Source organism: Herbiconiux sp. L3-i23 (assembly GCF_023734115.1).
In the GTDB taxonomy this organism is placed as follows: domain Bacteria; phylum Actinomycetota; class Actinomycetes; order Actinomycetales; family Microbacteriaceae; genus Naasia.
On sequence record NZ_AP025737.1, the window covers coordinates 2,798,868 to 2,914,210 of the forward strand.

Annotated in this window: 98 protein-coding genes, 4 tRNA genes and 3 rRNA genes (2 of these 105 cut by a window edge); 29 read left to right on the forward strand and 76 right to left on the reverse strand. The window is 68.7% G+C overall.

What is annotated here, in order from left to right:
* The 10 genes from NGH83_RS13405 to NGH83_RS13450 all read right to left on the reverse strand — a co-directional run.
* Positions 1–684, reverse strand: the 5' portion of a protein-coding gene (locus NGH83_RS13405) for a hypothetical protein (protein ID WP_251856753.1). The gene continues 6 nt to the left of window position 1, outside the view; the window shows 684 of its 690 coding nt (coding positions 1–684); its start codon is at positions 682–684; the stop codon falls past the left edge of the window.
* 112 nt (positions 685–796) lie between these two features.
* Positions 797–1,186, reverse strand: coding sequence for a hypothetical protein (locus NGH83_RS13410; protein ID WP_251856754.1), 390 nt, complete (start codon positions 1,184–1,186; stop codon positions 797–799).
* Positions 1,187–1,417: 231 nt separating this feature from the next.
* Positions 1,418–4,492 carry a hypothetical protein gene (locus NGH83_RS13415; RefSeq protein WP_251856755.1) on the reverse strand — a complete coding sequence of 1,025 codons (3,075 nt, stop codon included), beginning with the start codon at positions 4,490–4,492 and terminating at the stop codon, positions 1,418–1,420.
* Positions 4,493–4,532: 40 nt separating this feature from the next.
* Positions 4,533–5,471, reverse strand: a complete 939-nt coding sequence (locus NGH83_RS13420; protein ID WP_251856756.1) for a signal peptidase I — start codon at positions 5,469–5,471, stop codon at positions 4,533–4,535.
* A 10-nt stretch (positions 5,472–5,481) separates the two neighbouring features.
* Positions 5,482–6,291, reverse strand: coding sequence for a hypothetical protein (locus tag NGH83_RS13425; RefSeq protein ID WP_251856757.1), 810 nt, complete (start codon positions 6,289–6,291; stop codon positions 5,482–5,484).
* Positions 6,288–6,920 carry a signal peptidase I gene (locus NGH83_RS13430; protein ID WP_251856758.1) on the reverse strand — a complete coding sequence of 211 codons (633 nt, stop codon included), beginning with the start codon at positions 6,918–6,920 and terminating at the stop codon, positions 6,288–6,290. The genes NGH83_RS13425 and NGH83_RS13430 overlap by 4 nt, the downstream gene beginning before the upstream one ends.
* Positions 6,917–7,675 carry a hypothetical protein gene (locus NGH83_RS13435; protein ID WP_251856759.1) on the reverse strand — a complete coding sequence of 253 codons (759 nt, stop codon included), beginning with the start codon at positions 7,673–7,675 and terminating at the stop codon, positions 6,917–6,919. Before NGH83_RS13435 ends, NGH83_RS13430 begins: the two co-directional genes overlap by 4 nt.
* An 85-nt stretch (positions 7,676–7,760) precedes the next feature.
* Positions 7,761–8,405 carry a hypothetical protein gene (locus NGH83_RS13440; RefSeq protein WP_251856760.1) on the reverse strand — a complete coding sequence of 215 codons (645 nt, stop codon included), beginning with the start codon at positions 8,403–8,405 and terminating at the stop codon, positions 7,761–7,763.
* Between the two features lie 380 nt (positions 8,406–8,785).
* Positions 8,786–10,717 (reverse strand): hypothetical protein, encoded by a 1,932-nt coding sequence (locus NGH83_RS13445; RefSeq protein ID WP_251856761.1) that lies wholly within the window; start codon positions 10,715–10,717, stop codon positions 8,786–8,788.
* Between the two features lie 261 nt (positions 10,718–10,978).
* Positions 10,979–11,623, reverse strand: coding sequence for a response regulator (locus NGH83_RS13450; RefSeq protein WP_251856762.1), 645 nt, complete (start codon positions 11,621–11,623; stop codon positions 10,979–10,981).
* A 172-nt stretch (positions 11,624–11,795) separates the two neighbouring features.
* Here NGH83_RS13450 and NGH83_RS13455 point away from each other — a divergent pair, with 172 nt between their 5' ends.
* Complete coding sequence (locus NGH83_RS13455; RefSeq protein WP_251856763.1) at positions 11,796–13,181, forward strand: aldehyde dehydrogenase family protein; 1,386 nt, start codon at positions 11,796–11,798, stop codon at positions 13,179–13,181.
* A gap of 92 nt (positions 13,182–13,273) precedes the next feature.
* Here NGH83_RS13455 and NGH83_RS13460 read toward each other — a convergent pair whose 3' ends face one another.
* Positions 13,274–14,239: a DNA topoisomerase IB gene (locus NGH83_RS13460; RefSeq protein WP_251856764.1), complete on the reverse strand. Its 966-nt coding sequence runs from the start codon at positions 14,237–14,239 to the stop codon at positions 13,274–13,276.
* A 116-nt stretch (positions 14,240–14,355) separates the two neighbouring features.
* Between NGH83_RS13460 and NGH83_RS13465 the strand changes: the two genes are divergently transcribed.
* Positions 14,356–15,963 (forward strand): amidohydrolase, encoded by a 1,608-nt coding sequence (locus tag NGH83_RS13465; protein WP_251856765.1) that lies wholly within the window; start codon positions 14,356–14,358, stop codon positions 15,961–15,963.
* 22 nt (positions 15,964–15,985) lie between these two features.
* Here the strand turns inward: NGH83_RS13465 and NGH83_RS13470 are convergent, their stop codons facing one another.
* The 21 genes from NGH83_RS13470 to NGH83_RS13570 all read right to left on the reverse strand — a co-directional run bounded on the left by NGH83_RS13470 (position 15,986) and on the right by NGH83_RS13570 (position 37,676).
* Positions 15,986–16,171, reverse strand: coding sequence for an antitoxin (locus NGH83_RS13470; protein WP_251856766.1), 186 nt, complete (start codon positions 16,169–16,171; stop codon positions 15,986–15,988).
* 158 nt (positions 16,172–16,329) lie between these two features.
* Positions 16,330–17,523 carry an elongation factor Tu gene (gene tuf, locus NGH83_RS13475; protein WP_251856767.1) on the reverse strand — a complete coding sequence of 398 codons (1,194 nt, stop codon included), beginning with the start codon at positions 17,521–17,523 and terminating at the stop codon, positions 16,330–16,332.
* Positions 17,524–17,677: 154 nt separating this feature from the next.
* Positions 17,678–19,792, reverse strand: coding sequence for an elongation factor G (fusA, locus tag NGH83_RS13480; protein ID WP_256470104.1), 2,115 nt, complete (start codon positions 19,790–19,792; stop codon positions 17,678–17,680).
* A gap of 103 nt (positions 19,793–19,895) precedes the next feature.
* Positions 19,896–20,366: a 30S ribosomal protein S7 gene (rpsG, locus tag NGH83_RS13485; RefSeq protein ID WP_251856768.1), complete on the reverse strand. Its 471-nt coding sequence runs from the start codon at positions 20,364–20,366 to the stop codon at positions 19,896–19,898.
* Entirely contained in the window at positions 20,366–20,740 is a 375-nt protein-coding gene (rpsL, locus tag NGH83_RS13490; RefSeq protein ID WP_251856769.1) for a 30S ribosomal protein S12, read from the reverse strand. The genes rpsG and rpsL overlap by 1 nt, the downstream gene beginning before the upstream one ends.
* A 277-nt stretch (positions 20,741–21,017) precedes the next feature.
* Entirely contained in the window at positions 21,018–21,503 is a 486-nt protein-coding gene (locus NGH83_RS13495) for a DUF6121 family protein (protein ID WP_251856770.1), read from the reverse strand.
* Positions 21,472–22,668 carry a hypothetical protein gene (locus NGH83_RS13500; protein WP_251856771.1) on the reverse strand — a complete coding sequence of 399 codons (1,197 nt, stop codon included), beginning with the start codon at positions 22,666–22,668 and terminating at the stop codon, positions 21,472–21,474. Before NGH83_RS13500 ends, NGH83_RS13495 begins: the two co-directional genes overlap by 32 nt.
* Before the next feature lie 88 nt (positions 22,669–22,756).
* Positions 22,757–23,389 carry a type 4a pilus biogenesis protein PilO gene (locus NGH83_RS13505; protein WP_251856772.1) on the reverse strand — a complete coding sequence of 211 codons (633 nt, stop codon included), beginning with the start codon at positions 23,387–23,389 and terminating at the stop codon, positions 22,757–22,759.
* Positions 23,386–24,105: a hypothetical protein gene (locus NGH83_RS13510; RefSeq protein WP_251856773.1), complete on the reverse strand. Its 720-nt coding sequence runs from the start codon at positions 24,103–24,105 to the stop codon at positions 23,386–23,388. The genes NGH83_RS13505 and NGH83_RS13510 overlap by 4 nt, the downstream gene beginning before the upstream one ends.
* A complete protein-coding gene (gene pilM / locus NGH83_RS13515) occupies positions 24,102–25,169 on the reverse strand; it encodes a type IV pilus assembly protein PilM (RefSeq protein WP_251856774.1) in 1,068 nt (355 codons plus the stop codon). Before pilM ends, NGH83_RS13510 begins: the two co-directional genes overlap by 4 nt.
* Before the next feature lie 3 nt (positions 25,170–25,172).
* The gene (locus tag NGH83_RS13520; protein WP_251856775.1) at positions 25,173–25,994 is read right to left on the reverse strand and encodes an A24 family peptidase; all 822 of its coding nucleotides are present in this window, start codon (positions 25,992–25,994) and stop codon (positions 25,173–25,175) included.
* Positions 25,991–27,625, reverse strand: coding sequence for a polymer-forming cytoskeletal protein (locus tag NGH83_RS13525; protein ID WP_251856776.1), 1,635 nt, complete (start codon positions 27,623–27,625; stop codon positions 25,991–25,993). The genes NGH83_RS13520 and NGH83_RS13525 overlap by 4 nt, the downstream gene beginning before the upstream one ends.
* Complete coding sequence (locus NGH83_RS13530) at positions 27,613–28,191, reverse strand: prepilin-type N-terminal cleavage/methylation domain-containing protein (RefSeq protein ID WP_251856777.1); 579 nt, start codon at positions 28,189–28,191, stop codon at positions 27,613–27,615. Before NGH83_RS13530 ends, NGH83_RS13525 begins: the two co-directional genes overlap by 13 nt.
* Complete coding sequence (locus tag NGH83_RS13535) at positions 28,191–28,604, reverse strand: hypothetical protein (RefSeq protein ID WP_251856778.1); 414 nt, start codon at positions 28,602–28,604, stop codon at positions 28,191–28,193. Before NGH83_RS13535 ends, NGH83_RS13530 begins: the two co-directional genes overlap by 1 nt.
* Before the next feature lie 100 nt (positions 28,605–28,704).
* Positions 28,705–29,148 (reverse strand): prepilin-type N-terminal cleavage/methylation domain-containing protein, encoded by a 444-nt coding sequence (locus tag NGH83_RS15305; RefSeq protein ID WP_305881786.1) that lies wholly within the window; start codon positions 29,146–29,148, stop codon positions 28,705–28,707.
* Positions 29,149–30,023: 875 nt separating this feature from the next.
* A complete protein-coding gene (locus NGH83_RS13545; RefSeq protein ID WP_251856779.1) occupies positions 30,024–31,346 on the reverse strand; it encodes an HNH endonuclease signature motif containing protein in 1,323 nt (440 codons plus the stop codon).
* Between the two features lie 279 nt (positions 31,347–31,625).
* Positions 31,626–32,858, reverse strand: a complete 1,233-nt coding sequence (locus NGH83_RS13550; RefSeq protein WP_251856780.1) for a type II secretion system F family protein — start codon at positions 32,856–32,858, stop codon at positions 31,626–31,628.
* The gene (locus NGH83_RS13555) at positions 32,855–34,252 is read right to left on the reverse strand and encodes a type IV pilus twitching motility protein PilT (RefSeq protein WP_251856781.1); all 1,398 of its coding nucleotides are present in this window, start codon (positions 34,250–34,252) and stop codon (positions 32,855–32,857) included. Before NGH83_RS13555 ends, NGH83_RS13550 begins: the two co-directional genes overlap by 4 nt.
* Positions 34,253–34,335: 83 nt before the next feature.
* Entirely contained in the window at positions 34,336–35,997 is a 1,662-nt protein-coding gene (locus NGH83_RS13560; RefSeq protein WP_251856782.1) for a GspE/PulE family protein, read from the reverse strand.
* A 381-nt stretch (positions 35,998–36,378) separates the two neighbouring features.
* Complete coding sequence (locus tag NGH83_RS13565) at positions 36,379–36,951, reverse strand: hypothetical protein (protein WP_251856783.1); 573 nt, start codon at positions 36,949–36,951, stop codon at positions 36,379–36,381.
* 434 nt (positions 36,952–37,385) lie between these two features.
* Entirely contained in the window at positions 37,386–37,676 is a 291-nt protein-coding gene (locus tag NGH83_RS13570) for a hypothetical protein (protein WP_251856784.1), read from the reverse strand.
* 187 nt (positions 37,677–37,863) lie between these two features.
* Here NGH83_RS13570 and NGH83_RS13575 point away from each other — a divergent pair, with 187 nt between their 5' ends.
* On the forward strand, positions 37,864–38,199 hold the full coding sequence (locus NGH83_RS13575; protein ID WP_251856785.1) for a helix-turn-helix transcriptional regulator: 336 nt from the start codon (positions 37,864–37,866) through the stop codon (positions 38,197–38,199).
* Positions 38,199–38,849 (forward strand): cation transporter, encoded by a 651-nt coding sequence (locus NGH83_RS13580; protein ID WP_251856786.1) that lies wholly within the window; start codon positions 38,199–38,201, stop codon positions 38,847–38,849. The genes NGH83_RS13575 and NGH83_RS13580 overlap by 1 nt, the downstream gene beginning before the upstream one ends.
* Positions 38,850–38,896: 47 nt before the next feature.
* Here the strand turns inward: NGH83_RS13580 and rrf are convergent.
* The 5 genes from rrf to rpoB form a co-directional block, all read right to left on the reverse strand.
* Positions 38,897–39,013 (reverse strand): 5S ribosomal RNA (gene rrf / locus NGH83_RS13585).
* A 127-nt stretch (positions 39,014–39,140) separates the two neighbouring features.
* A 23S ribosomal RNA gene (locus NGH83_RS13590) occupies positions 39,141–42,251 on the reverse strand.
* Between the two features lie 453 nt (positions 42,252–42,704).
* Positions 42,705–44,225: ribosomal RNA gene (locus tag NGH83_RS13595) — 16S ribosomal RNA — on the reverse strand.
* Together the 16S, 23S and 5S rRNA genes form the textbook arrangement of a ribosomal RNA operon.
* A gap of 724 nt (positions 44,226–44,949) precedes the next feature.
* Positions 44,950–48,825 carry a DNA-directed RNA polymerase subunit beta' gene (locus NGH83_RS13600; protein ID WP_251856787.1) on the reverse strand — a complete coding sequence of 1,292 codons (3,876 nt, stop codon included), beginning with the start codon at positions 48,823–48,825 and terminating at the stop codon, positions 44,950–44,952.
* 53 nt (positions 48,826–48,878) lie between these two features.
* The gene (gene rpoB / locus NGH83_RS13605; RefSeq protein ID WP_251856788.1) at positions 48,879–52,367 is read right to left on the reverse strand and encodes a DNA-directed RNA polymerase subunit beta; all 3,489 of its coding nucleotides are present in this window, start codon (positions 52,365–52,367) and stop codon (positions 48,879–48,881) included.
* A gap of 482 nt (positions 52,368–52,849) precedes the next feature.
* On the opposite strand from rpoB, the gene NGH83_RS13610 reads away from it, so the two are divergent.
* The 3 genes from NGH83_RS13610 (at position 52,850) to NGH83_RS13620 (ending at position 55,638) form a co-directional block, all read left to right on the forward strand.
* Positions 52,850–53,725, forward strand: a complete 876-nt coding sequence (locus NGH83_RS13610) for a spermidine synthase (RefSeq protein ID WP_251856789.1) — start codon at positions 52,850–52,852, stop codon at positions 53,723–53,725.
* A 77-nt stretch (positions 53,726–53,802) separates the two neighbouring features.
* Positions 53,803–54,993 (forward strand): sorbosone dehydrogenase family protein, encoded by a 1,191-nt coding sequence (locus NGH83_RS13615; RefSeq protein ID WP_251856790.1) that lies wholly within the window; start codon positions 53,803–53,805, stop codon positions 54,991–54,993.
* Positions 54,994–55,107: 114 nt separating this feature from the next.
* Positions 55,108–55,638, forward strand: coding sequence for a SprT-like domain-containing protein (locus NGH83_RS13620; RefSeq protein WP_251856791.1), 531 nt, complete (start codon positions 55,108–55,110; stop codon positions 55,636–55,638).
* On the opposite strand, the gene NGH83_RS13625 is transcribed toward NGH83_RS13620, so the two are convergent.
* Together NGH83_RS13625 and NGH83_RS13630 are read right to left on the reverse strand one after the other, a co-directional pair.
* Entirely contained in the window at positions 55,628–55,930 is a 303-nt protein-coding gene (locus NGH83_RS13625; protein WP_251856792.1) for a DUF427 domain-containing protein, read from the reverse strand. The genes NGH83_RS13620 and NGH83_RS13625 overlap by 11 nt on opposite strands.
* Positions 55,931–56,053: 123 nt before the next feature.
* Positions 56,054–56,599, reverse strand: coding sequence for a 2-phosphosulfolactate phosphatase (locus NGH83_RS13630; RefSeq protein ID WP_251856793.1), 546 nt, complete (start codon positions 56,597–56,599; stop codon positions 56,054–56,056).
* A gap of 45 nt (positions 56,600–56,644) precedes the next feature.
* Here NGH83_RS13630 and NGH83_RS13635 point away from each other — a divergent pair, with 45 nt between their 5' ends.
* The 3 genes from NGH83_RS13635 (at position 56,645) to NGH83_RS13645 (ending at position 58,411) form a co-directional block, all read left to right on the forward strand.
* Positions 56,645–57,241: a dihydrofolate reductase family protein gene (locus NGH83_RS13635; RefSeq protein WP_251856794.1), complete on the forward strand. Its 597-nt coding sequence runs from the start codon at positions 56,645–56,647 to the stop codon at positions 57,239–57,241.
* A 67-nt stretch (positions 57,242–57,308) separates the two neighbouring features.
* A complete protein-coding gene (locus NGH83_RS13640) occupies positions 57,309–57,791 on the forward strand; it encodes a hypothetical protein (protein ID WP_251856795.1) in 483 nt (160 codons plus the stop codon).
* Positions 57,788–58,411: a DUF1684 domain-containing protein gene (locus tag NGH83_RS13645; protein WP_251856796.1), complete on the forward strand. Its 624-nt coding sequence runs from the start codon at positions 57,788–57,790 to the stop codon at positions 58,409–58,411. Before NGH83_RS13640 ends, NGH83_RS13645 begins: the two co-directional genes overlap by 4 nt.
* Positions 58,412–58,445: 34 nt before the next feature.
* Here NGH83_RS13645 and NGH83_RS13650 read toward each other — a convergent pair whose 3' ends face one another.
* The 3 genes from NGH83_RS13650 to NGH83_RS13660 are packed head-to-tail and all read right to left on the reverse strand — an operon-like array spanning position 58,446 to position 60,138.
* Entirely contained in the window at positions 58,446–59,252 is an 807-nt protein-coding gene (locus tag NGH83_RS13650) for an alpha/beta fold hydrolase (RefSeq protein WP_251856797.1), read from the reverse strand.
* On the reverse strand, positions 59,249–59,728 hold the full coding sequence (locus NGH83_RS13655) for an SRPBCC domain-containing protein (RefSeq protein ID WP_251856798.1): 480 nt from the start codon (positions 59,726–59,728) through the stop codon (positions 59,249–59,251). The genes NGH83_RS13650 and NGH83_RS13655 overlap by 4 nt, the downstream gene beginning before the upstream one ends.
* A complete protein-coding gene (locus NGH83_RS13660) occupies positions 59,725–60,138 on the reverse strand; it encodes a helix-turn-helix transcriptional regulator (RefSeq protein WP_251856799.1) in 414 nt (137 codons plus the stop codon). The genes NGH83_RS13655 and NGH83_RS13660 overlap by 4 nt, the downstream gene beginning before the upstream one ends.
* Positions 60,139–60,404: 266 nt before the next feature.
* Between NGH83_RS13660 and NGH83_RS13665 the strand changes: the two genes are divergently transcribed.
* Entirely contained in the window at positions 60,405–61,970 is a 1,566-nt protein-coding gene (locus NGH83_RS13665; RefSeq protein WP_251856800.1) for a DEAD/DEAH box helicase, read from the forward strand.
* A gap of 59 nt (positions 61,971–62,029) precedes the next feature.
* Here the strand turns inward: NGH83_RS13665 and NGH83_RS13670 are convergent, their stop codons facing one another.
* Entirely contained in the window at positions 62,030–62,578 is a 549-nt protein-coding gene (locus NGH83_RS13670) for an NUDIX hydrolase family protein (protein ID WP_251856801.1), read from the reverse strand.
* A 58-nt stretch (positions 62,579–62,636) separates the two neighbouring features.
* Here NGH83_RS13670 and NGH83_RS13675 point away from each other — a divergent pair, with 58 nt between their 5' ends.
* The gene (locus tag NGH83_RS13675) at positions 62,637–63,281 is read left to right on the forward strand and encodes an alpha/beta hydrolase (protein ID WP_251856802.1); all 645 of its coding nucleotides are present in this window, start codon (positions 62,637–62,639) and stop codon (positions 63,279–63,281) included.
* A 20-nt stretch (positions 63,282–63,301) separates the two neighbouring features.
* Here NGH83_RS13675 and NGH83_RS13680 read toward each other — a convergent pair whose 3' ends face one another.
* Entirely contained in the window at positions 63,302–64,078 is a 777-nt protein-coding gene (locus tag NGH83_RS13680; protein WP_251856803.1) for a CPBP family intramembrane glutamic endopeptidase, read from the reverse strand.
* Positions 64,079–64,267: 189 nt separating this feature from the next.
* Here NGH83_RS13680 and NGH83_RS13685 point away from each other — a divergent pair, with 189 nt between their 5' ends.
* The 5 genes from NGH83_RS13685 to NGH83_RS13705 all read left to right on the forward strand — a co-directional run bounded on the left by NGH83_RS13685 (position 64,268) and on the right by NGH83_RS13705 (position 73,097).
* Positions 64,268–68,806 carry an ATP-dependent helicase gene (locus tag NGH83_RS13685; RefSeq protein WP_251856804.1) on the forward strand — a complete coding sequence of 1,513 codons (4,539 nt, stop codon included), beginning with the start codon at positions 64,268–64,270 and terminating at the stop codon, positions 68,804–68,806.
* A gap of 123 nt (positions 68,807–68,929) precedes the next feature.
* On the forward strand, positions 68,930–69,724 hold the full coding sequence (locus NGH83_RS13690) for a DNA-formamidopyrimidine glycosylase family protein (RefSeq protein WP_251856805.1): 795 nt from the start codon (positions 68,930–68,932) through the stop codon (positions 69,722–69,724).
* Positions 69,725–70,300: 576 nt separating this feature from the next.
* Positions 70,301–70,534 carry a hypothetical protein gene (locus tag NGH83_RS13695; RefSeq protein ID WP_251856806.1) on the forward strand — a complete coding sequence of 78 codons (234 nt, stop codon included), beginning with the start codon at positions 70,301–70,303 and terminating at the stop codon, positions 70,532–70,534.
* Between the two features lie 117 nt (positions 70,535–70,651).
* A complete protein-coding gene (pgi, locus tag NGH83_RS13700; protein WP_251856807.1) occupies positions 70,652–72,397 on the forward strand; it encodes a glucose-6-phosphate isomerase in 1,746 nt (581 codons plus the stop codon).
* A gap of 196 nt (positions 72,398–72,593) precedes the next feature.
* Positions 72,594–73,097 (forward strand): hypothetical protein, encoded by a 504-nt coding sequence (locus NGH83_RS13705; protein WP_251856808.1) that lies wholly within the window; start codon positions 72,594–72,596, stop codon positions 73,095–73,097.
* Between the two features lie 63 nt (positions 73,098–73,160).
* Here the strand turns inward: NGH83_RS13705 and NGH83_RS13710 are convergent.
* Positions 73,161–73,250 (reverse strand) — tRNA-Ser (locus NGH83_RS13710).
* Between the two features lie 133 nt (positions 73,251–73,383).
* Positions 73,384–74,811, reverse strand: coding sequence for an HNH endonuclease signature motif containing protein (locus tag NGH83_RS13715; protein ID WP_251856809.1), 1,428 nt, complete (start codon positions 74,809–74,811; stop codon positions 73,384–73,386).
* 177 nt (positions 74,812–74,988) lie between these two features.
* Here NGH83_RS13715 and radA point away from each other — a divergent pair, with 177 nt between their 5' ends.
* Both radA and NGH83_RS13725 read left to right on the forward strand, forming a co-directional pair.
* Positions 74,989–76,317 carry a DNA repair protein RadA gene (gene radA, locus NGH83_RS13720; protein WP_251856810.1) on the forward strand — a complete coding sequence of 443 codons (1,329 nt, stop codon included), beginning with the start codon at positions 74,989–74,991 and terminating at the stop codon, positions 76,315–76,317.
* A gap of 311 nt (positions 76,318–76,628) precedes the next feature.
* Complete coding sequence (locus tag NGH83_RS13725; protein WP_251856811.1) at positions 76,629–76,862, forward strand: hypothetical protein; 234 nt, start codon at positions 76,629–76,631, stop codon at positions 76,860–76,862.
* Positions 76,863–76,872: 10 nt separating this feature from the next.
* Here NGH83_RS13725 and NGH83_RS13730 read toward each other — a convergent pair whose 3' ends face one another.
* The 3 genes from NGH83_RS13730 to NGH83_RS13740 all read right to left on the reverse strand — a co-directional run bounded on the left by NGH83_RS13730 (position 76,873) and on the right by NGH83_RS13740 (position 80,810).
* Positions 76,873–77,496, reverse strand: a complete 624-nt coding sequence (locus NGH83_RS13730; protein WP_251856812.1) for a hypothetical protein — start codon at positions 77,494–77,496, stop codon at positions 76,873–76,875.
* 84 nt (positions 77,497–77,580) lie between these two features.
* A complete protein-coding gene (locus tag NGH83_RS13735; RefSeq protein ID WP_251856813.1) occupies positions 77,581–78,093 on the reverse strand; it encodes an amino-acid N-acetyltransferase in 513 nt (170 codons plus the stop codon).
* A gap of 206 nt (positions 78,094–78,299) precedes the next feature.
* A complete protein-coding gene (locus NGH83_RS13740; protein ID WP_251856814.1) occupies positions 78,300–80,810 on the reverse strand; it encodes an ATP-dependent Clp protease ATP-binding subunit in 2,511 nt (836 codons plus the stop codon).
* 176 nt (positions 80,811–80,986) lie between these two features.
* Between NGH83_RS13740 and NGH83_RS13745 the strand changes: the two genes are divergently transcribed.
* The 5 genes from NGH83_RS13745 (at position 80,987) to NGH83_RS13765 (ending at position 86,036) form a co-directional block, all read left to right on the forward strand.
* Positions 80,987–81,592: a hypothetical protein gene (locus NGH83_RS13745; RefSeq protein ID WP_251856815.1), complete on the forward strand. Its 606-nt coding sequence runs from the start codon at positions 80,987–80,989 to the stop codon at positions 81,590–81,592.
* Complete coding sequence (locus tag NGH83_RS13750; protein WP_251856816.1) at positions 81,592–81,843, forward strand: helix-turn-helix transcriptional regulator; 252 nt, start codon at positions 81,592–81,594, stop codon at positions 81,841–81,843. The genes NGH83_RS13745 and NGH83_RS13750 overlap by 1 nt, the downstream gene beginning before the upstream one ends.
* 113 nt (positions 81,844–81,956) lie before the next feature.
* Entirely contained in the window at positions 81,957–83,318 is a 1,362-nt protein-coding gene (locus NGH83_RS13755; RefSeq protein WP_251856817.1) for a GAF domain-containing serine/threonine-protein kinase, read from the forward strand.
* A gap of 49 nt (positions 83,319–83,367) precedes the next feature.
* Positions 83,368–84,690: a GAF domain-containing serine/threonine-protein kinase gene (locus NGH83_RS13760; RefSeq protein ID WP_251856818.1), complete on the forward strand. Its 1,323-nt coding sequence runs from the start codon at positions 83,368–83,370 to the stop codon at positions 84,688–84,690.
* Complete coding sequence (locus NGH83_RS13765) at positions 84,687–86,036, forward strand: serine/threonine-protein kinase (protein WP_251856819.1); 1,350 nt, start codon at positions 84,687–84,689, stop codon at positions 86,034–86,036. The genes NGH83_RS13760 and NGH83_RS13765 overlap by 4 nt, the downstream gene beginning before the upstream one ends.
* Before the next feature lie 37 nt (positions 86,037–86,073).
* Here the strand turns inward: NGH83_RS13765 and NGH83_RS13770 are convergent, their stop codons facing one another.
* The 18 genes from NGH83_RS13770 to tilS form a co-directional block, all read right to left on the reverse strand.
* A complete protein-coding gene (locus NGH83_RS13770) occupies positions 86,074–86,247 on the reverse strand; it encodes a hypothetical protein (RefSeq protein WP_251856820.1) in 174 nt (57 codons plus the stop codon).
* Positions 86,248–86,344: 97 nt separating this feature from the next.
* Complete coding sequence (locus NGH83_RS13775; RefSeq protein WP_251856821.1) at positions 86,345–87,544, reverse strand: hypothetical protein; 1,200 nt, start codon at positions 87,542–87,544, stop codon at positions 86,345–86,347.
* Positions 87,545–87,586: 42 nt separating this feature from the next.
* On the reverse strand, positions 87,587–88,753 hold the full coding sequence (locus NGH83_RS13780; protein ID WP_251856822.1) for an Ig-like domain-containing protein: 1,167 nt from the start codon (positions 88,751–88,753) through the stop codon (positions 87,587–87,589).
* A 178-nt stretch (positions 88,754–88,931) separates the two neighbouring features.
* Entirely contained in the window at positions 88,932–89,078 is a 147-nt protein-coding gene (locus NGH83_RS13785) for a hypothetical protein (RefSeq protein ID WP_251856823.1), read from the reverse strand.
* 15 nt (positions 89,079–89,093) lie between these two features.
* Positions 89,094–90,599: a lysine--tRNA ligase gene (gene lysS, locus NGH83_RS13790; RefSeq protein WP_251856824.1), complete on the reverse strand. Its 1,506-nt coding sequence runs from the start codon at positions 90,597–90,599 to the stop codon at positions 89,094–89,096.
* Between the two features lie 107 nt (positions 90,600–90,706).
* Positions 90,707–91,585 carry a pantoate--beta-alanine ligase gene (gene panC, locus NGH83_RS13795; protein WP_251856825.1) on the reverse strand — a complete coding sequence of 293 codons (879 nt, stop codon included), beginning with the start codon at positions 91,583–91,585 and terminating at the stop codon, positions 90,707–90,709.
* Positions 91,582–92,325, reverse strand: coding sequence for a Rossmann-like and DUF2520 domain-containing protein (locus NGH83_RS13800; protein WP_251856826.1), 744 nt, complete (start codon positions 92,323–92,325; stop codon positions 91,582–91,584). The genes panC and NGH83_RS13800 overlap by 4 nt, the downstream gene beginning before the upstream one ends.
* A 3-nt stretch (positions 92,326–92,328) precedes the next feature.
* Positions 92,329–93,885, reverse strand: a complete 1,557-nt coding sequence (locus NGH83_RS13805) for a PH domain-containing protein (RefSeq protein ID WP_251856827.1) — start codon at positions 93,883–93,885, stop codon at positions 92,329–92,331.
* Entirely contained in the window at positions 93,882–94,364 is a 483-nt protein-coding gene (locus NGH83_RS13810) for a PH domain-containing protein (protein WP_251856828.1), read from the reverse strand. The genes NGH83_RS13805 and NGH83_RS13810 overlap by 4 nt, the downstream gene beginning before the upstream one ends.
* Before the next feature lie 4 nt (positions 94,365–94,368).
* Positions 94,369–94,842, reverse strand: a complete 474-nt coding sequence (locus NGH83_RS13815) for a DUF3180 domain-containing protein (RefSeq protein ID WP_251856829.1) — start codon at positions 94,840–94,842, stop codon at positions 94,369–94,371.
* The gene (folB, locus tag NGH83_RS13820; RefSeq protein ID WP_251856830.1) at positions 94,839–95,690 is read right to left on the reverse strand and encodes a dihydroneopterin aldolase; all 852 of its coding nucleotides are present in this window, start codon (positions 95,688–95,690) and stop codon (positions 94,839–94,841) included. The genes NGH83_RS13815 and folB overlap by 4 nt, the downstream gene beginning before the upstream one ends.
* Complete coding sequence (folP, locus tag NGH83_RS13825; RefSeq protein ID WP_251856831.1) at positions 95,690–96,511, reverse strand: dihydropteroate synthase; 822 nt, start codon at positions 96,509–96,511, stop codon at positions 95,690–95,692. The genes folB and folP overlap by 1 nt, the downstream gene beginning before the upstream one ends.
* Complete coding sequence (gene folE, locus NGH83_RS13830; protein WP_251856832.1) at positions 96,508–97,056, reverse strand: GTP cyclohydrolase I FolE; 549 nt, start codon at positions 97,054–97,056, stop codon at positions 96,508–96,510. Before folE ends, folP begins: the two co-directional genes overlap by 4 nt.
* 40 nt (positions 97,057–97,096) lie before the next feature.
* Complete coding sequence (ftsH, locus tag NGH83_RS13835; RefSeq protein WP_251856833.1) at positions 97,097–99,106, reverse strand: ATP-dependent zinc metalloprotease FtsH; 2,010 nt, start codon at positions 99,104–99,106, stop codon at positions 97,097–97,099.
* 98 nt (positions 99,107–99,204) lie between these two features.
* Positions 99,205–101,700, reverse strand: a complete 2,496-nt coding sequence (locus tag NGH83_RS13840) for a glycoside hydrolase family 65 protein (protein WP_251856834.1) — start codon at positions 101,698–101,700, stop codon at positions 99,205–99,207.
* Positions 101,697–102,515, reverse strand: coding sequence for an HAD family phosphatase (locus NGH83_RS13845; RefSeq protein ID WP_251856835.1), 819 nt, complete (start codon positions 102,513–102,515; stop codon positions 101,697–101,699). Before NGH83_RS13845 ends, NGH83_RS13840 begins: the two co-directional genes overlap by 4 nt.
* A gap of 150 nt (positions 102,516–102,665) precedes the next feature.
* On the reverse strand, positions 102,666–103,226 hold the full coding sequence (gene hpt / locus NGH83_RS13850; protein WP_251856836.1) for a hypoxanthine phosphoribosyltransferase: 561 nt from the start codon (positions 103,224–103,226) through the stop codon (positions 102,666–102,668).
* A gap of 47 nt (positions 103,227–103,273) precedes the next feature.
* Positions 103,274–104,275 (reverse strand): tRNA lysidine(34) synthetase TilS, encoded by a 1,002-nt coding sequence (gene tilS / locus NGH83_RS13855; protein WP_251856837.1) that lies wholly within the window; start codon positions 104,273–104,275, stop codon positions 103,274–103,276.
* 133 nt (positions 104,276–104,408) lie between these two features.
* Here tilS and NGH83_RS13860 point away from each other — a divergent pair, with 133 nt between their 5' ends.
* A complete protein-coding gene (locus NGH83_RS13860) occupies positions 104,409–104,900 on the forward strand; it encodes an inorganic diphosphatase (RefSeq protein WP_251856838.1) in 492 nt (163 codons plus the stop codon).
* A 59-nt stretch (positions 104,901–104,959) separates the two neighbouring features.
* Here NGH83_RS13860 and NGH83_RS13865 read toward each other — a convergent pair whose 3' ends face one another.
* Together NGH83_RS13865 and NGH83_RS13870 are read right to left on the reverse strand one after the other, a co-directional pair.
* The gene (locus NGH83_RS13865; protein WP_251856839.1) at positions 104,960–106,189 is read right to left on the reverse strand and encodes a C40 family peptidase; all 1,230 of its coding nucleotides are present in this window, start codon (positions 106,187–106,189) and stop codon (positions 104,960–104,962) included.
* A gap of 10 nt (positions 106,190–106,199) precedes the next feature.
* Positions 106,200–107,408 carry a M23 family metallopeptidase gene (locus NGH83_RS13870; protein ID WP_251856840.1) on the reverse strand — a complete coding sequence of 403 codons (1,209 nt, stop codon included), beginning with the start codon at positions 107,406–107,408 and terminating at the stop codon, positions 106,200–106,202.
* 227 nt (positions 107,409–107,635) lie between these two features.
* Here NGH83_RS13870 and NGH83_RS13875 point away from each other — a divergent pair.
* The 4 genes from NGH83_RS13875 to NGH83_RS13890 all read left to right on the forward strand — a co-directional run bounded on the left by NGH83_RS13875 (position 107,636) and on the right by NGH83_RS13890 (position 108,729).
* Positions 107,636–107,708 (forward strand) — tRNA-Glu (locus tag NGH83_RS13875).
* Between the two features lie 30 nt (positions 107,709–107,738).
* Positions 107,739–107,812, forward strand: a tRNA-Asp gene (locus tag NGH83_RS13880).
* A gap of 70 nt (positions 107,813–107,882) precedes the next feature.
* Positions 107,883–107,958 (forward strand) — tRNA-Phe (locus NGH83_RS13885).
* Positions 107,959–108,327: 369 nt separating this feature from the next.
* The gene (locus NGH83_RS13890; RefSeq protein ID WP_251856841.1) at positions 108,328–108,729 is read left to right on the forward strand and encodes a RidA family protein; all 402 of its coding nucleotides are present in this window, start codon (positions 108,328–108,330) and stop codon (positions 108,727–108,729) included.
* 73 nt (positions 108,730–108,802) lie between these two features.
* Here NGH83_RS13890 and NGH83_RS13895 read toward each other — a convergent pair whose 3' ends face one another.
* From NGH83_RS13895 to NGH83_RS13925, 7 genes are all read right to left on the reverse strand, one after another.
* Positions 108,803–109,057 carry a DUF3263 domain-containing protein gene (locus NGH83_RS13895; protein WP_251856842.1) on the reverse strand — a complete coding sequence of 85 codons (255 nt, stop codon included), beginning with the start codon at positions 109,055–109,057 and terminating at the stop codon, positions 108,803–108,805.
* 74 nt (positions 109,058–109,131) lie between these two features.
* Positions 109,132–110,061: an aldo/keto reductase family oxidoreductase gene (locus NGH83_RS13900; RefSeq protein WP_251856843.1), complete on the reverse strand. Its 930-nt coding sequence runs from the start codon at positions 110,059–110,061 to the stop codon at positions 109,132–109,134.
* Entirely contained in the window at positions 109,976–111,124 is a 1,149-nt protein-coding gene (locus tag NGH83_RS13905; protein ID WP_251856844.1) for an acyltransferase family protein, read from the reverse strand. The genes NGH83_RS13900 and NGH83_RS13905 overlap by 86 nt, the downstream gene beginning before the upstream one ends.
* A gap of 120 nt (positions 111,125–111,244) precedes the next feature.
* Entirely contained in the window at positions 111,245–112,435 is a 1,191-nt protein-coding gene (locus tag NGH83_RS13910) for an acyl-CoA dehydrogenase family protein (RefSeq protein ID WP_251856845.1), read from the reverse strand.
* Positions 112,436–112,445: 10 nt separating this feature from the next.
* Positions 112,446–113,561 carry a CaiB/BaiF CoA-transferase family protein gene (locus NGH83_RS13915; RefSeq protein WP_251856846.1) on the reverse strand — a complete coding sequence of 372 codons (1,116 nt, stop codon included), beginning with the start codon at positions 113,559–113,561 and terminating at the stop codon, positions 112,446–112,448.
* Positions 113,558–115,012 carry an aldehyde dehydrogenase family protein gene (locus tag NGH83_RS13920; protein WP_251856847.1) on the reverse strand — a complete coding sequence of 485 codons (1,455 nt, stop codon included), beginning with the start codon at positions 115,010–115,012 and terminating at the stop codon, positions 113,558–113,560. Before NGH83_RS13920 ends, NGH83_RS13915 begins: the two co-directional genes overlap by 4 nt.
* On the reverse strand, positions 115,012–115,343 hold the end of the coding sequence (locus NGH83_RS13925; RefSeq protein ID WP_251856848.1) for an aldehyde dehydrogenase. 1,132 nt of this gene lie beyond the right edge of the window; only the last 332 of its 1,464 coding nucleotides appear in the window; its start codon lies off the right edge, out of view; it ends in the stop codon at positions 115,012–115,014. The genes NGH83_RS13920 and NGH83_RS13925 overlap by 1 nt, the downstream gene beginning before the upstream one ends.

A 115,343-nucleotide genomic window follows, 5' to 3' on the forward strand; every position in this document is an offset into this window, starting at 1 on the left:
GCGCACCTCCGTCGCGTGGGCGACGAGCGTGTACGTCAGCGTCGTGTTCTGGTGGTCGTTGGCGATCGCCGCCGTGGTCGCGCCGGTCATCTGCAGCGTCACGCTCTGGCCCGCGGTGAGGCGCACCGACTGGCCCGGGGCGATCCCGGTGCCGAGCACGCCGTCGACGAGCGGGGCCTGGGAGCAGCCGCAGACTCCCCGGAGGGTGACGAAGGCGCCGAGCCCGTCGACGTCGGTCACGACGGAGGCCGCGAAGCGGAGATCGATGGACCCATCGGTGATGTTGGTGACGGTGGCCCGCTCGAGGGCGGACTCCTCCCCGCCGATGAGCGCATCCCCCGTGTCCTGCGTGACGACGTAGTCGATGAGGTCGCAGGACGAGCTCTCCGAGCTCGCCGCCCGAGCCGGCGACGCGACGACGAGCGCAGCGATCCCGGCGGCGGCCAGTGCGCCGACGATGAGGGCGGGGATCATGAGCCGACGCGGCGTCGACGGGCGCTCGTCCTCGCTCGAGCGTCGACGGGCGGCGATCACGAGAGCGATGCCCGTCGCGACGATGACGAGCGCGATGGCGGCGGGCAGGATCAGGTCGATGCCGGTCAGCGCGGTCGCGGTGTGCTGCTGCGCTCCGAGGAGGACGCAGGCGTCGGTCGCGGTGCTGGTGGTCGTAGTGGTGGTGGACATCGTGCTCCTCCTTTCCGGTGGTTGCGGATCGCGTGGTTGCTGAGGCGGTTATGGGCAGCACCGATCACCCCCGACGTCGGTCGACGTCGGCAGGAGAGGTGCGGGAAGCGGGTCAGGCCAGCTGGCTCACGATGAGCGAGGGGCCGTCCGCCGGGTATTCGGCGACGATGATCGAGCCGCCGGCCACGAAGAGCGCGGCGTCAGACTCGGGCACGACGGTCGCCGCAGCGAGCTCGCCGAGCATCGCGTGGACTCGGCGGAGCTCGGTCGGAGCGAGGCGGAGCAGGGAGTCGACGGCGGCGGCGCTGAAGGCGAGCCGTCCTCGACGGAACGGCACGACCTCGAACCCGCCGCGGCGGAGCGTGCGAACGAACCAGAGGCCCTCGTCGACGCGTGCGCCGGCGGTGGGCGCCGGCAGGACGGGACGTCCTCCGAGGACGGCGTCGAAGCGGCTGACGATGTCTCCCCCGAGACGGGTCTGAGCCGTGGCGATCGCGTTCATACCGATCATCTCCCCCAAGATTTCGAAGGACCGAGAAGTATTTCTGCGAATGCTTTTCTTCGAGCTATTCGGTGTTCACCGCGTCGGTCCGTCCGATTTCTTCATCGGACATCTTCATAGTGGGGGGCGTGGAAAAAGCGCGCAAACACGGCAGCGCGGGAATGTTCGCTGTCCGCACATTGGGGGACATGCGCGCATTCCCGCGCTGGGAGGAGTACCGAAAGGGCGGCGTCAGCGCCGGAGTGTCGACGCCGCCGCTCCCACCCAGTTGGTGGCATTCGGAACGGTGTAGGTGACCTGATAGGTGTACGGGAGTCGAGGCGACAGGCTGCAGGTAGTACTCGTGATCAGCGTGGCGCCGTTCAAGCACATGCGGCTGCCCGGCCCGGCGAGGTTGCTGCCGCCGTTGCTCGTCTTGACCAGAGTCGGCTGGAGCACGTCGGTGGTGTTGCCCTGGCCGGTCTGGTACTCGTCGCTGCGACCCCAGCAGTACAACCCGCCCTTGCTTCCGATGCCGCACACCTGACGCCACCCCATCGACAGGCTGGAGACGCCTTCTGAGAGCAGTCCGCCGCTCGCGATGGATGCGGGCGCGAAGGGCACATCGGCGCCTCCGGTCGTGTTGCGGCCGAGCCAGCCCTCGTCGTTGGTCCCCCAGCACTCGGTCGCCGTCGGTCCCCACGCGCAGGCCATTCGCGTGCCGACGGCGACGTTCGAGAAACGAGAAGTCGACGAGATCGGGGCGATGAGGTAGCCCACGTCGTTCGCACCCTTCGTCCCCGTGCCGAGCTGTCCGAAGCGGTTCTCACCCCAGCAGTACACCTTGCCCAGGTTCGCGGTCGAGCCCGACACCGCGCAGGTGCTGTACCAGTCGGCGGCGATCGACAGGACGGGTTCGGTGCCGAGATAGTTCGAGGAGTCGGTGACGCGCACCGGCGTCGGGGTGTCCACCGAGGAGGTGGTCCCGAGGCGGTAGGACGCGGCCTGCCCCCAGCAGGCGATCCCGCCTCCGGCGCGGCCGACGCAGTAGTGGTCCGTTCCGGCCGCCAGCAGGAGCGGTCGGCCGTCGGTTCCCGAGATCTCGCTTCCGTTCACCTTGACCGGCTTCATGCTGTACGAGCCGGAGGCGAGCCCGACCTGCTTCTTCGAGTTGTCGCCCCAGCAGGCGGCGGTGCCGTCTGTGGCGAGCGCGCAGGTGGAGTCGTAGCCTGCGTCGATCGCCGTGATGGTCTTCCCGGCGAGCACGCCGTCGGCGTCCACCACCTTCACCGCCGAGGCGGAACGATCAACGACGGTGCCGTCCCCCACCTGACCGAGCACGTTGCCTCCGGCGCACCACACGCCGGCGGAAGCACCGGACGGCACCAACGCACAGACGTGGTCCTCACCGCCAACCAGCTGCGTGATGCCCTGCGGGAATCCGGCGATGGCTGTCGGCGTAGTCCGGGTAGGCATCCGCGAGGTCGACTCGTTCTTCGTGCCCCAGGTGTACACGGTGTCCCCGACGAGCGCGAAGGTGCGGTTGCCTCCACGTGCCGCAGCGACCAGCTTCGCGACCGCCGTGACAGCGTCCGGACTCAGCACCGGGTCGGTCGCGCCGTCGGCGGTGGTGACCGCGGCCACGGTGCCACTGTCGGTCGTCGAGGTGCTACCGCGCGCGAGCTGACCGGTGCCGTTCTCCCCCCAGCACGCCAGACCAGCCTTGCTGGTGACCACGCAGTTCGTTGCAGGTGCGGAGGCCGCGCCGACGATGGTGTCCGACGCGAATGGCGCCGGAAGCGTCGACACGGTGTCGGGGAAGAAGAAGTATCTGTTGCCCGCCCCTGTGTCGGCTCGCTGGGCGTCGGATGCGACACCCGCGCGTCCGAGCTGAGTGTCACCGTTGCGACCCCAGCAGACGTAGGTATTGGTCTTGAAGGCGCAGGCCGTGTCCGCGCCCACGCTCAGGGTCGTGGCACCGGTGAAGGTGGTGTTGAGCGATCTCGGATCGTCCCAGGTCGTCCCGGCGCCGTCGCCGAGCAGACCGAGCCCTCCACCACCCCAGCAGGCGATGTTGGTGGTTGGGGCCGTCTTGCCGTTGAGCACGCAGGTGACGCCGTGCGAGACCTTCACCTGCGTCGCGCCGGTGAGGACCCCGTTCGGGTCGGGGATGTCGACCGGCACACTGTGCGGTGTCGTGTCGTTGCTGTTGTAGGCGGTGCCGTGTTGACGCCAGTTGCTGCGTCCCCAGCACGCGACCGGCGCCGCGGGAGCCGCGTTCGTCCCGCTGGCCGCGCCCTTGACGGCGCAGACGCCCCACGGGCCGACGGACATCTGGATGGGCTTGTTGGTGGCGAACGCGTCGGCGACGACGTTGTTCGCCTTGCCGACCCGCTTGGGCGAGTTCTTGTCGGCGGTGTCGCCGTCGAGGCCGAGCTGTCCGTAGTTGTTCTTGCCCCAGCAGCCGATCGTGCCCTTGGACGTGAGGGCGCAGGAGAAGTCCTCCCCCGCTCCGATGGCGACGATCCGCTCGCTGTTGAACGCGTCGTAGCTGCTGACCTCGACCGCAGTCGTCTGCGCGGCTGAGGAGCCGTTCGCCCCGTTGCCGAGCTCCCCGTTGGTGTTGTCGCCGACGCAGAAGATGCGGCTCGTCACCGTGAGCGCGCAGCCGTGGTCGACACCGACGGCGACCTTGACGACCTGGTCGGGGATCCCGGTGACCAGCGCGGGGACGCCGATCGATTCGAGGCTGGAGGTGATTCGCCCCCAGTAGTAGGCCTGACCGCCCATCACCGCCATCATGGCGACACCCACGCGGGTCACGCCGTTGTGCGCGCCGGCCACGTCGGTGACCTCGCGCTGGCGGAAGCTCGCGCCGCCTGCGCTGTCGAGAAGCGTCCGATCGGGCGTCGTGCCGAGGTCGACGGAGTCACCGGTGGCCGAGAAGTCGCCGCTCAGCGACCGGCGCACCGAGTACGTAGGCGTGGAGCTCACGCCGCTCTCGGTCCACCCCTGGAGGGTGGGTGCGTCCCAGCTGAGCGTCGAGGACGCTCCGGTCGGGCCACCGCTCTTCGTGGCCGCGAAGGTCGCCACAGCGGGGAGGCTGCTCGCCGAGCCGGTCTGTCCGGCGGTCGTACTCGACGCGGTGAAGTACGCACCCGTCGAGCCGACGGCGATCGTCGCGAGGGCGGCCGACGCCGCGACACCCGCCACCAGGAAGCGGCGGCGGCGCATGCGAGCACCGACGCGGGCGCGGCGTCCTGAGGAGGTGCCGAGAAGGGAGAGGATCGCTGCCGCGAGCGTCGTACGGGGTGAGGAGGAGTTCATGATTTCCGCTGCGGTGAAGAGAGAGGGTGTCGGAAGGGGGTCATCTGGCCCTCCGTCGGCCGTGACGGGTCGCCTCGCGCTGCGAGCGTCGGGTCGGGAAGTCGCCGGTTGTCGCCGTCGGAGGGCCTGCGACTTCGGCGCTCTCCGCCGCGCGGCGTCCGCGCCGCGGCGCCGGTTCGACGACGACGCTCGGAGACGAGGCGGTCGCAGGAGAGGAGGGATCACGTTTCTCGGTGATATCGATCACGACGCGGAGCGCGGGGAACCCGTCGGTCTCGTGGGTCGTGACGGTGTAGCGCCCACCGAGTCGGCGCTCCGAGCCGAGCAGCACACGCGCTACCGCGCTCCGGAGCGAGTCGACGAGGTCGAGAAGTTCCGCTCGCTCCGACTCGGGGACGTTGCGCTGCTGGTCCTGGCGCCGGCTGGTCGCCGCGACCGTCGCAGTCGAGCGACGTCGACGGGGCCCGTCGCGTCGCGGAGTCTTCGCTTCGGTCGGGAGGTCGTTCGCCTGGGGGCGCCGGCGTCCCCGGACGGGCATGAAGATGAGTCCCACGATCATGACCAGAAGGCAGGCTCGCAGCGGCCAGCTCTGCAACTGCAGGGCGAAGGTCGCCCACGCTCCGCTCAGGTGGCCGTCGACGACGCCGACGACGGTGTCGGGATCGACCGGTGCCGGATCCTCGGTCTCGTTGTTGTCGCCCTTGAGGATCAGCATGCCGTCGTCTTCGACCCCGACGATCCGGTGGGTGTAGCGGCTGTCCGTCGCGTCGAGCACCGTGACGACCGTGCCGGGGACGAAGTCGGCGGGACGCGGGTCGCGGATCGCGACCACGTCGCCGAGCAGGAACGTCGGCTCCATGGACTGCCCGTCGACTTCGACCACTGTTCGGCCGCTCAGCTCGACGACGACGGCCGGCACGGCGAGAACACCGATGAGCGCGACGACGACGAACCAGCGCAGGATGTTGAGAGGACTCATGCGGCGCGTCCTAGTAGCTCGTGCCGGTCGGGGCGACGTTCTGGATGCCCTTCGCGCTGAGGGTGAAGTTCAGCGTGCCGCTCTGCAGCGCGTTGGGCGTATTGGTGTCGAGGAACAGCCGCAGCTTGAGCGTCTTGGTCTCATCGGCGGCGAGCGTGAATTCTCCGGTATTCGGCAACGCGCTCGAGTCGAGCGCACCGAGGGTCGCCCAGCGTCCGCCTGATGCGCCGTCGACCCAGAACTGGGCGCGAACGTTGGCGAGGAGCGCTGCGGGTGAACCGGTGGCGGTCGCGATCGAGATCACACCGCGAGTCGGAAGGGAGCCGCCGCGCACCTTGAACTCGATGATGCGGCCGGTGGTCGGCGCGGCCGCGATGGCGTCCGATGCGGAGAGGGGAACGAGGTTCGTGACCGAGAAGCTCGGGTTGGCCGTATTCGCCGTCGACAGCAGGTCGAATTTCAACGTGCCGGGGGCGACGGTCGCCTGCGTCTCCTTGCTGGAGGTGAAGTACGCGTTCGTCGACAGCGCGACGACGCCCGAGCCTGTGGCGAGGAGCGCTGCGGTGAGAGCCATCGCGCGCACGGACCGGGACCAGCTCCGCCGGCGCTCCGGGACGACGACGGTGCTCGACCTCGGCTCGGCGTCTGCGCCGTCGACGTAGTGGTCGGCGAGGACTTCGTCGGTTGCGGCGGGCAGCTGGTCGAGTGTGACGAGGGGGGAACGCTCGCCGCGTCGCTCCGGCGCGGTCAGGCCGCGCCGACCGTAGCGGGGGCCTCTGGCGCTTCTGGACGTCGTCGGGGGGAAGACCGTGGTGCTCATCGCGGGCTCAGCTCCGAAGTGGGGAAGAAGGGGGATGTCGTGGATGCCTCGTCGGCGGGTTCGCTTCCGATCTCGCCCTCGTCCGAACGCGTGGCGCTCCGGAGGGGCAGGAATGCGATGCCGAGGATGGTGACGAGGAGGGAGATCCGAAGCGGCCACTGCTGAAGCTGCACGAGGATCGTGCCGAACGGGATGCGGACGACGGTGTCCATCACGCCGACGAGTTGGGAGGGGGCGCGGACCTCGGAGTCCACGCTGAAGTTGGCGTCGCCCTTGAGGACCATCCCGCCGTCGGCGTTGATCTGGGTGACGCGGTGGGTGAAGTAGCCACCGTCGTCCTCCTTGACGGTGACGACATCGCCGACACGGAGTTCCGACGAGTCGAGCGGGCGGATGATCACCACATCGCCTACCGCGAGTGTCGGCGTCATCGATCCCCCGGTCACCTCGACGATGGTTCGGCCGCCGAAGTGCACGAGCATCGCGGGGACCACGAGCAGCGCGCTCAGGGCGATGACGAGCGCCCAGCGGATGAGCGAGAGGGTGCGGATGATCGTGCCTTCCAGCGGAGAGAACGGGCGAGGGGGTCGGGGCTGAGCGGACGGGCCGCCCAGCCCCGACTGGGTCACTGGACCTGGGTCGCGGTGATCTTGAGCTTGAACTTGACCTGCATCTTCTGCAGCGCGTTCTGGTAGTCGGTCGTCCACTTCGCGGTGTTCGCCGAGAGGGTGGCCTGGTCGACCCAGACGCGCACGCCGATGGAGCGCTTGTCCGCGTCGGCCGCCGTGCCGCTCTTCTCGAGGTTGGCGCTCGACGCGAGGATCTCCGGCGTCGAGGTGAGCGTGGTCAACGTTTTGCCGTTGGCGGCCGTGTAGGTGACGGTCGGGTTCGCGGCGTACGCCAGGTCGACGACGTTCACCTTGATGGCGTCCTTGGCGTCGGCGAGGGTGACCTCGCCGGTGTTCGGGGTCGTGGTGGTGCTCAGCGTCGTAGTGCCGGCCGAGTTCAGCACCTGGATGTCGGTGACCTCGATCTTCCAGCTGAACTTCGACGTTCCGGCGTTCTCGATGAAGAACGAGCGGGTCGGGGCGGTGGCGAATTCGGCGGGCGTCGCCGCGGTCAGCGGGGCGAGGTCGGTGAGGGCGATCGGGGCGAGCGCCGACTGGGTGGCGCCGTCCTTGACGTTCAGCGTCACCGAGCGGGTCGTCACGGTGACGTCCGTCTGCTTGGTGTCGGTGAAGTACGCGCTCGACGTGACGACGACGCCCGCGATACCCGCTGAGGCGACGAGGCCGGCCAGCGCGAACGCGGTGACCTTCTTACGCCGGTTCTTCGGCGGCGTGTCAGTGCCGCGCATCCGGCTGCCGTGGACCTGTGCGGTCATGTGATTTCACTTTCTTTCTCTTGGTGAGGTCGGCCGACCTTGTGGCGGCCCAATGCGCGGGCGAACCCGGCCGTGTGAGGGATGGTCAGATCTGCCTGGCCATCGCGATGAGTGAGAAGGTCGCCCGCTTGTCCTGGGCGGTGGAGGGCAGACCGTCGAGCAGACGGGCGGAGACGGTCAGGTCGACGCTCTGTCCGGGGGCCAGGCTGAACTGCGGTCCCGTCTCACGCGTGCCCATGGTCGCGTCGTAGACGACGACGGGGTTGCACGCGGTGCAGTCGCCGACCAGTTGCACCCATGGAGCAATGCCGTCGGCGTCGCTCTTGATCTCGGTGCGCAGCGCAATGGCGATCGGCATGTCCGTCACGTTCTTGAGGGTGAGTGCGAGGACGTCCGTCGCCTCGGTTCCGAGCGAGAAGGACGATTCCTGCGGGGAGGTCTCGAGCAACGACCAGCCGAGGAGCGAGCAGGAGTCGGCGGCGTTCGCGGGCGCCGGGGTGGCCGCCGCGCTTCCGAACAGGAAGAGCACCCCCGCGAGGGCTGCCGCGGCGAGTCCACGGGCACGCGACGACGACCGACGGCGGAGGACCATGACGCAGAGCAGGGCGACGACTCCGAGTGCGACCAGCGCACCGGCGATGACGACGATCCCGGCGACGTCGGCACCTGTCGTCGACAGGTGGACATCGCCCGGGACGAGCACGCATGCGTGATCGATCGACTGATCCATGACTTCCCCCGGGTGCGGTTCTCGACATCGCGCAGCACCGGCTGGCGCAGCGGGAGTGGATGTCGGAAGAACCGAAAAGCTTCAAGCGCCCCTCGAATGTCGGGCGTGAATGAATGGTGACGTGAGAAGGACCTGAGAGCCGCGCGACACGCCGCGTGTTATCTCGGATGTGTCATACCGGATGTGTTTCATCGCCCATGCCGGAAGAAGAGGAAAACGAAAAGGGGAAGAACGCCCCCGCGTTCTTCCCCTTGGCCGAGATTCGCAATCTACGGCTTCGTTTTCCGCTTCCTCCCCGGGAAGCGCGCTTCTTACCCGAGAAGCGTTGTCCTGGAATCCCTACCCGTGGGACCCGGTGAGAACAGTCTGCCGGTCCGGTCTCAAATCGAGTAGTCGGCGTTCGCGCCGGTGTTCGCCTCGCGAACATCCGGGCGCAACGGGATCCGGGCGACGGAGTCGACTGAGCCGCTCTCGCCGGTCACGAGCCATTCACCGTGCATCGAGCGCAGCAGCGCCTTGACCAGGCCGCCCTCGCTCGGCGCCGCGGGCGCGAACGCGCCGTCGTTGTGGCAGCGGACCTCGAGGGCGAGTCGGAATCGGCCGCTCCCGCCTGGCACGACGGCGACCGCCAGCTGGGCGGTGCGCGCGCGACCGTGCCGCGCCGCGTTGGTGACCATGTCGACGAGCAGCTCCTCGACGGTGGCGGCGATGGCGCTGTCGGCGTCGAGGAAGGGGGTCGCGGCGGGGTCGTAGTCGCCGGAGACGTCGACGATGCCCTTCCAGTCGCCTTCGATCCTGGTCATCAGCTCGGGGATGCTCTCCCGCTGCGCTGCGACCTCGGTCATGCCTTCGAGGTCGTGCGACGCCTCCCGCAGGAGTTTGCCCGTCTCGTCGACGACGTCTTCGATCGACCGCCCCGACTGGCTGCCGAGGTGGAGGCTGAGGAGCATGGCGGCGGCGGAGAGTCGCCCCTGCACCGGGCCGTGCAGCAGGGCGGCGACCCGGCGGCGGACGTCGTCGGCGTGCAGGTGCGCATCGGTTGCGATGCTCCGGAGTTCCGCGTTGCGACGGTCGAGCTCGTCCATGAGGCCGAGCGTGTGCCGCCGCGTGGAGACCGTGACCGACGTCATGACCGTCGCGAGCGCGACGAGCGGCGCGAAGAGGAACAGGGGGGTCAACTGGGTGTCGACCTCGAATGAGGGCCCGATGCCTTCGACGAGCGGGGGGACGAGCCCGACGCCGACGGCGATTGCGGCGATGAGGCTCCACTGCACCCACGCCGCAGCGGTGTCCGTCAGGCGTTTCGTGCGCTGCTCGACGACGGTGAGGATCACGGTGGAGGCGAGGATCGAGACGACCCCGAGCAGCACGGTGCCCGCACCCGCGGTCCGATAGATCTCGGGGCCGGTACCCACGATGATCATCATCGCGCCGACCCACGGCCACATGATCGGTCGGCGGAGCACGTCGAGCACGACGTCGTCGATGATGCGGGGACGGGCGAGACGGGCCGAGTCGATGCTGCCCGGTTCGGCGACCCGATGACTGGTGAGGCGCACGACGTCGGAACCGACCTTCTCGATGTCGGCGGCCAGGTTCTTCAGGACGTTGCGGGTGAGCGACGAGTTGATGGCGGCGACCCGCTCGCTGAGCCGCGCGATGTGCGGTTCGACGGCGGTGCGCACGGCGGACGAAAGGGCCGCGACCTGCTCGTCGAGGCTCTGCGATGCGGTGTCGCGCACGCGCTGCAGTCGGCGTCCGGCCGCGTCGATCTCCTCGAGGCGTTGCCGTCTGATGTCGAGCATCGCCTGCACGAGGGCGCTGGCGGGCACCCAGACCACCGCGCCCGCGATCGACCCGATCAGCCGCAGCACCCACTCCGGGTCGGCGTCGGTCCAGGCCGAGACGCACAGCCCCCGCGCGATGCCGAGCGCGGCGCCCGCGGTCACCCAGTATCCGACCTGCACCGGGAGGCCGGCCGGTGTCACCGAGCGGCGACGCATGAAGAGCAGGACGTACAGGCCGCCGGCGACGAACGACGCACCGACTCCGATCAGCCCCACTCCGATCGAGCCGAGCGTGGTGAATCCCGTCGGCGCCTCGAGGGCGGCGATCGCGAAGGCCGCGGGCAGGAACATGATCAGGTACGACGACCAGGCGAACGCCCACCGTCCGCCGGTCAGGGCGAGGACGTGGCGCAGGCGCCCGGGAAGCCGCGCGATCCCGTCGCGGAGCCGATCCCCGGTCGGGCGCTCGATCGCCACGGGAGCGGACGCGGCGGTCGGCGCGGGAGGAGTGTCGATGGTGGTCACGAGAGACGATCGGGGCGTCGGCCGCAGGCGGAGGGGGTAGGGCCACCCGAGGCCCTACCCGCCCTCCGCGATCCGTCCCCCCGGACGGACCTGCGTACTGTCTTCGGACCCCGCCCCCCGGCGGTGTCCTCTCGCGTCCCCGACCCGATCGGGGAGCGGCATGTCTCAAGGATGCTGGCTTCGATCCTGCGCGGCAACCGCGCGGGGCTCGCGATGTTCGCGGAGCGCACATCCGGTCGCGGCGAGGCCGCGAGGCGGGTGTCAGTGGACACGCACCCGCCCCTGCTGCCACATCAGGACGGCACCGGTGCGCGGGTCGAGGTCGTTCACGCTCTTCAGCCCCAGCTTCTCGTAGAGGCGCTGGATCATCATCTCGGTCGCCCGCACCGTGGTGTTGCGGTGTTGAGCAATCCGCGAGGTTGCGGCGCCTTCGGAGAGCATCCGGAGCACCTCCGCCTGACTGCGGGTGACGACGGTGCGACCCTCGTCGTCGGTCGCCGACGGGCGCGGTGCGCCGGTCTCCCCCGCCAGCGCGCGGTCGAGGGCTCCGAGCAGGGTCTGCACGTCGCGCAGCTCGCTCTTCACGAGGTACACCGTGGGCGCTGGCAGTTCGGCGTCGGGGCCGATCGCGAGCTCCGGCGAGGCGTGCGAGGTGAGCGCGATCATGCCCATCCACGGCTGGTCCTCGTAGACGCGCGCGAGCAGGTCGGCGCCGGACGGGCCGGGACCGAAGTTCAGGTCGGAGACCACGACGTGGAAGTCGTCGTCGGCGAGCGCCGTCATCGCTGCGTTGACCGCCTCGACCGCGACCACCTCGTGCTCCGCGGCGCGCAGCGCGTCGCTCACGAGCGTGCGGGTGAACGGGTCGTCCTCGACGACGAGGATCTTGAGCGATCCGTTGGACATTGGTGGCCTCCCCTGACCGGTGCCGCCCCTGTGCGGTTCCCCCCGGCACGGCGCGGCACATTCGTAGTGCGTGTCGATTCTCCGGGGCGGCCGCTGCGCGGAGGAATCCCCACTTCTCGGGGTAGGGCTGGCTTCTTGGGGAAAGCCCACGAGTAGGGTGCCTCGTGTGGGCATGGGCGAACAGGACGCGGGTCGGTTGGTCGACGGGTTGCGGCGGACGTTCGACTCCGGTCGCACGCGACCGATCGCATGGCGTCAGCGCCAGCTCTCCCGACTCGACGAGCTGCTGAAGGACCATGAGGACGTCTTCCTCGCGGCGCTCGGGTCGGACCTCGGCAAGGCTCCGACGGAGTCGTTCGTCACCGAGGTCGCCTTCCTCCGTTCCGAGCTGGCCCACGCGCGGCGCAACCTGCGGCGGTGGCTGAGGCCCCGCCGCGTCCCGGTGCCCGCTGTGGCGATGCCCGCGCGAGCGAGCACCGTCTTGGAACCGCTCGGCGTCGCGCTCATCATCGCGCCGTGGAACTATCCCCTGATGCTCGCCCTCTCACCGCTGATCGGCGCTCTCGCCGCCGGTGACGCGGTGATCGTGAAGCCGAGCGAGCTGGCTCCCGACACCTCCCGGGCGATCGCCGACCTGCTCCCCCGCTACCTCGATCCCGAGGCGGTCGCCGTGGTCGAGGGCGGGGTCGACGAGACGACGGCGCTGCTCGCCCAGCGTTTCGACACGATCTTCTACACCGGGTCGGGCCGGGTCGGCCGGATCGTGATGGAGGCGGCCGCGAAGCACCTCACGCCGGTCACCTTGGAGCTCGGCGGCAAGTCTCCCGCCTATGTGGACGACGCGGTCGATCTGCGCGTCGTCGCGCGGCGGCTGGTGTGGGGCAAGTTCATCGCGGCCGGGCAGACCTGCGTCGCCCCGGACTACATCATGGCTTCGCCCGCGACGGCGCGGAGGCTCGCCCCGCTGCTGGCCGACGCCGTCGCCGAGCAGTACGGCACCGCGATCGGCGACAACTCCGACTACGCCCGCATCGTCGACGAGCGGCAGTTCGACCGCCTCGTCTCGTTGCTCGACGACGGGACCGTCGCGTCGGGTGGCCGACACGATCGAACACGCCTGTTCATCGAACCGACCGTGCTCACCGGGGTGGCGCCCGACTCGGCGGTGATGCACCAGGAGATCTTCGGACCGATCCTGCCCGTCGTCGAGGTCACCGACGCCGACGATGCGATCGCCCGGATCACCGCGGGCGACAAGCCGCTCGCCCTGTACGTCTTCAGCGACGACGCCGAGACGCGGCGCCGGTTCGTAACCCGGACGAGCTCCGGCGCGATCGTCTTCGACGCCGCGGTCATCCACCTGAGCGTGCCGGGGCTGCCGTTCGGCGGGGTCGGCGCGAGCGGGATGGGCGGCTACCACGGCCGCCGCTCCGTCGAGGTGTTCAGCCATGAGAAGGCGCTGCTGTCGAAGCCGTTGACGCCCGACACCCTCGCACTGCTGCGGCCTCCGTACACCGCCAAACGGATCGCCATCGTGCGGGCGCTCCTCGGCCGCTGACCCGCCCGCAGTACCGCAGTTCAACCCCACCGCAGTTCAGCCGCACCGCAGTTCAGCCCCACCGCAGTTCAGCCCCACCGCCGTACAGCAGTTCAGCCGTACAGCAGCGCGCGGACTTCGCTTTCGGCTGACGCGGTCCGCGCCGGGTCGATGGTCTCGCCGGAGTGGTACCGGTCGACGATGCGCGGGTCGACGTAGCTCGCCCGCGCGATGGTCGGGGTGTTGCTCAGCACCACGGAGGCGTCCCGCATCGCCTGCGCGACCGCTCGCTGCCGCGCCGTCTTCGTGTCCTCGGGGCCGTGCTTGGCGAGACTGACCGCCGCGGTGACGGTGCCGTGGAGGGTGCGGAAGTCCTTCGCGGTGAATTCGCCGCCGGTGCGTTCGCGCACGTACTCGTTGACCTCGGCCGCCGCGACCGGATGCCAGGCGCGGCCGTCCTTGTAGGCGAGCAGACGCGCGTTCGGTCCGCGGCGCTTCAACGCTCGGACGAGCACGGCGAGGTCGGCGTCGCGGATGTCGGATTCCCAAGCCTTGTGGCTCTTGGCGGGGAACTTCAGCTCCACCGTGTCCTTCCGCACGCTGGCATGGGAGCACAGCAGGGTCGTCAGCCCGTGGCTGCCGTTCGATTCGGCGTAGCGTTCGGAGCCGACCCGCAGCGACCCGGTGTCGAGCATCCGGAACGCCGCCGCGAGCACCCGCTCGCGGGTGTACCCGTCGGAGCGCAGGTCCATCGTCACCCGGCGCCTCGCCGACGGCAGCGACTCGGCGAGCTCCATCGCCCGGTCGTACTTGACCCGGTCCTTCTTCTCGCGCCAGGTGGGGTGGTAGATGTACTGCTTTCGTCCCGCGGCGTCGTAGCCGATCGCCTGGATGTGGCCGTTCTCGAACGGGCAGATCCACACCTGCTCCCACGCGGGCGGGATGCCGAGCGCCTCGAACCGGGAGCGCAGCTCGTCGTCGGCGAGCAGGCCGTCCTTGGTCGAGCGGTAGGAGAAGCCGGTGCCCGCTCGGACGCGCAGGTATCCGTGACCGGTCGCGTTGGTGCGGCGGAGGCGCATGAGCGGCATTCTAGGACGCCCCCGGCTGAGGGCTTCCTGCGTGCCTCCGGGGCTCGAGCGTGAGGTGGTGTCATCATCGATCGTCACAACGAGGCCGGACGAGGAGGTGAAGTCGGATGAGGGAGGTCATCGCCTACACGGGCGGGCGGATCCTTCCGCAGGACACGGCTCAGCCGACCGCCTCGACGCTGGTCGTGGCCGACGGGATCGTGCAGAGCGTCGGAGACGATGTCCCCGTACCCGCAGGCGCGCGCCGCGTCGACCTCGACGGCGCCACGGTCGTGCCCGGCTTCATCGACGCCCACGTGCACCCGAAGATGGGTGGTCTGCAGCTGATCGGCGGAACCCTCGTCGGCCTGGCGGGCGTCGACGGCTACTGGGCTGCGCTTCGCACCCGGCTCGCGGTCGGCGGCGTCGACGACTGGGTCGTGCTACCCGGATACGCCGCGATCACGATGGCCCGCTCGGGATCGGACCGCAGCACGCTCGACGCGATCGCCGGCGAGCGGCCCGTGATCCTGGTGAACAGCGACCTGCACGGCGGCCTGGTGAACAGCGCGGTCCTGCGGGCGACCGGGCTCGAGCACGGCGGCGGCTTCCCCGCGGAGCTCGTCGACGTCGGCGCCGACGGGCGCGCGACCGGATACCTCAACGAGGAGGCGCTCTCGCGTGCGCTCATGCGCGTGCCGCCGGTCTCCGATCGCGTGGCGCTCGAGGCGGTGCGGGCCGCTCAAGCGCATCTGCATTCGCTCGGTATCGTCGGCTGGCAGGATGCCATGCTCGGCGATCAGCACGGCGACGGAGATGTCACACCCCAGTACGTGGCGATGCAGGCGGACGGATCGTTGACCGCCCGGGTGAGCGGGGCGATCGGCTGGAACCGCGAGCTCGGGCTCGAGCAGATCGACCGCATGATCGAGCTGCGCGATTCGCTCACGGGCGGCGGCGTCACCGCGCCCGCCGCGAAGCTGTTCCTCGACGGCGTGAACGAGGCGGGAACGGCCGCCATGCTGCACCCCTACTCGGATGCGACCGGGGCCGATCACGGAGAGGGGCCCTCGCTGTTCGAGCGCGACCTGCTCCTCGAGGCGGTGACCGAACTGGATCGGCGCGGGCTCGACGTCCACATGCACGCCGTGGGCGACCGCGCGGTGCGCGACGGGCTCGACGCGATCGCGGCGGCCCGGAAGGCCAACGGGCGGGGGCGGGGCCGCGATCAGATCGCGCACGCCATGTTCGTGAGCGACGCCGACATCGCCCGGTTCCGCGAGCTGGATGTCACTCTGAACATCCAGCCGGTGTGGGCGGCGTCGGACTTCCTCGACTTCGACCGCTACGAGGCGATGGTGGGGCCTGCCGTCATGGCGACCCTCTACCGCTTCGAGACCCTCGGTGAGACCGGTCTGCGCTGGAGCATCGGCAGCGACTGGCCCGTGTCGAGCCCCGCACCCCTCGACGCGATCACGGCGGGCGCCCGTCGCGCACTGCACGAGCCCGCGACCACCCGACCCGAGTGGCAGGCCCTCGCCGCGGAGATCGCGCTCCGGGCGTACACGCAGGGGTCGGCGCACTCGAGCCGCCTCGACCGCAACGGTGTGCTGCGGCCCGGCATGAACGCGGACTTCGTCCGGCTCGACGGAGACCCGGTCGATCGGGACTTCGCGAACACGATCACGGTGCTCGAGACCGTCGTCGGCGGCCGGACCGTGTACCGAGCCGACTGACCGACGGCCGCCTCTGCGCAGCTCAGCGGAAGTCGCGCAGGCGCTTCTCCGCCTCGGCCCGCACCTTGGCGACCTGCTCGGCGTGCTTGTTCTTCGTGACCCCGTTCGCGGCGTCGGCGGCGCGGCGAATCGCCTCGTTGCCGGTCTTCTTACCCTGGTCGGTACGCAGGAATCCGGTGGCGGCGCGGGTGATGTCCGAGAACTTCATGAGGACCTCTCTCGTCGAGCGTCCTTCGACCCTAGACACGCCGTCTGAATGACGGTCGGGAACCACCCGAGGGCACCCGGGTACGACGAAGGGGCCGGACCTTTCGGTCCGACCCCTTCGCTCACAGCAGGTGAGACTCCCTCGTGCGAGGGATCGACTCACTTGATGATCTTGGTCACCGTTCCGGCGCCGACGGTGCGGCCACCCTCACGGATCGCGTAGCCGAGGCCCTCTTCCATGGCGATCGGCTGGATGAGCTCGACCGTCATCGACGTGGTGTCGCCGGGCATGACCATCTCGGTGCCCTCGGGCAGCGTGATGACGCCGGTGACGTCGGTGGTGCGGAAGTAGAACTGCGGACGGTAGTTCGCGTAGAACGGGTTGTGACGCCCACCCTCATCCTTGGACAGGATGTACGCGGTGCCCTCGAAGTTGGTGTGAGGGGTGACCGAGCCGGGCTTGACGACGACCTGACCGCGCTCGACGTCCTCGCGCTTGGTGCCGCGGAGGAGCAGACCACAGTTCTCGCCGGCCCATGCCTCGTCGAGCTGCTTGTGGAACATCTCGATACCGGTGACCGTGGTCTTCTGCGTCGGGCGGATGCCGACGATCTCGACCTCGGAGTTGATGGCGAGGGTTCCACGCTCGGCGCGGCCGGTGACGACCGTTCCACGACCGGTGATGGTGAAGACGTCCTCGATCGGCATGAGGAACGGCTTGTCCTTGTCACGCACGGGGTCGGGGATGCTCTCGTCGACGGCCTCCATGAGCTCGACGACCGACTGGGTCCACTTCTCGTCGCCCTCGAGAGCCTTGAGGCCCGAGACGCGGACGACGGGAGCGTTGTCGCCGTCGAAGTCCTGGCTGCTGAGCAGCTCGCGGACCTCGAGCTCGACGAGCTCCAGGATCTCCTCGTCGTCGACCATGTCGGCCTTGTTCAGCGCGACGAGCAGGTACGGCACGCCGACCTGCTTGGCGAGCAGAACGTGCTCGCGGGTCTGAGCCATCGGGCCGTCAGTGGCGGCGACGACCAGGATCGCGCCGTCCATCTGCGCGGCACCCGTGATCATGTTCTTGATGTAGTCGGCGTGACCCGGGGCGTCGACGTGAGCGTAGTGACGCTTGGGGGTCTCGTACTCGACGTGCGAGATGTTGATGGTGATACCGCGCTGACGCTCTTCCGGAGCGGAGTCGATCGACGCGAAGTCGCGCTGCACGTTGGTCGCCGACGGGTACTTGTCAGCAAGCACCTTGGAGATCGCCGCGGTGAGCGTGGTCTTGCCGTGGTCGACGTGACCGATCGTTCCGATGTTGACGTGCGGCTTGGTCCGCTCGAACTTGGCCTTGGCCACTGGTGTCCTCCTTAAGGACGTCTCGTGCACCCTCCCGGATCGCAGGCTGCAAACCGGACAAGGGTACAGGGGAATTGGGTACTTATGTTACTTCGGACTGGCGGGAGCCATCCCGGGTGTCGCGAACCGGTGAGGGTGCGCGACACCCGAGCGACTACTCGCCCTTGTTCTTCTGGACGATCTCGTCGGCGACGGCCTTGGGAACCTCGGCGTAGCTGTTGAAGACCATCGAGTACACCGCGCGACCGGAGGTGCGGCTGCGCAGATCGCCCACGTAGCCGAACATCTCGGACAGCGGCACGTTCGCACGGACCACCTTCACGCCGGTGGCGTCCTCCATCGACTGGATCTGGCCACGACGCGAGTTGATGTCGCCGATGACGTCGCCCATGTACTCCTCGGGAGTACGGACCTCGACGGCCATGATCGGCTCGAGGAGGGCGGGCTGCGCACGGCGGGCCGCTTCCTTGAACGCGATCGAGCCGGCGATCTTGAACGCCATCTCGGACGAGTCGACGTCGTGCGAGGCACCGTCGACGAGGGTCGCCTTGACACCGACCGTCGGGTATCCGGCGAGGACACCGACCTGCATGGCGTCCTGGATTCCGGCGTCCACCGAGGGGATGTACTCACGGGGCACGCGTCCACCGGTGACGGCGTTGACGAACTCGTAGCTCGTCTCGGCGGTGACCTCCATGGGCTCGATCGAGATCTGCACCTTCGCGAACTGACCGGAACCACCGGTCTGCTTCTTGTGGGTGTAGTCGTACTTCTCGACCGACTTCTTGATGGTCTCGCGGTAGGCGACCTGCGGCTTGCCGACGTTCGCCTCGACGTTGAACTCGCGCTTCATGCGGTCGACCAGGATGTCGAGGTGGAGCTCGCCCATGCCCTTGATGACCGTCTGACCGGTCTCCTGGTTCTGCTCGGTGCGGAACGTCGGGTCCTCTTCGGCGAGCTTCTGGATGGCCGTGCCGAGCTTCTCCTGGTCGGCCTTGGTCTTCGGCTCGATGGCGACCTCGATCACCGGGTCCGGGAAGGTCATCGACTCGAGGACGACCTGGTTCGACGGGTCGCTCAGGGTGTCACCGGTGGTGGTGTCCTTGAGGCCGATGACCGCGTAGATGTGACCGGCGGTCACCGCGTCGACCGGGTTCTCCTTGTTGGAGTGCATCTGGAAGATCTTGCCGATGCGCTCCTTGCGGCCCTTGGTCGAGTTGATGACCTGGCCGCCCGACTCGAGCTGGCCCGAGTAGACGCGGATGTAGGTGAGGCGGCCGAAGAACGGGTGCACCGCGACCTTGAACGCGAGGGCCGCGAAGGGGTCCTTGGGGTCGGGGTGGCGCTCGATGACGATCTCCTCGTCACGCACGTCGTGGCCCTCGGTGGCGGGCACGTCGAGCGGCGACGGCAGGTAGTCGACGACCGCGTCGAGCATCGGCTGGACGCCGCGGTTCTTGAACGCGGAGCCGCAGAGCACCGGGTAGAGCTCGCTGGCGACGGTCATCTTGCGGATCGCGCCCTTGATCTCGGCCACGGTCAGCTCTTCGCCGCCGAAGAACTTCTCGAGCAGCGCGTCGTCGGACTCGGCGACGGTCTCGAGGAGGACCTGACGGTACTCGTCGGCCTTGTCCTTGAGGTCGGCCGGGATCTCTTCGATCTCGTACTTGGCGCCCATCTGGACGTCACCCTTCGCGTCGCCGCGCCAGGTGAGTGCTCGCATCTCGACGAGGTCGACGACGCCCTCGAAGGACGACTCCGATCCGATCGGGAGCTGCAGCACGAGGGGCTTCGCGCCGAGGCGGTTGATGATGGTGTCGACGGTGAAGTAGAAGTCGGCGCCCAGCTTGTCCATCTTGTTGACGAAGCAGATGCGGGGGACGTTGTACTTGTCGGCCTGACGCCACACGGTCTCGGACTGGGGCTCGACGCCCTCCTTGCCGTCGAAGACGGCGACGGCGCCGTCGAGCACACGGAGCGAGCGCTCGACCTCGACCGTGAAGTCCACGTGTCCGGGGGTGTCGATGATGTTGATCTGGTTCTTGTTCCAGAAACAGGTCGTCGCGGCGGACGTGATGGTGATGCCGCGCTCCTGCTCCTGCGCCATCCAGTCCATCGTCGCGGCACCGTCGTGCACCTCACCGATCTTGTGGGTGATGCCGGTGTAGAACAGGATGCGCTCGGTGGTGGTGGTCTTGCCGGCATCGATGTGCGCCATGATGCCGATGTTGCGGACCTTGTTCAGGTCGGTGAGCACGTCCTGTGCCACGGGGTCCTCCGGAGGGTTTTCGTATCTGGGAACTGAAACAACGAACGGGGCTCGGGACATTTCGTCTCGCGAGCCCCGTTCGCTATGAGCATGGCGCCGGGGTTTACCAGCGGTAGTGCGCGAAGGCCTTGTTCGACTCGGCCATCTTGTGGGTGTCCTCGCGACGCTTGACCGCGGCACCGAGGCCGTTCGAGGCGTCGAGGATCTCGTTGGTGAGACGCTCGGTCATCGTCTTCTCGCGACGCGACTTGGCGTAGTTGGTGAGCCACCGCAGCGCCAGCGTGTTCGCGCGGTGCGGCTTGACGTCGACCGGCACCTGGTAGGTGGAGCCACCGACGCGACGCGACTTGACCTCGATGGAGGGGCGCACGTTGTCGAGCGCCTTCTTCAGCGTGGTCACGGCGTCCTGACCGTTCTTCGACGCGACACCCTCGAGGGCGTCGTAGACGATGCGCTCGGCGAGACCCTTCTTGCCGTCGAGCAGGATCTTGTTGACCAGCTGCGAGACGACAGGGGCGCCGTACACCGGGTCGGCGACGACGGGGCGCTTCGGGGCGGGACCCTTGCGGGGCATTACTTCTTCTCCATCTTCGCGCCGTAACGGCTGCGAGCCTGCTTGCGGTTCTTCACGGACTGCGTGTCGAGCGCGCCGCGGACGATCTTGTAACGAACACCGGGGAGGTCCTTCACACGACCGCCGCGCACGAGCACCATCGAGTGCTCCTGCAGGTTGTGGCCCTCACCGGGGATGTAGGCGGTGACCTCGATGCCGTTCGACAGCTTCACGCGAGCGACCTTGCGCAGAGCCGAGTTCGGCTTCTTCGGGGTGGTCGTGTAGACGCGGGTGCAGACGCCGCGCTGCTGCGGGTTCGCCTTCAGTGCCGGCGCCTTGGTCTTACTGACCTTGGGCGTGCGGCCCTTGCGGACCAGCTGCTGAATGGTGGGCACTTGCTAACTCCTCATTGTCTGTGTTGCTCGTTGGGCGGCCACCGCTCTCCGCAGAGGAACGGTCAGGCCGTCTGACCCCCTGGCAACACAGGACGAACTCGTATCGCTGGGTGGATGGCGTGTTGTTCTCCGACATCCGCTGCCATGAGATGACAGGCCTTGGCGTCGAAGCCCGGTTGCGCCGAGATTCAAGAGTGTGCACACGGCACACACCCGAAAAATGATAGCCCGGTGGGTTGACCCCGTCAAACGAGACGGCGCGCCGTTGAGCACTCGCTCACGGCTCTCCTCTATTCTCCCACGGCCAGCGGGGTCGGCCGCCCGTTTCGCCCCGACCCTCCACCGCGAGGACCGCGATGGCCGTCAGTCCGGCGAGCACCGCGGCCGCGACGATGAACGGGCTCGCGGAGTAGCCGAACGGGAAGAACAGCAGCTGGAGCAGGTCGGCGGTGATCGCCGTGTAGACGATGCCGCCGACGAAGAGCATGGTGATGTACACCGCCGCGGTCGCCCCGACGAAACTGATCCCCGGCCCCTGCCGGGCGGTCTGGACGCGCACGAGCAGCAGGCCGAGCACGACCGCGCCGGCGACCACCATGACGGGCCCGAGGAGCGGCCCCGCCTGCGCCTGGCTGATCACGTCGACGTCGAGGATGAGGCTCAGCAGGCCGAAGGTGGCGACGACCGCGGCGATCCAAGCGACGACGCCGAAGACCGCGATGATGCGGGGGTCAGGCGTGCGCGCCGGTGCGGGCTCGCTCATACTCCGCCTTCCGCTCGGCGCTTGCCTTCTCGTAATCGGCCTGCGCCTGCGCGTTCTTCGCCTTCACCCGGCGTCCGCGCGCCGCGATCGCGGCGCCCGACCAGATCGAGACCTCGCGTGCCGCGATTCCCGCCGCGATCGCGAGGGGACTGATCGAGATCCGCGACAGGAACCCGGTCACCTCGCTCGGGGTGATCTGCTGCGCGACGGTGATGACCGCTCCGAGCAGGTAGCCGCCGTAGACGAGCACCGCGACGATGAGGCCGCCGATGATGTAGAGCGGCCAGCCGGCACGGTTGAAGAGCAGGACGACGATCACGAGCCCGACGAAGAAGGCGATGATCGGCACCCAGAACGCGGCGCTCAGCACGAAGTTGGTGAACGACTCGGCGAAGAGGTCGGCCGGTGTGCCGACGGCGATGATGAGGGCCGCGGCGCCCGCCCAGACGAGCGCGAAGGCGATGGCGGCGAGCAGCGCGATGAGCGTGCCGAAGCCGCGGTTGCCCTTCTTCTTCGGCGGGGCCGGCGCTTCGAGGTAGACGGTGCGCGGCTCGTCGGTGCGCGGTTCGTCGGTGCGCTCGGCGGGGCCGGTCGCAGTGGTCGGAGCCGTCGGAGCCGTCTCGACGGTCGGCGTCGGTACCGGAGCTGCCACTGTCGGCGTTGCGACCGGGGTGACTTCCGTCTTCGCGTCGGCGCGTGCGTCGGCGTCCGCCACGGCAGAGGCGGGCGGCGCGGACGCGACGGGGTGCTCGGTCACGACCGGCTCGGGTGTGGGCGGCGCGGTCGCGACGGCGTCGGCTGCCGCGACATCGGGCGCGCGGTGAGCAGGACCGGACGAGTCGGTTTCGGGCGCGAGCGGCGCGGGGACCGTATTCGTGCGCTCGGCCGAGGCGGGGTCGGCTTCCGCGGGCGCGTCGACCGCACGCGTCGGGGCGGTCCTGTTCTCGGCGCGCGCCGGCACGGGGGCGGCGAGAGGCGCCTCATCCGCCTCGGATCGTGACCCGTCGGTTGCGCTCGCGACCGGAGCGGAGGTGTCGTTCGGGGTCGCGTCCGCAGCCGCCGCGGGCGCCGGCTCATCGACGACGGGCTCGGGGTCGCCGTCGCTGCGGTACGTCTCACGGCGTCCTTCGGGAATGTTCCCCGTTCGGTCGTTCGTGTCGCTCATGCGTGCTCCTCCGGCGATCGGCGGCCTCCCGCCACCGGTGGTCCCAGTGTAGGTGGAGGCCCGCTCGGCGCCGGCTGAGCGGCCCCTGTCAGGCGGTCGGCTGAACGTAGACCGCGCCGCTGAGGTTCAGCGAGAAGCCGCCCTTGTCGCGGTTCTCGGAGAAGGTGAGGCCGGACACGGTGATCAGGCGGTCGAGCTGCTGGATGCTGCTCACGAAGGCCTGCAGCGCGTCGAGACTTCCGTCGGCCGATAGCTGGATCGGGATCGCGACCATGCCGGGGACCTCGGGAACCGCGGTCGTCGCCGCCGACTTGGTCGTCGCCTCGCCGTCCTCGGCCGTCTCAGCGGGCGCCGGCGCGGGCGCGCCCTCGGCGTCGGAGAGCAGGGTGGCTTCGGCGGCGGTGACGGTGGTGATGTCGACCCCCGAACCGAAGGCGATCTGGGCCAGCTCGCCCACGAGGCGGGACATGCTCGCGTTCTCGGGCAGGTAGTCGGTGAGGACGGCGAGTTCTGCCTCGAGCTCCGGCAGGTTCTCCTGGGCTTTCGCGAGCTGGTCGATGCGCGCCCGTTGGGCGGCGTTGACCTGTGCGACGGACTCCTGCTCGAGGTTCGCCGCCTTCGCCTGGGCGATGAACGGCTGCGCCCCGAGGAACCAACCGCCGGCGAGGATCGCGACGATGGCGAGTGCCCCGCCGATCAACCAGAGACGTGTGGCGTTCATTCGGCTGCCTCCTCGGCGAATCGGCCCGAGTACACGGTGTCGTCGACGCTGAGGGTGACCACCGACTGGTAGAAGCCCGTCTGGTCGCGGCTGATGGCGTTGAGCACCGCGTCGGAGTAGCCGGGCAGCCCTGCGAGGCTGTCGATCCACGCCTGCACGGACGGCAGGTCGGGCGTCGTCACTGTGAGGGTGATGGTCGCCGCCCGGTCGGCGCCGAGGGCGCTGGTGTCGGAGGCGATGGTGCTGAGCGGCGAGGTCGCGTCGACCGCGATCCCGATGACCAGCATCCCCTGGGGGAGCGTGGCGCGCACCGCGGAGAGGTAGTCGGACCAGAGCACATCGCTCTGACCGACGGTCTCGAGCGCACTGCGCTTGTCGGCGACGCCGGCGAGGGCGCTGCTGACGTCGGCGTACTCCGCCTGCTCGGCGACGAGCGCCTCGGTCCGTGCCCGCTCGGTCGCGAGGTCGTCGCTGGCCGACACGGCGAGCCAGCCGGACGCGGCGACTCCGGCGACGACGACCACGGCGGCGGCGACGACGCCGGCGACCATGCCGCGCACGGCTCGACGGCCGCGCTGTGCGGCGATGACCGACGGGGGCAGCAGGTTGGCACGGGGCGCGCCGCCGAGTGCGGCGGGTGAGGCCGTCGCTTCGGCCGCGGTCTTGTCCTTGCTCCGGCCGAAGGTGATGGGTTTGGTGAGACTCAACGACGTCATCGCTCCGCACCTCCGCTGGCGAGGCCGACGGCGACGGTCATCGCACCCCAGCCCGATTCCGGTTCGCGTTCGCGCAGGTTCTTCGCGAGGGAGAGGCCGGCGAGCGGCGTCCCCTCGGCGACGGGGATGCGCGTCAGTTCGTGCAACGCGTCCGAGAACCCGGGCATCCGTCCGGCACCGCCGGTGAGCAGGATCCGCTCGATCTGGTCGCCGCCGTTGGCGGAGTAGTAGGCGAGCGTGTTGCGAAGACCGGAGAGCATCTCGCTGGTGACGGAGAAGACGATCTCGAGCACCGCCTCGTAGGCGGTGGTGCTGAGGCCCTCGGGCGCTTTCGGCGAGGCGACGAGGCCGACCATGCGCTTCAGCCGCTCGGCTTCGTCGATGGGCAGGTCGAGACGGTCGGCGAGCGCCCGCGTCACATCGCTGCCGCCGGCGGGGATGATGCGCACGAAACCGGGCACACCGTCACGGGCGACGACGACGATGGTCGTCATCTCGCCCACGTCGATCAGCGCGACGGAGCCCTTGGCGCTGTCGCCGGTGAGCAGCACGCGGCTGAGCGCGAAGGGGACGAGATCGACCCCGACGGGGTTGAGGCCCGCCAGGCGGGCAGCGGCGACCTTCTGCTCGATGGGCTCCTTCACCGCGGCGATGAGCAGGCCGTGGATGACGGGACCCGCGTCGCCTTCGCCTTCCGAGATCGGGTAGAAGTCGAGCAGCGCCTCGGAGACGGGCACCGGCAGCAGGTCCTGCACCTGGAAGGGCAGCGACTCGCGGATGCGCGGCAGCGGCATCTTCGGCATCGACAGTTCGCGGGCGAGCACCTTGTGGTTGCCGACCCCGAAGACGACGTCCTTCGTCTTGAAGCCCGCCTCGGACCAGAGCTGGCGCAGCGCGTTGGCGACGTTGTTCACCTCGTGCACGTCGCCGTCGCGCACCGCCCCCTCGGGCAGCGCGACTTCGCCGTAGCGGATCACGGTGCCGCCCGCCTTGTGCGGGTCTTGCACCTCTGCGGCGCGCACCCCCGTGTTGCCGATGTCGATTCCGACCACCCGTTGTGGCATCTGTCAGGCCCCCAGACCGAGAAGAGAGAGATAAGCAGCAGCGACGGGCGCGCCGGCGAAGACGCCGATCCACGCGCCGAGGAGCATCCACGGACCGAACGGCACGTTCGTGCCGCGCTTCGCCCGTCGCGTGAGGAGGAGGACGACTCCGAAGAGGCCGCCGAGCAGGAAGGCCGCGATGGCGCCGACCGCGAAGGGCGCCCAGCCGAGCCAGGCGAGGAAGAGACCGAGCACCGCGGCGAGCTTCACATCGCCCATGCCCATGCCTCCGGGCACCGCCACGGCGAGCGCGAAGTACACCCCGCCGAGGGCGAGGAGTCCGATGCCGGCCCGCAGGAGCGCGGCACCGTCGCCGACGACGATGCTCGAGGCGCTCAGCAGAACGGCGCCGACGAGCAGCAGCGGCAGCACGATCGCGTTCGGCAGGCGCTTCACGTCGATGTCGATGAGCGCGAGCGCGACCGAGCTGCCGGCGAGAGCGAGGAACGCGACGAGGGAGAGGAGTCCCGCGACGAGTTCCGCCGCACCGTCGGTGGTGAGGAGTTCGGGCAGGAAGCGCAGCGCGACCGCGGCGAAGAAGAGGCCGGTGCCGAGTTCGACGAGCGGGTAGCGGGCCGAGATCGCCGTGCGGCAGGTGCGGCAGCGTCCGCCGAGGAGCAGCCATGAGAGCACGGGCACGTTGTCGCGCTTCGCGATCGGCGTGCCGCAGCCAGGGCAGGCGCTCGGTGGGTTGACGACCGACATTCCGCGCGGGACGCGGTAGATGACGACGTTGAGAAACGAGCCGATCAGGCCGCCGAAGAGTCCGATGATGGTGGCGATCATCCGGCCGCCACCTCCCGGTAGTACTGCTGGTCGCCGACGGTGCCGGCAGGGGTCGAGCCACCGCCCGAGGGTGATCCGGTGTCGAGGTCGACGCCGGGCAGCCCGACGGGTACGTAGTGCAGCGTCGCCGCGCCGTTGATCGACGCCTTTCCGGCGAAGATCTGGCCGGTGACGTTGAGGCCCGACGCGAGCGAGATGAGGCACGGGCTGTAGAACATCGTCGACACCCGCGACGGGATGACGAAGGCGCCGCCGATCGCGAAGCTCGCACCCGACGGGCAGGTCGGCACCTTGTCGGCGACGGTGTCCGGGGTGATGAGCCACAGTTTGATGTCCGCGCTCGAGCTGAACCGCCCGCTGCCGCCGAGGTCGTACTTGTTCGCGATGATCACCGTGTCGGCGGCGAGCGCAACGGTGTCGGCGCCGCCGATGCTCACCGAGGTGCAGAGGCGCGCGTCGATGACGACCTTGCGGCCCGCCATCGACGCGATCGCGGCGTTCAGCTGGGCGGGGCCGCAGCTGCCGGCGGGCATCTTGTACTCGGTGAAGCCGACCCAGTCGGCGAGCTTGTAGTCGTAGTCGACCCAGTCGGGCACCGTCGGCTTCTTCGGCGTCTGGTACGGGCTCGGGCCGGGACCCTTGCTCTCGATCTTGCGGGTTCCTGACACGTTGCCCGAAGGGTTGTCGAGCGCCGCGGTCTTCGTGGTCAGGTTCTTCGCGATGTTGGTGGACCAGGCCATGGTGGTCGCGTTGTAGACCCAGGCGTTGCTCTTCGCCCTCGCGCTGCCGGTGAGGGTCAGGTTGTTGGCGGTGACGTCGCCTCCGACGGAGCCGGAGCCCTCGAGCCGCATGTCGCCGGTCGCCCACGCTCCGCCGCCGATGGAGCTGGAGCCGGGCACCGTGATGCTCGCTGCGACGGCGTTGCCACCGACCGACGTGCCGCCTTCGACGACCAGGGCCTTCGACGCCCAGACGTTGCCGGAGATGTTGCAGGAGCCGCTGACGGTGAGCTTGCCCCCGTCGACGACGAGGTCGTCGGCGCCGGTCGAGGCGCCCGTGCAGGAGACATCCCCGGTCTTGACCATGACGTCGGCGTTGCCGGTGGCCGAGACGAGGCGCCCCGACCCGCCGAAGCCGGCGGCGTCGTAGGCGTAGACGGCGGGGCCGCCGGTGAAGCCGGTGGCGGTCGGCGGAGTCCAGTTGTAGACCGCCTCCGCCTTGGCCCTCTCGTCGGCGTCGTTCGCCGAGGTGCCCGTGGACTCGATCTTGATCTGCACGGCGCCGCTCGAGGCGGTCGGGCAGCCGGGGATCCACGCTCCGGTGGTCGTCGTGCGGTACCAGACGGTGGAGGCGAACGCGGGACCCACTCCCCCGTCACCGGTGTTGAGCGAGCAAGTGCCCGCCTTGACTTTGGCGTAGGCGGCGTCGATGCCGGCGTCGGCGGCGGCCTGCGACTGCACGCTTGCGCGCGCGTCGGCGGTGTAGAGGTACGACTGCACGGTCGCGGCGACGACGACGGTGGTGATGACCATCGTGACGGCGAGCAGCCCGATGACCGACGCCATCGCGCTTCCACGGTCGTCTGCGACGCGACGTCGAGCCGCGGTGAGGATCCGGTTCAGAGCACGCATTCGGACGGAGCACCTCCCACCGTGTTCTGCCTGCTGGCGATCGAGGTGGTGACGATCTGCCCCGATCCGGCGTCGCTGCGGACGACGAAGTTCACCGTCACGGTCCTACCGGAGGTCTGGAAGATCGGGGTGCTGCTGTCCACAGGGGCGACGTTTTCGGCGAGGAGCGTCCAGGTGCGCAGTTGGGACGCGGACGGGATGCCGATCTTCGTGTTGTTCGTGACCTTCGCGCGGATGGTGCGCTCGGTCGCCGAGTAGTACCAGGCCTGACACTGCAGGTCTGCGGTCGCCCCGCGCTTGTACGTCTTCACGATGAGCAGCGGACGCGAGACGGTCGGCGAGTTGATCGCGGTGGCGTTGCGGACGCCGAGACCGAGCGACTCGACCGCGGTCTGCGACTCGGTCGTCGACGACGTCGTGTCGGTGATGCGGGCCTGGTTGGTGATGCCGCTGACCATGACGCTTCCGACGATCCCGAGGACGAGGAGCAGCAGTGCGCTGTAGATGACGAGTTCGATGAGCGTGAAGCCGTCGTCGCGGCGCAGGCGCTCCTTCAGCCGACGCATCAGGCACCCCCGACGAAGACGCGGGTCTGCGCGGTCGAGAGGACGCGACCGTCGGACCGGACCTCGATGTCGACGAGGACGGTGCCCGTCACGGCCGGGTCGGGGCAGGCGCCGATCAGGCTGCGCTCGATCTCGTACTCTCGGCCATCGACTGTCACATCAGCCGGGTCGGCGGCGTCGAACGCGATGAGCGCCGAGCAGGTTGAACCGGCGGAGCGGGCGAGTTCGAGCTGCGTCGACATGAGCTGCGTCGCGGTCGCGATCTCGGAGTTGCGCTGCGAGTTCAGCAGCCCCTGCGTGAGCACGGGAAGGAAGGCGAGAGCCAAGACGGCGAGTACGAACATCGCGACGACGATCTCGATCATGCCGATCCCGTCTTCGTCGGTGCCAGTGCCCTGCGCCTGGGGCTCCATCGTTTCTTCCTCGGTGCTCGTGGTCGGGGTGAAGAGCTTCGGGTGTGCCGGTGGGGCGCCGCGGTCCGCGGACGCCCCACCGGGAGGAGTGCTAGGTGGATCAGCCGTTGCCGCCGGCGGGCGCCTCGGCGCCGTCCTCGGTGACGCCGGTGGTAGAGGTGACGGTCCACGTCTTGTCCGAGCCGTCGCGGCCGGCGGTGATTTCGAAGTCACCGTTCGTGATCGTGATCGTCTCCGACTCGAACTCGGTGCCGTCGCTGGGGACGAACTTGTAGTCCTCCTCGAGAGCCTCGATCGTCACCGAGCCAGCGTCGGGGTCGTCGACGAGGAACGAGACGACCGCGGTCTTCGCGTTGGCGAGGTCCGACTTGACGGCCGAGTCCTTCGCCTGGTCCTGCTGCGTCAGGAAGATCGGGATGGCGATCGCGGCCAGGATGCCGATGATCAGGACGACGACGAGGAGCTCGATGAGCGTGAAGCCCTTGTCGTCCTTGTTGAGCTCATCGCGCTTGACGACGAGGTTGCTGTACAGCTTCGAAATCATTGCAGTTCCGTTTCCTTCAGAGTTAGTGAGGCGGCGGCCCCCCAATTGATCCGTGCCACCGCCATCAATCGTTCCTGCGCTCCAGACGATTCACAGTCCTTTATTTGGGGGACATGAGGCCTTTTCATGTCCCCAGTTCATGTGGCCCCCATGCGGGGGAGTCCCCCATATCGGGTTACAGAATGCGGACCTGTCGACCCCCTAAAGGGAGGTTGCAACCTCGCGGAGAATGCCTTTCAGGCGCGAAAAAGGAATCGACCACTTATCGCGACGATCGGGCCCACTGACCGCCACACTGGCCGTTTCCGGACGTCGAATGGGCGCTGGCGCACGCTGGCCTCCCGCTCGTTGAGCGAAGCGATACGGAGGGGCCGACTCCCACCCCGGTCGTCGAGTAAGCGAAGCGCACCGAGACGGCTCGAGTAGCGAGGAACGACCCGTATCGAGAGCGCAGCCTCAACCTCGGCGCCGTGGTCTCGATACGCTCCTCCGTCGCTACTCGACGACCGGGGGCAGTTGTGCCCGCCTGCGAAGCGATACGGAGGGCGCCAGTCTCAATTCCGGTCGTCGAGTAGGGCGAAGCCCGTATCGAGACGGCTCGAGTAGCGAGGAACGAGCGTATCGAGAGCACAGCGCCATGGTCTCGATGCGCTTCGCTTACTCGACCCGTCTCGACACGCTCCTTCGTCGCTACTCGACGACCGATAGGGCCCGCTCGTTGAGCGAAGCGATACGAAATCCCGGTCGTCGAGTGTGGCCCCCAGGCCCGTATCGAGACGGCTCGAGTGAGCGAGGAACGAGCGCATCGAGAGCACAGCGCCATGGTTTCGGCGCGACCGAAGGGCCCGCTCACTGAGAAGAGCGCTTCGAAGGGCTTAGAACGGTGCGGTGGACTCGTCGTCTGGGAGCCAGGCTCTCATCACCAGCGGTGGTGCTCCCGGGATGGTGCGGCCGGGTGGAGCGAAGGTGCGGGCCGGTTTCGTCGTGTACGTGCGCCCCGTCGGCGAGGTCCAGGTCAGGGTCCCTCCCGGGGAAGCAGTGACGCGCCACCGTTTGCGGCCTTTGACCATGTGGTGGCCCTTGCACAGGTGCGCGAGGTTCGCGGCGACCGTTTCGCCGTCCTCCGCCCACGGTTTCGTGTGATCGACATCGCAATGCTCGACCGATCGGGTGCAGCCCACGAACCGGCACACCTCGTCGCGTGCGGCGAGATACCGCCGCAGCTGCTTGGGGACCTTGTACGTCGTCCGACCGAACGAGGTGATCGCTCCGTCCTCCGGGTCGGTGAGGATCCGAATCCAGCCCGGCGCCTCGCCGGCGATCCGGCGGGCGGTGTCCGCGTCGATCGGCCCGTAGCGCTCGAGCTGGCCGGGCTCGTCCGACCGGCCCAGCGCCGTGAGTACCGGCACGGTGGTCGCGACCTGCGGGTTGATGCCCCGACGCGCCGCCGGGGTGGACTGAACCGGCTCCCCCTCGACCACAGGGGCGGTGACGCCGCCGGCGTCGATGAGCAGGTCGCGGAAGACGTCCGCTTCGATCTGCTGCAGGGTGCGGGTCTCACCCTCGACCATGAGTCCCTTCGCCAGCCCGGTCACCGCGGCGGCGGCACCGATGACGTATTCGGCGGACATGTACGCGCCGTACCAAGCCATCCCATCACCGGCCGGTTCGACCGCGGTCCGACGCTCCACCAGCGCTTCCTTGTGGCGTTCGATCAGCTCTTCGGGTTGCAGATCTGCGCGGATCTTCCGCGCCATCCGATCGAACCGCGGCACTGGGAGATCGACGAACTCCAGCAGACGGGCCTCGTACTCCGAGACCAGCTCGGCGGCGAGCCCATGCGAGTGCTCGACCAGCACGCGGGCGTGCCGTTCGGAGAACTCCGCCTGCCGAAGCCGCGCGAAGGTCGACGGGAAGACATGGACGAGCTGGCGGGCGAGCTCCAACAGCGACTGAGCGGTACGCTCGTGCACCTGTAGCACCGCGGCGACTTCTGCACGCAGATCGCGCCACTCGAGCGAATCGGGATCGTGCCAGTCGGCACCGAGATCGCGCTCGAATTGCAGGCGGATGGCGTCGATGAATTCGAAGCGCGCCGCTTGATAGACGCGGGCGAGCGAATCGTGCTCGGCCAGACGGTCGACGAGATATCGGGCAGCCGTCGGGGACGATTCCGCCTCGACGCGCTGCTCATCCATATCGATATCGAAGCAGCAACCACCGACATTGCCTTCGCCGCAGAAACGGACGGGATACCACCAAAGCTCGGCGACATCAGCCGGTGCACGGATCAGGAGAAACAGCTCGATAACGGCCGAAATGCACACGGATCAGGACGATTCGCGCGCGAACTCCTGATCCGTGGACAAACTCCTGATCCGTGTACCCGCACGCGCGCGCCGGGCCGGGCACCTCGTGCCGGCATCATGGCGCCCGCGGCCCACTCAACGCGCGCGGGCAACCTGCATGCCCAGGCTCTACTTGATGAGGGTGAAGATATTGAAGACCGGGAGGTACAGGGCCACGATCATGCCGCCGACGACGACGCCGATGACCGCGATCATGAGCGGCTCGATCAGCGAGGTCAGCGCCTCGGTGGTCGTCTGCACTTCGTCGTCGTAGAAGTCGGCGATCTTCTCGAGCATCTGCTCGAGCGAACCGGAGTCCTCGCCGACGGCGATCATCTGCGTCACCATGGCGGGGAAGACGGGCTCCTGCGACAGCGGTCCCGCGATCGACTTGCCGACGCGCACCGACTCCTGCACCTTCTTCAACGACTGCTCGATGACCCAGTTGCCGGAGGTCTCCCCCACGACGCTGAGCGACTGCAGGATGGGCACACCGGCGCCGATCATGGTCGAGAAGTTGCGGGTGAAGCGGGCGACGGCGACCTTCTTGAACAGGGTCCCGAACACGGGCAGCTTCAGCTTCAGGGGGTCGAGGAACCCGCGAACCCGGTCGGTATAGCGGTTCTTCTGCCACCAGATCGCGAACACGACGGCGGCGACGGCGAGGATCGGCGCACCGAAACGCATTCCGTCGGAGAGCCAGACGAGCATCTGGGTGGGCAACGGCAGCTGACCGCCGAGGCTCTCGAACATCCCCTGGAAGGTGGGGACGATGAACAGCAGCATCGCGATGACGGCGATGACCGCCATGCTCAGCACTACAACCGGGTAGGTCAGCGCCGACTTGATGGTCGAACGCAGCTTGTGCTCCGACTCGTAGTTGTCGGCGACGGAGGACAGGGCGCCTTCGAGGAATCCGCCCGTCTCGCCGGCGCGCACCAGGTTGATGAACAGCGGCGGGAAGACCTGGTCGTGCCGTCCGAGTGCGGCCGACAGGGAGGCGCCGTGCTCGACCTCGTTGCGCACATCGCCGAGGGTGTCGGCGAGTTTCTTGTTCTCGGTCTGCTCGGCGAGGATGGTGAGGGTCCGGAGCAGCGACAGGCCCGACGACACCATCGTCGACATCTGCCGGCTCATCACGGCGAGGTCCTTGAGGCCGACCTTCTTCTCGAACCCGGGGATCGTGATCTCCTGGTTGAGTCCCGTGCCCGGCGCGGTCTCCTCGATGGCGACCGGCGCGACACCCATGGTCTTCAGCCGCGCGACGACCGCACCTTCGCTGGGGGCGTCGAGCTTGCCCTTGACGAGCTTGCCGTCGGTGTTGCGGCCGCGATACGACCAGGCTTTGACGGCCGTGCTCACGAGAGGCTCCGTCCACCGTGACCGTCGGTGCCGAGATCGAACGCGCTGCCGAGCCCGCGCGAGGCGGGGGTTCCGCGGTGGATGAGCTGCTTCAGCCCGTCGACGTCCTGCGCCTTCTCGATCGCCGCCTCGTGCGTGATCGTGCCCGAGTCGACGAGTTCGGCGAGGTTCTGATCCATGGTGTGCATGCCGAGCGCACGACCTGCCTGCATCGACGACGGGATCTGGTAGGTCTTCGCCTCGCGGATGAGGTTCGCGATGGCGGGGGTGACGAACATGATCTCGGTCGCGACGACTCGACCCTGACCGCTCGCCTTCTTGACGAGGGTCTGACAGACGACGCCCTGCAGGGTCGCGGCGAGCTGGGCGCGCACCTGCCCCTGCTGATGCGGCGGGAACACGTCGATCACGCGGTCGATCGTCTGCGCCGCGTTCTGCGTGTGCAGCGTCGCGAAGACGAGGTGACCGGTCTCGGCGGCGGTCAGCGCGACCGAGATGGTCTCGAGATCGCGGAGCTCGCCGATGAGGATGACGTCGGGGTCCTGCCGCAGCACATGCTTCAGCGCGTTCGCGAAGCTGTGCGTGTCACTGCCGACCTCGCGCTGGTTGACGATCGCGCGCTTGTTGCCGTGCATGAACTCGATCGGGTCTTCGACCGTGACGATGTGGTCGGGACGCGAACTGTTGACGAGGTCGATGAGCGCCGCGAGGGTCGTCGACTTGCCGGAGCCGGTCGGTCCCGTGACGAGCACGAGTCCACGGGGCAGGGCGGCGAACCGGCTGACCGCATCGGGAACGCCCAGTGACTCGAGCCGCTTGATCTCGGTCGGGATGATGCGGAACGCCCCGCCGATCGAGTCGCGCTGCTGGTAGAAGTTCACGCGGAAGCGCGAATCGTCGGAGATCGAGTAGGCGAAGTCGAGCTCGAGCTCGCGCTCGAAACGCTCCCACTGCTCGGGGGTGAGGATGCTGCGCAGCGCGCTCGTGACCTTCGCCTTCGCCCACACCGGCTGGTTGGGTGCGGGCTTCAGCTCGCCGTCGACGCGGAGCATCGGCACGGCGCCGGCGGTGACGTGGAGGTCGGATCCGCTTGAGTCGACGACCGCCTGCAGGGCGGCGATCAGCTCCGGGTCGGCGGACCCGACGCCCGGACGCGGCGCCTCGGTGACGACCGCTGCCGCTGTCGGAGCGGCGACGGAGACAGCGGCAGCGGCCGACGGGGCCGGAGCGGCGACGGCGGCAGCGGCCGCCGCTTCGGCGGCTTCCACCAGCTCATCCGCCGACCAGTCGACCTGCGGGCGGGTGGAACGTAGCGACGCCCGCGTGGGCAGCTCCGATCCGCCCGTGATGTCCCATACGGGACGTCCCGGTTCGTTCCGTCCGTAACCTTCCATCGACGCTTCCCCCATTTCAGCGTTGATCAATGCAGCGTGTGTTCGTGCAGCGTGTGCTGTTGCGGTGCTCCCCTGCCGCGCCGTTATGCCACGACGCGGAGAATCTCTTCGACGCTCGTCAGACCGAGCCGGACCTTCGCCCAGCCGTCCTCGCGCAGGGTCGTCATGCCCTGCTCGATCGCGGTCTTGCCGATCGTGAGGCTCGAGGCACGCTCGACGGCGAGGCGCTCGATCTCCTCCGTGACGGGCATGACCTCGTGGATGGCGACGCGACCCCGGTATCCGGTGCCGGAGCACGCGGAGCAGCCGACCGGACGATAGATCTCGGGGATCGCCTGATCCTGGAACAGCCCGAAGCGCAGCGGAACGAGCTTGTTGACCTCGTGCTTGTACGGCTCCTTGCAGCGGTCGCAGAGCTTGCGCGCGAGACGCTGGGCGACGATGCAGTCGAGCGCCGAGCCGACGAGGAAGGGCTCGATGCCCATCTCGGTGAGTCGCGTGACGGCGCTCGGGGCGTCGTTCGTGTGCAGGGTCGAGAGCACGAGGTGGCCGGTCAGCGACGCCTCGATGGCGATCTGCGCGGTCTCGTGGTCGCGGATCTCACCGAGCAGCACCACATCCGGGTCGCTGCGCAGGATGCTGCGGAGCGCGCTGGCGAACGTCAGGCCGGCCTTCGGGTTGACCTGCACCTGGTTGATGCCGGGCATCAGGTACTCGACCGGGTCTTCGACGGTGATGACGTTGATCTCGGGCTTGGCGACGGCTTTCAGCGTCGTGTAGAGCGTCGTCGACTTGCCCGAACCGGTGGGTCCGGTGACGAGGATCATGCCGTACGGCTTCGTGTACGACTTCTCGAAGACCTCGAGGTTGCGGTCGAGGATGCGGAGATCCTTGATCGTCATCGCGGTGTTCGAGTCGTCGAGGATACGCATGACGACCTTCTCGCCCCACACCGTGGGGAGGGTCGCGACGCGCAGATCGATGGTGCGGTCGCCGTGGGCGACCGAGATGCGGCCGTCCTGCGGGCGACGGCGCTCGGCGATGTCGATGTCCGCCATGATCTTGAGGCGCGAGATGACGCCGTTCTGGATGGCCTTGGGCGCGCTCTGCATCTGGTGCAGCACGCCATCGATGCGGTACCGCACCGACACCTCGTGCTCGGCCGGCTCGATGTGGATGTCGGACGCCGAGTCCTGGATGGCCTGGCTGATGAGCAGGTTGACGAAGCGCACGATGGGCGCGTCGTCGTCGCTGTCCTCGACCTGCGGCAGGTTCGGCTCGTCGGCCGCGCTCTGCTCTTCGAGGGCGGAGGTCAGGTCGCTCATCTCGCCGTCGGCGCGCAGGTGCAGCGACTGCGCGTTGAGCAGGTCGTTGCGCACGGCGACGCGGGGTTCGATGTGCATGCCGGTGACGGCGCGCACGTCGTCGAGGGCGAAGAGATCGCCCGGGTCGACCATGGCGAGCACGAGCTTGCCGCGCTCGATGGCGATCGGCAGGATCTCGTAGCGGCGGCACATGCCGGCGGGCACGAGCGCGAGGGCCGCGGGGTCGACGGGGAAGTCGATCAGCTCGACCGTCGACAGGTTGGCGCGGACGGCGCGGGCGGTGGCGACCTGCGCCTCCGAGATGGTGCCGCCTTCGAGCAGGCTCTGGATGGTCGCGTCGTCGCCGCGTTCGCCCGCGGATTCGAGCGTCTCCGGCGGGACGAGCCCGCGGATGACGAGAATCTCGGTAAGCGAAGCCACACGTCCCCCTGACATACGGAAAGTCAGGGGATCCTGCGCGATGCGCGCGGCGTCGTTCGAGGTCCCCTCGACTTCTGCCTCAACGCTATCCACGAGGGCGAGGCGCGGCGATCCCGCCTTCGGGTGTCGGTCATTTGGGGGACTCGAGATAGCGGCGTTCGACATGGGGGCTCCTCTTGCGCGCCGGGGTGGGCGCGGCGAGTTCGGGTGGAGGGGGGGTGAGGGTGGGTGTTGCGCCGAGGGGTCGGCGCCGGGGTGGTGGTGTTAAGTAGTGGTGCTGGATGGTGATGCTGTCGCGGGGCGGCCGCCGGGGAGCGGCCGACGCCGCGGCGTCGGTGATGAGTCGGTGAAGAAGGGGCGGGAGCGGGGCTCAGGCCGCGATCAGGCCGCGCCGCAGACCTCGGCGATCAGTTCGTCGGCGAGGCGTCGGACCTTCGGCTCGACGTGGGCGTCGACGGCGCGGAGGATCAAGGAGCGCTGCAGGCCGAGGCGCGCGACGGCGGCCTCGAACAAGGACCAGTAGCTGCGCACCAGCGTGACTCGCGCATCGGCGGCTTCGTCGGCGCTGACCCAAGTCGGCACGTCGAGGGCGACGCTGCGTTCCTGGCGCTCGAGCACGATGTCGAGGGATTCGCCGTCGCGGTTCGCGACGTGCACGACGCCGTGGTGCACGCCGACCGTCCAGTCGCCGCCGGCACGCAGGCCCGGGAACTGGGCGTCGACCTCGCGGTCGAACTGCTGGGCGACGAGGAGCTCGACGGCACCGAAGAGTCCATGCAGGGGCGCGTGCGGTAGCTCGTCGAGCCCTAGGGCGTCGACGTAGCGCGGGCAACGCGCGCAGGTGGACTGGCGCGGTCGCAGCGAGTCGGGCTGCCACTGCGGCAGCCAGGCAAGCCAGTGGTAGAAAGCGCTGTCGAGTTCGCGCTCGAGCCGGTAGGGGCGCAGCACGCTCATGCGGACGCCTCGCAGTCGAGGCGGAGAGAGAAGGGGGCGCGGCGAACCGCGTACGTCGGGTACGTCACCTTGGGTCCAGGCGTGAGGAATCGAGCGGTCGGTGGGTGGCCGTCCGCCGCTGACCGGGTAATCAGCGTCCCTCCACCGTATTGTCGGGCGCCACCCCCGCGACAGGCCGCATTCGGGGGACACGGGGGTCCCCCGAACGGACTACCCTCCGGCGACCGAGATCCGCCGGTGTCGGCGGACGCGGCGGCGGCCTCTGCGCCATCCGCGCCGGGAACTACCGGTTAAAGAGAAGAGGTGCGGCGCCCCCCAGCGCCGCACCTATGGGAGCCCCCCAGCTCCGTATCTATGAAATTACGCGATGTCCCGCCGCTGGGCAGTCCCCAACCCGGGTGTCGGCAGTTTGGAGGACACGCGCCGTCCCCCGCTCAGCCGCGACGTGCGGCGCGAGCGGTGAGCACGCGTCGCACCAGCTCGCCGACGGACGCCGAGGCGCGTGGCGCGATGGACAGCTGCACCGTGTACGGTGCCGGCTCGCCGTCGCGCTGCTCGAGCGCCGCGGTGATGCCGCGCTGGCGCAGATGTCCTCGAGCGGCGTCGACGTCGATCGCGTCGATGCGTCCCCGCACGGGATTGCCCCAGAGGTCGTTGCCGATGAAGGCGAACGGCTGCGTGTCGATGCTGACCGACTCGCTCATCGCGCGCGCCGATTCTGCCACCAGAGTCATGATTCTTCCCCCTACGAGCGATCCCCCCGACCGCTCGTGAGCACGACAGTACTGGCGTAGGTCGTGCTGCGATACGCCCGCATCCGGGTGCCATCACAGGGGGCGCCGGTGATGATCGACTCACCACGACCACGGTTCACACTTCCGTGAATACAGCCGCGCCTGTACCGTCGTCACCATGTCGATGACCCTCGCTTCTGTCACCCACACGGCCGCCCTCGCGCGCCTCGGCAACGCGTTGGCGGATCGCACCCGCGCCGGCGTCCTGTTGGCGCTGCGCGAGGCGCCGGCCTATCCGTCGGATCTTGCGGCGTCGCTCGGCGTCTCCCGCCAGGTGATGTCCAATCAACTCGCGTGTCTGCGCGGGTGCGGTCTCGTCGAAGCCGTGCCTGACGGTCGACGCACCTGGTACCGCCTCGCCGACCAGCACCTCGCGCCGGCCCTCGACGAGCTGCTCCGGGTCGTCCTCTTCGTCGACCCCACCTGCTGCGACGGAGACGGGTGCGACTGCTGATGGTCGCTCCCCCCTTGTCGACCGAGCGCACCCGCGTCCTCAGGCGCCGGATCAAGGTCGTGGTCGCCGTCACGATCGTCTACAACCTCGTCGAAGCCGTCGTCGCGGTGAGCGCCGGCGCCGCCGCCTCCTCGGTCGCCCTCATCGGCTTCGGACTGGACTCGACCGTCGAGGTGCTCTCCGCCGCCGCCGTCGCTTGGCAGTTCACGCGCACCGACCCGGAACGCTACGAGAAGCCGACTCTGCGAGTGATCGCGGTCGCGTTCTTCGCGCTGGCCGCCTATGTGACCGGGAGCTCCGTCGCTGCGCTGGTATCGGGCGAGCAGGCCGATCACAGTGCGACAGGCATCGTGCTCACGGCCGTCAGCGTCGCTCTGATGCCGTTCCTGTCGTTGATCGAGCGCCGGGCAGGCCGTGAGCTCGGTTCCGCGACCGCAGTGGCGGACTCGACGCAGACGCTGCTCTGCGCGCTCCTCTCCGCTGCGGTCCTCATCGGGCTGGTGCTGAACGTACTGTTCGGCTGGTGGTGGGCCGACTCCATCGCCGCCCTCGTGGTCGTGGTGTTCGCGATCCGTGAAGGGGTCGAAGCGTGGCGCGGTGATGCGTGCGCGACCTCCGTCGGCATGCTGGCCGAGGAGAACGCGCGTTAAACAGAAGAAGGGCCACCCATCACTGGGTGGCCCTTCTTTGAAAAGGAGTCCGGCGGTGTCCTACTCTCCCACAGGGTCCCCCCTGCAGTACCATCGGCGCTGAGAGTCTTAGCTTCCGGGTTCGGAATGTGACCGGGCGTTTCCCTCTCGCTATGGCCGCCGAAACACTATCGATGTTTCGCCTGACCGTCCACGAATGGACGATTCTTGTTCCCGTACATCGGGAACCACAAAGTGGACGCGAGCAACAGTCGTTGCGATTCATACTCACTACCACCCGAAGGTGGTGAAGTAATCAAGTTATCGGCTTATTAGTACCGGTCAGCTGCACAGGTCTTTAGTCCCTGCTTCCACATCCGGCCTATCAACCCAGTCGTCTACTGGGAGCCTCTCCCCAAAAGGGATGGAAATCTCATCTTGAAGCCGGCTTCCCGCTTAGATGCTTTCAGCGGTTATCCGTTCCGAACGTAGCCAATCAGCGGTGCCCTTGGCAGGACAACTGACACACCAGAGGTTCGTCCATCCCGGTCCTCTCGTACTAGGGATAGATCTTCTCAAATTTCCTACGCGCGCAGCGGATAGGGACCGAACTGTCTCACGACGTTCTAAACCCAGCTCGCGTACCGCTTTAATGGGCGAACAGCCCAACCCTTGGGACCTACTCCAGCCCCAGGATGCGACGAGCCGACATCGAGGTGCCAAACCATGCCGTCGATATGGACTCTTGGGCAAGATCAGCCTGTTATCCCCGAGGTACCTTTTATCCGTTGAGCGACAGCGCTTCCACAAGCCACTGCCGGATCACTAGTCCCGACTTTCGTCCCTGCTCGACTTGTCAGTCTCACAGTCAAGCTCCCTTGTGCACTTACACTCGCCACCTGATTGCCAACCAGGTTGAGGGAACCTTTGGGCGCCTCCGTTACTTTTTGGGAGGCAACCGCCCCAGTTAAACTACCCACCAGGCACTGTCCCTGAACCGGATTACGGTTCTAAGTTAGACATCCAGAGTGACCAGAGTGGTATTTCAACAATGACTCCACCCGAACTAGCGTCCGAGCTTCACAGTCTCCCACCTATCCTACACAAGCCACACCGAACACCAATACCAAGCTGTAGTAAAGGTCACGGGGTCTTTCCGTCCTGCTGCGCGTAACGAGCATCTTTACTCGTAGTGCAATTTCGCCGAGTTCGCGGTTGAGACAGCTGGGAAGTCGTTACGCCATTCGTGCAGGTCGGAACTTACCCGACAAGGAATTTCGCTACCTTAGGATGGTTATAGTTACCACCGCCGTTTACTGGGGCTTAAATTCAGAGCTTCGCAAAAGCTAACCCCTTCCTCTTAACCTTCCAGCACCGGGCAGGCGTCAGTCCGTATACATCGTCTTGCGACTTGGCACGGACCTGTGTTTTTAGTAAACAGTCGCTTCCCACTGGTCTCTGCGGCCATACGGCGCTCCCGGAGCAAGTCCGTTCACGCTTCAGGCCCCCCTTCTCCCGAAGTTACGGGGGCATTTTGCCGAGTTCCTTAACCACGATTCTCTCGATCTCCTCGGTATTCTCTACCTGACCACCTGAGTCGGTTTGGGGTACGGGCGGCTAGAACCTCGCGTCGATGCTTTTCTCGGCAGCATAGGATCACTGATTTCCCCCGTGAGGGGTACGCATCGGATCTCAGGCTGTATGAGAGACGGATTTGCCTATCTCTCGCCCTACGTCCTTACACCGGGACAACCACCGCCCGGCTCAGCTACCTTCCTGCGTCACACCTGTTAATACGCTTGCCGCACCAGACTGGGTCGAGTGCTAGGCCACAGGCTTCACCCGAAGGATCCGCCCGTGGATTCGGACTCTTAGCATTACTGGATTAGCATTGGCGGTTCTTCGCCGGTACGGGAATATCAACCCGTTGTCCATCGACTACGCCTGTCGGCCTCGCCTTAGGTCCCGACTTACCCAGGGCGGATTAGCCTGGCCCTGGAACCCTTGGTCTTTCGGAGGACGGGTTTCTCACCCGTCTTTCGCTACTCATGCCTGCATTCTCACTCGTGTAGCGTCCACGGCTGGTTTCCACCGCCGCTTCACTCGCCACACGACGCTCTCCTACCGATCCGTACGGCTGAACCACGAAGGCTTACCAAAAATACGAATCCCACGACTTCGGCGGTGTGCTTGAGCCCCGCTACATTGTCGGCGCGGAATCACTTGACCAGTGAGCTATTACGCACTCTTTCAAGGGTGGCTGCTTCTAAGCCAACCTCCTGGTTGTCTATGCAACTCCACATCCTTTCCCACTTAGCACACGCTTAGGGGCCTTAGTCGGTGGTCTGGGTTGTTTCCCTCTCGACGATGAAGCTTATCCCCCACCGTCTCACTGCTGCGCTCTCACTTACCGGCATTCGGAGTTTGGCTGACGTCAGTAACCTTTTGGGGCCCATCGGCCATCCAGTAGCTCTACCTCCGGCAAGAAACACGCAACGCTGCACCTAAATGCATTTCGGAGAGAACCAGCTATCACGAAGTTTGATTGGCCTTTCACCCCTACCCACAGCTCATCCCCTCCATTTTCAACTGAAGTGGGTTCGGTCCTCCACGACGTCTTACCGTCGCTTCAACCTGGCCATGGGTAGATCACTTCGCTTCGGGTCTAGGACATGCGACTCAAGTCGCCCTATTCGGACTCGCTTTCGCTACGGCTACCCCACACGGGTTAACCTCGCCACATATCGCTAACTCGCAGGCTCATTCTTCAAAAGGCACGCTGTCACCCCTACAAGGAGGCTCCAACGGTTTGTAAGCAAACGGTTTCAGGTACTATTTCACTCCCCTCCCGGGGTACTTTTCACCTTTCCCTCACGGTACTTGTCCGCTATCGGTCATCTGGGAGTATTTAGGCTTACCAGGTGGTCCTGGCAGATTCACACGGGATTTCTCGGGCCCCGTGCTACTTGGGATACTCTCCAAGCCATAACGACATTTCGACTACGGGAGTGCCACCCTCTGTGCTCAGCCATTCAATGCTGTTCGTCTATATCGCGCTGTAACTCGTGCTGATCGGCAGATCAGCCTGAGAGTCCCACAACCCCACACCTGCAACGCCTGCCGGCTATCACACAGATATGGTTTGGCCTGTTCCGGTTTCGCTCGCCACTACTAACGGAATCGCGGTTGCTTTCTCTTCCTGTGGGTACTGAGATGTTTCACTTCCCCACGTTCCCTCTACCCGCCCTATATATTCAGGCGGGAGTCATCAGGTCACATTGCTGCGCCTGACGGGGTTTCCCCATTCGGAGATCCTCGGATCAAAGCTCGTTTATCAGCTCCCCGAGGCTTATCGCAGATTACTACGTCCTTCTTCGGCTCCAGATGCCAAGGCATCCACCGTTTGCTCTTAGAAACTTGACCACATGAGTATGAATCGATCGCCGCAACACTGCTGCTGCGGAGATTGACCAATGATCTTGTGCACCCGAAGGCACACGTAAATCTTTGTTGTGATCCCGACTCCGCCCGCCGTAGCCGGCAGAGTTCGGAATCTAAGATGCTCGCGTCCACTGTGTAGTTCTCAAAGTACGGGCGGTACCCCTCACGACCAGCCCACCAGGGGGTGACATGACGAGGTCCAGAAGTCCCGAACGACCCTCTCAGGCCGGCCCGGTCCCTCAGGACCCAACAGCGTGCACGCCACAGGAACCTCACCAGCCGTGTTCCAGATCCACCCGAAGGCGAACCGTACTGACGAACCGGATCGTGTCAACCCGTGACCTAAATCAATGTTCCACCCATGAGCAAACCACCACAGAACATTCGCCTGTGTAGTGGCTCTGGGATGACCGAAGCCATCCAGAAGCTCCTTAGAAAGGAGGTGATCCAGCCGCACCTTCCGGTACGGCTACCTTGTTACGACTTAGTCCTAATCACCGATCCCACCTTCGACGGCTCCCTCCACAAGGGTTGGGCCACCGGCTTCGGGTGTTACCGACTTTCATGACTTGACGGGCGGTGTGTACAAGGCCCGAGAACGTATTCACCGCAGCGTTGCTGATCTGCGATTACTAGCGACTCCGACTTCATGAGGTCGAGTTGCAGACCTCAATCCGAACTGAGACCGGCTTTTTGGGATTCGCTCCACCTTACGGTATCGCAGCCCTTTGTACCGGCCATTGTAGCATGCGTGAAGCCCAAGACATAAGGGGCATGATGATTTGACGTCATCCCCACCTTCCTCCGAGTTGACCCCGGCAGTCTCCTATGAGTTCCCACCATAACGTGCTGGCAACATAGAACGAGGGTTGCGCTCGTTGCGGGACTTAACCCAACATCTCACGACACGAGCTGACGACAACCATGCACCACCTGTATACCTGCCTTGCGGGGAGACTATCTCTAGCCTTTACAGGTATATGTCAAGCCTTGGTAAGGTTCTTCGCGTTGCATCGAATTAATCCGCATGCTCCGCCGCTTGTGCGGGCCCCCGTCAATTCCTTTGAGTTTTAGCCTTGCGGCCGTACTCCCCCAGGCGGGGAACTTAATGCGTTAGCTGCGACACGGAATCCGTGGAATGGACCCCACATCTAGTTCCCAACGTTTACGGCGTGGACTACCAGGGTATCTAATCCTGTTCGCTCCCCACGCTTTCGCTCCTCAGCGTCAGTTACGGCCCAGAGATCTGCCTTCGCCATCGGTGTTCCTCCTGATATCTGCGCATTCCACCGCTACACCAGGAATTCCAATCTCCCCTACCGCACTCTAGTCTGCCCGTACCCACTGCAAGCTGGAGGTTGAGCCTCCAGTTTTCACAGCAGACGCGACAAACCGCCTACGAGCTCTTTACGCCCAATAATTCCGGACAACGCTTGCACCCTACGTATTACCGCGGCTGCTGGCACGTAGTTAGCCGGTGCTTTTTCTGCAGGTACCGTCACTTTCGCTTCTTCCCTACTAAAAGAGGTTTACAACCCGAAGGCCGTCGTCCCTCACGCGGCGTTGCTGCATCAGGCTTGCGCCCATTGTGCAATATTCCCCACTGCTGCCTCCCGTAGGAGTCTGGGCCGTGTCTCAGTCCCAGTGTGGCCGGTCACCCTCTCAGGCCGGCTACCCGTCGTCGCCTTGGTGAGCCATTACCTCACCAACAAGCTGATAGGCCGCGAGTCCATCCTTGACCGAAATTCTTTCCACCCCCAGGAGATGCCTCCGAAGGTCGTATCCGGTATTAGACGTCGTTTCCAACGCTTATCCCAGAGTCAAGGGCAGGTTACTCACGTGTTACTCACCCGTTCGCCACTGATCCACAGAGCAAGCTCTGCTTCACCGTTCGACTTGCATGTGTTAAGCACGCCGCCAGCGTTCGTCCTGAGCCAGGATCAAACTCTCCGTAGATGTCTGACTGCACCCCCACAAAAGCAGGAGGCAAACCATATACCCGAACCCCGGGGAAAACCGGAGACACGAGCGAGTTGATACTGACTAAAAAGACTGTCTACTGACAATCCATCTAACCAAAGGGATCTCAAACCCCTGCGCTGCGTCTATCAGACGAGCAAGAGGCCGAGGTAATTTGGCATTGACTTAGTGCACGCTGTTGAGTTCTCAAGGATCGGACGCTCCACACTCCCCACCACACGGGCAGGGTTCATGCGGGCTTACGATTGTGTGTTCGTGTGGAACGCTCGAAGCGTTCTTGCCGACCGATCAACGGTCGACCGCGGACTGTTTGATGCAGTCCCGAACAGCTCACAAAGCCTATACCGACTTGCCCTTCGCAGCAAACTGCGTCGTGCTGTCGGATTCCGACTGAGTGGTCCCGCTTGAGGCCGGCGAGCCTTTCCGCTCTTCCGTGCCTTTGGGGCGACAAGGGAATAAGTTACGCGGGATCCGCCGCCTCCGCAAATCACATGTCGCCCCGGGCGTGTCGCCCATCCGGGGGTGGATCAGTCGGTGGCCCGGGCGCCGTCGCGAGAACGCACGTTCCGGGCATGTGAGCCCGCCGGAACGTGCGTTTGTGCCCGAAATATCGGATCTCGCGGGGGGACGACGAAGGGCCCCGGCTCCTCTCGGAGGCCGGGGCCCTTCGTTTCACTTACTCAGTTGACGAGCACTGCGCTCAGCTGTAGTTGCCGGTCGTGTTGAAGTCGTCGCCGCCGGTGAAGGCGTCGAAGTCCACGAACGACAGGTCGGCGTCGCCGGAGAACGCGGTGTCGTCACCGAACAGACGGTTCGGGTAACGCTCCGCCTTCGCCTCCTCGGTCGGCTCGACCCGGATGTCGCGGTACTTGGCGAGGCCAGTACCGGCCGGGATGAGCTTTCCGATGATGACGTTCTCCTTGAGGCCCACCAGGGAGTCGCTCTTGCCCTCCATGGCGGCCTGCGTGAGCACGCGGGTCGTCTCCTGGAAGGACGCGGCCGACAGCCACGACTCGGTCGCGAGCGAGGCCTTGGTGATACCCATGACCTCCTGGCGAGCGGACGCCGGACGACGACCCTCGCCCACCGCGGCGCGGTTGACCTCCTGGTAGCGCGACCGGTCGACGAGCTCACCGGGCAGCAGGTCGGTGTCGCCGTGCTCGACGACGGTGACCTTGCGCAGCATCTGCCGCACGATGACCTCGATGTGCTTGTCGTGGATCGGCACACCCTGCGACCGGTAGGTGTTCTGCACACCCTCGACCAGGTGCTGCTGCACGGCGCGCACGCCCTTGACGCGCAGCACCTCCTTCGGGTCGACCGACCCGACGTGCAGCTGCTGACCGAGCTCCACGTGCTGCCCGTCCTCGACGAGGAGGGTGGCACGCTTCAGCACCGGGTAGATGACTTCCTCGTCGCCGTTGTCGGGCGTGAGGATGATGCGGCGCTGACGGTCGGTGTCCTCGATCGTGATGCGGCCTGCGGCCTCGGCGATCGGCGACGCGCTCTTCGGGGTACGGGCCTCGAACAGCTCCTGCACGCGGGGAAGACCCTGCGTGATGTCGTCGGCGGACGCGACACCACCGGTGTGGAAGGTACGCATCGTGAGCTGGGTTCCGGGCTCACCGATCGACTGGGCCGCGATGATGCCGACGGCCTCACCGATGTCGACGAGCTTGCCGGTGGCCAGCGAACGGCCGTAGCAGGCGGCGCAGACACCGACGGCCGACTCGCAGGTCAGCACCGAGCGCACCTTGATGTGCTCGATCCCGCCGGCGACCAGCTTGTCGATGAGGACGTCGCCCACGTCGTCTCCGGCCTCGGCGAGGATCTCGCCGGCCTCGGTGACGACATCGGCGGCGAGGGAACGCGCGTAGACCGAGTTCTCGACGTTGGCGTCGCGCACTCCGTCCTCGGCGATCCGCAGCTCGAGGCCCTTGGTCGTACCGCAGTCGTCCTCGCGGATGATGACATCCTGCGAGACGTCCACGAGACGACGGGTGAGGTATCCCGAGTCGGCGGTGCGCAGAGCGGTGTCGGCCAGACCCTTACGGGCACCGTGCGTCGAGATGAAGTACTCGGCGACGGTCAGACCCTCCTTGTAGGAGTGCACGATCGGACGCGGGATGATCTCACCACGGGGGTTCGACACGAGACCGCGCATACCGGCGATCTGACGGACCTGCATCCAGTTACCACGAGCACCCGACGACACCATCCGGAAGATGTTGTTGTCCTGCGCGAAGTTGTCCTGCATCGCGGTCGCGACCTCGGCGGTGGCCTTGTTCCAGATCTCGATGAGCTCCTGGCGACGCTCCGCCTCGGTGGTCAGCCCCTTGTCGTACTGGCCCTGGACCTTCGCGGCCTGCTTCTCGAAGCCCTCGATGATCGAGGCCTTCGACGGCGGCGCGACGATGTCGGACAGCGCGACGGTCACACCGGAACGCGTGGCCCAATGGAAGCCGGCGTCCTTGATGCGGTCGAGCGTCGCCGCGACCTCGGTCTTCGGGTACCGCTCGGCGAGGTCGTTGACCAGGACCGACAGGCGGCCCTTGTCGGCGACGGCCTCGACGTACGGGTAGTCGACGGGCAGCGCCTCGTTGAAGAGGGCGCGACCGAGGGAGGTCTCGAGCAGGAACTTCTCGCCCTGCACGAAGCCCTCGGGCTCCTGACCCTCGGCGAAGTGCAGCCCCTCGAGGCGGATCTTCACCTTCGCGTTGAGGTGCAGCGTGCCCTGGTCCTTGGCGAGGATCGCCTCGGCGATCGACGCGAACGCACGCCCCTCGCCCACAGCGCCCTCGCGGACGGTGGTGAGGTGGTGCAGACCGATGATCATGTCCTGCGAGGGCAGGGCGACCGGGCGGCCGTCGGAGGGCTTCAAGATGTTGTTCGACGCGAGCATCAGGATGCGCGCCTCGGCCTGGGCCTCGACGGACAGCGGCAGGTGGACGGCCATCTGGTCACCGTCGAAGTCCGCGTTGAACGCGGCGCAGACGAGCGGGTGCAGCTGGATCGCCTTGCCCTCGACGAGCATGGGCTCGAAGGCCTGGATGCCGAGACGGTGCAGCGTGGGCGCACGGTTCAGCAGGACGGGGCGCTCGCGGATGATCTCCTCGAGCACGTCCCACACCTGCGGACGGCTGCGCTCGACCATGCGCTTCGCGGCCTTGATGTTCTGAGCGTGGCTCAGGTCGATCAGGCGCTTGATCACGAACGGCTTGAACAGCTCGAGCGCCATCTGCTTGGGCAGACCGCACTGGTGCAGCTTCAGCTGCGGGCCGACGACGATGACCGAACGGCCCGAGTAGTCGACGCGCTTTCCGAGCAGGTTCTGGCGGAAACGACCCTGCTTTCCCTTCAGCATGTCGCTGAGGGACTTGAGGGCACGGTTGCCGGTACCGGTGACGGGGCGACCGCGGCGGCCGTTGTCGAACAGGGCGTCGACGGCCTCCTGCAGCATCCGCTTCTCGTTGTTCACGATGATCTCGGGGGCGCCGAGGTCGAGCAGACGACGAAGACGGTTGTTGCGGTTGATCACACGACGGTAGAGGTCGTTGAGGTCGGAGGTCGCGAAGCGGCCACCGTCGAGCTGCACCATGGGGCGCAGCTCCGGCGGGATGACCGGGACGACGTCGAGCACCATCGCCGCCGGCGAGTTGCCGGTGGCGAGGAAGGAGCTGACGACCCGCAGACGCTTGATGGCGCGGATCTTCTTCTGACCCTTGCCCTCGGCGATCTGCAGGCGGAGGTCCTCGGCCTCGGCCGCGAGGTCGAACGCCTCGAGGCGCTTCTTGATCGCCTCGGCGCCCATGTACGCGTCGAAGTAGATGCCGAAGCGGTCCTGGAGCTCGTGGAACACGGCGTCCTCGGGCTTGAGGTCGCCGACCTTCAGGCTCTTGAACTCGTCCCAGACACGCTCGAGGTGGTTGATCTGCTCGTCGTACGACTTGCGGATCTGGCCCATCTCCTTCTCGGCGCCGTCCTTGGTGCGACGCTTCTGGTCGCTCTTGGCGCCCTCCTCCTCCAGAGCCGCGAGGTCGACCTCGAGCTTCTGGAGACGGTCGTTGATGCGCGCGTCGCGCTGGTCGCTGAGCGTCTTGATCTCGAGTCGGAGCTCGTTCTCGAGGTCGGGCATGTCGGCGTGACGACCCTCGTCGTCGACGTCGATGATCATGTACGCCGCGAAGTAGATGACCTTCTCGAGGTCCTTCGGCGCCATGTCGAGGAGGTAGCCGAGGCGGCTCGGGACACCCTTGAAGTACCAGATGTGGGTGACCGGTGCGGCGAGTTCGATGTGGCCCATGCGCTCACGGCGCACCGACGACTTCGTGACCTCGACACCGCAGCGCTCACAGACGATGCCCTTGAAGCGGACACGCTTGTACTTGCCGCAGGCACACTCCCAGTCACGGCTCGGCCCGAAGATCTGCTCTCCGAAGAGGCCGTCCTTCTCGGGCTTCAACGTGCGGTAGTTGATGGTCTCGGGCTTCTTGACCTCACCGTACGACCAGCGGCGGATGTCGTCGGCCGTGGCAAGGCCGATGCGCAGCTCGTCAAAAGTGGTTACGTCGAGCAATTTCTCTTCTTTCCTACGTTTCGTATGAAAAAGGTTCTAGTGACGGCTGCGGATCAGATGTCGTCGATCGAGGACGACTCGAAGCGCGAGGAGATGTTGATGCCGAGCTCTTCGGCGGCACGGAAGACCTCGTCGTCCGTGTCGCGCAGGCTGACCGCGGTGCCGTCGGCCGAGAGGACCTCGACGTTCAGGCAGAGCGACTGCATCTCCTTGATGAGGACCTTGAAGCTCTCGGGGATTCCGGGCTCCTGGATGTTCTCGCCCTTGACGATCGCCTCGTAGACCTTCACGCGGCCGAGGATGTCGTCGGACTTGATCGTCAGGAGCTCCTGGAGCGCGTACGCGGCGCCGTAGGCCTCGAGGGCCCACACCTCCATCTCACCGAAACGCTGTCCACCGAACTGCGCCTTACCACCGAGCGGCTGCTGGGTGATCATCGAGTACGGACCGGTCGAGCGGGCGTGGATCTTGTCGTCGACCAGGTGGTGCAGCTTCAGGATGTACATGTAGCCGACCGAGACCGGGTCCGGGAACGGCTCACCCGAGCGGCCGTCGAACAGCTGCGCCTTACCGGAGGATCCGATGAGTCGCTCGCCGTCGCGGTTGACCGTCGTCGAGTCGAGCAGACCCGCGATCTCCTCCTCGAGGGCACCGTCGAACACCGGAGTGGCGACCTTCGTGCCGGGGGCGGCCTCGTGCGCCTGCTCCGGAAGACGCTTCGCCCACTCGGGGCTTCCGTCGACCTTCCAGCCCTGCTTCGCGGCCCAACCGAGGTGGGTCTCGAGCACCTGACCGAAGTTCATGCGGCCCGGGATGCCGAGCGGGTTCAGGACCACGTCGACGGGGGTTCCGTCGGCGAGGAACGGCATGTCCTCGACGGGCAGGATCTTCGAGATGACGCCCTTGTTGCCGTGACGGCCGGCGAGCTTGTCACCCTCGGTGATCTTGCGCTTCTGGGCGATGTAGACGACCACGCGCTGGTTGACGCCCGAGCCGAGCTCGTCGTCGTTCTCGGCGGAGAACTCCTTGACGGCGATGATCGTGCCCTCTTCACCGTGAGGAACCTTCAGCGAGGTGTCGCGCACCTCGCGGCTCTTCTCGTTGAAGATCGCGCGCAGCAGACGCTCCTCGGCCGACAGCTCGGTCTCGCCCTTGGGCGTGACCTTGCCGACGAGGATGTCGCCCGGACGGACCTCGGCGCCGATGCGGATGATGCCGCGCTCGTCGAGGTCGGCGAGCAGCTCGGGGCTGACGTTCGGCAGATCGCGGGTGATCTCCTCCTTGCCCAGCTTGGTGTCGCGGGCGTCGACCTCGTACTCCTCGATGTGGATCGAGGAGAGGACGTCGTCCTTCACCAGGTTCTGGCTGAGGATGATCGCGTCCTCGAAGTTGTGACCCTCCCACGGCATGAACGCGACGAGCAGGTTCTTGCCGAGCGCGAGCTCGCCGTTCTCGGTCGCGGGACCGTCGGCGATGACCTGGCCGGCCTCGACGCGCTCTCCGGCGTCGACGACGACACGGTTGTTGTACGACGTGCCCTGGTTGGAGCGGTCGAACTTGCGCAGGTAGTAGCTCTGCGTGCCACCCTCGTCGAGCTGGACGGTGACCACGTCGGCCGAGACCTCGGCGACGACACCGGCCTTCTCGGCGATGACGACGTCACCCGCGTCGATGGCGGTGTAGCCCTCCATACCGGTGCCGACGAGCGGCGACTCGGAGCGGAGCAGCGGAACGGCCTGACGCTGCATGTTCGCACCCATGAGGGCGCGGTTCGCGTCGTCGTGCTCGAGGAACGGGATCAGCGAGGTCGCCACCGACACCATCTGGCGCGGCGAGACGTCCATGTAGTCGACCCGGTCCTTGTCGACGAGCTCGACCTCTCCGCCCTTGGGGCGGACGAGGACCTGAGCCTCGGCGAACGACTGGTCGGCGTTCAGCGGGGCGTTGGCCTGGGCGACCAGGTAGTCGTCCTCCTCGCTCGCGGTGAGGTAGTGGATGTCGTCGGTGACGACGCCGTTCACGACCTTGCGGTACGGGGTCTCGATGAAACCGAACGAGTTGATCCGCGCGAACGAGGCGAGCGAACCGATGAGGCCGATGTTCGGGCCTTCAGGGGTCTCGATCGGGCACATGCGGCCGTAGTGCGACGGGTGGACGTCGCGGACCTCGACGCCGGCGCGCTCACGCGAGAGACCACCGGGGCCGAGCGCGGAGAGACGACGCTTGTGGGTCAGACCCGCGAGCGGGTTGTTCTGGTCCATGAACTGCGACAGCTGCGAGGTTCCGAAGAACTCCTTGATCGCGGCGACGACGGGGCGCACGTTGATCAGGGTCTGCGGCGTGATCGCCTCGATGTCCTGCGTGGTCATGCGCTCGCGGACGACGCGCTCCATGCGGGACAGACCGGTGCGGACCTGGTTCTGGATCAGCTCGCCGACCGCGCGGATGCGACGGTTGCCGAAGTGGTCGATGTCGTCGACGTCGAGGCGGAGCTCGACCGGCTGACCGTCGCGCACACCGGGCAGGGTGGTGCGGTTGTCGTGCAGCGCGACGAGGTACTTGATGGTCGCGATGATGTCGTCGACCGTCAGGACCGAGTCGCTGAGCGGCTTGTCGAGACCGAGCTTGCGGTTGATCTTGTAACGACCCACCTTGGCGAGGTCGTAGCGCTTGCCGTTGAAGTAGAAGTTGTCGAGGAGCGCACGCGCGGCCTCGGCGGCGACCTGCTCGCCCGGGCGGAGCTTGCGGTAGATGTCCTTGAGGGCCTCTTCCTTCGTGAGGATGTTGTCCTTCTCGAGGGTGGCCTCGATGGACGCGTAGCCCTGGAAGTTCTCGAGGATCTCGTCGCTGGTCAGACCGAGGGCCTTGAGGAAGACGGTGACGCTCTGCTTGCGCTTGCGGTCGATGCGGACGCCGACCTGGTCGCGCTTGTCGATCTCGAACTCGAGCCACGCACCGCGGCTCGGGATGACGCGGGCGGAGTAGATGTCCTTGTCGGAGGTCTTCTCCTGCTGACGCTCGAAGTAGACGCCGGGCGAACGGACGAGCTGCGACACGACGACGCGCTCGGTGCCGTTGATGATGAAGGTTCCCTTGTCGGTCATGAGCGGGAAGTCGCCCATGAAGACCGTCTGCGTCTTGATCTCACCGGTGAGGTGGTTCATGAATTCGGCCTCGACGTACAGCGGGGCGGCGTAGGTCTTGCCGCGCTCCTTGCACTCGTCGAGGGTGTACTTCTTCTCTTCGAGGAAGGGGTTCGTGAACGACAGCTGCATCGTCTCGGCGAGGTCCTCGATGGGCGAGATCTCTTCGAAGATCTCATCGAGCCCGCTGCGGGTGGGCAGGTCGGTGCGGCCCTGGGCCTGCCCTTCGACGACGCGCTCCTTCCACGCGTCGGAACCGACGAGCCAGTCGAAGCTCTCGGTCTGCAGCGCGAGCAGATCGGGAACCGTCAGGGTGTCGGTGATCTTGGCGAACGAGAGCCGCGATGCGGTGCGGCCGTTCTTGGGAGTGGTGGACGTTGCGTTGTTCGCAGCAGCCAAGGAAATAACCTCCGAGGCCCGAGGAAGGGCCGTTCGTTGAAGTCGGTCTCAGTAGCGAGGTGTGTCGGTAGCGAGGTGAGGAGATGCTCCCCAGACGGTGGCTAGAGTGAATCCAGCTCCGGTCGTCCTCGGTCTCGGGCGACGCTCATGGGTGAGCCTGCCGTTGACGGTGAGTACGTTGGGCGCACGACTGCCGACCGCAATATGAAGGCGTGAAGTGTCTGTGTGCGATCGCCGGGTCCGCCACCTCCGAGGAGGCGCGCGACATCGACGACGACATGGGAGCGCAAGGGACTAGTGTATGCCGCCCGACGCTCCGTGTCCAGCGACATCCTTGACCCGTGCGAGGTCCTCATGTATAACCGCGCGCCGGTGCGCGCCATTCCCCGATTCTGCGGGGGATCCCGAGCCGTCTCGGGTCCTGCGCCGAGTCGATTCCTGCCGGTCTGAGCACCCCGGGTTCCTCTGCGAGGATTCATGACATGGCTGATCGGCGGGATGACAGCGTGATCGCTTCGACCCGGTTGCCGGGCGGGCAGGACGCCGTGCTCGAGCGCGACCGGTTCCGGCCCGGCATGGTGACCCTCGTCGTCGACGGGACGCCGCAGTCCCAGGTCGACCCCGACGATCCGACCCTGCTCGGATTCGAGTACGTGCAGCGGATCGGCAACGTGATCGACCTGATCGGCGACCCCGGCCAGCCGCTCACGGCCCTGCACCTCGGGGCCGGGGCGCTGACCCTCCCCCGTTACGTCGCGGCGACGAGGCCGGGGTCGCGGCAGCAGGTGATCGAGATCGAGCAGCCGCTCGTCGAGTTCGTCCGCGAGCACCTGCCGCTGCCGAAGGACTCCGGCATCAGGGTGCGCTACGGGGATGCCCGCGAGAAGCTCGGCTCGCTGCCCCCGTCGATGTCGGGCAGCGTCGACCTCGTCGTCGTCGACGTCTTCAGTGGTGCGCGCATCCCCGCCCACGTCACGACCGTCGAGTTCTACCGGCAGGTCGCCGCGCTGCTCGCGCCGGGAGGGATCGTGGCGGTCAACATCGCCGACGGCCCCGGCCTCGCCTTCGCCCGCGGCCAGGCCGCGACCCTCGACGACGTGTTCCCCCAGGTGGCGGCGCTCGCCGAGACGCAGATCCTCAAGGGCCGACGCTTCGGCAACATCGTCCTCGTCGCCTCGCCGTCGGAGCTGCCGTTCGAGTGGCTCCCGCGCATCCTCGCCGCGGGACCGCATCCCGCGAAGGTCGTCATGGAGCGCGAGCTGCGCGACTTCATCGCCGGCGCCTCCGCGGTGACCGATGCCGTCGCCACCCCCTCGCCGCTGCCGGGGCGCTCGATCTTCCAGGTCCCCCGCGGCTGAGCTGTTCCGCCGCGTCGACCTCGAGCGCGGCTGGTCATCAGGGGCGTTTCTCCAGGCGGCCCTGCGACGCTGGCGCGATGGCACGCCTCCGCTTCGTGGTCGCCGCGCCCACCGTCGCGCTCCTGGCGGCCGCGTTGGGGTTGACGGCGGCGCTGGCGGCCTGCTCGCCGGCGCCGCGCGGAAGCACGCCACCGCCGGCGCCCTCGGCCCCGCCCACTCCGCTCGCGCCCGAGGCGACGATCGGCGCTCTCGTGCCCGGCTCGGTCACCGAGATCGCGTCGGGTCTCGAGGCGCCCTGGTCGCTGCTGCCGCTGCAGAACGGCAGCACCCTCGTCTCGGAGCGGGACACCGCGGCCGTCATCGAACTCACCGCCGACGGCGCCACGCGGCAGGTGACCACGGTCGCCGGCGTCGTGCCCGGCGGCGAAGGCGGCCTGCTCGGACTCGCCGCCCTCGAGCCCGCCACCGATGCCGGCGACACCGAATCTGCAGATCCGGGCGACGGCACGTGGATCTACGCCTACTTCACCGCGGAAGCGGACAACCGCATCGTGCGGATGCCGCTCACCGGTGAGCCCGGCGCCCTCGCGCTCGGCGCGCCGGAGACGATCCTCGACGGCATCGCGAAGGCCGGCAATCACAACGGCGGACGGCTCGCGTTCGGTCCCGACGGCATGCTCTACGCGACGACCGGCGACGCGTCGATCCGGCCGAGCGCGCAGGACCCGGCATCGCTGAACGGCAAGATCCTCCGGATGACGCCGGAAGGCGGCGTGCCCGAGGGCAACCCGTTCGGCGACTCGCTGGTCTGGAGTCTCGGCCATCGCAACCCGCAGGGGATCGCGTGGACGGAGTCCGGGGCGATGTACGCGGCGGAGTTCGGTCAGAACACGTGGGACGAGGTGAACCGCATCGAGCCCGGCGCCAACTACGGCTGGCCGGAGGTCGAGGGTATCGGCGGCCGCGAAGGCTTTGTCGATCCGCTCGTGCAGTGGTCGACCTCCGAGGCCAGCCCGAGCGGCATGACGGCCGCCGGCTCGACGCTGTTCGTCGCGGGACTCGGCGGCGAACGCCTCTGGGTGGTGCAGGGCGCCGACACCGGCTCGGCGACGACGACGTCGTGGTTCGACGACCGCGGGAGGATCCGCGACGTGATCGCCGCGCCCGACGGGTCGCTGTGGTTCGTGACGAACAACACCGACGGCCGCGGCGATCCGCGCGACGGCGCCGACCGCATCCTGTCGGCGGAGCTCGCACCCGCGCAGTGACCGGCAGCGCCTGCGAGGGCGTGTCCGAGGGTGGGCGTAGCCTCGTCCCGACGACGCCGAACCACCGGCGCCCGACCATTCGACGGTGCCGGAGAACTGGAGACGCGTTTCCCCGTGTCAGAACTCGACAGAGTGCGGAAGTGGGCTGACGCCCTCATCGCGCTGCACCTCGATCCCCGCTGGAGCTTCGGCTTCGACAACGCCAAGCGGCGGGCGGGTCAGTGCGACTACAACGCCCGGCGCATCACGGTGTCGCGGTACCTGGCCGCGAAGTACACCGACGACGAGATCCATCAGGTGCTGCTGCACGAGGTGGCGCACGCGATGGCCGGTCATCGCGCCGGCCACGGCCCGCGATGGATTTCGACCGCACGCAGCATCGGGTATGAGGGCGAACGGCTGCACGACGGGGAGGGAGCCAGCGAGCTGGCACCCTGGGTCGGCCAGTGCCCGGCGGGTCATGTGCACCACCGCTACCGGCGCCCCACCGCTCCGCTGTCGTGCCGGCTCTGCGGGCGCGGGTTCAGCGAGGCGCGGCTGATCACCTGGACGCGGCGCGAGGTGACCTCGGCCGACCGGCGCGCGGCGATGACCGCACGCTTGCCGGCCGATCGGCCGATGCGACTCCCCGTGCTCAGTCGGTGACCCGGACCTCTTTCCAGAAGGCCACGTAGTCGCTGAAGTCCTTACCGACGCGGGCGATGCCCGACTCGTAGGGCGTCGGGTAGCTCCATGCGCGATCCTGCAGGAGCTGCTCGCCGTCCTTCACGCTGAAGTACTGGCACTCGCCCTTCCAGGGGCAGGTGTACGGGGTGGGGCTCTTCTCGAGGAGTTCGGCGTTGACGCTCGCGGGCGGGAAGTACCAGTTGCCCTCGATCTGGATGAGGTCCTCCTTCGGGGCCTCCGCGATCACCGTGTCTCCGAGTACTGCCTTCATCGCTTCTCCTCACATCGCGTCGACGTCGACGTGACGCCGCACCGATCCCGAACGCTATGCCACCGGGTGGGATTCCCGCTGAGCGTGGCGCCCCGCCACCTCACAGCTCTGAGCGCCCGACTCTCAGCGCACGCGGACGACGTGCGTGACGTCGAGACGGTCGCGCGCCTTCTCGATCTCCTGGGAGTCGCCCGCCCCGATGAGGTCCTGACCGGTGACCGACGCCGAGAGGATGTGCGACACGGCACGGTTCAAGCCCTGATACGCCGCCGCGGCGGAGGCCGCCTCGGGTGAGGCGTAGTCGATGCCGGCGTCGGCGAGCGCGTCGATGACGCCGCCCGCGAGCAGCAGGTCCTCGACGCAGAAGCGGAGCCCGTCCTCCTCGTCGGCTCCGGCCGCGATGACCGCGACCGCGAACCGGTCGCCTTTGCCCTCCTGCTGCGCCAGCACCCACGCGGCGGTGGCTTCGCGGTTGCCGCCGGTGGCCGCGAGGACCGGCCCGGGGAATCCGGCCGGGATCACCTCCGCCGACCCCATCGCGTCGGCGATCACCAGCACGTCGGCCCCGGCGGACACCGCGTCGGCTCCCGCGCTGCCCCACTCGAATCGGACCTGGTACTTGGCCTGGCCGCGTGCGAGCGATCGAGCGGGCGATGTGGTGTGGGGCATCAGGAAAGGCTATGCCTGTCGGGCGGCGTCGGTTTGACTGGCCGCATGGACACCTCTGACCGTGCGCGAGAGCTCACTTACTACGTCGCCGCCAGCCTGGACGGCTGCATCGCGGCGCCCGACGGCGACTTCGGAGCCTTCCCGCAGGCAGGCGACCATTTCGATGCGATCCTCGCCGAGTTCGCCGACACGCTTCCGATCCATGCCCAGACCGCTCTCGGCGTCGCGGCAGACGGATCGCGGTTCGACACGGTGCTGATGGGCTGGAACACCTACCTCCCCGCCCTCGACGCGGGGATCGCGTCGCCGTACCCGCACCTGCGCCAGATCGTGGCCACGCGCACGGAGCGGCAGGTGGATGCCGCCATCGAAACGACCGCCGACCCCGTGGCGACGGTCCGAGCCCTGAAGGACTCGCCGGGCGGCGGCATCTGGCTGGCCGGCGGCGGAGCCCTGGCAGCGACCCTGATCGACGAGATCGACCGGCTCATCCTCAAGGTCAACCCGCTCGTCTTCGGCAGCGGCATCCCGCTCTTCGCCGGCGCCGCCTACGCGCCGCGGACGTTCGAGCTCGTGACCTCGCGATCGTTCGAGTCGGGAGTCACCATCGCGCAGTACGTGCGGACGACGTCGGCGGCCTGACCGCGCGCTTGCGCCGGCCGAGGCGGGCTCGCGGCGAAAGCCCGGACGCGGGTGCGACACTGCCTTCATGCGCGTGCAGCTGAAGATGGTCCTCGATTGCGAGCCCGAGGCCGCCTGGCGTGCGATCCAGTCGCCGACGGTGTTCCGCGAGGCCTCGCTCCCCCTGCTCGACTTCACCTCGCTCGAACCGTCGGGGTTCCCGCCACGGTGGGAGGCGGGACAGCACCCGGTACGGATCGAGGCGCTCGGTGTGCCGATCGGCAGTCAGTCGATCGGCATCGAGTTCCCGGACCGCCAGCACGCGGGGGTGCAGATCATGCGCGACAACGGGAGCGGGCTCAGCGGCCTCAACACGGTCTTCGACACGTGGGATCACCGCATGGCGATCGCAGCCGCGCCCGGTGAGCCGGGCAGGACGCTCTACCGCGATCGTCTCGTCTATTCGGCGGGAGCGCTGACTCTTCCGATCTGGCCGTCGCTGTGGGCGCTCTGGCAATGGCGCGGCGCCCGGATCAAGGCCCTCGCTCCCAGCTGGACGAGCGAGCGATGACCGCTGTCACCGCGCTGCAGACAGCCGATTGGCGTCGGCGCATCTTCGCCCTCTACGACACCGTCCGCGTCCTGCCGCCGGCGGAGGGCCACAACCTGTGGGTCTCGACCCGCAACGAGCTCTTCGCCGCCCATCCGGCTTCCCCGTTGCTCCCCGAAGACCGCGAGGGTTTCTCCGGGCTCCCGGTGGCCCCGTACGACCCCGCCTGGCGGTTCGAGCTCCCGATCGAGGGTGCGGCGCCCGAGCGCATGGAGGTCGAGACCGGCACCGACGGCGTCGTCCCGTTCGAACGCATCGGGCTCGTCCGCGTGCCGGAGGTCGGCTCGCTCGACGTGTGGAGGCTCGCCTCCTACGGCGGCGGAGTGTTCGTTCCGGTGAAGGACGCGACGGCGAACACTTCGGGTGGCACCTACGGCGGCGGCCGCTATCTCATCGACAGCATCAAAGGCTCCCTGCTCGACGGCGAGCACACCTCCGGCGGTCGAGCGACCCTCACCCTCGACTTCAACTTCGCCTACAACCCGTCCTGCGCCTACGACCCGGCGTGGGCGTGCCCGCTCGCCCCGCTCGGCAACACGGTGGCGGCGCCGATCCCCGTCGGCGAGCGCTACGGATCCTGACTCGGGTCGATCAGCGTCCCGGCGGCCGGTCGGCTCAGGCGGGTGCGAACTGAAGCAGCGCGTCGCGGAGCGCGGCGGCGGACACCTGATGGGTCTGCCTCGCGAGGACCTCGAAGCGGGCGCCCGGCACGGCGGCGGCCACCTGCTCCTGAGCAGCTCGCATGGCGGGCGCCGCCTTCTCGCCCACGAGAACCAGGGTCGGCACCCCGATGGCCGAGAGCTCTGCCGAGGGCACGCGGTACTCGGCTCCCATGACGGCGATGTCGTTCGGCAGCGTCTCCGCTGACTTCGTCATCTCGCGGTACTGCGGTCGCATGAGCTTCATCATGTACGGCAGGAAGGCGGGGGCGTCGATCATCCTGCCGAAGAAGTAGTCGACGGCCTTCGACGGCTTCCCGTCGTCGAGCAGCCGGCGAACGTCGCCTGCGTAGTCGCGGGCACGGCCGTCCTTCTCGGTCATGAGGCCGACCCACGGTGCCTCGTAGCCCACGAGTGCGACCATCGGCACGCCGGCGGCGGCGGCCCGGTACGCGAGCGCGGCCCCCGACGACTGTCCGAGCACCGTCGCCTCACCGCCGACCGCGTCGATCACCGCACGCAGATCATCGAATTCGCGCCCGGGATCCGCGACACCGCCCTCGCTCGCGCCACGACCGCGTCGGTCGTAGACGGCGGCGGCGTACCGATCGGCGAGCGCTTTCGCGACGGAGCGTCCGGGACCCATCGCCCGGCTGCAGAGCGCTCCGTCGACGAGGACGAGCGGCGGTCCATCGCCGTGCACCTCGTAGGCGATGCGGGTGCCGTCGGCCGACCGTGCGTAGCGGGGCGTCTCGTCGCTCATCGCGCGTCCTCTCCTGCGGCGAGCGCCGCGTCGATCTTCTCGAACGACTCGGTCCATCCCGAGCCGGTCTGGGTGAGCTGCTCCGCGGTGAACGGGCCCTGGTGCAGCGTGAGGCGGGTGCGCTCGCCGTGATCGTGGAACCAGAGCCGCAACGTCACGGCGATCGCGCCGTCGGCCCCTGTCATGGCGCCCTCGAGGTACTCCTCGGGTCGGAAGGCGGTGATGCGGCAGCGCAGCGGATAGCGGTCGCCGCTCGCGTCGTCGATCATGTCGAGGTCCCAGCGTCCGCCCTCGCGCAGGTCGACCACGACCGACGCGGGGTCGACGTGCACTCCGCGGGGTCCGAACCACAGCGCCAGCGCGGCGGGATCGACGAAGTAACGCCAGACCGCTTCGCGGGGCGCGTCGAAGGTGCGCGAGAGGAAGAGGTCGGAGTCGGTCACGTCCGGAACGGCGGGGCGGTGTTCGATGGTCATCGGCGTTCGTCCTTCGAAGAGTCGGTCGGAAGCGGGGCGGCCCCGGTGGATGAGGCTGCCCCGTTGGGAGCAGCGGCCCCGGTGGGGGAAGCGGCGCGGTCGGCGGCGAGCAGCGCGTCGAGCCGGTCGAACCCGTCGTTCCACAGGCCGCGGTACCGCTCCACCCAGGCGGCGGCCTCGCGCAGGGGCTCTGGCCGCAGGCTGCTGTACCGGGTGGTCGCGACTCGGGTGCGGGTGATGAGGCCCGCGTTCTCGAGCACCCGGAGGTGCTTCGAGACGGCGGGCTGGGAGATGGCGAACGGCTCCGCCAGCTCGGTGACGCTCGCGTCGCCGTGGGCGAGGCGCTCGACGATGGCGCGACGGGTGGGATCGGCGAGGGCGGCGAAGACCGCTCCGATGGAGTCGCTCATCCCGCCTCCTTCCAAAACCGAACGGTTATATAGCGCTGGGTAGATACTGCTCCTCGACCGGTGGCCGCGTCAATCCGCTAGGCTGTATTTCCTGCGCCGCGTTCGTCGGCGCTGCGTCTGACGACTTCGTCCCCTCATCTCCGCCGCATCTTCGGCGCTCGGCTGGGACTTCTTCCGAAGGCGAACGACTGCGCCGCCGGCGCGCTCGCCTCATCGCCGCCACCGAACGCACATGCACGGTCGCGGCCAAGCCAGAAACCACATCCATGTCTGCAACTTTCAGCACGCTCGGCGTGCCCGCCCCTCTCGTGTCGGAGCTCACCGCTCAGGGCATCGAGTCCCCGTTCCCCATCCAGGTCGACACCCTGCCCGACACCCTCGCCGGGCGCGACGTGCTCGGCCGCGGCCGCACCGGCAGCGGCAAGACGCTCGCGTTCTCGCTGCCCCTCGTCGCCCGCCTCGGTGGCGAGCTCGCCGGCGGCAAGCGCCGCGCCGGCCGCCCGCTCGGACTCGTGCTGGCCCCCACTCGGGAGCTCGCGACCCAGATCGCCGCGACCGTGACCCCGCTCGCCGCGAAGTACGGCCTCACCACGACGACGATCTTCGGCGGCGTGAACCAGAACCGTCAGGTGAGCGCGTTGAAGGCCGGCGTCGACATCGTCGTCGCCTGCCCCGGTCGCCTCGAGGACCTCATGAAGCAGGGCTTCATCACCCTCGACGGGGTCGAGATCACCGTCATCGACGAGGCCGACCACATGGCCGACCTCGGCTTCCTGCCCGGCGTCACCCGGATCCTCGCGGCGACGCCGGAACGCGGTCAGCGCCTGCTGTTCTCCGCGACGCTCGACAACGGCGTGGACAAGCTGGTGAACCGCTTCCTGCACGACGAGCGGATGCACTCGGTGGACGAGGCCAACTCCCCCGTCGCCGCCATGACGCACCACGTGTTCGAGGTCGAGGGTCCCGAGGCGAAGAAGGCGCTCGTGCAGCGCCTCGCGTCGGGCCGGTCGCGCCGCATCCTGTTCACCCGTACGAAGCACCACGCGAAGAAGCTGGCCGCCAGCCTGACCGCGGCGGGCATCCCCGCCGTCGATCTGCAGGGCAACCTGTCGCAGCCTCAGCGCGACCGCAACCTCGCCGCGTTCGGCGACGGCAGCGTCCGCGTGCTGGTCGCCACCGATGTCGCCGCCCGCGGCGTTCACGTCGACGGCGTCGAGCTCGTCGTCCACGTCGACCCGCCGACCGAGCACAAGGCCTACCTGCACCGCTCGGGTCGCACCGCCCGTGCCGGGTCGGAGGGCGATGTCGTCACCGTGTCGCTCGCGAGCGAGCGCAAGGACGTTGCCACCCTGCTGCGCAAGGCGTCCATCTCGGTGCAGCCCCAGCAGGTCGACGCCGGGTCGGCCGCGGTCGACGCACTCGTCGGCCCCGCCGCCGACTACGTGAAGCCGGCGCCCAAGGTGGTGCAGACCCGCACCCCCGGCACGAGCCAGGGCGCGAACGCGCAGCGCAAGCGCGCGGCCCGCGCCGAGCGCGGCGGCCAGCGCAGCGAGAACGGCCAGCGCACCGAGAACGGACGGCGCGGCGACGCAGGTCAGCGTCGGGACCGCGGAGTGCGCGACGAGGTCCGTTCCGGCCAGCGTGACCAGACCCGCACGGGCCAGCGCACCGCGCGTTCGGACGCGCCGTCGACCGGTCGCGCGGCGAGCGCGTCGGCGGGCGGTTCGCGCTCGGGCGGCTCGCGTCGTGCGAGCAGCGCGGGCGGTGCCCCGAAGCTCATGGTGGGGTCGACCGTGCGTCAGAACGGCGGCGGCAACCGCCGCGGTCGCTGACCCGGGCCGAAGAACCCAGCGAGACAGACGAACTCAGCGAGTCAGACGAACCCAGCGAGTCAGACGAGGCGGCCGACGGAGGCCATCGCCATGCGCAGCAGCGCTCCGCGGCCGCCTTCCATCTCGGCGGCGACGCTGTCGCTGACCGCTTCGGCCGGTGACATCCAGGTCAGCTCGAGGGCGTCCTGGCGCGGGTCGCAGGTGCCGGTGACGGGAACGACGTAGGCGAGCGCGACGGCGTGCTGGCGCTCGTCGGTGTACTGGCTGATGCTCGGCGTCGGGAAGTACTCGGCGACGGTGAACGGCGCCGGGCTCGCCGGGAGCTGCGGGAAGGCCATCGGCCCGAGGTCCTTCTCGAGGTGGCGGAACAGCGCGTCGCGCAGGGTCTCGCCGTACATGACGCGTCCGGACACGATGGTGCGGGTGATGGTGCCCGCCGACCCGACCCGGAGCAGCACGCCGACCTCGGTGACCTGTCCGAGCCCGTCGACTCGCACGGGCACCGCTTCGACGTAGAGCAGCGGGAGGCGCTGCCGGATGCCCGCGAGTTCCTCGTCGCTCAACCAGCCGGGGTTCGGGTCGGGGGTCCCGGTGCCTACGAAGCTCATGGGCCTATTCTTCCCACATCTCGTCCGAGAAGTCCGGTGCGGGAGGAAGGATGCCACCATGCCGGGGACAGGGAAGCCCTCCGTCGACGCCCGCGCGGTGATCTGGTCGGCGAAGCCGACGGAGCTCGCCGACCGGCCGCTGCTCGTCCTCCTGCACGGCGTCGGCTCCCACGAGGGGGACCTCTTCGGTCTCGCCCCGCACCTGCCGCTGCAGCCGGTGATCGCGTCGCTGCGCGCGCTCGCCCCGTACGGCGCCGGGTGGTCCTGGTACGAGCTCGGCACACCCGGCGACCCGAAGAGCGACGGCGTCGACGCCGCCGCCGCCGCGGTACTCGATTGGCTCGACTCCCTCGGCCCCGCCCCCACCTCGGTCGGCCTGATGGGCTTCTCGCAGGGCGCCGCTGTCTCGCTGCAGGCCCTGCGCCACGCTCCCGAGCGCTTCGACTTCGTCGTGCAACTCTCCGGCTACGTCACCTCCGGCGAGCTCGAGGGCGACGCCCGTCTCGCCGAACTGCGCCCACCGGTGTTCTGGGGCCGCGGCACCGACGACGAGATCATCCCGGCCGAGGCCGTCGCGCGCACCGAGGAATGGCTGCCCGGCCACAGCGATCTCGATCGGCGCATCTACGAGGACCTCCCCCACGCCGTCTCGCAGGCCGAGCTCGCCGACGTGATCGGCTTCCTCCGACGCCACTACGGTTAGCGTCCGTCTGCGCGCCCGGTTCAAGCCGCTGCGGAAGCCGCGACGACGATCGCCACAGTGAACGTCGCCCAGTCGTTCAGGATGTGCGCTCCCGTCGAAACCGCGATGTTCTTGGTACGGATGAATGCGAGGGTGAGCACGAGTCGGGCCGCGCCGATGATGAGGAACGCCTGCGCGAAGTTCCAGTCGTAGGTCGGCAGGTGCGCCGCTCCGAACCAGACCGCGGTGACCAGCCAGGCGAGGACGATCGACGTCTTCCGGCCGAGGTGCGCCTTGGTGACGAGGAGGTACATGAGGGCCAGGAACGGAAGAAGGGTGAAGACCTCCTCCCCGAATAGCTGGATCCCCGTCCCCACGTAGAAGGCGACGAGGTTCGCGGCGCCCGAAGCGGCCAGCCCATCGGTCGCCGGGTTCGGGTTAGCGCCGAAGACCGCAGCCACGACGAGGCCGACGATCGCCGACACCGCGAGGTTGAGCAGCCAGAAGACGACCATGTCCAACAGGTCCCAGCCGGACAGTCGGCGGAAGATCGACGTCCAGTAGCGACCGGTGAACAGGATGAACACCGAGAGCGGGATCGCCGGGAAGAGGAGGCGCGGCACGAGAGCGACGATCTGGTCGGGTTGGGGAATCAGCACCAACGCGGCGAACCCGGCGGCGCAGGCGAGCACGATGATGAGCCACTTCCAGGCCGCGACCTCGATCGGCCGCCCGTCGTAGAAGGGCAAGTCCCGACCGTCTCGGCGCTCGATGGGTCTGCCGAAGCGCTCTCGCCTCTGTCCGGTCACCGCGCTCATGCACCACCCCCACCTCGGCGTGCGCCCAGCATGGCAGTCGCGCGGCCCGACCGATAGCCTCGCTCGGCCCCGACCCCGCCTCGGCGACCCCGAACAGGCTGTTCGGAGCCCTCGGTGTTCCGAGAACTCGGTGTTCCGAGAACTCGGTGTTCCGAGAACGTTGTCGGTGGCATGGTCCATGATGTGCGGATGGCCACGCCGCACGAGAGCTTGGGTCGTTTCTCCGGAGCGACCGCCGAGTGGTTCACTGGCGCCTTCGGTCAGCCGACCGAGGCGCAATCCGGCGCGTGGTCCGCCATCTCCAGCGGGTCGCACGCCCTCGTGGTCGCGCCGACGGGCTCCGGCAAGACGCTCGCGGCGTTCCTGTGGGCCATCGACCGGCTGGCCTCCTCGCCTCCCCCCGCTCCGTCCGACGAACTGCCCCGCACCCGGGTGCTCTACCTCTCACCGCTGAAGGCCCTCGGTGTCGACGTCGAGCGCAACCTGCGGAGCCCTCTGGTGGGCATCACCCAGACCGCGAAGCGCCTGGGCGGCGCCTCGCGCGACATCACCGTCGGCGTGCGGTCGGGCGACACCCCGTCGTCCGAGCGGCGTGCGCTCGTCAGCTCGCCGCCCGACATCCTCATCACCACTCCCGAGTCGCTGTATCTGATGCTCACCTCGGCGGCGCGCGAGACCCTGCGCGGGGTCGACACGGTGATCATCGACGAGGTCCACGCCGTCGCCTCGACGAAGCGCGGCTCGCATCTGGCGCTGTCCCTCGAGCGGCTCGACGCCCTGCTCGAGAAGCCGGCGCAGCGGATCGGGCTGTCGGCGACGGTGCGTCCGCTCGACGAGGTGGCCCGCTTCCTCGGCGGCCGCGCGCCGGTCACCATCGTCGCGCCGGGCTCGGCGAAGCGGTTCGATCTCACGGTGGTCGTGCCGGTCGACGACATGGCCGAGCTCGGCGCCGCCCCCTCCGACGAGGGCGGCGAAGCCCGCAGCGGTTCGATCTGGCCGCACGTCGAGGAGGCGATCGTCGACCTCGTCACCCGCCACCGGTCGTCGATCGTGTTCGCCAACTCCCGGCGTCTCGCCGAGCGGCTGACCGCGCGCTTGAACGAGGTGTGGTCCGAGCGGCTCGAACTCGAACTCGCGCCCGTCGGCGCCGCAGTCGCCGAGGTGCCGGGTCAGGGCGGAGCGACCCGCGGCGCCGACCCGTTGCTCGCCCGAGCGCATCACGGGTCGGTGAGCAAGGAGCAGCGCGCACTCATCGAAGACGATCTGAAGAGCGGTCGGCTGCGGGTCGTCGTCGCGACATCGAGCCTCGAACTCGGCATCGACATGGGCGCGGTCGATCTGGTCGTGCAGGTCGGAGCACCGCCGTCGGTCGCGAGCGGCCTGCAACGGCTCGGTCGCGCCGGTCACCAGGTGGGCGAGATCTCGCGTGGAGTGATGTTCCCCACCCACCGTGCCGACCTGGTGAGCTCCGCCGTCGTCGCCGGCCGCATGGTACGCAGCGAGATCGAGGCGATCGCGGTGCCCGCGAACCCGCTCGACATCCTCGCCCAGCAGACGGTCGCCGCCTGCGCGCTCGACGTCCTCGACGTCGAGGAGTGGTTCGACACGGTTCGCCGCAGCGCTCCGTTCGGCTCGCTGCCGCGATCGGCGTACGACGCGACCCTCGACCTGCTCGCCGGGCGGTATCCGTCGGACGAGTTCGCCGAGCTGCGCCCGCGACTCGTCTGGGACCGCGACGCTGGCACCCTCACCGGCAGGCCCGGCGCTCAACGTCTGGCGGTCACCTCGGGCGGCACCATCCCCGACCGCGGACTGTTCGGCGTCTTCATGGTCGGCGACGCCGGCGGCTCGAACCGCGTCGGCGAGCTCGACGAGGAGATGGTCTACGAGTCGCGGGTGGGCGACGTCTTCGCCCTCGGCACCACCAGTTGGCAGATCCAGGAGATCACCCACGACCGCGTGCTCGTCACACCCGCGTTCGGTCAGCCCGGGCGGGTGCCGTTCTGGCGCGGCGACGGTCTCGGCCGTCCGGCCGAACTCGGACGCGCCATCGGCGGATTCATCCGCGAGGTCACCGGTCAGAAGCCCGATGCGGCGGCCGCGACGGTATCGGCACTCGGGCTCGACGAGCGGGCGACCGCGAACCTGCTCGGCTACCTCGCCGAGCAGCGCGCCGCGACCGACAGTGTGCCGACCGACCGCACCCTCGTCGTCGAACGGTTCCACGACGAGCTCGGCGACTGGCGCGTCGTACTGCACTCGCCGTTCGGTATGCCCGTGCACTCACCGTGGGGGCTCGCGATCGCCGCCCGCGTCGAGGAGCAGTACGGCGTCGACGGCAACGTGATCACCTCCGACGACGGCATCGTGGTGCGCCTGCCCGACACCGACGGCGAGCCGCCGGGGGCCGAGCTGTTCGTGTTCGACCCCGACGAGATCGACGACATCGTCACCCGCGAGGTGGCGGGCTCCGCGCTCTTCGCCTCCCGGTTCCGCGAGTGCGCCGCACGCGCCCTGCTGCTGCCGCGCTACAACCCGTCGCGACGGTCTCCGCTCTGGCAGCAGCGCCAGCGCGCCTCCCAACTGCTCGACGTCGCCAAGAAGTACCCGAGCTTCCCGATCATCCTCGAGACCATCCGCGAAGTGATGCGCGACGTCTACGACCTGCCCGCCCTCGGCGAGATCGTCCGCGAGATCGAGCAGCGGCGCATCCGCATCGTCGAGACCACGACGCAGGCCGCGTCGCCGTTCGCGAGCTCGATCCTGTTCGGATACGTGGGCGCGTTCATGTACGAAGGCGACAGCCCGCTCGCCGAACGCAAGGCCGCAGCGCTCGCCCTCGACAGCTCGCTCCTGTCCGAACTGCTCGGACGCACCGAACTGCGCGAGCTGCTCGACCCCGAGGTCATCGAGCGCACCGAGCTCGAGCTGCAGCGCCTCGCCGATGACCGTCAGGCGAAAGACCTCGAGGGCGTCGCGGATCTGCTCCGCATGCTGGGGCCGCTGCGCACCGACGAGGTGCAGCAGCGCGTGCTGCCCGAGGTCCGCGACGAAGTGCCCACCTGGCTCGGCGCCCTGGTCGAATCCCGCCGCGCCCTCGCGGTCTCGTTCGCCGGCGAGGAGCGGTGGGCCGCGATCGAAGACGCGAGCCGTCTGCGGGACGCCCTCGGAGTGCCGCTGCCGATCGGGGTGCCGATGGCCTTCGTCGAGCCGGTCGACGACCCGCTCGGCGATCTGGTCAGCAGATACGCGAGAACCCACGGCCCCTTCACCGCGACCGACGCCGCCAAGCGGCTCGGCCTGGGTGTCGCGGTCGTCACCGATGCCCTGCGGCGGCTCGGCGGAGACCGACGCGTGGTCGACGGCGAGTTCCGGCCCGGCGGCGCCGGCACCGAATGGTGCGACGTCGAGGTGCTGCGACGACTCCGCAGCCGCTCGCTCGCCGCCCTGCGGCGCGAGGTCGAACCGGTCGACCACGCAGCGTTCGCCCGCTTCCTCCCCGCCTGGCAGCAGGTCGGAGGTCGCCTGCGCGGAGTCGACGGCGTCGCCGCCGTCATCGACCAGCTGGGCGGCTCCCCCATCCCCGCGTCGGCGTGGGAGAGCCTGGTGCTGCCGTCGCGGGTGCGCGACTACTCACCGTCGATGCTCGACGAACTGACCTCGACGGGTGAGGTCCTCTGGACCGGAGCCGGCACCCTGCCCGGCAAGGACGGCTGGGTCAGCCTCCACCTCGCCGACACGGTCGGCATCACCCTGCCGCAACCCGACGAGATCGAACTCTCGCCTCTCGAGCAGGAGATCCTCACCTCGCTCGGGGGCGGCGGCGCCTACTTCTTCCGCCAGCTCTCCGACGCCGTCGGCAGTACCGACGACGATGCGATGCAGACCGCCATCTGGAATCTCGTCTGGGCAGGACTCGTCAGCAACGACACCTTCTCGCCGTTGCGAGGACTCGTCGGTTCGGGCGGATCCGCGCACCGTCAGCCGCGCAAACCCGCCCGCACCCGTTCGTACCGCGCCCGGTCGTCGCTGCCCCGCGCCGCGATGCCGAGCCGCACCGGCAGCCCCCTCGTCAGCGGTCGCTGGTCGATCGTCCCGCTCGCTGAGTCCGACGCCACCGTGCGCGCCGCGGCGACGGCCGAGCTGCTGCTCGACCGCTACGGGGTCGTCACCCGCGGGTCGGTCATGACCGAGCGGGTGCCGGGCGGGTTCGCTCTCGTCTACAAGACGCTGAGCGCATTCGAGGAGCGCGGCAGGGCCCGCCGGGGGTACTTCATCGAAACGCTCGGAGCGGCGCAGTTCGCGACCTCCGGAGCGGTCGACCGTCTCCGCTCGTTCTCGCGCTCCCCCGGCGACCCGCGTCCCGCCGCCGATGCGGTCGTGCTGGCGGCGACCGACCCCGCGAACCCGTACGGAGCCGCGCTGCCGTGGCCGACCGTCGAAGGTCACAAGCCCGGACGCAAGGCAGGGGGACTCGTCGTACTCGACGACGGCGACCTCATCCTCTACCTCGAGCGCGGGGGCAAGAGCATGCTGACCTTCACCACCGACGAGGAGTGCCTCGCCTCGGGCACCCGCGCTCTCGCTGCCCTCGTCCGCTCGGGCGCCGTCGACCGGCTGAGCATCGAGAAGGCCGACGGCGAGTTCGTGCTCGGCACCCCCATCGGACGCGCGCTCGAGATGGCGGGCTTCACCGCCGGACCGAGCGGATTGCGGCTCCGCGCATGAGGCACGCGAACGAGTTCCACTGCGGGGCCGGGCGAGTCGACCAACAGATCGCGTCTCGTCGCATGAGGCGAGGAGCGCGTTCCACCACACGGCCGGGCGGGTCGCCGAATGGATCGCGGCTCCATGCCTGAGGGAGACACCGTCTTCCGAGCGGCCAGCCGACTGCGGGCGGCCCTCGTGGGGAAGACGCTCACGAAGTCGGACATCCGGGTTCCGCAGTTCGCCGAGGTCGATCTCAGCGGCCGCGTGGTCGACGAGGTGGTGAGCCTCGGCAAGCACCTGCTGATGCGGGTCGGCGACGTGACCATCCATTCGCACCTCAAGATGGAGGGCGTCTGGCAGGTGTACTCCCGCGGCGAGCGGTGGCGGCGTCCGGCGCATGAGGCGCGCATCGTGCTCGAGACCGAGGATCTCCAGGCCGTAGGCTTCGCGCTCGGCGTTCTCGAGCTGGTGCCGCGCGACGCCGAGGACGAGGTGATCGGCCACCTCGGGCCCGACCTCCTCGGCCCCACCTGGGACGCTGCCGAGGCGCTACGCCGTGTGGAGGCGCAGGGGGAACGCGCGATCGGTCTTACCCTCCTCGATCAGCGGGTGATGGCGGGGCTCGGAAACGTCTACCGCAGCGAACTGTGCTTCCTCCGCGGCGTTCTGCCCACCCGTCCCACATCCGCCGCCGGCGATCTGCGTGCGTGGATCGATCTCAGCCGCCGCACGATCTTCGCGAACCGTGACCGCCCCGAGCGGGTCTTCACCGGGGACACCCGCCCGGGACGGCAGAAGTGGGTGTACGGCCGCGGCGGCAAGCCGTGTCGGCGATGCGGCACCCCGATCCACGAGGGCCGGCTCGATGATCCGCGGGCTCCCGGTGAGCCGACCCAGGAACGGGTCGTCTACTGGTGCCCCCGCTGCCAGAGCTGACCGTACGCGACCCTCGAGAGCGAGCCTCGGCCACCTAGGGGTAGGGCGAACGCTTGGGGGTTATCCCCCTTATCGACCGTTCGATCGTCGAGCTACTTTCTTCTCACGGAATCAGCGACACCCCAGTCACCGACCGCGACGAACGCAGCCAGCGGAGCTCGGACGGTGACCGCGACCCGTAACGATGAAGGCTCGACGCCTTCAGAAAGCGGTGGCCCGAACACATGACTACGCTCTCCCCCTCGCACCCGAACGAGCCCATGAGCCAGGGGTTTACTTCGGTCTCCGCGATGCCCGCAGTCCGCAGAGGACTCGGCCGGGGAACCGATGATGAACTGTCCGCGCACACCCGAGATCGACAGCGCGTCCTCTTTGTCATCGCGACCGGTCTGCTCGCGATAGCGACCCCCCTCGCCGTGGTGGGGATGTTGTTCGTCTAGTCGGTGACGCTCCGTTCGCGCGAAGGCCCTTCACTCCCGGTGGGAGCGGAGGGCCTTCGCCGTTCCCGCGCCCGCCGCCGGGATCTCCATAGCGAGGTTCGGACTTCTCTCAGGCGGGTTACTGAGAGGATGGGTCGTGACCACGTCGCTCCCCACCGACTCGATTCCCGCGACTCTCGCCTACGTGCGCCTGCTCATCATCAACCTCGAGAAGGTGAACCCGCGGCGGTCGGCCCGGTTGCTGCTCGAGTTCCTCGACGCCCGCACCGAGCACCAGGCGCTGCGCCTGTCCGATGTGGAGCTGCGCGCCGAGCTCGCGCGGATCGCCGCCGCCGCTCAGACCCTCGACCCGACCGTCGACGCCGGCTGATCCGCCTTCCGCGACGGACGGCATCGGAGGCGTCCGCGTCGTGGCGATATGTTCGTAAGGCGGCGCCCGTCATTCCTCGACCCGAGACCGCCTCATCCGATTGGCCCAGGAGGACCCATGACCGATTCCGCACCCACTGGCCCCGCCAGCCCGATCGACCCGACCGGAACCGACTCCTGGCAGCAGCTGTCGGACATCGCAACCGACTTCTCACCCGACCTGCGCGGCTGGTTCGCGTCGGAATCGGACCGCGCTGAGCGTTACACGTTCCAGGCCGCGGACCTCACCATCGACCTGTCGAAGAACCTGCTGACCGACGACATCCTGCGCCCGCTGCTGCAGCTCGCCGAGGACGTCGACGTGGCGGGACGCTACCGGGCCATGATCAGCGGCGAGCACATCAACGTCACCGAGGACCGGGCCGTGCTGCACACCGCCCTTCGCCGACCCAAGGGTGGCGCCGACCTCGAGCCCGCGGAGGGATTCACGGTCGATGACGACGATGTCGACGCCGAGGTGCACGCGACGCTCGCCAAGGTCTACGCCTTCGCCGAGAAGGTCCGCTCGGGCGAGTGGACCGGTGTCACCGGCAAGCGCATCGCAACGGTCGTGAACATCGGCATCGGCGGGTCGGATCTCGGACCCGTCATGGTCTACGACGCCCTGAAGCCGTATGTGCAGGACGGGCTCGAGTGCCGGTTCGTCTCGAACATCGACCCTGCGGACATCTACGAGAAGACCGCGGATCTCGACCCCGAGACGACGCTCTTCATCGTCGCGTCGAAGACCTTCGGCACCCTCGAAACCCTCACCAACGCCCGTCTCGCCCGGCAGTGGCTGTGGGAGCGGCTCGGTCGGGCCGGCGTCCTCGAGGACACCGATGAGGCACGCACCGGTGCGGTCGCGAAGCACTTCGTGGCCGTCTCCACCGCCCTCGACAAGGTCGCGGCGTTCGGCATCGATCCCGAGAACGCGTTCGGTTTCTGGGATTGGGTGGGCGGTCGCTACTCGGTCGATTCGGCGATCGGGACTTCGGTCGCGATCGCGATCGGCCCGCAGGGCTTCTCCGAGTTCCTCGCCGGCTTCCACGCGATCGACGAGCACATGCGCACCACCCCGCTCGAGCGGAACGTCCCGGTGCTGATGGGGCTGCTGAACGTCTGGTACACCAACTTCCTCGGCGCGCAGAGCCACGCGGTGCTGCCCTACGCCCAGGACCTCAGCCGCTTCCCCGCCTACCTGCAGCAGCTCACGATGGAGTCGAACGGCAAGAGCGTCCGCTGGGACGGCTCACCCGTCACCACGAACACCGGCGAGATCTTCTGGGGAGAGCCGGGAACCAACGGCCAGCACGCGTTCTACCAGCTGATCCACCAGGGCACGCGGCTGATCCCCGCCGACTTCATCGCCGTCGCGAACCCCTCGCGCCCGCTGAGGGACGAAACGGGCGACGGCAAGACGGTCCAGCCGGGCCAGGACGTGCACTCCCTCTTCCTCGCCAACTTCTTCGCGCAGACGAAGGCGCTCGCGTTCGGGAAGACCGCCGACGAGGTTCGCGCCGAGGGCACCGCGGAAGCGGTCGTGCCAGCGCGCGTGTTCAGCGGCAACCGCCCGACGACTTCGATCCTCGCTCCGGCGCTCACCCCGAGCGTCGTGGGTCAGCTGATCGCCCTCTACGAGCACATCGTGTTCACCGAGGGCACCATTTGGGGCATCGACTCGTTCGACCAGTGGGGCGTCGAGCTCGGCAAGCAGCTGGCGCTGCAGATCGCGCCCGCCGTCGACGGCGACGCGGAGGCGCTCGAGGCGCAGGACTCGTCGACCAAGTCGCTCATCGCGAAGTACCTCGAACTACGCGACTGACGAAGGCACGACCAGCGGCCCGCTTCCTCATGGGAGCGGGCCGCTTCGTCGTTCCGGGCCGGCGGGACGTACGCCCAGAGGAGTAGGGCGGCTGACACCCGCGGGCGGATGCCCCTGCCGTGACGGGGCGAGAAGGGTGAGCGGAGCAGCTGGACGCACCCGTGTCCGACCGATCTCGCGAGCAGAGGAGCACTCCATGTCCGATTCCACTTCGAGCAACGTCCAGCCGATACCGCGGAGCGCTCACGATCGTGCGGCGGATTCGCGTGCGTCCGGTCTGCGAGCGATCGCGCTGAGTGCCCTGATCGTCGCCGTCGTCGCCGGAGCGGTGAACGCCGGCGTCGCCGCTGCCGCCGTCGCTCTCGGCGCCGAGCCCACCGGCCCTCTCATGCCGCTCGCCTACCTGACCCTCACCGTGGTCGGCGCGATCGGCGCAGCGGTGGGCTGGTTCCTGATCGTGCGACGGTCGCAGCGTCCGGCGCTGACCCTCCGTCGGCTCGTCCCGTCTGTGCTCGTGCTGTCGTGGATCCCGGACATCGTCCTCGGCTTCATCGTGAACACCGCCGACGGATGGCTGACGGTCGCCGCATTGATGGTGATGCACGTCGCGACCGTCGCGGTCGCGGTCGGCGCGTACTCCTGGATGATGCCGCCCGCACCGTCAACCGGAACCGGCTCTCTCGACGCGAGGGAGCGCTGATCGAGGCAAGAAGACCGAAGGCCCCGCCTCCCTGCACGATGCGCAAGGGCCGGGGCCTTCGAGTGGCGGTAGCGGTGGGATTTGAACCCACGGTGGAGTTGCCCCCACACATGTTTTCGAGACATGCTCCTTAGGCCGCTCGGACACGCTACCGCCGATGAGTGTACGCGACCGATCGGGGGTCGCGCGAATCGACGGCCGCGCCGATCGATCGCGCCGACAGCACCGAGCGGTGGCGACGGCGGCGAGGCTCCAAACGTGAGGTCCATTCCGGCCGAGCTCGACATCAGGCACACTCCTCCCCGGTGTCGTCGCCGGTGAACCAGGCGTCGGAATGCCGATCGCTGGTCTGAGCGTCAGTCGTGCGTTCCGCTTCGCCATCGACGCCGAACTTGCGCGCGAGCACGACGTGGATCGGTGATGAGCCTTCGTCGACCGGATCATCCACATCTCGGAACCGCACTCCTGACCCGGTCGGCAGCACCTTCGCCGGCGGAGTCTCGTACACCTTGCCGGTGGGCGAGATGCATCGGATGACGCCGTCTCCGACGTTCTCGACCTTCCACCTGCCTCTGCCCTTCACCAGATGGTGGCCTCTGCAGAAGTTGGCGAGGTTCTCGGCGATTGTCTCGCCGTCTTCGACCCATGGAGTTGTGTGGTCGATGTCGCAATACTGAGCGGCTCGAGTGCAGCCGACGAACCGACAGACCTCATCGCGCACCTGCAGGTAGCGGCGCAGTTCGGCGGGAACTCGGTAGCTCTCGCGGCCGAAGTCGAGGATCGCGCCGTTCGCCGGGTCGGTGAGGAGTCGTGTCCAGCTGCTCGCCGTGCCCGACAACTCGCGCGAGGTCTGCGCGTCGATCGGACCGTAACCGACCAGTTCGCCCGGGTCATCGGTCTTGCCGCGCGCGGTGTCCGACGGCACGTGCAGGAATACGCCCGCTCTGACGCCGCGCTGCGCCGCGGGGGTTGCGACCGGGTCGCCTCCGGACGGGGTCGCAGCGACGCCCGTCGAATCCACGAAAAGATCGCGGGCCACGTCGGCCTCGATCTGAGCGAGCGTCCGCGTCTCACCGGGCAGCTTGTGCAGCGTTCGAGCATGTCCAGTGACGGCGGCGAGCGCACCGAGGGCATCGGGAGCGTCCAAGAGCATGTGCACCCATGCCATCCCGCGGGGAGCGGCTTCACCGAAGATACGGCGCTCGGTCAGGGCTTCGCGGTGCTGCTCGACCATCGTGGAGGGCTCGATGGACGCGGCGATAGACGCCGCCCGCTTCTCGAACCGCGTGGGCGGCAGATCCTCGGCGACCTCGAGTACCTGAGCTTCGTACTCGGAGAGCAGGTGCGACGGGACTCCGAGCGAGCAGTCGACGACGATGCGGGCATGCCGATCGGAGATACGCGCTTGAAGCAGGCGCTCGAGGGTTGCCGAGAAGTCGCCCGACAGGCGCCGCGCGTACGTGAGCTGCGATTCGGCGGTGCGTTCGTGCATCGCCAGAGCGGCCGCCACTTCAGCCCGCAGCTCTCGCCACTCGAGAGCGTCGGGCAGACTCCACCGCGCCCCGTGCGCGGCTTCGTACCAGCGGCGAACGGCGTCGATCTGCTCGTAGCGCTCCGCCGCGCGAGAGCGCTCGATGAGGACACCGGCCGCCAGCGCGTCGACGAGATCGGCGCCTGGAGATGCCGCCTGCGATGCGTCACGCGCCTGGCTCATGCCTGCCTCGTCGACTCGGATGGAGTGACCGGCCAGGCCGGCGCTCCACGGGAAGTGGTCTCATCGCCGGCACGCGATGTGCTGCCAGTATAGCAGACATTCGAAGATATGTACGGGAAATGGGCACTCAGGCGAGGCGCGTATCGGATGTCGGATGCCGCGCCTACTGTTCTTCCCATGCCCCGCGCCGCCGCCACCGCCTCGCCCTACCGCTGCACGGAATGCGGCTGGACGACCGCGAAGTGGGTCGGTCGCTGCGCCGAGTGCCAGCAGTGGGGCACCGTCGTCGAGGCCGCCGAGAAGACGGGCTTCACGCGCTCGGTGAAGCCGACCGTGGTGCTCGGCGATCGCATCGCGAAGCCCATCGGCGAGGTCGAGATCGAGTCGGCCAGCCACAAGCAGAGCGGCATCGCCGAATTCGACCGCGTGCTGGGCGGCGGCGTCGTGCCGGGAGCCGCCATCCTGCTGAGCGGCGAGCCCGGCGTGGGCAAGTCCACTCTGCTGCTCGAAGTCGCGGCGCGCGCCGCCGGCACCGGTGCACGCGTGCTCTATGTGACCGCCGAGGAGTCCGTCGGACAGGTGCGGATGCGCGCCGAACGCACGGGCGCCCTGCACCCCAATCTCTATCTCGCGGCCGAGACCGACCTCGCGACGGTGCTCGGCCAGGTCGACGCCGTCGAGCCCGACCTGCTCATCGTCGACTCGGTGCAGACGGTCTCGAGCGGCGAGATCGACGGCTTCGCGGGAGGGCCGTCGCAGGTCCGCGAAGTCGCGTCATCCCTAATCCGCCTCGCGAAGCAGCGCAACCTCCCCGTGCTTCTGGTCGGTCACGTCACGAAGGACGGATCCATCGCGGGCCCACGCCTCCTCGAGCATCTCGTCGATGTGGTCTGCACGTTCGAGGGCGACCGGCAGACCTCGCTGCGCTTCATCCGCGCGCTCAAGAACCGTTTCGGACCGGTCGATGAGGTCGGCTGCTTCGAGATGGCGAGCGACGGCATCGTCGAGGTCCCCGACCCCAGCGGACTGTTCCTCAGCCGCGGCGACAAAGCGGTCAGCGGCACCTGCGTGACCGTCGCGATGGAGGGCCGACGCGCACTGCCCGTCGAGGTGCAGGCGCTCGTCGTCGGCACATCGGCCCCGCAGCCGCGACGCGTGGTCAGCGGCGTCGACTCGAGCCGCGTCGCGATGGTCCTCGCCGTGCTCGAGCGCCGCGCGGGCATCAAGCTGAGCACGCTCGACGTCTACGTCTCCACCGTCGGCGGGGTCCGCCTCACCGAGCCGGGCGCCGACCTCGCCATTGCGCTCGCGATCGCCTCGGCCGCGAAAGACCAGCCCGTCGGGCACGACGTCGTCGCGGTCGGCGAGCTGAGCCTCGCCGGCGAGATCCGACCCGTGTCGATGGCGAAGCAGCGGGCGACCGAGGCGAAGCGGCTCGGCTTCCGTCGTGTGCTCGACCACTCCACCGAGTCGGCACGATCCGCGCTCAAGGCCGCCCTCGGCTGAGCGCGGCCGATGTCGCCCGACGCCCTTGCGCCGAGCGGACTCCTTCGATTGAGTGAACCTCACTCAGCCCGTCGATCGGAGCGCCGTGTACATCGCGTTGGTCCTGCTGCAGACCGTGATCCTGCCGGTCGTGTCCGCCGCCGTCCACCTCCTGGTCGCCGGCGGCGACCCGCTTCTCGTCATCGGGATCTGGTTCGCGTTCCGGGGGGGTCGGCACCCGCCTCGTCGTCGCCGGTATCAGCCAGCTGACGAACCCGGGCCGCACCTCGAAAGGGATCCTCGGCATCGAGGACAAGGGCGCCGAGCAGGTCGTGCACGAGCTCGGCTTCGCGAACCTCAGCTTCGGAGCCGTCGCCCTCGTGGCTGCGTTCCTCCCCGGCTGGGGACTCATCGGCGCCGCACCGGGTGCGCTCTACCTCGGACTCGCAGGGATCCGTCACATCGCGAAGCGGGGAAAGCGTGCCGAGGAGACCGTGGCGACCTGGACGGATCTCACCGTCTTCGTCGGCGTCGCCCTCGGCATCGCGGCGCTCATCACGCGCTAGGCGGTGCCGGTCACTGGAGCAGGAACTGCTTGGTGTCCGCCGAGGTCACGCCGCCCACGCTGACGGACAGATGGTAGGACGCCCCACCCGCGGTGACCGGCTGCCGCTCGCCTCCGCAGGTGTCGGGCGACGACCAGGTGCGATCCCACGCGATGCTGCTCGAGGCGACCGGCTCCGCTCCCGGTTCGACCGTGTAGGCGAAGTCGTCGGCGCCGTCCTGGCAGTCGGACGAGGTCCAGATCGTCTCGTCGCCACTCGACACCGTGAACACCTGCTGCGAGGTGCCGAGGTTCATGGTGCAGGCGACCGACCCGTTGTTGACGAGCGTCCACGACAGCTGCGGTTGCACGTCGGCGGCGTACGAGTCGGCGTCGGTGACCGCCGTGACGGCGATCTGCTCCGCCGCGCACGGCTGCGGCTCGGAGCTGGGTGCCGACGCGGACGGGTCGGTGGGAGCGGCTTCGGCCGGAGGAGCCGACGTCTCGACGGACGCCGGGGTGCTGGGCGTTGCGGGACGCACGACGATGAGCACGATGACGGCGATGACGGCCAGCGCGCCGAGCAGCACCAGGATGCGGCGGCGCCAATAGACCCGCTTCGGCTGTGAACCGACGGGGTCGCGGAAGGCCGACATGGGCACAGGGTATGCCCGCGTCCCCCATTGGCACGGCAACACCCCGGCATGATGCCGAGTTCTTATCCGCCCGACAGAACGGGGTCAGGCCAGGTGCTTCAGCATGCGGGTGTTGCCGAGCGTGTTCGGCTTGACCCGCGCGAGGTCGAGGAACTCGGCGACACCTTCGTCGGGCGAGCGGACCAGCTCGGCGTAGACATCGGGAGAGACGACCCCCTCGCCGATCGGAGCGAAGCCGTGCCGGGTGAAGAAGTCGATCTCGAAGGTCAGGCAGAACAGACGGTCGAGCCCCAGCTCGCGCGCGTCCGCCTCGAGGCGCTCGAGCAGCAGATGGCCGACCCCCTTGCGCAAGTGGCCGTCGGATACCGCGAGCGTGCGGACCTCGCCGAGGTCCTCCCACATGACGTGCAGAGCCCCGCATCCCACCAGCGCACCGTCGGCGTCGACCGCGACGACGAACTCCTGCAGGTTCTCGTAGAAGACGACGAGATCCTTGCCCAGCAGAATGCGTCGCTGCACCAGGGGCTCGACGAGCGCATGGATGTCGCGCACGTCGCCGGTGCGCGCGCGCCGGATCGTGTACTCGGAGGCCGCCACACCTCAATCCTGCCGTACCCCGCTGCAGAGTCGGCGCGATAGGGACGGAGCCGTCGGTAGCCCGCCCAAGACATGGCCGGTGGATCGCAGTGCAGCCCGGGCGCTGCCGACTGCTCTTCTTCGCTACCGGCCGGGTGACGACGAATCGCCCGGCCCCGTCCTCGAGACTCGAGAACAGCGGGACCGGGCGATCCGGGTGAAGCGGGTCAGCCGGCGGCGGCGATGTCCGGACCGGCCGCGATCGCTCCCTGAGCGGTCCCAGCGCCGACCATGTCGTGACGCTTGCCCGTGGTGAAGGTGAACTCACCGTCGACGAAGTCGACCTGGATGTGGTCGCCCGCCTCGAGCTCGCCGTGCAGGATCTTCTCCGACAGACGGTCCTCGACCTCGTGCTGCACCGCGCGGCGCAGCGGACGGGCGCCGAGCGCCGGGTCGAAACCGAGGTCGATCAGACGCTCCTTGGCGGGCACCGCGATCTCGATCGTCATGTCGCGGTCCATCAGGCGGAAGCTCAGCCGCTTGATGAACAGGTCGACGATCTGCAGCAGCTCGGGCTTGGTGAGCTGCGGGAAGACGATCGTCTCGTCGACGCGGTTCAGGAACTCGGGCTTGAAGTGCTTCTTCAGCTCCTCGGTGACCTTCGCGCGCATCCGGTCGTACCCGGTCGACGTGTCGCCCTCCATCACGAAGCCCACGGGTCCACCCGCGATGTCCTTCGTTCCGAGGTTGGTCGTCATGATGATGACCGTGTTCTTGAAGTCGACGACGCGACCCTGACCGTCGGTCAGACGTCCCTCCTCCAGGATCTGGAGCAGCGAGTTGAAGATGTCGGGGTGCGCCTTCTCGATCTCGTCGAACAGGACCACGCTGAACGGCTTGCGGCGGACCTTCTCTGTCAGCTGGCCGCCCTCTTCGAATCCGACGAATCCGGGAGGGGCGCCGAACAGACGCGAGACGGTGTGCTTCTCGCCGTACTCGGACATGTCGAGCGAGATCAGAGCGTTCTCGTCGTCGAAGAGGAACTCGGCGAGCGCCTTGGCCAGCTCGGTCTTACCGACACCGGTGGGGCCGGCGAAGATGAACGAACCGGAGGGACGCTTCGGGTCCTTCAGACCGGCGCGGGTGCGACGGATCGTCTTGGCGAGCACCGAGATGGCCTCGTCCTGACCGATGACGCGCTCGTGCAGGGCCTTCTCCATGAAGATGAGCCGGCTGGACTCCTCCTCGGTGAGCTTGAACACCGGGATGCCGGTCGCCTGGGCGAGCACCTCGGCGATCAGACCCTCGTCGACCTCGGCGGTCGTCGCGACGTCGCCCGACTTCCACTTCTTCTCGAGGCGCAGACGCTCGGCGAGGAGCTGCTTCTCCTCGTCGCGCAGGCCGGCGGCCTTCTCGAAGTCCTGGTCTTCGATCGCGGTCTCCTTGGCGGCACGCACCACGGCGATCTTCTCGTCGAACTCGCGCAGCTCCGGCGGCGCCGACAGGATCGACAGGCGCAGGCGGGCGCCGGCCTCGTCGATCAGGTCGATGGCCTTGTCGGGCAGGAAGCGGTCCTGGATGTAGCGGTCGGCGAGGTTCGCCGCGGCCACGATCGCGCCATCGGTGATGGACACCTTGTGGTGCGCCTCGTAGCGGTCGCGCAGGCCCTTGAGGATGTTGATCGCGTGGGGCAGCGAGGGCTCGTTGACCTGGATCGGCTGGAAGCGGCGCTCGAGCGCGGCGTCCTTCTCGAAGTGCTTGCGGTACTCGTCGAGCGTGGTCGCGCCGATGGTCTGCAGCTCACCGCGGGCGAGCAGCGGCTTCAGGATGCTGGCCGCGTCGATCGCGCCCTCGGCGGCACCCGCACCCACCAGGGTGTGGATCTCGTCGATGAAGGTGATGATGTCGCCGCGGGTGCGGATCTCCTTCGTCACCTTCTTGAGGCGCTCCTCGAAGTCACCGCGGTAGCGGCTGCCGGCGATGAGCGAGCCGAGGTCGAGGGTGTAGAGCTGCTTGTCCTTCAGCGTCTCGGGCACGTCGCCGCGCACGATGGCCTGGGCCAGGCCCTCGACGACGGCGGTCTTGCCGACGCCGGGCTCGCCGATGAGGACCGGGTTGTTCTTAGAGCGGCGCGACAGGATCTGCATGACGCGCTCGATCTCCTTCTCGCGCCCGATGACCGGGTCGAGCTTGCCGTCGCGCGCGGCCTGAGTCAGGTTGCGCCCGAACTGGTCGAGCACCTGCGAGCCCTGCTGGGCGCTCTGCTGGTTCTCACCACCCACGGCGATCGCCTCCTTGCCCTGGTATCCCGAGAGCAGCTGGATGACCTGCTGGCGCACGCGGTTGAGGTCGGCGCCGAGCTTGACGAGCACCTGGGCGGCGACACCCTCGCCCTCACGGATGAGGCCGAGGAGGATGTGCTCGGTGCCGATGTAGTTGTGACCGAGCTGCAGCGCCTCGCGGAGGCTGAGCTCGAGCACCTTCTTGGCGCGCGGCGTGAACGGGATGTGCCCCGTCGGCTGCTGCTGGCCCTGGCCGATGATGTCCTGGACCTGCTCGCGCACCGCGTCGAGCGAGATGCCCAGCGACTCGAGCGCCTTCGCGGCCACACCCTCACCCTCGTGGATGAGCCCGAGCAGGATGTGCTCGGTGCCGATGTAGTTGTGGTTCAGCATCTTCGCCTCTTCCTGGGCGAGGACGACGACGCGACGGGCTCGATCGGTGAATCTCTCGAACATGTAAGTCTTCTCCCCCGACACCGCAAGGGAAGGGCGGCGTCGAATACATAGAGAGTAACGAGCGGGACCCCCTGACACTGCCCCTGTTCGCTCACGGCAACACCGCTTCTTGCGCTTATCGAACATCGATGTACTATCGAGTATCGATAACAACGAAGAACGATAAGGAGCATCCCGTGTCGAATCCCCGTACCTCCGGACGGCCCTTCTCCCGCTCGGACGTCGTCGCGACGGCGACGCTCGGCGCCATCGTCGCCGTCTGGACGATCGTCGACCTGGTGGTCTCGCTGACCTCGATCCTCTCCAACCGCGATGTGCCCATCAGGGTGTGGGTCGACGACGCGAGCGCCGCGCTCCCCCTGCCCACCGGCAGTGCGGAGATCACGCTGACCAGCGGCGTCGCGGAGGTGAGCGACATGCCGCCGTTCATCCTCGGCGTCGTCGCCTCATCGGCCGTGGTCCGCGCAGCGGCGATCCTCGCCGTCACCGCTCTCGTGCTGATCCTCTGCCGGAACCTCGCCCGCGGGAAGGTGTTCAGCTCGGGCAACACCGCCCTCGTCACCGGCATCGCCGTGGCGATCGCGGTCGGCTGGTTCCTCACCAGCCTCTTCGCGCAGATGGCGAGCAACAGCGCGGTCAACGTGTTGACCGACAAGGCGTACTCCTCCGCGCAGGCGCCGGTCGAGTGGACCCCGTACCTCGCGGCGTTCGCCGTCACCGTCGTCGCGGTCGCATTCCGCGCCGGCGAGCGCCTGCAGCGCGACACCGAGGGCCTGGTCTGATGGCGCCCGCCGCCGAGACCGACCTCTCCCGCGTGCACTGCCGTCTCGACGAGCTCCTCGCCGCGCGCGGCATGACGCTGACCCGCCTCAGCGAGCTCGTGGGGGTGAGTCTCGTGAACCTCTCCGTGCTGAAGAACGACCGCGCGAAGGCCATCCGATTCTCGACGCTGACGGCGATCTGCGAGGCGCTCGGGTGCGAGATCGGAGAGCTGCTCGTGCTGGCGCCGGGTCCGGTCTCCGAAGCCCCCTGAACTCACGCCCTCGTTCGGGGGCGTGTGCGGTAGCCCGATGTCGGTCTTACCGGCTACATTCGGTGACACGTGCTCAGGACTCCGCCTTGAGACGAAAGAGGAAGAGGACCGCGTTGACCGACCGCCAGCCCGGCGCGGCCATCGGCCGATACCGAGTGCTCTCCGTCATCGGCCAAGGCGGGCTCGCCACCGTGTACTCCGCCCACGACACCCTGCTCGACCGCGACGTCGCGGTCAAGGTGTTCTCCTCGCGAGCGACCAGCCGCGAGCTGGTCAAGGTCCAGGAGGCCGAGGCGCGGCTCGCCGCCAAGCTCAACCACCACGCCCTCACCACCCTGTACGACGCGGGCGTCGATTCCAGCGACCCCGAGGCTCCGCAGATCTACCTCGTGATGGAGCACATCGCAGGGGCCGACCTCAAGCAGCGTCTGGAGCGAGGAAGCCTCAACGACCTCCAGCTGGCCTATCTCGCAACCGATCTCAACTCCGCCCTCGCCTACGTGCACGAGAACGGCTTCATCCACTGCGACATCAAGCCGGCGAACGTGCTCGTCGCCGACCGCGATGCCGCCACGCGACTGCGGGGCAAGCTCACCGACTTCGGCATCGCCGGCATCATCGGCGCCAACGGGGGCCGCGGCACCACGACCGGCACCGCCGCGTACCTGGCGCCCGAGCAGGTCGAAGGCGGCGACCCGACGACGGCGACGGACGTGTACGCCCTCGGCCTGGTGCTGATCGAGGCGTACAAGGGCACGATCGAGTTCCCCGGCTCGGTTCAGGAGACCGCACTCGAGCGCCTGCGCCGCGACCCCGTGATGCCCGCCGGCATGGAGACCGACCTCGCATCCGCCCTGCGCGCGATGGTCGAGCGCGACCCGGCGAAGCGCATCTCCGCCCGCGAAGCGGCCGAGCGGTTCGAACGCGTCGCGGCACGCCTCATCGCCAAGGTCAAGGGCGCATCGATGCCCGTCACCCACACCTCGGAGGAGGACCGCGTCGACGCCGTGCACCGCTACGGCATCCTCGACACCCCGCCGGATGAGGCGTTCGACCGCATCACCCGCATCGCGGGGCGCATGCTGGCCAGCCCGATCTCGTTCGTCTCGATCGTCGACGAGGACCGCGTGTTCCACAAGGCGCGGCTCGGCGTCGACATCGAACAGGTCCCCCGCGAGTTCTCGCTCTGCCCGATCACCGTCGACGTGGGCGCCCCCTGGTACGTCTCCGACATCGCGGTCGACGAGCGCACGAAGGACAACGCCCTCCTCGCCCAGCACGGGGTCCGCGCCTACGCGGCGGCGCCGATGATCACCGAAGACGGGCACACCATCGGCTCGCTCTGCGTCTACGACGTGCGGCCGCGCACCTTCTCGCCCGAAGACCTGGCCGACCTCAACGAGCTCGCCGCGGTCGCGATGCACGAGCTCGAACTCCGCCTGGCCGCCCGTCGCGCGGCGTTCGGCGCCGCCTGAGCCGTCTTCGCGGTCATCGGGGCACTGCCGCCTGGACCAAGATGGACCTATGGCCGACCCACAGACTGCTCATCCCGCGGTGATCGCCGGCCGGTATCGCGTCGTGTCGGAGATCGGACGTGGCCCGTCGGCGACCGTCTACCTCGCCGACGACGCGGTCCTCGGCCGTCGGGTGGCGGTCAAGGTGTTCGTCGCGGCACGCGCGGGTGAGGAACTGCGTCTGCAGGAGGCCGAGGCGAGGCGGGTCGCCGCGCTCGAACATCCGAGCCTCACCGCCCTGTTCGACGCGGGTGTCGCAACGGAGTTCGACGGCGCCCCGCGCATCTTCCTCGTCTCGGAGTGGACCGATGGACCGCATCTGCGCTCGCAGGTCGATCTCGCGCCGCTCTCTCCGACTGCCGTCGCGCACCTCGGCCTCCACCTCGCCGAAGGGCTCGCGCACATCCACTCTCGGGGTCTGGTGCACGGCAGCATCAAGCCCGACAACGTGCTGCTGTCGGCTCACGACTCGCTGACGCGCCCCTGGGGCAAGCTCGCCGACCTCGATCAGAAGACCGTGGTGTCGGGCTCGCAGGGCCCGGCCGACGAGGCACCGAGCGCCCGCCACCGGGCGACCCTCGAGCTGACCCCGGCCGAAGACGTGCTCGGCCTCGGAGCGACCCTCGCCTTCGCGCTGAGCGGCTCGCTGGAGTTCGACGACACCGGATCGGTGCGACTCCCCGAGGGGACTCCTCGTGCGCTGGCCGACACTCTGACGGCGATGACAGCACCGTCGCCCGGAGACCGTCCCGATGCGGCCCGAGTGGCGGACGAACTGCGTCTCTTCTTCGTGTCCGCCGTGAGCGGCACCCGGGTCCGTGCCGACGACCGCACCACAGAGCGGGAGCGGGTCGCGGCGGTCCGGCGCTACGGCATCCTCGACACGCCCCCCGACGAGATGTTCGACCGACTGACCCGCCTGGCCGCCCGGATGACCGACACCCCGATGGCGTTCGTGTCGATCGTCGACGAGGACCGGGTCTTCCTCAAGTCGATCCACGGCAGCGACCTGTCCGGCGACGTCCCGGTCGACGAGTCCCTCTGCACGTTCACCGCGCGCGGCGGCGAACCGTGGACGGCGTACGACATCTGGACCGATCCACGCACCCGGAACGTGCCACTCCCTCTGGAGCGCGGGTCGGTGAACTCGTACGCGGCCGCCCCGCTCGTCACCCACGACGGGTACGCGATCGGCTCGCTCTGCGTCTACTCGGTCGCCCACCGCGAGTTCTCGGACTCCGACCTCGACGACCTGTCGGAGCTGGCGGCGATCGGCATGCGCGAGCTCGAACTGGTCCGCACGGCCCGCAGCGTGCGGCAGGTCGCCGCATGAGCGCGGGCCCCGCTCCGCGGCTCGGACGCTACGAACTGCGCGAGGTCATCGGCCGCGGCGGTCTCGCCACCGTCTACTCCGCCCACGACTCGCTCCTCGACCGCGAGGTCGCGATCAAGCTGTTCAATGCCGACGCGTCGAGCGCCGAACTCGTCCGGGTCCAGGAGGCCGAAGCGCGCATCGCGGCGCAGCTCAGCCACTTCGCCCTCACCTCGCTCTACGACGTCGGGGTCGAATCGTCCGACGCGGGACACCCCCGCATCTTCCTCGTGATGGAGCACGTCCGCGGCGGCGATCTCAGCGGCCGTCTCGATCAGGGCCCGCTCCGTCCGAACCAGCTGCTCTCCCTGGCGTGGGATCTGGCGAGCGCGCTCGAGTACATCCACGGCAACGGCTTCGTGCACCGCGACCTCAAGCCGGCGAACGTGCTCATCACCGAGGACCCCGCCAACGGACGAGTCCGCGGCAAGCTCACCGATTTCGGCATCACCAGCATCCTCGGCGCCCACGCCGGTCAGGGCACCCGCAAGGGCACCGCCGCCTACATCAGTCCCGAACAGGTCGAGGGCGCCGACCCCGACCTCGCGACCGATGTGTACGCGCTCGGCCTCGTCTTCCTCGAGGCCCTCACCGGCCGGATCGAGTTCCCCGGGGCGATGGAGCAAACGGCGTTCGCGCGGCTCGAACGCGATCCGGTCATCCCCGATTCGGTGCCCCCCGTCGTCGCGGACCTCCTCCGCGGCATGACGCATCGACAGCCCGCCCTCCGGCCGACGATGGGCGTGGTGCTCGAGCGCATCGAGGCGGCCGCAGCCACCCTCGCGGCGCCCATCGCGAGCGCACCGACCTCCGACGACCCCGAGAAGGGACGTCTTGCGGCGCTGCGCCGCTACGGTGTGCTCGACAGCCCGCCCGACGACGCACTCGACCACTTCACGCTTCTCGCGTCGCGCCTGTTCGACGCCCCCATCAGCCTGCTGTCCTTCGTCGATGACGAGCGGGTGTGGCTGAAGTCGCACCGCGGAGTCGCGGTGCAGCAGGTCAGCCGCGACGCGGCGCTCTGCACACTGACGGTCGAAGGAGCGACGGCGATCGCCGTCCCTGACATCTCCACCGATCCGCGGAGCGCCGACAACACCGCACTGCGGATGACCGATGCGATGGCCTACGCGGCGGCGCCGCTCATCACGCACGACGGGTATGCGATCGGGAGTCTCTGCGTCTACGACACCCGCCCCAGGAGCTTCGCCGACGACGACCTCGCCGATCTCGCCGACCTCGCCGCGCTCGCCATGCGAGAACTCGAGCTGCGGCTCGCCGCCCGAGAGGCTCTCTTCGCAGCCTGAGGGCGGTCCACCGACGTCGGTGGGCTGGGCGAGTGGGTCAGCTGCGCGCGGGCGGAAGACCCGCCTTCGCACGCTCCTCGGCCTCGATGCGCGACCGCACCTTCCGCTCGGTCCGGTCGGCGCGGAGGATCGCGGCGACGATGAACCAGAAGATCACGCCGACGAGGACGGTGGGGGTGACCGACCACAGCGCGTTGAGGAAGAAGTCCATGACAGGACGAGGATACCCGCAGACGCACGAGAGGGGCCGCCCGACCGGGCGACCGCTCTGCTGCTGTGGTGGTGCTGTGCTGCTGTGGTGCGGCGGACTACTGCACGAAGGTGTAGGCCTTGCCCGCGAAGGTGATCGAGTTTAGGACTCCGTCGCCGAGCACACCCGAGCCGAGCGAGAAGCCGTACGCTGCGACCTTCGCGTTCGGGAACGCCGCGCTCCACTCGGCGAGCGTGCCGTACCACTGCGATCCGAAGCCCCCGCCGGTGTGCGGTGCGGCCGCCTTGACCGGGGCGGTGGCGGAGTTGCTGAGCCACCAATTCTGGCCGTAGACGTCCTCGCCGACGAGGATGCCGTCGGACTGCCCATCACCGTCGAAGTCGACGACCAGCTGGTAGCCCGGCTTACCGCCGGTGGTCGGGGTGTAGTCGAGGGCGGGGGTACCGACCGCCGAGAGGGCGGTGTTGGTGAACACGTACTCGGCGACCTTGTCGGTGCTGGTCGCCCCCTCGGTCCAGATGCGCAGCCCGGTGCCCTTCAACTCCTTGTGGCCGGTCGCACGGGTGTCGCTGAGCCCCTTCGCGAAGCCGCTCGACACCGAGATGGTGGTGGGGACGACCGAGGTCCTGCCCGGGAACGTGACGGGGAACAGCGACGAGAGGCCCTTGCCGTCGATGTACTTGTAGGCGCGGATGCTGCCGGCGAGATCGGTCGTGGTCGCATCGGTCGTCTGCACGACGAGGTAGGCCGACTTGCCGGGCTCGACGGTCTGCGCCGCGGACTCGCCCTTCGGGGTGAGCAGGCGGACGCTGACAGCGTCCTTGCCCTTGTTGGTGAAGTACCCTGTGAGCGCGATCTTGCCCGTCGACGAGTTGATATAGCTGCCGCCGTTCGCGGTGCCGATCGGGTTCTGCGTGCAGGTCTTCTCGGGGAAGGCCTTCTCCGTGTACGAGTAGGCGGCCGCCTCGGTGGCGGTGGCGCCGCGGTACACGCTGACCGCGACCTTGCCGCTGGCGACATTGCCCTTCGACGTCTCGAGGGTCTGGTAGTAGCGGGCGCCCGCGGCGACGGTCGCCGACTTCGTGCCGTAGTCGGTGACGAACTTCACCGAGACGGGCACGGACTCCGTGTTCTCGGCGTAGACGGCGACCAGCACCTTGTCAGTGGTGACATTGCAGGTGGTGTTGACGCTCGTCGAGGTCTTCGGCGTCGTCGCGGCAGTGGCGGGCGATGCGGCGGTCAGCGTCAGTGCGACCGTTGCGGCGGCGACGCCGGCGATGGACAGGAACTTCTTCATTGCTCTCTTTCCAGGGGTGGGAGGGAGGTGCAGGAGTGGTCGTCAGCTGTACTGTCGGCGGCGGCGACGGGCGATCAGGAAGATCACCAACAGGAGCAGGAGCGCCGCGAGCAGTCCGATGCCGGCGAACAGCAGCGTCGACTGCCAGTCCGTCGTGTCACCGGCCGCCGAAGCGTCCTCGTCGTCGGCGGGAACCGCGAAGGTGTCGAGTTGCTCGTCGAGCTCGTCGTCAGCGGCGCGAGAGGTCGGCGCCGTCGAGGGAGCGGGGAGCGTCGGCACCTCGGGCGCCGCGATCGCTGCGGGCGCGGGAGCCGTACCGGTCGTCTGCTGCTGCGCCGCGAACTGCTGCTGCGGGGCCTGCTGAATCGGCGTCTGCCCGCTCTGCTGAGGGGTACCGCTCGGCTGCTGGGGCTGCCCGGGCTGCTGGGGCTGGTCGACGGGCGTCTCCTCGACGGGGCCCTCCTCGCCGGGCTCTTCCTGCCCGGGTTCTTCCTCGCCGGGCTCTTCTTCGCCGGGGACTTCCTCGCCGGGCCCCTCTGCGGCGACGAGGACGACGGTGACCGCGGCCTCGACGCTCGTGTTGCCGGCGGCGTCGACCGCGACGATCGTGATGCGGTGCTCGCCCACGGCCCACAGGGCAGTGTCGAGGGTGTAGGCGTAGGCGGGCGAGGAGTCGCGGTCGCGGACGTTCACCGGCGTCCCGTCGACGGCGAGCGACAGCGACGACGCGTGGGCGTCGGTGATCGTCGCCGCGATCTGGAGCTCGTCGCCGACGGTGACCTCGGCCCCCGCGGCAGGGGCGCTGAGCTCGACCACCGGTGCGGTGTGGTCGACGACGACTGTGAGGTCGGCGGTCGATCCCGCGTCCTTGTTGCCCAACGTGTCTTCGGCGTGCGCGGTGACGACCACCGGGCCCTCGGGCCAACCGCTCGTGTCGAGCACGAACTGCGTGCTCGGCTCGGTCGAGGCCTCGACGTAGCTGACGCCCGACTTCGACCCGAGGAAGCGGTGCGTCGGGCTCGAGTCGGTCACCGAGAAGCTGAATGCGGCCGAGTTCCCGATGACGGCACCGGCGGCGGGCGACAGGAAGGCGACGTCGGGCGCCTCAGCGTCGGCCGCGGAGGCGGAGAGGGCTCCGAGGGGAGCGATTCCGGCAGCGATCGCCGCGGTGACAGCGACAGCGAACCAGGATTTGAGCGTCTTCGACAACGTCGGAACTTTCGTGTGCGGGCTCGCCGAACACACACGCGGGTACAGCTCGGGCGCTGTCGGGGGTGGTAAGCGTGCCCCTCATTGGGGGGGACGTGGGCACTCTATTGGAGCCGCCCATGCGTTCGCAACGATCGATGTGGTAACGGTCCCGCAACGGCTCGACGGGCTCGCCGAGTCAGCGCGAGAGCATCCCCATGACGCCCGAGATCACGAAGTACGCGCCGACCGCCGCGACCGAGACCCAGATCGCGACGCGGTTGAACGACGGCGGCTTCGGCGTGTTCTTGTCGCGCAATTCGTCGTCGGGAAGGTAGTCGTTCATGGTCGGCTCACCGTCTCACTTCACCAGGGGGAAGAGGATCGTCTCACGGATGCCGAGCCCGGTTAGCGCCATCAGCAGACGGTCGATGCCCATGCCCATGCCGCCCGTCGGGGGCATGCCGTGCTCGAGGGCCCGGAGGAACTCCTCGTCGACGCGCATCGCCTCGGGGTCGCCCTTCGAGGCGAGCAGGGCCTGCTCGACGAAGCGCTCGCGCTGAATGACCGGGTCGACCAGCTCCGAGTACCCGGTGGCCAGTTCGAAGCCGCGGACGTAGAGGTCCCACTTCTCGACGACCCCGGCCTTCGAGCGGTGGTCGCGCACGAGCGGCGAGGTGTCGACCGGAAAGTCCAGAACGAACGTCGGTGCGACGAGTCCCGGCTTGACGAAGTGCTCCCAGAGCTCCTCGACGTACTTGCCGCGCAGCGGGTGCTCGATCTCGATGCCGACGCTCTCGGCGAGCGCCGTGAGCTCGTCCTGAGGCGTCTCCGGCGTGACCTGCACTCCGGCGGCCTCGCTCAGCGACTCGTACATGCCGATGCGCGCCCATTCGCCGCCGAGGTCGTACTCGGTGCCGTCGGCCCAGGTGACGACGTGCGAGCCGTAGGCGTCGAGGGCGGCGTTCTGGATGAGCTCCTGGGTGAGGTCGGCGATGCCGTTGTAGTCGCTGTACGCCTGGTAGGCCTCGAGCATCGCGAACTCGGGCGAGTGCGTCGAGTCGGCGCCCTCGTTGCGGAAGTTGCGGTTGATCTCGAAGATGCGCTCGAGCCCGCCGACGGCGGCGCGCTTGAGGAACAGCTCCGGGGCGATGCGCAGGTACAGGTCGATGTCGAACGCATTGCTGTGAGTGATGAAGGGGCGGGCCGCCGCACCGCCGTGCTGCACCTGCAGCATCGGCGTCTCGAGTTCGAGGAAGTCATGCGAATCGAAGGTGCGACGCAGCGACGCGACCGCCTTCGCGCGTGCCCGCACCGTCTCTCGGGCCTGCTCTCTGACGATGAGGTCGAGGTAGCGGCTGCGCACCCGCGATTCCTCGCTCAGCTCGGCGTGCAGGTTGGGCAGGGGCAGCACCGCCTTCGAGGCGATGCGCCACTCGGCGACGAGCACCGACAGCTCACCGCGGCGGGAGGTGATGACCTCGCCGCGGACGAAGAGGTGGTCGCCGAGGTCGACGAGCTCCTTCCACCGGTCGAGCGAGTCCTGCCCGACCTCGGCGAGGCTCAGCATCGCCTGGATGCGCTCGCCGTCGCCGGCTTGGAGGGCGGCGAAGCAGAGCTTGCCGGTGTTGCGGAGGTGCACGATGCGCCCGGCGAGGGCGACGGTCTCGCCCGTCGCGACATCGGCCTCGAGATCGGTGTGACGGGCTCGGACCTTCGCGATGGTGTCGGTGATGGGCACCTCGACCGGGTACGCCTCGGTGCCCTCGTCGATCAGCCGCTCGCGCTTGGCGAGGCGGACCGCCTTCTGCTCGCTGACGTCGTCGTCGGCGTCGAAGGGCTCGGGAGCGTCGGGATTCTCGGACAAGAGGTCTCCAGGATCGGGTGGGAACGGCCCCTCAACGGTACCCCGCAGGCGGACCCGCGGTCGGCGCGGGGTCCTGGGCAGGGGCGGCGCTGACACCGGCGCGGACGTCAGCGGAGGTAGATGCTCTCGTTGTCGATCAGACGGGTGCCCCCCACATCGGCGGCGATGAGGACCAGGGCTCGACCTCGGTGTCCGTCATCGACCGGCGTGAAGGTGGTGGGGTCGACGATCGCGAGGTAGTCCAGCGTCACGAGCCGTTCGCCCATCAACGCCGACTGCGCCGCAGCGATCGCGGCGTCGATGCCCGCATCGGCCGACGATGCCGCGGCTTCGAGCGCACGGGACAGCGCCAGGGCGGCGATCCGCTCCCCCGACCCGAGGCGCCGGTTGCGGCTCGAGCGGGCGAGACCGTCGTCCTCGCGCACGATCTCGACGGTCTCGATGGTGATCGGGAAGTCGAGGTCGCGCACCATCCGTTCCACGAGGAACGCCTGCTGGGCGTCCTTGCGTCCGAAGACGGCGACGTCGGGACCCACGATGTGGAAGAGCTTCGACACGACGGTGAGCACGCCGTCGAAATGGCCGCGGCGGCTCCTGCCCTCGAAGCGGTCGGCGATGGCGCCGCCGGAGACGCGGGTCGCCGGGAAGCCGTTCGGATACATCTCCTCGCCCGACGGTGCGAAGACGAAGAGCCCGTCCGCGACGGAACCGAGGAGCTCGACATCGGAGTCGAGGGTGCGCGGGTAGGCCTCGAGGTCGGCCTTCTCGCCGAACTGGAGCGGGTTCACGAAGACGGAGACGACGACGATGTCGGCCACCTCGCGCGCCCGCTCGACGAGGGCGAGGTGTCCGGCGTGCAGGGCGCCCATCGTCGGCACCAGCGCTACCCGTGCTCGCGGCGCCCCGCCGGTCTCGATCTCGGCGCGCGCGCTGCGGACGCGTTCGCGGATGCCCGCGATCGTGTGCTCGACGATCGGCTGCGTCACCGGTCCTCCCGCCCTTCGTCGAAACCGGTCTCGCGCAGAACGGCGAGATCGATGCTATCCGGCTGGGCACGGGCCAACGCGTAGTCGAGACTCGAGCGGGCGATGCCCCCGAGAACCCGCCCGGGCGCCTCGACGTCGATCGATCTCAGCAGACCGACGGCCTGGTCGACGATCGCGCTCGAGAACGTCGACACCGTCGCGATCGCCTCGGCATACGTCGGCCGGTCCTCCTCGGCGATGAGGACGGGCTCCCCGCCCATCTCGACGACGAGCGCCTGACCGATGGGCTGCACCGCGGCGGGCGCGGTGACCGCGAACCAGGCTTCGGGGAGCCGCGCGAGGTCGACGCTCGTACCGGTGAAGGCCATGGCCGGATGGATGGCGATGGGGATCGCCCCTGCCCGAGCGGCCGGGGCGAGCACGGCGGTGCCGAACTCCGCTGCCGTGTGGACGACGATCTGGCCGGGCTGCCATGCGCCCACGGCGGCGAGCCCCTCGACCAGGCCGGTCAGCTCGGCGGTCGGCACCGCGAGGATGACGAGTTCGCTGCGCTCGAGGACCTCGGGCACCTCGAGGATCGGCACGGCCGGGAGGATCGACGAGGCGCGCTCCCTGCTCTGCTCCGACACCGCCGAGATCCCGGTGAGGGCATGCCCTGCGCCGGCGAGCGCGGCCGCGAGGACCGGGCCGACACGTCCGGCGCCGATGACTCCGACGCCGAGACGTCCCGATCGCTGCATCGTTCATCCCTCCGTCGGGGCGGGCGCTTCGTCCGCGTGCGCGTCGGCGGAGTGTGCCTGATCGGCGGAGTTCCAGCGGTGGCTGCGGTCGTCGCGGCCCGACTCCTCGGCGCCCGCGACGACGTCGGCGAACATCCCGCGGGCGACGTCGACGTCGATGCCACCGAGACGCGTGTAGATCGGTCCGGCGACGACGTGCGCGTGCAGCTCCGCCAGGCCCGCCGCCCGGTACAGCGGACCCTGCGACATCGAGACGCTCTGCAGCCGGGCGAGGGGCAGCACGATGAGCGAGCGCCAGATGCGGCCCTTGCGCAGTTCGAGCAGGGTCTCGCCGAGTCGGTAGCCGTTGCGCCGCCAGGAGAACGGCCGGAACAGCCGCGCGCGACGCGGGGAGGTGATGAACCCCTCGCCCTGCGACCCGACCCCCGAGAGTCCGTCGTCGACGAGGGCGCCGAGCTGCGCCTCGGTGGCCGCGGGCAGCAGCAGCCCGAGGACCCGCTGCACATCGCCCCGGTCGCCGACCGGCAGGATCGTGGTGTTGGAGTTCGACGCGCCGCCCTGGGTCAGCGAGACGCTCGCGCGGGTGATCTTGATCTGCCACCACCCGGGGATGCGCCACAGCAGCGGCTGCGAGATCTCGATGGCGTGGACCCGGCCGGGAGGCAGCGTCTCGTTGCTCGTCGAGAGAAGGCCGAAGCCGATCCGGATGCCGTTCGGCGTGCCGGCGATGCTGTAGCGCAGCGACCGGAGGAAGCGGTTCACCGTGTAGCTCACCAGACCGATGAGGCTGGGCACGATCGCGACCAGCGAGACCCAGGCGTCGGTGATCACGACCCACGGGATGCCGACGGCGAGCACCAGCACGAGGATGACGGTCGAGTCGCGGAGGAACATCGAGCCGACGAGCCGCCCGAGCGAGAGGTGCACGACCGACTCGGGTTCGGCCTCGGTCGGGTCGAGCTCGGGCGCGAGGAACTCGCCGACCCGACGTTCGAGAAGCCCTCCCGAGGTTTGGGCGGGGCCCGCCTGCTGGCGGGAGGCGCCGGACGCGAGCGCGAGGACGTCGCGACGGAGCTCGTCCGCGGCGGCCGAGGGCAGGTACTCGAGCTTCACGCCGCCGTCGTTGCCCGCCACGGAGATCTGCAGCCGCGCGGCGCCGAACAGCCGCGGCACGAGGGGGCGCACGATGTTGACGCCCTGGATGCGGTCGAGACGTGCCTTGCGCTGGGCGCGGAAGAGGATGCCCGATCGCACCTCGACCACCTCGTCGGTGACCCGGAACTCGTGCATCCGCCAGGCGAGCCAGAAACCGCCGACACCGAGCAGGAGCACGCCGCCGACGATCAGCAGCGCCGGGAGCAGCCAGCCCCGATCGATCAGCAGGTCGAACGGGTCGTTCTCCTCGTAGTGCAGGACGAGTTCGAGGACCCGGTCGCGCAGGTTCGCGATGATGATGCCGATGATCGCGATCAGCGCGATGCCACCGCGCAGCAGCGGCGTCGCCGGATGCAGCCGATGCCATTCGCCGTCGGCGAGCGGGCCGGTCGGCGGTGTGGTCACAGCCCCACCCGGCGGGTCTCGGCGAGCTCGACGAGGCGGTCGCGCAGCTCCGCCGCGTCGGGCTCGGTCAGTCCGGGGATGGAGACGCCACTCGTCGCCGCCGCGGTGACGAGCTTCAGATCGGCGAGTCCCATCATCCGGGCCAGCGGGCCGCGGGTGATGTCGACGAGCTGCATGCGGCCGTAGGGCACGGCGACGAAGCGCTGGAAGAGCAGCCCGCGCCGGAACAGCAGATCGTCGTCACGGAGCAGATAGCCGTAGGCGCGCACCCGGCGCGGCACGAGTGTCGCCGAGATCAGCGACGCCACCGCAGCGGCGCCGAAGATCACCGTGAGGAAGCCGAAGCCGAGGAAGTAGGCGAATGCAGCCGCCGCGCCCGCGAGGACGACGACGATGACGAGGCCGAAGATCTCGACGCCGATCTGCTTGGGCGAGACCCGACGCCACTGCGCGTCGGCCAGCTCGAGACGTGTGGCCATGCCCCTATTGTCCCTGTACGCCGACCCTCGAGTCGTCCTCATCGTCGGGCGGCAGCGTGCACCAGTGCTCGACGACGAGTCCGGCGACCACGGCGACGGCCGACGCGACGACCGACAGCACCGCGCGGACGAGGTCGTCCGACTGCGCGAGGACCGGTCGTCCGATGAGGTGGGCGGCCACCCCGACGGCGGCGCCGCCGAGCAGCGCGCCGACCAGCACCGACGCTTTCGCGAACAGCACCACGCGCATCGCTCGGAACGGGTCGAGGCGTGTGCGGCTCTTGCCACGCAGCACCTGGCGGATCGGCCAGCCGAACAGCAGCACCAGCCCGGCGATCACGACGAGCGAGATCGGGAACGTGAACGGCGGCACGAACGAGGGGCGCCCGGCGGCGACGAGGCCCACTTCGAGGAGGTAGGCGAGCACTCCCCCGGCGCCGGCGAGAGCGACGGGAAGGCCCGGGGTGGTCGGCTTCACCGGGCGTCCACCTCGGTCACCTGATCGGCCATCGAGGCGGCGAGCGCGTCGACGCGGCCGACGCCCGGCAGCTCCGCCTCGGGGTCGGCGAGCAGCCACGGCACGAGGACGAACGCCCGCTCGTGGGCTCGCGGGTGCGGCAGCCGCAGGTCGGGGTCGTCGGAGATGACGCTGTCGAAGCTCACGATGTCGAGGTCGAGCGTGCGGTCGCCCCAGCGTTCGGCGCGCGCGCGTCCGTGCTCGAGCTCGATCTGCTGCAGGCGGGCGAGCAGGTCGGCGGCGCCGAGCTCGGTGCGGACGATCACGACCTGGTTCAGGTAGGCCGGCTTGTCCTCGTCGACCCCGTCGAGTGTGTGCGCCGCGCTTTCGACGACAGGGGACTCGGCGAGCACCGAGAGCGCGGGCGTCGCCGCGATGGCACGGAGCGCGGACTCGAGCGTCGCCGCGCGATCGCCGAGGTTGCTGCCGGACGCGATCACGGCGGTGTGCAGCCCTGCGCGCGAGATCCGCACGCTCACATCGCCGAACGGCACCGTGATGGGCGCCGACGGCTTGTGCACCGTGACGTCGACGCTGTTCACTCGGACGTCGGAGAGCACGTCGTCGGCGATGCGCTGCGCGAGGGTCTCGATGAGCGCGACCGGTTCGGCGCCGACCAGGGCGACGATGCGCTCCGCCAGCTCGCCGTAGTGCACGGTGTCGGCGACGTCGTCGGTCGCGGCTGCCGAGGCGAGGGAGAGGTGGAGGACCACGTCGACGACGAACTCCTGCCCCTGCTCGCGCTCATGCGCGTAGACGCCGTGCCGTCCGAACGCGCGCACGCCGACGAGTTCGATGCGGTCGCCCATCACGCATCCGCTCCGGCTCGCCACGCGTCGACGACGTCGAGCGCGGCCGCGGTCGACGCGACGTCGTGCACGCGCACGCCCCACGCTCCGGCGTGCGCGGCGAGAGCGCTGATCACCGCGGTCGGCAGGTCGCGCGGATCGACGCCGGCGCCGACCCTGTTCCGCTGCGGCAGTGCGCCGACGAACCGCTTGCGCGAGGCGCCGACGAGCACCGGGTAGCCGAGCGACTCGATCTCGCCGAGACGGGACAGCAGCTGCCAGTTGTGCCGGGCGTCCTTCGCGAAGCCGAGACCCGGGTCGAGGATGAGCTGCTGCTCGTCGATGCCCTGGACGAGCAGCTCGGCGACGCGCGACTTCAGCTCGCGCCGCACGTCGCTCGGCACGTCGCGGTAGTCGGCGAGGGTGACCATCTCGTTGCTGGGACCCCGCCAGTGCATGGCGATGTACTTCACCCGGGTCTCGGCGATCACGCCCGCCATGCCGAGGTCGGCGAGACCACCGGAGACGTCGTTGATGATCGAGGCGCCGCTGCGCACGGCGGCGAGCGCGGTCGACGCGTTCATCGTGTCGACGCTCACCTCGATCCCGCGTTCGGCGAGGGCGACGACCACCGGGAGGACCCGGGCCCGTTCGATTTCGGGGTCGACGCGCTCGGCGCCGGGCCTTGTCGATTCGCCGCCGATGTCGATGATGTCGGCTCCGGCCGCGACCATGGCCTCGGCGTGCGCGACGGCGGCGTCGAAGTCGAGATGCTCGCCCCCGTCGCTGAACGAGTCGGGCGTCACGTTGAGGATGCCGAGCACCTTCGCGCGGCCGGTCACGAGTCGGCTCCGTCGGCGCCCATCAGGAGGACGACCTCGGCACGACCTGCGGGATCGGCGTACTCGCCGCGGCCGGCGATGGTGACGGTGCGGGCCCCTTGCGTGCGGGTCCCGCGCGCCCAGAGGCAGGCGTGGTTCGCCGACAGGATGACGACCACGCCGCGGGCGTCGAGTCCGCGCTCGATCGCGTCGGCGATGTCCTCGGTAAGGCGTTCCTGCAGCTGCGGTCGCGACGACACCACGTCGAGAACGCGGGCGATGCGGCCGAGACCGGTGAGACGTGTGCGGGGCAGGTAGGCGATCGACGCCGTGCCCTGGAACGGGAGCAGATGGTGCTCGCACATCGACCGGAACGGAACGTCGGCGAGCACGACCGGTTCGGCGTCCTCACCCGTCGCGACGTCGGAGGCCTCGGAGAGCACCAGCGACGCGTCGACGCCGACGCCGCTGAACAGCTCGGCGTAGGCGTCGGCGACCCGCGCCGGGGTCTCACGGAGCCCGTCGCGGGTCTGGTCCTCGCCGATCGCCGAGAGCAGCTCACTCACGGCGCGACGGATGCGGTCAGCGTCGATAGGAGCCCCCAACTCAGGCGGTGGCGGGGCGCGGCTTCACGCGGGGGGCGCGGGCCCGGCCGGACGTGGTCGGCTCGGAGTCGACACCGCCATCCACCGCACCGGCGTCGATCGGCGCCTTCGCCTTCGGCACCGCGACGGCGGGAAGGTCGGGCAACGGGCGCTTGTCGCTCGAGAGCCACTGCGGGCGCTCGGGCAGCTTGCGGATGCCCTCGAAGATCGCGGCGAGCTGGTGCTGGTCGAGGGTCTCCTCTTCGAGCAGCGCGGTCGCGAGGCGGTCGAGGATGTCGCGGTTGTCGTTGATGACCTTGTAGGCCTCGTCGTGCGCGTTCTCGATGATCTCGCGGACCTCGCGGTCGACCTGCAGCGCGAGCTCGTCGGAGTAGTCGCGCTGGTGACCCATGTCACGGCCGAGGAACATCTCGCCGGACGACTGCCCCAGCTTGACCGAGCCGATCTTCGAGCTCATGCCGAACTCGGTGATCATCTTGCGCGCGGTGCCCGTCGCCTTCTCGATGTCGTTCGAGGCGCCCGAGGTGGGGTCGTGGAAGACGATCTCCTCGGCGACGCGGCCGCCCATGGCGTAGGCCAGCTGGTCGAGCAGCTCGTTGCGGGTGACGGAGTACTTGTCTTCGAGCGGTAGCACCATCGTGTAGCCGAGGGCGCGTCCGCGGGGAAGGATCGTGACCTTCGTGACCGGGTCGGTGTGGTTCATCGCCGCCGCGACGAGGGCGTGGCCGCCCTCGTGATAGGCGGTGATCAGCTTCTCCTGGTCCTTCATGACACGGGAGCGGCGCTGCGGACCCGCCATGACGCGGTCGACGGCCTCGTCGAGGGCGCGGTTGTCGATCAGCTGCGCGTTCGAACGGGCGGTGAGCAACGCGGCCTCGTTCAGCACGTTCGCCAGGTCGGCGCCGGTGAAGCCGGGGGTCTTGCGGGCGAGGACCTCGAGGTCGACGCCTTCGGCCATCGGCTTGCCCTTCGAGTGCACCTCGAGGATCTTCTGGCGGCCCTTCAGGTCGGGGCCGTCGACGCCGATCTGGCGGTCGAAGCGGCCGGGACGCAGCAGGGCGGGGTCGAGGATGTCGGGGCGGTTGGTCGCCGCGATGAGGATGACGTTCGTCTTGACGTCGAAGCCGTCCATCTCGACCAGCAGCTGGTTGAGGGTCTGCTCGCGCTCGTCGTGGCCGCCGCCCATGCCGGCGCCGCGGTGGCGACCGACGGCGTCGATCTCGTCGATGAAGATGATGGCGGGCGAGTTCTGCTTCGCCTGCTCGAACAGGTCGCGCACACGGCTCGCACCGACGCCGACGAACATCTCGACGAAGTCCGATCCCGAGATCGAGTAGAACGGGACGCCCGCCTCACCCGCGACGGCGCGGGCGAGCAGGGTCTTGCCGGTTCCGGGAGGGCCGTAGAGCAGCACGCCCTTCGGGATGCGCGCGCCGACCGCCTGGAACTTGGCGGGCTCCTTCAGGAAGTCCTTGATCTCCTGCAGCTCCTCGATGGCCTCGTCGGAGCCGGCGACGTCGTCGAAGGTGACCTTCGGCGACTCCTTCGACACGAGCTTGGCCTTGGACTTGCCGAACTGCATGACCCGGTTGCCGCCGCCCTGCATGCCCGAAAGCATCAGCCAGATGAAGACGCCGATGAGGATGACGGGCAGCAGCAGGCTGAGCGCGGAGAGGATCCAGCTCGGCTGGGGGACCTCGTCGTCGTAGCCGTCGGACGGGTTGGAGGCGTCGACCGCCGCGACGATGTCCTCGCCGCGCGGGGTGACGTAATAGAACTGGACCTGCTTGCCGAACTCGTCGTCGGCCTGGTTGAGGGTGATGTCGACGCGGTTGTCGCCGTCGACGATCTTCACCGCCTGGACGTTGTCGCCCTTCAGGATGTCGAGACCCTGCTCGGTGGTCACCTGCCGGAAGCCCGAGCCGGTGAGCAGACTGGAGCCGACCCACACGACGATGACCGCGATCACGATGTAGAGGATCGGGCCTCGGAAGATGCGCTTGAGGTTCATGATGCGACTAAGGGTACAGCCGCGGAACTGTGGGCCTGACGGCTGTTTGCCAAGGGCGAACCATGACAGCGGAACGGGTCCGCTGCCATGGTCGAGGGTCAGCCGAGCGCGAAGCCGGGCAGGGTCGGAATCGACGCCGTGATCAGCGTGCCGTCCTCGCGGCGGTTCTCGGCCCCGCGGTTCGCGATGGGGCCTCCCGGCAGGAAGGGTCCCTGGTCGCCGAGCGGCACCGTGACGGGTGAGCCGGCGGCCACCGTGAAGGACTCCCCGCGCACCGTGAAGTCGACGGCGGCGCCGTCCACCACCTCGACGTGCAGCGCCTGACGGGTGAGGGTCACGAGCAGGCGGGTGCCGTGCCACGCGACGCGGAACCGGAGCTCGGGCCACGACGACGGCAGGCGCGGGTCGAAGGACAGCGCGCCGCCGAAGTCCCGCATGCCGCCGAAGCCGTAGACGAGCGCGCTCCAGACGCCGCCGACGGAGGCGACGTGCACACCGTCCGCCGTGTTGGCGTGCAAGTCGGCGAGGTCGACGTAGAGGGCGTGCTCGAAGTAGCGCAGCGCGAGGTCGCGGTAACCGATCTCGGCGGCGACGATCGACTGCACGACCGCCGACAGCGTCGAGTCTCCGGTGGTCAGCGGGTCGTAGTAGTCGAAGTCGGCGCGCTTCTCGGCCTCAGTGAATTCATCGCCGTGCAGGAACAGGGCGAGCACCACGTCGGCCTGCTTCAGCACCTGGAAGCGGTAGATGACGAGCGGGTGGTAGTGCAGCAGCAGGGGCTTCTTGTCCTCGGGCGTCGCCGCGAGGTCCCAGACCTCGCGCTCGAGGAAGTGCTGGTCCTGCGGGTGGATGCCGACGGCCTCGTCGTAGGGGATCGCCATCGCGTCCGCGGCGCGCTCCCACTCGACGAGCTCGTACATGTCGAGCCCCAGCCGATCGACCATGCGGGCGAACGCCTGCGGGTACTGCTTCTCGATGAGCCGCACCGACTCGACGGCGTAGCGCAGGTTGAAGCGCGCCATCGTGTTGGTGAAGAGGTTGTCGTTGACGACGGTCGTGTACTCGTCGGGCCCGGTGACACCGTGGATGTGGAAGGTGTCCTGCGCGTTGTGCCGCCAGAAGCCGAGGGTCGTCCACAGCCGCGCGGTCTCGACGGCGATGTCCACCGCGCCGCGGGCGAGGAAGTCGACGTCACCGGTCGCACGCACGTACTTCGCCAGGGCGAAGGTGATGTCGGCGTTGATGTGGTACTGCGCGGTGCCCGCCGCGTAGTAGGCCGACGCCTCCTCGCCGTTGATGGTGCGCCACGGGAACAGCGCCCCCGCCTCGCTCAACTGACGGGCGCGCTCGCGGGCGGCGGGCAGCATCCCCTCGCGCATCGAGATCGCGTTGCGGGCGAATTGCGGGTTCGTGTAGGTGAGGAACGGGATCACGTAGATCTCGGTGTCCCAGAAGTAGTGGCCGCTGTAGCCGCTGCCGGTGACGCCCTTCGCCGCGACGCCGAGGCCGTCGGCGCGCGAGGTGGCCTGCGCGAGCTGGAACAGGTTCCAGCGCACCGCCTGCTGCAGCTCGGGGTCGTGCGGGATCTCGACATCGGAGCGGCTCCAGAAGCCGTCGAACCACTCGCGCTGCTTCTCGTACTGGCGGGCGACGCCCTCGCCGGCGACCCGATCGATCGTGCGCTCGCACCGGTCGATCAGTTCGTGCGGAGGCACCCCGCGGGAGCTGTGATAGCTGACGATCTTGGTGAGGCGGATGGGCACGCCCGCCTTGGCCTGGAAGCGGAACACGTTCTTGGCACGGTCGGCCTGCACGCTGTGCCGGCGCACGACCTCGTTCTCGGTCTCGACGATGTGGTCGGCCATCACCGCGACTGTCATCCGCGACTGGGTGACCCGGTAGCTGAGGGCGCTGCGGTCGCCGTCCTGCCAGAACTGCTCGGGCTGCAGCACCCGCTCGCCGATCGTCTCGGCCTTGCGCGGGTCGAAGCCCTTCGCCTTCTGCCGACGCGAGCCGTACTCGTCCTCGCCGTCCTGGCGGTTGATGACCTGCGAGGAGATGACGACCGGGGCGTCGGCATCCTCGACGGTCACCTCGAAGCGCATTACGGCGAGGTGCCGCTCGTTGAAGGAGACCATGCGGTCGCTCTTCACGGTGACGTGCTTGCCGCTCGGGGTGAGCCAGCGCAGCTCGCGGCGCAGGAGCCCGTCGGCGAAGTCGAGCTCCCGCCGGTATTCGAGGAGCTCGGCGACGTCGAGCGCGAGGGGCTCGTCGTCGACGTAGAGCCGGATGACCTTGGCGTCGGGCACGTTGACGATGGTCTGGCCGGTCTCGGCGAAGCCGAACGCCTGCTCGGCGTGACGGATCTGCCACGTCTCGTGCACCCCGTTGATGAAGGTGCCGTGCATGTGGTTCGCGCGGCCCTCGGAGTGGTTGCCGCGCATGCCCAGGTAGCCGTTGCCCACCGCGAAGAGGGTCTCGGACAGCCCGAGATTGTCCTCGTTGTAGATGCGGTCGACGAGCTTCCACGGGTCGGCCGGGAAGCGGTCGCGGTCGAGCGGCATCAGGGGGACCGAATACTCACGGGCGGTCATCGGACTTCTTCCTGGTCTGTGCTGTCGGAGATGTCGCTGCCGGACATGTCGTTGTCGGAGACGTCGCTATCGGAGGTGTCGCGTGCGACGAGTTCTTCGAGGTCCTGGACGACGAGGTCGGCCCCCGCGGCGAGAAGCGGCTCGGGCCCGACTCCGCGGTCGACGCCGACGACGAGTCCGAACTCTCCCGCGTGCGCGGCGGCGACACCCGAGATGGCGTCTTCGAAGACGGCGACGGTGGCGGGACCGAAGCCGAGCCGCTTCGCTCCGGCGAGGAACATGTCGGGGGCCGGCTTGCCGGGAATCCCCTCCTCCACCGCGGTGACCCCGTCGACGACGGCGTCGAAACGGTCGCCGAGGCCCGCCGCGCGCAGGACCGGGCGGGCGTTCTTCGAACTGGACACCACCGCCATGGGGATGCCCCGCGCGGCCAACTGAACGATCAAATCGAGGGATCCGGCGTACGGGGCGACGCCCTCGTGCTCGAGGATCGCCGCGAACACCGCGTTCTTGCGGTTGCCGATCCCGCACACCGTCTCGGCGTCGCCCGGATCGTCCGCACTCCCCCATGGCAGGTCGATACCGCGCGAGCTGAGGAGGGACTGCACACCGTCGTAGCGGGGCTTGCCGTCGAGCGAGGCGAAGTAGTCGGCGTCGCTGTACGGCACCGTGACGCCGTGCTTCGCGAACTCCTCCTCGAACACCTGCGCCCACGCCTTCATGTGGACTTCGGCGGTCGGGGTGACGACCCCGTCGAGGTCGAAGAGGACGGCCTCGCATTCAGCGAGGGAGAGGGCGGCGAGGTCGCGGGTCACGAGGGCTCCGAGGTAATAGTGGCCGCACACGGCCGGGCGTGGGAGGGGCTGCCTCGTCGGCGAGACGTCTCAAGCGAGGATTACTGTACGGCCCTCGAAGCACTTCGACGCGTCATCCGCGCGTCGCTTCAGCGTTCGGGGGCGCCCCGATCAGTCTTCGTGCGAGTAGACGTGCGGGGCGAGGATGCCGAGTCCGCGCAGGTTGCGGTAGCGCTCGGCGTAGTCGAGCCCGTAGCCGACGACGAACGAGTTGGGGATGTCGAAGCCGACGTAGCGCACGTCGACCTCGACCTTCGCCGCATCGGGCTTGCGCAGCAGCGCGCAGATCTCGACCGACTCGGGTCCGCGGGAGCGCAGGTTCTCGACGAGCCACGACAGCGTGAGCCCCGAGTCGATGATGTCCTCGACGATCAGCACCTTGCGGCCGGCGAGCTCGGTGTCGAGGTCCTTCAGGATGCGCACGACACCGGACGAACGGGTGCTGGAGCCGTAGGAGCTCACCGCCATCCAGTCCATCTCGACGGGCAGCGTCAGCTCGCGAGCCAGGTCGGCCATGACCATGACGGCGCCCTTCAACACGCCGACGAGCAGCACATCCTCACCCGCGTAGTCGCGTTCGATCTCGCGGCACATCTCGGCGATGCGCCCCTGGATCTGCTCCTCGGTGAGCAGGAGCTCCACCAGGTCGTTCTCGACATCGGCCGGGTACATGGAACTCCTCGGTGTGGCTTGCGGCTCGAGCGGGTGGTGTCGCGCGGTCAGACGGATGCGGCGAAGCGCAGGAGACCGTCGCGTCGTTCCACCATAACGCCGGGCAGGTGCACCGCACCTTGACCGTGCCAGTCGCTGACCAGCCGCGCGACCGCGAGGGTCTGCGATCGCGTGAGTGTCAGCCCGAACTCGTGCAGGGCGGCCACCCGGATGACGCGCTGGCGCAGCGCGGACGGCTGCCCGTGCAGCGCGGCGACGGGGAGGGCGATGCCCGCTTCGGAGTGCTCGGCGATCTCCTCCGCCCATTCGAGCGCGAGGTGGTCGAGCGCTTCGGAGTCCTCCCGCAGCTGGTCGGCCGTTCGAGAGAGCGCCTCGGCGACCCCCGGGCCGAGCGCGGTCTCGAGGCTCGGCAGCAGGTCGTGGCGCACGCGCACACGCGCGTAGCGCGGGTCGAGGTTGTGGGGGTCGTCCCAGAATTCGAGGCCGGAGTCGGCGCAGAATGCGCGGGTGCTGTCGCGACGGATGCCGAGGAGAGGTCGCAGGTAGGGCGGAGCGTCGACCGCCATGCCCGTCAGCGAGTCGGGGCCGGAGCCGCGCGCCAGCCCGAGCAGCACCGTCTCGGCCTGGTCGTCGAGCGTGTGCGCGAGGAGGATGCGCATGGCACCCAGCCGCTCCGCCGAGCTCTGCAGTGCCGTGCGCCGCGCCTCGCGGGCGGCCGCTTCGGGGCCGCCGTCCGCTCCCACCTCGACGGTCAGAACCTCGACCGGGGCGAGCCCGAGCTTCGTCGCTTGCTGGGCCGCTCGGGCCGCCACATCGTCCGAGCCCGGTTGCAGGCCGTGGTCGACGATGAGCGCGCCCGCCCGGAAACCGGCGCGCGGCGCCTCGAACGCGGTCGCCGCCGCGAGGGCGAGCGAGTCGGCTCCCCCGCTCAGCGCCACCAGCACCAGCGCTCCGTCACCGCCCTCGCCGCGGTCGAGGGCGGTAAGAGATTCCCTGACCGCGCGCCGGATGTCGGCCATCGCCGGGGTCAGTCGCGGTCGGGAGGGCATCCACTAACGTTATCGAGTCGGCGCATCCCGCCGATCGTCCGGCTCTGGCCGCGACCACGGGCCCTCGCGGCCTGCACCGAAGCACAGGCCCGCACCTCCGCGCGGCCCGCACCAATTGAAGGAGTCGCCGATCATGGCTGCCTACGATGTCGTCGTCGAAATCCCGAAGGGGAGCCGCAACAAGTACGAGGTCGACCACGAGACCGGTCGCGTCTACCTCGACCGCGTGCTCTTCACCAGCTTCGTCTACCCCGTCGACTACGGGTTCTTCGAGGGCACCCTCGGCGGCGACGGCGACCCGCTCGACGCGCTCGTGCTGCTCGAGTACCCCGTCTACCCGGGCGTCGGCGTCAAGGTGCGCCCCGTCGGCGTGCTGCGCATGAGCGACGAGGCCGGCACCGACGAGAAGATCATCGTCGTGCCGTTCAAGGATCCCCGCTGGACCCACATCCAGGACCTCACCGACGTCCCCGAGCAGACGCGCAACGAGCTCGAGCACTTCTTCGCCCGCTACAAGGACCTCGAGCCGGGCAAGTTCGTGAAGATCGACGGCTGGGGCGACGCCGCCGAAGCCGAGCAGCTCGTCCAGGAGGCCATCGAGCGCCTCAAGACCGAAGGTCACTGACTTCCGACGACGAAGGCCCGCTTCACCGATCGGTGGAGCGGGCCTTCTGCCGTTCTGCGTCAGGCGGTGGGGCGGGCGACGTACGCGACGCGCTCGTAGCTGCGCACCGCGACCTCGCGCACGGGGACGCCCTCGTACGGCGCCTCGATCATCCGGCCGCCACCCGTGTACATCGTCACGTGGTACATGTCGCTGCCGTCGGAGGAGTAGAAGATCAGGTCGCCCGGCTGCACCTGCGAGTAGGGCACCAGCTGGCCGCGGTTGCGGGCGGTGTTGTACTGGTTCGTCGCGGAGTGGGTGCCGATGCCGACGCCGGCGGCCGCGTAGGACTTGAGGGTGAGGCCCGAGCAGTCCCAGCGGTCGGGTCCGGCGCCGCCGAGCAGGTAGTACTCGCCGATCTGGTCGCGCGCGAACGCGATCGCGGTGGCGACCTTGTCGACCACGGGCGGGGCGACCGGCGGCGGCTGCGTCGCTCCGGGCGGGGTGATGGGCGGCGCGGAGGGCGGCGCGGGCGGGCCCGACTGCTGCTCCTTCTCGGCCGTGAGCCCCTGCTGGTACGCCGCCTCGGTCGACGCGGTGGTGTTCTTCAGCGACGCGAGCTGCGCGTAGAGCTCGCTCTGCCGGGACTCCTGCTCGGCCAGCGCGGCGGAGGCGGCCGAGGAGGCGGCGTTCGCGGCGTCGAGGGCTTTCTGGGCGTCGTCGGCGAGGGCCGCGCGCTGCTTCGTCGCGATCTGCGCCTGGCTGCCGAGCGAGGTCGCTTCCTTCTGGTCGGCGATCGCGTCGTCGTAGATGCCCTGCGACTGGGCGGACAGCTTCGTCATCGTGCCGAGCTGGTAGAGCAGGTCGTCGGCGTCGGAGCCGTTCAGCGCCAGGTCGAGCCCGAAGTCGGATCCGGAGTTGCGGGCGAGATGCGCGGCGAGGAGGCCGGCGCGCATCTTCGACACCTTCGCCTTCTCATCGGCGTCGGCCGCCTTCGAGGCGAGGTCCTTCTCGCGCTTGGCTGCGCTGTCGAGCTGGTCCTTGGCGATCGCGTACTTCTCGGCGGCGATCTGCTGAGTCCGCGCCGCCGCGGCGGCGTTCGCCTGCAGCCCATCGAGCAGACCGGTCAGCTCCGCGATCTTGGCAGCAGTGGCGGTCTCGTCGTTCTTGGCGTTCTGGACGTCGTCCCACGTCGGGTAGTCGGGGGCGGCGACGGCGGTGGAGACACCGACCGCAGCGGTGACCGATCCGATGACGAGCGCGCTGATGGCGACCTCGGGCCGCAGGGCCGTCTTGCGCTTGCCGAGCAAGGGCCGCCTCCTAGCCAAGTGCCGCTCCCCTGTCGCGCATGAACGGCACGGCGTCGATCTGGGTGCCATTGATGCGCACCTCGAAGTGCAGGTGGCATCCGGTGGAGGCGCCGGTCGTGCCACTCGAGGCGATGTTCTGCCCGGCCTCGACGTAGTCGCCGATGCCGACGAAGCGTCCGCCGTCGCGGATGTGCGCGTACCCGGTGGTGACACCGTCGCCATGGTCGATCTCGATGAAGTTGCCATACGTGCCGTACCAACCCGAGTACTTCACGGTGCCGGAGGTCGCGGCGTAGATGTTCGCCGAGCAGCCCGTGCCGATGTCGGTTCCGCGGTGGAACGAGTTGGCGCCGGCCGGCTGGCTGGGGCGGGGGCCGTAGTTGTCGGTGATGCGGCCGTATGCCGGCTTCGACCAGCCCTGGTCACTCAGCTGACCCCAGTCGGATCCGCCACCTCCCGCCGCTGCGGCGGCCGCGGCGGCTCTGCGGCGCTCTTCGACGCCGGCCTGGTACTGCTCGGTGGTCGCGGCGGTCGCATCCTTGAGCGCGGCGAGCTGCTGCTCGAGCACGATGCTCATCTCCTGCTGCTCGGCGAGCAGGGCTTCTGCCGCCTGCGCGGCGGCGGCGGCTTCGGCGAGCTTCGCCTCGGCGGCGACGCGGAGCTTCTCGCGCTCATCGCGGGCGACCTGCGCCTGGTCGCTGAGCGACTGGGCGGAATTCTTGGCGGACAGCGCCGACGAGTAGACGCCGTCGTTGATCTCGGCGAGCTTCGTCGCGCGTCCGAGCTTGGAGAGGAACTGGTCGGCCGCGCCGTCGCCTTCGAGCATGAGACCGGCACCGCCGAGGTCGGCACCACCGGATCGGTAGAGCTGCGCGGCGAGGAGCCCGGCGCGCGCGGTCGCGGCGTCGGCCTGCGCCTTGCTCGCATCGGCTTCGGCCTGCAGCGAGTTCGCCTTCAGGTCGGCGGCATCGAACTCCTCCTGCGCGGCCTGATACTCGACGCCGCGTTGCTCGGCGATGGCCTGCGTCTCGGCGACCTGGGCCTGCGCGGCGGCGATGAGACCTTCGATCCGCGTGATCTCGGCCGCCTTGGTGGCCTCGTTGGCTTTGGCGGCTTGGACGTCGTCCCAGCTCGGGTAGTCCGCGGCCCACGCCGGCGCCGACGCGGTGGTGATGACCGCGATCGCAGCGATCGCCCCCGCGAGAACCCGTGTGGCCACGCGTGAACGCAGCGAACGAGACCGACTCGTACGCACGCCGACCACCCCCATCGAACCTTCGACTACCGCTCGAGGCTATCCCCCGGATCGAGGCTAACCCGCAAGCGGGGCGGTGTGGCTCGATTCGTGTCGCTCGGCCCCGATCTGGGGGCGACGCGCGCTCGGTTGGCGCATCGACGGAATTCCCCCTATGCTTGCTGACCGGTGAGTTCCTCCTGGGGGACTTCGGCCCCATCGTTTAGTGGCCTAGGACGTCGCCCTTTCACGGCGATAACACGGGTTCGAATCCCGTTGGGGTCACAAAGCTCTACACTGGAACTCACCAAGTAAGGCCCTGTAGCGCAGTTGGTTAGCGTGCCGCCCTGTCACGGCGGAGGTCGCGGGTTCAAGTCCCGTCAGGGTCGCGAGTAGAGGCCCTCCCTTCGGGGAGGGTTTCTCCACATCGCGATGCACTCCTCGGAGCTCATCGCACGAGGCTCTGTAGCTCAGTTGGTAGAGCGCACGACTGAAAATCGTGAGGTCACGGGATCGACGCCCGTCGGAGCCACCAACGCAAAGCCCCGCTTCGGCGGGGCTTTCGTCGTTCTCCAGAGTACGATTCCCGCGGCGCCGCGCTCTCGATGCGCTCGTTCCTCGCTTACTCGAGCCGTCTCGATACGGCGCTGGCGCGCCTACTCGACGACCGGTTTCCCCGAATCGCTTCGCTCAACGAGCGGGACGCACACCGGTCGTCGAGTAAGCGAAGCGCATCGAGTCCCCCGCGCAAGCGTGCGCGGTGGGCCCAGGGTCGAGTAAGCGAAGCGCATCGAGACCACAGCACATTCACTCTCAACACAATCTTGACGGCTCAGCTCGACGTGAGACTCGGTCGTTGATAGCGGCACTGTTAGTCGGGGAAATGGCGTGCCACCGTGGCCTCATGAAGATCGAACTGCTGCAGCCCGAGGGGCTCGTGAAGAGTCCCGCGTTCAGTCATGTCGCGATCGTGCCGCCCGGGGCGACGACGATCTACATCGGTGGTCAGAACGGGGTCGACGAGACCGGGGCCGTCGTCTCCGCTGATGTTGCAGAGCAGTCGAGCCGTGCGCTCGACAACGCAGAGCTCGCCCTCGAGGCCGCCGGAGCATCCCTCGCGGACGTCGTCCAGTGGACCGTGATGCTCGCGGACGAAGCCGACCTCGGCGCGGCCTACGGCGCCATCGCTCCGCGGCTTGCGACCGGCGGGGCGCCGCCGCTCGTCACCGCGGGGCATGTGTCACGGCTCGGTGTGCCCGGTGCGCTGATCGAGATCAGCGCGATCGCGGCCGTGCTGCGGGAGTAGAGGCAACGGAGGTCCCGTCATTTCGCGACGGGCTTCGCCCTCCTCAATGACCAGGGCTTCTCAGTGACCAGGGTCAGCTGATGCGGCGGAGGCGGGTGACCTCGTCGCGGCGGGCCGTTGCCGTTGCGCGCTGGCGGAGGCGGCGGCTGGCGAGCTGCGGGTACTCGGCGACGATGTCCGCCTTGCTCAGGAGCAGGTCGAGGCGCTGGTAATAGCGGGCCGCGGAGAGGCCGAGCTCGACCCGGATACCCTCTTCCTTCGCACCGGTGTGGCCGGGGTGAGTGTCCTCGAAGTCGAGGAGCGCACGCACGTCCGGTTCGAGATCCACGCCCTCCATCCTGCGCCGAGCGCCGCGCATCGCCCGGACGGCAGGCCGAGAAGCCGCCATCCGGGCGAAGGGACTTACGGGACGATGTGCCCCGCGGTCGTGAAGAGGCGGTACCACTCGGCGCGGGTGAGCGGGATGTCGGAGCCGGCCGCCGACTCGCGGACGCGCTCGGGCTTCGTGGTGCCGAGCACGACCTGGATGTTCGCGGGGTGGCGGGTGATCCATGCCACGGCGATGCCGGTCGGAGTCACGTCGTACTTCTCAGCGAGCTCATCGAGCGCATCGTTCAAGTCGGCGTACTTGTCGCGGTCGCCGATGAAGACGCCGTCGAAGAAGCCCTTCTGGAACGGCGACCACGCCTGCAGCGTGATGTCGTTGAGACGCGAGTAGTCGAGGATGCCGTTGTCGCGGTCGACCGACTGGTCGGAGGCGCCCATGTTGGTCGCGACACCGGCGGCGATCAGCGGCGAGTGGGTAATGCTCAGCTGCACCTGGTTCACGACGAGGGGCTGGGTCACCGACTTCTTCAGCAGCTCGACCTGCCCCGGCGTGTGGTTCGAGACGCCGAAGTTGCGCACCTTGCCGGCCGACTGCAGCTCATCGAACGCTGCGGCGACCTCGTCGGGCTCGACGAGGGCGTCGGGGCGGTGCAGCAGCAGGATGTCGAGATAGTCGACCTTCAACGCGGCGAGCGACCCGTCGACGCCCTCGAGGATGTGCTCCTTCGAAAAGTCGAAGTAACCGTCGCGGATGCCGACCTTGCTCTGGATGATGACCTGCTCGCGCTCCGAGGCGGAGAAGGTGATGGCGTCGCCGAAGCGCTTCTCGGCACCGTGAGTGCTGCCGCCGTAGATGTCGGCATGATCGAAGAAGTTCACCCCCTCGTCGCGGGCGGTGCCCACGAGCGTGCGGATCTCCTCATCGCTGAGGGGGTCGATCCGCATGAGGCCGAGGATGATGTTCGATGCCTCGAGCGAGGTCTGGGGAAGCGTCAGCGTCTTCATGGTTCGAATCTACGCGCCGGTCCCTGCCCACCAGCCAAGAAGGTGCGGTGAGCAGCGGTCGCAGGATCGGCACCCTCTCGATCACCCAGCCGATCCACCATCCGATCGCCACCATGAGAACCGCGACCACGGGGACGACGATGTTCGCCGTCGCCTCGCCCACCCCGGTCCAGAGCACGCCGGTGTCGGGGGCGCTCACCAGCAGCAGCACCCTCAGCAGGATGAGCTGCATCACGTAGATCGGCAGTGTCCGTCGCCCGACGACGACCAGCAGCCCTCCGAGCGGATTGCGAAGCGGAACCTTCGCGAACAGCGCCAACGCCGTCGGCAGTGCGAGCGCCGACAGCGGGAGCGCCGCCGGCGCCTGCACGCCGTGCACGAGGGCGAACCAGGTCGCCGCACCGAACAGGGACGCACCGCCCAGGACGAGCGGCCACGACGCCTGCGCTCTCACCCACTCGAGCGCTCGTCGACCGTGCACGCCGGCCAGGAACCAGACGAGGTAGGCGGCGAGGGAGCCGAGGAAGACGTGGCCGAACGGCTGAGGGAGATCGCCGAACCCGGCGGCATCGATCGCCGGGGCGGCGACCGCGAGTGCCGACGCCGGCACGAGGAGCCATCCCGCTCGCGAGCCGAGGAGTCGCCCTGCAACCGCCGCCACGAGGAAGTACAACGCCAGCGCGAAGAGGAACCAGATCCCCGTCGGAAGGATCAGGGCCCGGCCCACCAGGTCGAGTTCGAGCGGCGACCGCTCACTCCACCACCCCGTGAGCACCAGTGTGAGCAGGGTCCACACCACGTAGAGGTAGTACATGCCGAGCGTGCGGCGCCGCGTGCTCCGCAGCGGGCGACGCACCGCCCTGCTCGCGAGCACACCGGAGATGAAGAAGAACAGCGGCATCCGGACCGGAGCGAGCACATCGCTCACCTCGGGCCACACCCCGTTCTCGCTGCCGTACACCCGCGAGAGCACCAGACCGGCGTGCAGCAGCGAGACCAGCACGATGCACACCCCCCGGGCCGCGTCGATCCACTCGACGCGAGGTGTTCCCGTCGCGCGCACACTCGAAGTTCACACCGTGGGCGAGCCGTCGAGTCGGGCGCCGCGAAGAGTTCGGCGCTCATTCATGCGTTGGATGCTCGGGGGTCGCTTCCCTTCGTATCGCTGCGCGGGGCGGGCGGGCTACTTGAACGCGGCGATACCGGTGAGGGCGCGGCCGAGGACGAGGGAGTGGATCTCGTCGGTGCCCTCGTAAGTGCGCACCGCCTCGAGGTTCGCCATGTGCCGCATCACCGGGAACTCGTCGGTCACCCCATCGCCGCCGAGGATCGACCGAGCCATCCCGGCGATCTTGATGGCCTCGCGGACGTTGTTGAGCTTGCCGACGCTGATCTGCGTCGGGTCGAGCTCGTGAGCGTCCTTCTTGCGACCGAGGTGCAGCGCGAGCAGCACGCCCTTCTCGTACTCGAGGAGCATCTCGGCGAGCTTGTTCTGCGTCGTCTGGAAGCCTCCGATCGGCGATCCGAACACCTCCCGCGACACTGCCCGCCCGAGGGCGACCTCGAGGCTGTTGCGCGCGGCGCCCATGGCACCCCACACGATCCCGTAGCGGGCCTCGTTGAGGCACGAGAACGGGGCGCGCAGGCCCTTCGCCTCGGGCAGGCGGTTCGCGTCGGGCACGCGCACGCCGTCGAGCGCGATGTCGCACTGGATGGAGGCGCGCATCGCGAGCTTGCCCGTGATGGGTGTCGCGGTGAAGCCGTGCGAGTCCGTCGGCACGATGAAACCGCGGACTCCGTCCTCGGTCTGCGCCCACACGACCGCGACACCGGCGACGCTCGCAAGGCCGATCCAGCGCTTCGACCCCGTGATCACCCAGTCGTCGCCGTCCCTCACCGCGACGGTGCGCATCGCCGCCGGGTCGCTGCCGCCGTCCGGCTCGGTGAGCGCGAAGCAGCCGATGACCTCACCGGCCGCCATGCGCGGCAGCCACTCGTTCTTCTGCTCCTCGGAGCCCCACTTCGCGATCGCGCTCATCGCGAGCGAGCCCTGCACGGAGACGAAGGTGCGCCAGCCGCTGTCCGCCGCCTCGAGTTCGAGGCAGACCGCACCGTAGGCCGTGGCGCTGGCTCCCGCGCAGCCGTAACCAGAGATGTGCATGCCGAGGAGCCCCTCCGCTGCGATGACCGGGACCAGCTCCTCCCGGAAGTGGCGGTTCTCGAAGTCCTCCTCGATGACGGGCGCGATGCGCTCTTCGGCGATGCTTCGAGCTCGCTGCTGCCATTCGCGCTCGTCGGGCGTGAGCAGCGCGTCGAGGTTGAAGACGCCGGAAAGGGCCTCTCGGCCGCGGGCGAGGAGCGTGAGGTCGGTCATGTCGTGCTTCCTAGTTCGAAGGGGTCGGCGGGTCGAGTCGAGGGGGCGCGAGCCGGTACGAGACCGGGGTCGCGCTCAGGGTGATCGGGTTCGCGACCTGGCGGGAGCCCTCCACCTCGACGATCGGCTCGAGGCCGAGTCGGGTGGCGAGCTCGAACGCCTCCGCGATCGTGTTGATGGGACCGGCGGGCACCGAGTGCTCGTTCAGCACGTCGAACCACTCGTCGGCGGACCGCTGCATCAGCCGTTCCGTGACGATCCGTTTCAGCTCCGTCCGGTGCGCGACCCGGGCGGCGTTGGTGGCGAAGCGCTCGTCGGTCGCGAGCCCTGCCACTCCGAGCGCGGTCGCGAACGCGGCGAACTGCCGGTCGTTGCCGACCGCGACCGCGAGCGGCCGATCCGCCGTCTCGAACACCTCGTACGGCGCGATGCTCGGATGCGCGTTGCCGAGGATGCCGGGCACGACGCCCGCGCCGACGTAGGCGCCGGCCTGATTCACGAGGCCCGAGAGCAGGCTCGAGAGCAGATTCACCTCGACGCGCTGACCCTCCCCCGTCGCCTCCCGCGCCACGACGGCGGCGAGTATGCCGGTGATGGCATGGAGTCCGGTGATGACGTCGACGACGGCGACGCCCGTCTTCGTCGGCTGGTCGGGGGTCTGCCCGGTGATGCTCATCAGACCGCCGACGGCCTGCACGAGCAGGTCGAAGCCGGGAAGCGCCGCCCCCTCCGCCGTGCCGAAACCGGTGATCGAGCAGTAGACGATACGCGGGTTGAGCGCGCGGACCTCGTCGTAGCCGAAGCCGAGACGCTCCATCGTTCCGGCGCGGAAGTTCTCGATCACGACATCCGCGGTGCGCAGGAGTTCACGCACCCGCTCGCGGTCGCCCTCGTCGGCGAGGTCGGCGGGGAACGCCTCCTTGTTGCGGTTGACGGAGGCGAAGTAGGTGGACGTGCCGGTCGCGTCGACGGGCGGAGTCCACGCTCGGGTTTCGTCACCCACTCGCGGGCGTTCGATCTTGATGACGCGCGCCCCCAGGTCGCCGAGGAGCATCGTCGCGTACGGACCGGCGAGGACCCGGGAGAAGTCGACGACCGTCAGAGCCTCGAGGGCGGAACGGGTCACGCGCCGCCCCGCAGGTACACCGTGGTCGAGGACGTGTAGAACTCCCGAGCCGCGCCGCCCTGCTCCTTGGGGCCGAGGCCGCTGCCCTTCGCGCCGCCGAACGGCACGTGCGGGTCGGCGCCCGCCGTCTCGGAATTGACGTGCAGGATGCCGATCTGCAGGCGGTCGATCGAGTCGAGGGCGAGCCCGAGGTCGTTGGTGAACACCGCGGCCGAGAGCCCGAAGCCGCCCTCGTTCGCGAGGCCGAACGCCTCGTCGACGGTCTTCGCCGTCAGCATCGCGAGCACCGGGCCGAAGAGCTCCTGCTCCCACAGGAACGAGCCGTCTGTCGGAAGCTCGTAGACGGCGGGCCGCACGAAGTAGCCGTCCGCGAGGTCGCTCGTCAGCTCGAGCTCGCGCGAAGTGAGCGCGGACGCGCCCTCCTGTTCCGCCTGCGCCATGCCGGCGAGGATCGAGTCGCGGGCGCGACCCGAGACGACGGGGCCCAGCTGCACGCCCTCGACGACCGGGTCACCGACGACGAGCGCATCGGCCCGCTCGGCGAGGAGCCGACCGAAGTCCGCAGCGATCTCGTCGGCGACGACAAGGCGAGAGGTGGCCGTGCACTTCTGACCCGACGAGTTGAACGCGCCGGCGAGGACCTGCCCTGCGGCCAGCTCCAGATCGGCGTCCGCGAGCACCACGGCCGCGTTCTTGCCACCGAGCTCGGCCTGCACCGGGATTCCCCGCGCGGCTCCGGCGGCCGCGACGGACCTGCCTACCGCCGTCGACCCGGTGAAGCTGACGCCGTCCACCAGCGGGTGTCCGACGAGCGCCGCACCCACCTCGCCCTCGCCGAAGACGAGGTTCAGCACCCCCGCGGGCAGTCCCGCCTCGTCGAGTGCCTGCGCGAGCCGGAGAGCGAGCAGCGGCACCGGACCCGCCGGTTTCCAGACGACCGTGTTGCCGTAGGCGAGCGCCGGCGCGATCTTCCAGGCCGGGATCGCGATGGGGAAGTTGAAGGGCGTGATGAGCGCCACGGTGCCGAGCGGGCGACGGGTCACGAGGATCCGCTCGCCGCGGCGCGGGGACGAGAAGAGCGACCCGGCCTCGCGGTCGGCGTCGTTTCCGAAGTACTCGAGGATCTGCGCCGCGCGCCGGGTCTCCCCCACGCCCTCGGCGAGGGTCTTGCCCTCCTCACGGGCGAGGTCGCGGCCCCACTCCGGCGCCGCGTCGGCGACGATCGCGCTCGCGCGCTTCAGGATGGCTCCGCGCTCGTGCGGCGGAGTGGCGGCCCACGCCGCTGTCGCCTCGCTCGCGGCGCGAACCGCCAGCTCGACGTCCTCGACCGTGCCGGCCGGCCCGGAAGCCACGATCTCGGTCGGGCGGGCGGGGTTCTCGCTGGTCAGCAGGTCACCCCGGCCGTCGCGCCAGACTCCGCCGATGAACTGCTGGAGGAGCACCCCGCTCATCAGAACCGCCGCCGCATCCGGATGTGCCGCTGCTGCATGAAGCCGTGCAGCCCCTCGGCGCCGAGCTCGCGGCCGAAGCCGGACATCTTCCAGCCGCCGAACGGCGCCTGCAGTTCGGTGATGTCGTTGATGTTGACGCCGACGCCGCCGGCCTCGATGCGTTCGGCGACCGCCCATGCACGGTCGAGGTCGCCGCCGAAGACGTAGGCGGCGAGTCCCGCCTGGGTGTCGTTGGCGAGTGCGGCGATGGTTTCGACGTCGGACGCGGCGTCGTAGCGGTGCACGGCGACGACGGGGCCGAAGGTCTCCTCCGTCATCACCCGCGTGTTGC

Excerpts from the sequence above, each read along its gene's own strand:
- NGH83_RS13410 (WP_251856754.1), bottom strand. The coding sequence starts at position 1,186 with ATGAACGCGATCGCCACGGCTCAGACCCGTCTCGGGGGAGACATCGTC.
- NGH83_RS13415 (WP_251856755.1), bottom strand. The coding sequence starts at position 4,492 with ATGAACTCCTCCTCACCCCGTACGACGCTCGCGGCAGCGATCCTCTCC.
- NGH83_RS13420 (WP_251856756.1), bottom strand. The coding sequence starts at position 5,471 with ATGAGTCCTCTCAACATCCTGCGCTGGTTCGTCGTCGTCGCGCTCATC.
- NGH83_RS13425 (WP_251856757.1), bottom strand. The coding sequence starts at position 6,291 with ATGAGCACCACGGTCTTCCCCCCGACGACGTCCAGAAGCGCCAGAGGC.
- NGH83_RS13435 (WP_251856759.1), bottom strand. The coding sequence starts at position 7,675 with ATGACCGCACAGGTCCACGGCAGCCGGATGCGCGGCACTGACACGCCG.
- NGH83_RS13440 (WP_251856760.1), bottom strand. The coding sequence starts at position 8,405 with ATGGATCAGTCGATCGATCACGCATGCGTGCTCGTCCCGGGCGATGTC.
- NGH83_RS13450 (WP_251856762.1), bottom strand. The coding sequence starts at position 11,623 with ATGTCCAACGGATCGCTCAAGATCCTCGTCGTCGAGGACGACCCGTTC.
- NGH83_RS13455 (WP_251856763.1), top strand. The coding sequence starts at position 11,796 with ATGGGCGAACAGGACGCGGGTCGGTTGGTCGACGGGTTGCGGCGGACG.
- NGH83_RS13460 (WP_251856764.1), bottom strand. The coding sequence starts at position 14,239 with ATGCGCCTCCGCCGCACCAACGCGACCGGTCACGGATACCTGCGCGTC.
- NGH83_RS13465 (WP_251856765.1), top strand. The coding sequence starts at position 14,356 with ATGAGGGAGGTCATCGCCTACACGGGCGGGCGGATCCTTCCGCAGGAC.
- NGH83_RS13470 (WP_251856766.1), bottom strand. The coding sequence starts at position 16,171 with ATGAAGTTCTCGGACATCACCCGCGCCGCCACCGGATTCCTGCGTACC.
- rpsG (WP_251856768.1), bottom strand. The coding sequence starts at position 20,366 with ATGCCCCGCAAGGGTCCCGCCCCGAAGCGCCCCGTCGTCGCCGACCCG.
- NGH83_RS13495 (WP_251856770.1), bottom strand. The coding sequence starts at position 21,503 with ATGAGCGAGCCCGCACCGGCGCGCACGCCTGACCCCCGCATCATCGCG.
- NGH83_RS13500 (WP_251856771.1), bottom strand. The coding sequence starts at position 22,668 with ATGAGCGACACGAACGACCGAACGGGGAACATTCCCGAAGGACGCCGT.
- NGH83_RS13505 (WP_251856772.1), bottom strand. The coding sequence starts at position 23,389 with ATGAACGCCACACGTCTCTGGTTGATCGGCGGGGCACTCGCCATCGTC.
- NGH83_RS13510 (WP_251856773.1), bottom strand. The coding sequence starts at position 24,105 with ATGACGTCGTTGAGTCTCACCAAACCCATCACCTTCGGCCGGAGCAAG.
- pilM (WP_251856774.1), bottom strand. The coding sequence starts at position 25,169 with ATGCCACAACGGGTGGTCGGAATCGACATCGGCAACACGGGGGTGCGC.
- NGH83_RS13520 (WP_251856775.1), bottom strand. The coding sequence starts at position 25,994 with ATGATCGCCACCATCATCGGACTCTTCGGCGGCCTGATCGGCTCGTTT.
- NGH83_RS13525 (WP_251856776.1), bottom strand. The coding sequence starts at position 27,625 with ATGCGTGCTCTGAACCGGATCCTCACCGCGGCTCGACGTCGCGTCGCA.
- NGH83_RS13530 (WP_251856777.1), bottom strand. The coding sequence starts at position 28,191 with ATGCGTCGGCTGAAGGAGCGCCTGCGCCGCGACGACGGCTTCACGCTC.
- NGH83_RS13535 (WP_251856778.1), bottom strand. The coding sequence starts at position 28,604 with ATGGAGCCCCAGGCGCAGGGCACTGGCACCGACGAAGACGGGATCGGC.
- NGH83_RS15305 (WP_305881786.1), bottom strand. The coding sequence starts at position 29,148 with ATGATTTCGAAGCTGTACAGCAACCTCGTCGTCAAGCGCGATGAGCTC.
- NGH83_RS13545 (WP_251856779.1), bottom strand. The coding sequence starts at position 31,346 with ATGGATGAGCAGCGCGTCGAGGCGGAATCGTCCCCGACGGCTGCCCGA.
- NGH83_RS13555 (WP_251856781.1), bottom strand. The coding sequence starts at position 34,252 with ATGGAAGGTTACGGACGGAACGAACCGGGACGTCCCGTATGGGACATC.
- NGH83_RS13565 (WP_251856783.1), bottom strand. The coding sequence starts at position 36,951 with ATGAGCGTGCTGCGCCCCTACCGGCTCGAGCGCGAACTCGACAGCGCT.
- NGH83_RS13575 (WP_251856785.1), top strand. The coding sequence starts at position 37,864 with ATGTCGATGACCCTCGCTTCTGTCACCCACACGGCCGCCCTCGCGCGC.
- NGH83_RS13580 (WP_251856786.1), top strand. The coding sequence starts at position 38,199 with ATGGTCGCTCCCCCCTTGTCGACCGAGCGCACCCGCGTCCTCAGGCGC.
- NGH83_RS13610 (WP_251856789.1), top strand. The coding sequence starts at position 52,850 with ATGGCTGATCGGCGGGATGACAGCGTGATCGCTTCGACCCGGTTGCCG.
- NGH83_RS13615 (WP_251856790.1), top strand. The coding sequence starts at position 53,803 with ATGGCACGCCTCCGCTTCGTGGTCGCCGCGCCCACCGTCGCGCTCCTG.
- NGH83_RS13625 (WP_251856792.1), bottom strand. The coding sequence starts at position 55,930 with ATGAAGGCAGTACTCGGAGACACGGTGATCGCGGAGGCCCCGAAGGAG.
- NGH83_RS13630 (WP_251856793.1), bottom strand. The coding sequence starts at position 56,599 with ATGCCCCACACCACATCGCCCGCTCGATCGCTCGCACGCGGCCAGGCC.
- NGH83_RS13635 (WP_251856794.1), top strand. The coding sequence starts at position 56,645 with ATGGACACCTCTGACCGTGCGCGAGAGCTCACTTACTACGTCGCCGCC.
- NGH83_RS13640 (WP_251856795.1), top strand. The coding sequence starts at position 57,309 with ATGCGCGTGCAGCTGAAGATGGTCCTCGATTGCGAGCCCGAGGCCGCC.
- NGH83_RS13645 (WP_251856796.1), top strand. The coding sequence starts at position 57,788 with ATGACCGCTGTCACCGCGCTGCAGACAGCCGATTGGCGTCGGCGCATC.
- NGH83_RS13650 (WP_251856797.1), bottom strand. The coding sequence starts at position 59,252 with ATGAGCGACGAGACGCCCCGCTACGCACGGTCGGCCGACGGCACCCGC.
- NGH83_RS13655 (WP_251856798.1), bottom strand. The coding sequence starts at position 59,728 with ATGACCATCGAACACCGCCCCGCCGTTCCGGACGTGACCGACTCCGAC.
- NGH83_RS13660 (WP_251856799.1), bottom strand. The coding sequence starts at position 60,138 with ATGAGCGACTCCATCGGAGCGGTCTTCGCCGCCCTCGCCGATCCCACC.
- NGH83_RS13665 (WP_251856800.1), top strand. The coding sequence starts at position 60,405 with ATGTCTGCAACTTTCAGCACGCTCGGCGTGCCCGCCCCTCTCGTGTCG.
- NGH83_RS13670 (WP_251856801.1), bottom strand. The coding sequence starts at position 62,578 with ATGAGCTTCGTAGGCACCGGGACCCCCGACCCGAACCCCGGCTGGTTG.
- NGH83_RS13675 (WP_251856802.1), top strand. The coding sequence starts at position 62,637 with ATGCCGGGGACAGGGAAGCCCTCCGTCGACGCCCGCGCGGTGATCTGG.
- NGH83_RS13680 (WP_251856803.1), bottom strand. The coding sequence starts at position 64,078 with ATGAGCGCGGTGACCGGACAGAGGCGAGAGCGCTTCGGCAGACCCATC.
- NGH83_RS13685 (WP_251856804.1), top strand. The coding sequence starts at position 64,268 with ATGGCCACGCCGCACGAGAGCTTGGGTCGTTTCTCCGGAGCGACCGCC.
- NGH83_RS13690 (WP_251856805.1), top strand. The coding sequence starts at position 68,930 with ATGCCTGAGGGAGACACCGTCTTCCGAGCGGCCAGCCGACTGCGGGCG.
- pgi (WP_251856807.1), top strand. The coding sequence starts at position 70,652 with ATGACCGATTCCGCACCCACTGGCCCCGCCAGCCCGATCGACCCGACC.
- NGH83_RS13705 (WP_251856808.1), top strand. The coding sequence starts at position 72,594 with ATGTCCGATTCCACTTCGAGCAACGTCCAGCCGATACCGCGGAGCGCT.
- NGH83_RS13715 (WP_251856809.1), bottom strand. The coding sequence starts at position 74,811 with ATGAGCCAGGCGCGTGACGCATCGCAGGCGGCATCTCCAGGCGCCGAT.
- radA (WP_251856810.1), top strand. The coding sequence starts at position 74,989 with ATGCCCCGCGCCGCCGCCACCGCCTCGCCCTACCGCTGCACGGAATGC.
- NGH83_RS13730 (WP_251856812.1), bottom strand. The coding sequence starts at position 77,496 with ATGTCGGCCTTCCGCGACCCCGTCGGTTCACAGCCGAAGCGGGTCTAT.
- NGH83_RS13740 (WP_251856814.1), bottom strand. The coding sequence starts at position 80,810 with ATGTTCGAGAGATTCACCGATCGAGCCCGTCGCGTCGTCGTCCTCGCC.
- NGH83_RS13750 (WP_251856816.1), top strand. The coding sequence starts at position 81,592 with ATGGCGCCCGCCGCCGAGACCGACCTCTCCCGCGTGCACTGCCGTCTC.
- NGH83_RS13760 (WP_251856818.1), top strand. The coding sequence starts at position 83,368 with ATGGCCGACCCACAGACTGCTCATCCCGCGGTGATCGCCGGCCGGTAT.
- NGH83_RS13765 (WP_251856819.1), top strand. The coding sequence starts at position 84,687 with ATGAGCGCGGGCCCCGCTCCGCGGCTCGGACGCTACGAACTGCGCGAG.
- NGH83_RS13770 (WP_251856820.1), bottom strand. The coding sequence starts at position 86,247 with ATGGACTTCTTCCTCAACGCGCTGTGGTCGGTCACCCCCACCGTCCTC.
- NGH83_RS13775 (WP_251856821.1), bottom strand. The coding sequence starts at position 87,544 with ATGAAGAAGTTCCTGTCCATCGCCGGCGTCGCCGCCGCAACGGTCGCA.
- NGH83_RS13785 (WP_251856823.1), bottom strand. The coding sequence starts at position 89,078 with ATGAACGACTACCTTCCCGACGACGAATTGCGCGACAAGAACACGCCG.
- NGH83_RS13800 (WP_251856826.1), bottom strand. The coding sequence starts at position 92,325 with ATGCAGCGATCGGGACGTCTCGGCGTCGGAGTCATCGGCGCCGGACGT.
- NGH83_RS13810 (WP_251856828.1), bottom strand. The coding sequence starts at position 94,364 with ATGGCCACACGTCTCGAGCTGGCCGACGCGCAGTGGCGTCGGGTCTCG.
- folB (WP_251856830.1), bottom strand. The coding sequence starts at position 95,690 with ATGGGCGACCGCATCGAACTCGTCGGCGTGCGCGCGTTCGGACGGCAC.
- ftsH (WP_251856833.1), bottom strand. The coding sequence starts at position 99,106 with ATGAACCTCAAGCGCATCTTCCGAGGCCCGATCCTCTACATCGTGATC.
- NGH83_RS13840 (WP_251856834.1), bottom strand. The coding sequence starts at position 101,700 with ATGACCGCCCGTGAGTATTCGGTCCCCCTGATGCCGCTCGACCGCGAC.
- hpt (WP_251856836.1), bottom strand. The coding sequence starts at position 103,226 with ATGTACCCGGCCGATGTCGAGAACGACCTGGTGGAGCTCCTGCTCACC.
- tilS (WP_251856837.1), bottom strand. The coding sequence starts at position 104,275 with ATGCCCTCCCGACCGCGACTGACCCCGGCGATGGCCGACATCCGGCGC.
- NGH83_RS13860 (WP_251856838.1), top strand. The coding sequence starts at position 104,409 with ATGGCTGCCTACGATGTCGTCGTCGAAATCCCGAAGGGGAGCCGCAAC.
- NGH83_RS13890 (WP_251856841.1), top strand. The coding sequence starts at position 108,328 with ATGAAGATCGAACTGCTGCAGCCCGAGGGGCTCGTGAAGAGTCCCGCG.
- NGH83_RS13900 (WP_251856843.1), bottom strand. The coding sequence starts at position 110,061 with ATGAAGACGCTGACGCTTCCCCAGACCTCGCTCGAGGCATCGAACATC.
- NGH83_RS13910 (WP_251856845.1), bottom strand. The coding sequence starts at position 112,435 with ATGACCGACCTCACGCTCCTCGCCCGCGGCCGAGAGGCCCTTTCCGGC.
- NGH83_RS13920 (WP_251856847.1), bottom strand. The coding sequence starts at position 115,012 with ATGAGCGGGGTGCTCCTCCAGCAGTTCATCGGCGGAGTCTGGCGCGAC.